The 94,390-nt window shown below is 58.2% G+C and carries 85 protein-coding genes and 2 tRNA genes; 40 read left to right on the top strand and 47 right to left on the bottom strand.

The genetic code is table 11. From position 1 onward, the window contains the following. Window positions 1–97 precede the first annotated feature (97 nt). The 17 genes from mdoH to hutC form a co-directional block, all read right to left on the bottom strand. Window positions 98–2,668: a glucans biosynthesis glucosyltransferase MdoH gene (gene mdoH / locus AC07N8_RS24835; RefSeq protein WP_493146102.1), complete on the bottom strand. Its 2,571-nt coding sequence runs from the start codon at window positions 2,666–2,668 to the stop codon at window positions 98–100. Continuing rightward, window positions 2,661–4,475 (bottom strand): glucan biosynthesis protein G, encoded by a 1,815-nt coding sequence (locus AC07N8_RS24830; protein ID WP_483840983.1) that lies wholly within the window; start codon window positions 4,473–4,475, stop codon window positions 2,661–2,663. The genes mdoH and AC07N8_RS24830 overlap by 8 nt, the downstream gene beginning before the upstream one ends. A gap of 321 nt (window positions 4,476–4,796) precedes the next feature. Continuing rightward, window positions 4,797–5,234 (bottom strand): D-aminoacyl-tRNA deacylase, encoded by a 438-nt coding sequence (gene dtd / locus AC07N8_RS24825; RefSeq protein ID WP_493146104.1) that lies wholly within the window; start codon window positions 5,232–5,234, stop codon window positions 4,797–4,799. Beyond that, window positions 5,231–6,202 carry a prolyl aminopeptidase gene (gene pip, locus AC07N8_RS24820; protein ID WP_483840982.1) on the bottom strand — a complete coding sequence of 324 codons (972 nt, stop codon included), beginning with the start codon at window positions 6,200–6,202 and terminating at the stop codon, window positions 5,231–5,233. Before pip ends, dtd begins: the two co-directional genes overlap by 4 nt. A gap of 105 nt (window positions 6,203–6,307) precedes the next feature. Next, on the bottom strand, window positions 6,308–7,225 hold the full coding sequence (locus AC07N8_RS24815; protein WP_493146107.1) for an alpha/beta hydrolase: 918 nt from the start codon (window positions 7,223–7,225) through the stop codon (window positions 6,308–6,310). Window positions 7,226–7,371: 146 nt separating this feature from the next. Next, a complete protein-coding gene (locus AC07N8_RS24810) occupies window positions 7,372–8,319 on the bottom strand; it encodes a choline ABC transporter substrate-binding protein (RefSeq protein WP_483840980.1) in 948 nt (315 codons plus the stop codon). A 265-nt stretch (window positions 8,320–8,584) separates the two neighbouring features. Next, on the bottom strand, window positions 8,585–9,388 hold the full coding sequence (hutG, locus tag AC07N8_RS24805; RefSeq protein WP_493146109.1) for an N-formylglutamate deformylase: 804 nt from the start codon (window positions 9,386–9,388) through the stop codon (window positions 8,585–8,587). A 10-nt stretch (window positions 9,389–9,398) separates the two neighbouring features. Continuing rightward, on the bottom strand, window positions 9,399–10,604 hold the full coding sequence (gene hutI, locus AC07N8_RS24800) for an imidazolonepropionase (RefSeq protein WP_493146111.1): 1,206 nt from the start codon (window positions 10,602–10,604) through the stop codon (window positions 9,399–9,401). Between the two features lie 100 nt (window positions 10,605–10,704). Then, a complete protein-coding gene (gene hutH / locus AC07N8_RS24795) occupies window positions 10,705–12,237 on the bottom strand; it encodes a histidine ammonia-lyase (RefSeq protein ID WP_483840977.1) in 1,533 nt (510 codons plus the stop codon). A 118-nt stretch (window positions 12,238–12,355) separates the two neighbouring features. Next, window positions 12,356–13,879, bottom strand: coding sequence for a histidine ammonia-lyase (gene hutH, locus AC07N8_RS24790; protein WP_483840976.1), 1,524 nt, complete (start codon window positions 13,877–13,879; stop codon window positions 12,356–12,358). A 141-nt stretch (window positions 13,880–14,020) separates the two neighbouring features. Continuing rightward, window positions 14,021–14,851, bottom strand: coding sequence for a quaternary amine ABC transporter ATP-binding protein (locus AC07N8_RS24785; RefSeq protein ID WP_007948989.1), 831 nt, complete (start codon window positions 14,849–14,851; stop codon window positions 14,021–14,023). After that, on the bottom strand, window positions 14,848–15,699 hold the full coding sequence (locus AC07N8_RS24780; protein ID WP_483840975.1) for an ABC transporter permease: 852 nt from the start codon (window positions 15,697–15,699) through the stop codon (window positions 14,848–14,850). The genes AC07N8_RS24785 and AC07N8_RS24780 overlap by 4 nt, the downstream gene beginning before the upstream one ends. A 70-nt stretch (window positions 15,700–15,769) precedes the next feature. Next, the gene (locus AC07N8_RS24775; RefSeq protein WP_493146114.1) at window positions 15,770–16,738 is read right to left on the bottom strand and encodes an ABC transporter substrate-binding protein; all 969 of its coding nucleotides are present in this window, start codon (window positions 16,736–16,738) and stop codon (window positions 15,770–15,772) included. Between the two features lie 69 nt (window positions 16,739–16,807). Then, on the bottom strand, window positions 16,808–18,277 hold the full coding sequence (locus tag AC07N8_RS24770; RefSeq protein WP_493146116.1) for a purine-cytosine permease family protein: 1,470 nt from the start codon (window positions 18,275–18,277) through the stop codon (window positions 16,808–16,810). Window positions 18,278–18,430: 153 nt separating this feature from the next. Continuing rightward, window positions 18,431–20,098 carry a urocanate hydratase gene (gene hutU / locus AC07N8_RS24765; protein ID WP_483840972.1) on the bottom strand — a complete coding sequence of 556 codons (1,668 nt, stop codon included), beginning with the start codon at window positions 20,096–20,098 and terminating at the stop codon, window positions 18,431–18,433. A gap of 490 nt (window positions 20,099–20,588) precedes the next feature. Further along, a complete protein-coding gene (locus tag AC07N8_RS24760) occupies window positions 20,589–21,155 on the bottom strand; it encodes a HutD/Ves family protein (protein ID WP_493146119.1) in 567 nt (188 codons plus the stop codon). Between the two features lie 10 nt (window positions 21,156–21,165). Beyond that, window positions 21,166–21,876, bottom strand: coding sequence for a histidine utilization transcriptional repressor HutC (hutC, locus tag AC07N8_RS24755; RefSeq protein ID WP_172825957.1), 711 nt, complete (start codon window positions 21,874–21,876; stop codon window positions 21,166–21,168). A gap of 146 nt (window positions 21,877–22,022) precedes the next feature. Here hutC and AC07N8_RS24750 point away from each other — a divergent pair, with 146 nt between their 5' ends. After that, window positions 22,023–23,387 carry a formimidoylglutamate deiminase gene (locus AC07N8_RS24750; RefSeq protein WP_493146121.1) on the top strand — a complete coding sequence of 455 codons (1,365 nt, stop codon included), beginning with the start codon at window positions 22,023–22,025 and terminating at the stop codon, window positions 23,385–23,387. A gap of 119 nt (window positions 23,388–23,506) precedes the next feature. Here AC07N8_RS24750 and AC07N8_RS24745 read toward each other — a convergent pair whose 3' ends face one another. Further along, window positions 23,507–24,076: a lipocalin family protein gene (locus AC07N8_RS24745; protein ID WP_493146123.1), complete on the bottom strand. Its 570-nt coding sequence runs from the start codon at window positions 24,074–24,076 to the stop codon at window positions 23,507–23,509. A gap of 31 nt (window positions 24,077–24,107) precedes the next feature. Beyond that, the gene (locus AC07N8_RS24740) at window positions 24,108–24,362 is read right to left on the bottom strand and encodes a hypothetical protein (protein WP_007949003.1); all 255 of its coding nucleotides are present in this window, start codon (window positions 24,360–24,362) and stop codon (window positions 24,108–24,110) included. A gap of 283 nt (window positions 24,363–24,645) precedes the next feature. Between AC07N8_RS24740 and AC07N8_RS24735 the strand changes: the two genes are divergently transcribed. Next, a complete protein-coding gene (locus tag AC07N8_RS24735) occupies window positions 24,646–26,538 on the top strand; it encodes a methyl-accepting chemotaxis protein (protein ID WP_493146125.1) in 1,893 nt (630 codons plus the stop codon). A gap of 117 nt (window positions 26,539–26,655) precedes the next feature. Here the strand turns inward: AC07N8_RS24735 and AC07N8_RS24730 are convergent, their stop codons facing one another. The 5 genes from AC07N8_RS24730 to AC07N8_RS24710 form a co-directional block, all read right to left on the bottom strand. After that, on the bottom strand, window positions 26,656–27,258 hold the full coding sequence (locus AC07N8_RS24730; RefSeq protein ID WP_493146127.1) for a DUF924 family protein: 603 nt from the start codon (window positions 27,256–27,258) through the stop codon (window positions 26,656–26,658). A gap of 3 nt (window positions 27,259–27,261) precedes the next feature. Continuing rightward, complete coding sequence (locus AC07N8_RS24725; protein WP_059181786.1) at window positions 27,262–28,272, bottom strand: class 1 fructose-bisphosphatase; 1,011 nt, start codon at window positions 28,270–28,272, stop codon at window positions 27,262–27,264. A 285-nt stretch (window positions 28,273–28,557) separates the two neighbouring features. Next, window positions 28,558–29,931: a DUF3999 domain-containing protein gene (locus AC07N8_RS24720; protein WP_483840967.1), complete on the bottom strand. Its 1,374-nt coding sequence runs from the start codon at window positions 29,929–29,931 to the stop codon at window positions 28,558–28,560. Further along, window positions 29,928–33,506, bottom strand: a complete 3,579-nt coding sequence (locus tag AC07N8_RS24715; protein ID WP_493146130.1) for a DUF2339 domain-containing protein — start codon at window positions 33,504–33,506, stop codon at window positions 29,928–29,930. Before AC07N8_RS24715 ends, AC07N8_RS24720 begins: the two co-directional genes overlap by 4 nt. A gap of 269 nt (window positions 33,507–33,775) precedes the next feature. Further along, on the bottom strand, window positions 33,776–36,226 hold the full coding sequence (locus AC07N8_RS24710) for a glycogen/starch/alpha-glucan phosphorylase (RefSeq protein WP_483840965.1): 2,451 nt from the start codon (window positions 36,224–36,226) through the stop codon (window positions 33,776–33,778). A 260-nt stretch (window positions 36,227–36,486) separates the two neighbouring features. Here AC07N8_RS24710 and AC07N8_RS24705 point away from each other — a divergent pair, with 260 nt between their 5' ends. Further along, window positions 36,487–36,927 carry a YkgJ family cysteine cluster protein gene (locus AC07N8_RS24705; RefSeq protein WP_123435589.1) on the top strand — a complete coding sequence of 147 codons (441 nt, stop codon included), beginning with the start codon at window positions 36,487–36,489 and terminating at the stop codon, window positions 36,925–36,927. A 187-nt stretch (window positions 36,928–37,114) separates the two neighbouring features. On the opposite strand, the gene typA is transcribed toward AC07N8_RS24705, so the two are convergent. Both typA and thiI read right to left on the bottom strand, forming a co-directional pair. Then, a complete protein-coding gene (typA, locus tag AC07N8_RS24700) occupies window positions 37,115–38,935 on the bottom strand; it encodes a translational GTPase TypA (RefSeq protein WP_090176728.1) in 1,821 nt (606 codons plus the stop codon). Window positions 38,936–39,074: 139 nt separating this feature from the next. Next, window positions 39,075–40,529: a tRNA uracil 4-sulfurtransferase ThiI gene (gene thiI, locus AC07N8_RS24695; protein ID WP_493146132.1), complete on the bottom strand. Its 1,455-nt coding sequence runs from the start codon at window positions 40,527–40,529 to the stop codon at window positions 39,075–39,077. A 330-nt stretch (window positions 40,530–40,859) separates the two neighbouring features. On the opposite strand from thiI, the gene glnA reads away from it, so the two are divergent. The 7 genes from glnA (at window position 40,860) to ntrC (ending at window position 47,609) form a co-directional block, all read left to right on the top strand. Further along, entirely contained in the window at window positions 40,860–42,266 is a 1,407-nt protein-coding gene (gene glnA, locus AC07N8_RS24690; protein ID WP_483840963.1) for a type I glutamate--ammonia ligase, read from the top strand. A 195-nt stretch (window positions 42,267–42,461) separates the two neighbouring features. After that, entirely contained in the window at window positions 42,462–43,070 is a 609-nt protein-coding gene (locus tag AC07N8_RS24685) for a hypothetical protein (RefSeq protein WP_483840962.1), read from the top strand. A gap of 214 nt (window positions 43,071–43,284) precedes the next feature. Beyond that, entirely contained in the window at window positions 43,285–43,707 is a 423-nt protein-coding gene (locus AC07N8_RS24680) for a cupin domain-containing protein (RefSeq protein ID WP_483840961.1), read from the top strand. 26 nt (window positions 43,708–43,733) lie between these two features. After that, entirely contained in the window at window positions 43,734–44,243 is a 510-nt protein-coding gene (locus AC07N8_RS24675) for a DUF4124 domain-containing protein (RefSeq protein WP_493146135.1), read from the top strand. Further along, window positions 44,240–44,860 (top strand): DUF4124 domain-containing protein, encoded by a 621-nt coding sequence (locus AC07N8_RS24670; protein ID WP_483840959.1) that lies wholly within the window; start codon window positions 44,240–44,242, stop codon window positions 44,858–44,860. Before AC07N8_RS24675 ends, AC07N8_RS24670 begins: the two co-directional genes overlap by 4 nt. 230 nt (window positions 44,861–45,090) lie before the next feature. Next, on the top strand, window positions 45,091–46,176 hold the full coding sequence (gene glnL / locus AC07N8_RS24665) for a nitrogen regulation protein NR(II) (protein WP_008024908.1): 1,086 nt from the start codon (window positions 45,091–45,093) through the stop codon (window positions 46,174–46,176). Beyond that, a complete protein-coding gene (gene ntrC, locus AC07N8_RS24660) occupies window positions 46,173–47,609 on the top strand; it encodes a nitrogen regulation protein NR(I) (protein WP_027922162.1) in 1,437 nt (478 codons plus the stop codon). Before glnL ends, ntrC begins: the two co-directional genes overlap by 4 nt. 615 nt (window positions 47,610–48,224) lie before the next feature. Here ntrC and AC07N8_RS24655 read toward each other — a convergent pair. Beyond that, the gene (locus tag AC07N8_RS24655; protein ID WP_493146138.1) at window positions 48,225–48,665 is read right to left on the bottom strand and encodes a hypothetical protein; all 441 of its coding nucleotides are present in this window, start codon (window positions 48,663–48,665) and stop codon (window positions 48,225–48,227) included. Between AC07N8_RS24655 and AC07N8_RS24650 the strand changes: the two genes are divergently transcribed. Beyond that, window positions 48,664–49,119, top strand: coding sequence for a tRNA (cytidine(34)-2'-O)-methyltransferase (locus AC07N8_RS24650; protein WP_123435449.1), 456 nt, complete (start codon window positions 48,664–48,666; stop codon window positions 49,117–49,119). The genes AC07N8_RS24655 and AC07N8_RS24650 overlap by 2 nt on opposite strands. A 131-nt stretch (window positions 49,120–49,250) precedes the next feature. Here the strand turns inward: AC07N8_RS24650 and secB are convergent, their stop codons facing one another. From secB to AC07N8_RS24635, 3 genes are read right to left on the bottom strand one after another with little or no spacing between them, the layout of a single operon-like run. Further along, window positions 49,251–49,742, bottom strand: coding sequence for a protein-export chaperone SecB (gene secB / locus AC07N8_RS24645; RefSeq protein ID WP_077432292.1), 492 nt, complete (start codon window positions 49,740–49,742; stop codon window positions 49,251–49,253). Window positions 49,743–49,783: 41 nt separating this feature from the next. Then, the gene (gene grxC, locus AC07N8_RS24640) at window positions 49,784–50,038 is read right to left on the bottom strand and encodes a glutaredoxin 3 (protein WP_008149430.1); all 255 of its coding nucleotides are present in this window, start codon (window positions 50,036–50,038) and stop codon (window positions 49,784–49,786) included. 1 nt (window position 50,039) lies between these two features. Further along, entirely contained in the window at window positions 50,040–50,453 is a 414-nt protein-coding gene (locus AC07N8_RS24635; RefSeq protein WP_027922167.1) for a rhodanese-like domain-containing protein, read from the bottom strand. A 154-nt stretch (window positions 50,454–50,607) separates the two neighbouring features. Here AC07N8_RS24635 and gpmI point away from each other — a divergent pair, with 154 nt between their 5' ends. From gpmI to AC07N8_RS24615, 4 genes are all read left to right on the top strand, one after another. After that, complete coding sequence (gene gpmI, locus AC07N8_RS24630) at window positions 50,608–52,137, top strand: 2,3-bisphosphoglycerate-independent phosphoglycerate mutase (protein ID WP_483840957.1); 1,530 nt, start codon at window positions 50,608–50,610, stop codon at window positions 52,135–52,137. Between the two features lie 241 nt (window positions 52,138–52,378). Then, window positions 52,379–53,677: a murein hydrolase activator EnvC family protein gene (locus tag AC07N8_RS24625; RefSeq protein ID WP_493146142.1), complete on the top strand. Its 1,299-nt coding sequence runs from the start codon at window positions 52,379–52,381 to the stop codon at window positions 53,675–53,677. A 32-nt stretch (window positions 53,678–53,709) separates the two neighbouring features. After that, the gene (locus AC07N8_RS24620) at window positions 53,710–55,029 is read left to right on the top strand and encodes a S41 family peptidase (RefSeq protein WP_483840955.1); all 1,320 of its coding nucleotides are present in this window, start codon (window positions 53,710–53,712) and stop codon (window positions 55,027–55,029) included. Between the two features lies 1 nt (window position 55,030). Continuing rightward, a complete protein-coding gene (locus AC07N8_RS24615) occupies window positions 55,031–55,807 on the top strand; it encodes a divergent polysaccharide deacetylase family protein (RefSeq protein WP_493146144.1) in 777 nt (258 codons plus the stop codon). Between the two features lie 49 nt (window positions 55,808–55,856). On the opposite strand, the gene AC07N8_RS24610 is transcribed toward AC07N8_RS24615, so the two are convergent. The 7 genes from AC07N8_RS24610 to AC07N8_RS24580 form a co-directional block, all read right to left on the bottom strand. Continuing rightward, window positions 55,857–56,612 carry a substrate-binding periplasmic protein gene (locus AC07N8_RS24610; protein ID WP_483840953.1) on the bottom strand — a complete coding sequence of 252 codons (756 nt, stop codon included), beginning with the start codon at window positions 56,610–56,612 and terminating at the stop codon, window positions 55,857–55,859. Between the two features lie 77 nt (window positions 56,613–56,689). Beyond that, window positions 56,690–57,460, bottom strand: a complete 771-nt coding sequence (hisF, locus tag AC07N8_RS24605; protein WP_007897430.1) for an imidazole glycerol phosphate synthase subunit HisF — start codon at window positions 57,458–57,460, stop codon at window positions 56,690–56,692. Between the two features lie 9 nt (window positions 57,461–57,469). Next, the gene (gene hisA, locus AC07N8_RS24600) at window positions 57,470–58,207 is read right to left on the bottom strand and encodes a 1-(5-phosphoribosyl)-5-[(5-phosphoribosylamino)methylideneamino]imidazole-4-carboxamide isomerase (protein ID WP_017336056.1); all 738 of its coding nucleotides are present in this window, start codon (window positions 58,205–58,207) and stop codon (window positions 57,470–57,472) included. Window positions 58,208–58,249: 42 nt separating this feature from the next. After that, a complete protein-coding gene (locus AC07N8_RS24595) occupies window positions 58,250–58,507 on the bottom strand; it encodes a DUF2164 domain-containing protein (protein WP_050682512.1) in 258 nt (85 codons plus the stop codon). Beyond that, window positions 58,508–59,146, bottom strand: a complete 639-nt coding sequence (gene hisH, locus AC07N8_RS24590; protein ID WP_310266503.1) for an imidazole glycerol phosphate synthase subunit HisH — start codon at window positions 59,144–59,146, stop codon at window positions 58,508–58,510. Further along, window positions 59,146–59,739, bottom strand: coding sequence for an imidazoleglycerol-phosphate dehydratase HisB (gene hisB / locus AC07N8_RS24585; RefSeq protein ID WP_003218037.1), 594 nt, complete (start codon window positions 59,737–59,739; stop codon window positions 59,146–59,148). The genes hisH and hisB overlap by 1 nt, the downstream gene beginning before the upstream one ends. Window positions 59,740–60,008: 269 nt before the next feature. Then, window positions 60,009–61,673 carry an OFA family MFS transporter gene (locus AC07N8_RS24580; RefSeq protein ID WP_483840952.1) on the bottom strand — a complete coding sequence of 555 codons (1,665 nt, stop codon included), beginning with the start codon at window positions 61,671–61,673 and terminating at the stop codon, window positions 60,009–60,011. A gap of 222 nt (window positions 61,674–61,895) precedes the next feature. Between AC07N8_RS24580 and AC07N8_RS24575 the strand changes: the two genes are divergently transcribed. From AC07N8_RS24575 to AC07N8_RS24550, 6 genes are all read left to right on the top strand, one after another. Next, window positions 61,896–62,300: an acetyl-CoA sensor PanZ family protein gene (locus tag AC07N8_RS24575; protein ID WP_483840951.1), complete on the top strand. Its 405-nt coding sequence runs from the start codon at window positions 61,896–61,898 to the stop codon at window positions 62,298–62,300. Between the two features lie 79 nt (window positions 62,301–62,379). After that, window positions 62,380–64,605 carry an AsmA family protein gene (locus AC07N8_RS24570; protein WP_493146148.1) on the top strand — a complete coding sequence of 742 codons (2,226 nt, stop codon included), beginning with the start codon at window positions 62,380–62,382 and terminating at the stop codon, window positions 64,603–64,605. Next, entirely contained in the window at window positions 64,602–65,669 is a 1,068-nt protein-coding gene (mutY, locus tag AC07N8_RS24565; protein ID WP_483840949.1) for an A/G-specific adenine glycosylase, read from the top strand. Before AC07N8_RS24570 ends, mutY begins: the two co-directional genes overlap by 4 nt. Next, window positions 65,666–65,938, top strand: coding sequence for an oxidative damage protection protein (locus AC07N8_RS24560; protein WP_010464608.1), 273 nt, complete (start codon window positions 65,666–65,668; stop codon window positions 65,936–65,938). Before mutY ends, AC07N8_RS24560 begins: the two co-directional genes overlap by 4 nt. Window positions 65,939–66,041: 103 nt before the next feature. Continuing rightward, window positions 66,042–66,117: transfer RNA gene (locus tag AC07N8_RS24555), tRNA-Phe, on the top strand. Window positions 66,118–66,457: 340 nt separating this feature from the next. Further along, window positions 66,458–66,919, top strand: coding sequence for a DUF4234 domain-containing protein (locus AC07N8_RS24550; RefSeq protein ID WP_483840948.1), 462 nt, complete (start codon window positions 66,458–66,460; stop codon window positions 66,917–66,919). A 56-nt stretch (window positions 66,920–66,975) separates the two neighbouring features. Here AC07N8_RS24550 and AC07N8_RS24545 read toward each other — a convergent pair whose 3' ends face one another. Continuing rightward, entirely contained in the window at window positions 66,976–67,422 is a 447-nt protein-coding gene (locus tag AC07N8_RS24545) for a carboxypeptidase regulatory-like domain-containing protein (protein WP_483840947.1), read from the bottom strand. Between the two features lie 264 nt (window positions 67,423–67,686). On the opposite strand from AC07N8_RS24545, the gene AC07N8_RS24540 reads away from it, so the two are divergent. The 6 genes from AC07N8_RS24540 to vapC all read left to right on the top strand — a co-directional run bounded on the left by AC07N8_RS24540 (window position 67,687) and on the right by vapC (window position 71,518). Beyond that, on the top strand, window positions 67,687–68,745 hold the full coding sequence (locus AC07N8_RS24540; RefSeq protein ID WP_493146191.1) for a PDDEXK nuclease domain-containing protein: 1,059 nt from the start codon (window positions 67,687–67,689) through the stop codon (window positions 68,743–68,745). A gap of 69 nt (window positions 68,746–68,814) precedes the next feature. Further along, complete coding sequence (locus AC07N8_RS24535; protein ID WP_493146151.1) at window positions 68,815–69,789, top strand: alpha/beta hydrolase family protein; 975 nt, start codon at window positions 68,815–68,817, stop codon at window positions 69,787–69,789. 30 nt (window positions 69,790–69,819) lie between these two features. Then, window positions 69,820–70,236, top strand: a complete 417-nt coding sequence (locus AC07N8_RS24530) for a hypothetical protein (protein ID WP_493146153.1) — start codon at window positions 69,820–69,822, stop codon at window positions 70,234–70,236. A 6-nt stretch (window positions 70,237–70,242) separates the two neighbouring features. After that, window positions 70,243–70,695, top strand: a complete 453-nt coding sequence (locus tag AC07N8_RS24525; protein WP_493146155.1) for a hypothetical protein — start codon at window positions 70,243–70,245, stop codon at window positions 70,693–70,695. A gap of 185 nt (window positions 70,696–70,880) precedes the next feature. Then, entirely contained in the window at window positions 70,881–71,111 is a 231-nt protein-coding gene (gene vapB, locus AC07N8_RS24520) for a type II toxin-antitoxin system VapB family antitoxin (protein WP_194940893.1), read from the top strand. After that, the gene (vapC, locus tag AC07N8_RS24515; RefSeq protein WP_493146157.1) at window positions 71,111–71,518 is read left to right on the top strand and encodes a type II toxin-antitoxin system tRNA(fMet)-specific endonuclease VapC; all 408 of its coding nucleotides are present in this window, start codon (window positions 71,111–71,113) and stop codon (window positions 71,516–71,518) included. The genes vapB and vapC overlap by 1 nt, the downstream gene beginning before the upstream one ends. 79 nt (window positions 71,519–71,597) lie before the next feature. Here vapC and AC07N8_RS24510 read toward each other — a convergent pair whose 3' ends face one another. Then, on the bottom strand, window positions 71,598–71,924 hold the full coding sequence (locus tag AC07N8_RS24510) for a hypothetical protein (protein WP_027922187.1): 327 nt from the start codon (window positions 71,922–71,924) through the stop codon (window positions 71,598–71,600). Window positions 71,925–72,302: 378 nt separating this feature from the next. Beyond that, the gene (gabP, locus tag AC07N8_RS24505; RefSeq protein WP_027922188.1) at window positions 72,303–73,694 is read right to left on the bottom strand and encodes a GABA permease; all 1,392 of its coding nucleotides are present in this window, start codon (window positions 73,692–73,694) and stop codon (window positions 72,303–72,305) included. Window positions 73,695–74,246: 552 nt separating this feature from the next. Between gabP and AC07N8_RS24500 the strand changes: the two genes are divergently transcribed. The 11 genes from AC07N8_RS24500 (at window position 74,247) to AC07N8_RS24450 (ending at window position 87,716) form a co-directional block, all read left to right on the top strand. Continuing rightward, the gene (locus AC07N8_RS24500; protein WP_483840943.1) at window positions 74,247–75,020 is read left to right on the top strand and encodes an ABC transporter ATP-binding protein; all 774 of its coding nucleotides are present in this window, start codon (window positions 74,247–74,249) and stop codon (window positions 75,018–75,020) included. Between the two features lie 13 nt (window positions 75,021–75,033). Beyond that, window positions 75,034–75,780, top strand: coding sequence for an ABC transporter substrate-binding protein (locus AC07N8_RS24495; protein WP_493146161.1), 747 nt, complete (start codon window positions 75,034–75,036; stop codon window positions 75,778–75,780). Between the two features lie 78 nt (window positions 75,781–75,858). Next, complete coding sequence (locus AC07N8_RS24490; RefSeq protein ID WP_483840942.1) at window positions 75,859–76,554, top strand: ABC transporter permease; 696 nt, start codon at window positions 75,859–75,861, stop codon at window positions 76,552–76,554. Continuing rightward, on the top strand, window positions 76,551–77,240 hold the full coding sequence (locus AC07N8_RS24485; protein ID WP_123435418.1) for an ABC transporter permease: 690 nt from the start codon (window positions 76,551–76,553) through the stop codon (window positions 77,238–77,240). The genes AC07N8_RS24490 and AC07N8_RS24485 overlap by 4 nt, the downstream gene beginning before the upstream one ends. Then, window positions 77,221–78,453 carry a methyltransferase gene (locus AC07N8_RS24480; RefSeq protein WP_493146163.1) on the top strand — a complete coding sequence of 411 codons (1,233 nt, stop codon included), beginning with the start codon at window positions 77,221–77,223 and terminating at the stop codon, window positions 78,451–78,453. Before AC07N8_RS24485 ends, AC07N8_RS24480 begins: the two co-directional genes overlap by 20 nt. 343 nt (window positions 78,454–78,796) lie before the next feature. After that, the gene (locus AC07N8_RS24475) at window positions 78,797–79,621 is read left to right on the top strand and encodes an FkbM family methyltransferase (RefSeq protein ID WP_483840940.1); all 825 of its coding nucleotides are present in this window, start codon (window positions 78,797–78,799) and stop codon (window positions 79,619–79,621) included. A 77-nt stretch (window positions 79,622–79,698) separates the two neighbouring features. Further along, window positions 79,699–79,774 (top strand) — tRNA-Thr (locus AC07N8_RS24470). A gap of 567 nt (window positions 79,775–80,341) precedes the next feature. Continuing rightward, a complete protein-coding gene (locus tag AC07N8_RS24465) occupies window positions 80,342–83,362 on the top strand; it encodes a type I restriction endonuclease subunit R (RefSeq protein ID WP_493146165.1) in 3,021 nt (1,006 codons plus the stop codon). Between the two features lie 3 nt (window positions 83,363–83,365). Beyond that, a complete protein-coding gene (locus AC07N8_RS24460; RefSeq protein WP_493146167.1) occupies window positions 83,366–84,619 on the top strand; it encodes a restriction endonuclease subunit S in 1,254 nt (417 codons plus the stop codon). After that, a complete protein-coding gene (locus AC07N8_RS24455) occupies window positions 84,616–85,704 on the top strand; it encodes an AAA family ATPase (RefSeq protein ID WP_493146169.1) in 1,089 nt (362 codons plus the stop codon). Before AC07N8_RS24460 ends, AC07N8_RS24455 begins: the two co-directional genes overlap by 4 nt. A gap of 359 nt (window positions 85,705–86,063) precedes the next feature. Then, a complete protein-coding gene (locus AC07N8_RS24450) occupies window positions 86,064–87,716 on the top strand; it encodes a type I restriction-modification system subunit M (RefSeq protein WP_493146171.1) in 1,653 nt (550 codons plus the stop codon). Between the two features lie 401 nt (window positions 87,717–88,117). Here AC07N8_RS24450 and AC07N8_RS24445 read toward each other — a convergent pair whose 3' ends face one another. Then, complete coding sequence (locus AC07N8_RS24445) at window positions 88,118–88,735, bottom strand: recombinase family protein (RefSeq protein ID WP_493146173.1); 618 nt, start codon at window positions 88,733–88,735, stop codon at window positions 88,118–88,120. A 211-nt stretch (window positions 88,736–88,946) separates the two neighbouring features. Here AC07N8_RS24445 and AC07N8_RS24440 point away from each other — a divergent pair, with 211 nt between their 5' ends. Further along, window positions 88,947–89,222, top strand: coding sequence for a hypothetical protein (locus tag AC07N8_RS24440; RefSeq protein ID WP_493146175.1), 276 nt, complete (start codon window positions 88,947–88,949; stop codon window positions 89,220–89,222). A 72-nt stretch (window positions 89,223–89,294) separates the two neighbouring features. On the opposite strand, the gene AC07N8_RS24435 is transcribed toward AC07N8_RS24440, so the two are convergent. Together AC07N8_RS24435 and AC07N8_RS24430 are read right to left on the bottom strand one after the other, a co-directional pair. Next, the gene (locus AC07N8_RS24435) at window positions 89,295–89,909 is read right to left on the bottom strand and encodes a hypothetical protein (RefSeq protein ID WP_493146177.1); all 615 of its coding nucleotides are present in this window, start codon (window positions 89,907–89,909) and stop codon (window positions 89,295–89,297) included. 778 nt (window positions 89,910–90,687) lie between these two features. Further along, a complete protein-coding gene (locus AC07N8_RS24430) occupies window positions 90,688–90,906 on the bottom strand; it encodes a hypothetical protein (protein WP_493146179.1) in 219 nt (72 codons plus the stop codon). A 279-nt stretch (window positions 90,907–91,185) separates the two neighbouring features. Here AC07N8_RS24430 and AC07N8_RS24425 point away from each other — a divergent pair, with 279 nt between their 5' ends. After that, the gene (locus AC07N8_RS24425; RefSeq protein ID WP_493146181.1) at window positions 91,186–92,571 is read left to right on the top strand and encodes a hypothetical protein; all 1,386 of its coding nucleotides are present in this window, start codon (window positions 91,186–91,188) and stop codon (window positions 92,569–92,571) included. Between the two features lie 157 nt (window positions 92,572–92,728). Here AC07N8_RS24425 and AC07N8_RS24420 read toward each other — a convergent pair whose 3' ends face one another. The 4 genes from AC07N8_RS24420 to AC07N8_RS24405 all read right to left on the bottom strand — a co-directional run. Beyond that, entirely contained in the window at window positions 92,729–93,121 is a 393-nt protein-coding gene (locus AC07N8_RS24420; protein WP_493146183.1) for a hypothetical protein, read from the bottom strand. A 292-nt stretch (window positions 93,122–93,413) separates the two neighbouring features. Then, window positions 93,414–93,776 carry a DUF1413 domain-containing protein gene (locus tag AC07N8_RS24415; RefSeq protein WP_493146185.1) on the bottom strand — a complete coding sequence of 121 codons (363 nt, stop codon included), beginning with the start codon at window positions 93,774–93,776 and terminating at the stop codon, window positions 93,414–93,416. A 2-nt stretch (window positions 93,777–93,778) separates the two neighbouring features. Beyond that, window positions 93,779–94,054 carry a hypothetical protein gene (locus AC07N8_RS24410; protein ID WP_493146187.1) on the bottom strand — a complete coding sequence of 92 codons (276 nt, stop codon included), beginning with the start codon at window positions 94,052–94,054 and terminating at the stop codon, window positions 93,779–93,781. A gap of 61 nt (window positions 94,055–94,115) precedes the next feature. After that, window positions 94,116–94,390 (bottom strand): hypothetical protein (locus AC07N8_RS24405; RefSeq protein ID WP_493146189.1); only part of this gene is annotated, 275 nt, incomplete at its 5' end.

Below are 94,390 nucleotides of genomic sequence, written 5' to 3'. Positions count from 1 at the left end.
CCGATGCCAGAGGTCTGGCATCGGATTTTCGATGAAGCCTTGCTGAGACTCAAATACTTAAGTGAACAGCATTACGCTGCATGAGCGGGGTTTTTTATCACGCCAACTGAGGCTGTACGCTCACAGGCTTGAGCGGCAGCAGCGGCGCGTGGGGATCCGCGCTCACCGATTGACGCCAGGCTTGCAGCCATTCGGGGTGGCCTTCACTCCAGATCTGCTCATGCAGTCGACCCAATGCCACCGGGTCACTCAGCAATTGCACACGCTCATCGTTGTTCAAGCCCTGCGGCCCGACCTTCAAGGCGTGACGAACCCGCTCTACCCGCAGCCATTCGATGGGCTCGGCCTGACCGTGACGCGAGGTCGCCAGCGCGCACGCCAGGGCGTTCTGCTGCGGATCGACCACCGACCGGACGAAGCCGTCGTTCAGTGCGTGATAACGGTTTTCGTGGGTGTACTGGTCTGTCGCCAGCAGCGCCTGCGGCGGATTGTATTCCTCAGGGATCAGGAACAGGCTTTCGTCACGGGACTTCAAGCCCAGACCGACACGGCTGGAAATCACCGACACCGGAATCGACAGCATCAACGAACCGACAATCGGCACCAGCCACCACAGGAAGCTCGGGTTCAGCCAGATCACCAGCAAGGCCCAGAAGAAGCCCAGCAAGGTCTGCGGACCGTGGCGCTTGACCGCTTCGCTCCATGGCGTGGAATCGTCGTCACGTTGAGGCGAGTTCCAGGTCGCGGCCCAGCCGAGGAACGCGGCCAGTACGAAACGGGTGTGGAAAATCATCCGCACCGGCGCCAGCAGCATGGAGAACAGGACCTCCAGCAGCATCGACATCGTCACCTTGAACTTGCCACCGAACTCTTTCGCACCCTTGGCCCAGATCAGAAGGATGCTCAACAGCTTCGGCAGGAACAGCAGCACGATGGTCGTGGAGAACAGCGCCACAGCCTTGTCCGGATGCCATTGCGGCCACAGCGGATACAGCTGTCGCGGCTCCATGAAGTATTGCGGTTCCATCAGCGTGTTGACCGCCAGCAGCGCCGTCGACAGCACGAGGAAGAAGAACCACAACGGCGCCGACAGGTAAGACATCACGCCGGTCAGGAACACCGCCCGGTGAACCGGGTGCATGCCCTTGACCAGGAACAGGCGGAAGTTCATCAGGTTACCGTGACACCAGCGACGGTCACGCTTGAGTTCGTCCAGCAGGTTGGGCGGCAGTTCTTCGTAGCTGCCCGGCAAATCGTAGGCAATCCATACGCCCCAGCCGGCACGGCGCATCAGCGCTGCTTCAACGAAGTCGTGGGACAGAATCGCACCGGCGAAAGCACCCTTGCCCGGCAACGGCGCCAGGGCGCAGTGCTCGATGAATGGCTTCATGCGGATGATCGCGTTGTGGCCCCAGTAGTGGGATTCACCCAACTGCCAGAAGTGCAGACCGGCGGTAAACAACGGACCGTACACACGCGTCGCAAACTGCTGCATGCGCGCATACAGGGTGTCCATGCCCGACGCACGCGGCGCGGTCTGGATGATCCCGGCGTCCGGTGTGGCTTCCATCAGGCGCACCAGGCTGGTCAGGCATTCGCCGCTCATCACGGAGTCCGCGTCGAGCACGACCATGTACTTGTAGTCACCGCCCCAACGACGGCAGAAGTCGTCGAGGTTACCGCTTTTACGTTTCACGCGACGGCGACGGCGGCGGTAGAAGATCTTGCCGAAGCCACCGGCTTCGCGACAGACATCCAGCCAGGCTTGCTGCTCGGCAACGCAAATGTCGGCGTCGTTACTGTCGCTGAGGACGAAGAAGTCGAAGCGATCCAGGTCACCCGTGGCCGCTACCGATTCAAACGTTGCCCGCAGACCGGCAAATACACGCGGCACGTCTTCGTTGCAGATCGGCATCACCAATGCGGTGCGCGCATCCTTCGGAATCGGCTCATTACCGGCACTTTTACCGGAGATGCGGTATTTATCGTGCCCGGTAAGCAATTCAAGGAAGCCCATCAACGCGGTCCAGAAACCGGCCGACACCCAGCAGAACAGAATCCCGAACAGAATCAGGATGCTGGTTTGCAGGGCATATGGCAGCACTTGCGTGGCGGTTTGCAGCAGCGGTTGATGCAGCACTTCGTTGAGGTCGACGAACGACCAGCCCTGGTACGGCATGATGCCTTTCATGTACCAGCCGGCGACGATGGTCTGACCGAGCATCAACACCAGCAGAATGTAGCGACGGATCGAACCCACGGTGCGCCAGCGAGCTGCCGGCAGCACACGTTCATCTTTCGGCGGTGCCGGCGGATTGGTGCGACCGGTCAGACGACGCCAGCCGCGCACCAGAATGTTGGTGCGCCACGGCTCCGGCACGACTTTGGTCCGACGGATCGGCGGGGTCGCCTTGAGGCAAACCCGACCACTGGCGTCGACCGCCAGCATTTCCGCTTCTTCCAGTTCTTGCGCAGTGTTCAGGGTCAAGCGACGGCCTACCGAGGCTTGGGCAGCCTCGGTCGGAGCGTCGAACGTCGAGGACGACAGACGCTGGTGCAATTCGCTGAAGGACTGGCAGCCCGCGAGTTCCGCGCGCTGCTCGTCGGTCATCGGTAGATGCGCCAGATACTCGGCAAGCGTCTCTGGCTGTACTTGAGAATTACTCATCGGCAGACAACTGATAGCTCCAGGTCTCGGTCAGGACTTCTTCAGTCGATCCCGATTCCGGTGTGGCTGGGGCCGCGTCGGCAGCCACTGGCTGCTTGGCGTCTTTATTAGCCTTGTCCTTGGCATCTGCAACCGGCTTGGCATCGGCCTGCTTGGCCTCTGCCTGCTTGGCTTCCTTGTCGGCTTTTTCCTGTTGCTTGGCGGCAACCTTGTCGGCTTTGGCGACAGACGAATTCGAGGCTGGAATCGACGTCTTGGCCAAGTCTGCCGGCACGATGTTCTGCACCAGCGCCGCGCGCATTTCGGTGGCTTTTCCTGCGTCCTTGATCTTCATGCGCAGCGTCAGGCGCCAGCCCTTGGTTTCAGGGTTGTAACGCACGCTATTCTCGACCAGTTCGGCGTTGTCGCCCACGCTGACCTGGCTGCGAACGTCCGCATCCGGTGGCAATGCCGCCAGGGACGGGCCTTCGAAGTCCACCAGATAAGCAACGCTGCCGTCCGGCTGACGGATCAGGTTGGACTGTTTAACGTCACCAGTGGAGCGCAGGGTCTGTTTGACCCAGGCACTGTCAGGTGCGTGAATCGCGGACTCGTCCATGGTCCAGTGCATACGATAAGCGACATCGAGCGGCTGGCCAGGCTCCGGCAGTTTTTCCGGGTTCCAGAAAGCCACGATATTATCGTTGGTTTCGTCGGCGGTCGGAATCTCGACCAGATCCACGGTACCTTTGCCCCAATCACCCTTCGGCTCGATCCAGGCGCTTGGGCGCTTGTCGTAGCGGTCGTCGAGGTCTTCGTAGTGGCTGAAATCACGGCCACGTTGCAGCAGACCAAAACCACGCGGGTTCTCGACCGAGAAGTTGCTCACCGACAGATGTTTCGGGTTGTTCAATGGACGCCAGATCCACTCGCCGTTGCCGGCATGGATCGCGAGACCGCTGGAATCGTGCAGTTCACGACGGTAGTTCAGCACTTTCGAAGGCTGGTTGGCGCCGAACAGGTACATGCTGGTCAATGGAGCAACACCCAGCTTGCCAACCTTGTCGCGCAGGAACATCTGCGCCTTGACGTCGACAATGGTGTCGCTGCCCGGACGCAGGGTCAGACGATAGGCACCGGTTGCACGTGGCGAATCCAGCAGGGCGAAAATCACCAGGTGTTTGTCACCCGGCTTTGGCTGTTGAATCCAGAACTCGGTGAAACGCGGGAATTCTTCGCCGGATGGCAACGCGGTATCAATCGCCATGCCGCGAGCAGACAAACCATAGACGTGGCCCTTGCCGACGACGCGGAAATAGCTCGCGCCGAGCATGGTCATGATTTCGTCTTGCTTGTCAGCCTTGTTGATCGGGTACAGCACCCGGAAACCGGCATAACCCAGTTGCTCGGTGGCCTTAGGATCGAACTTCACGTCGCCGAAATCGAAACGACTTGGGTCGTATTTGATTTCTTCGACGGAGTTAGCCGTGATTTCGTTGATTTTCACTGGCGTATCGAAATGCATACCCTGGTGATAGAACGACAGCTTGAATGGGGTTTTCTGATCGGCCCATTCGGCTTTTTCGGTCAGGAAACGAATTTTCTGATAGTCCGCGAATTTCATCTCGCGGAACTCGTTCGGCAGGTTACTGCGCGGAGCTTCGTATTTTTGTGCGGCCAGCTCTTTTGCCTTGACCGACACATCCTCCAGATTGAATGCCCAAAGCTGGCCGGCGCTGAATAGGCAGAGCAGTGCAGAGCCCGCTACCAGAGCGCTTCGGAACCGTTTGGCAGTCAATTTTGGTGCATTACAGGGACTAACAATCACGAGCAACCCTCGCCGAAAACAGATCAAAAAACCAACGGCCAGTTGAAGGGTTTGCACGGTCAACGGCATGAAAAAACCGACCTTGCAAACCACTCTTGCCAAGTTGGCGAGCATTGTTCCGACTCCGATGGGGCTAAATGATTCCCCAAACGGTCCAGGACAAGTCTCTACCTAAGTCAAAATGGACCAACGAACGCCGATCCCCGTAGCGCGCGATTATCTAGTAGGCCGCGTTACAACGCATCAGGCGCAACAAAGTATTTCTCGCGAAAAACGCCTGTTTACAGTCGAAAAGCCCTTAAAAAGTTGTTTCAAGCGCTTTCAGGTCTGTAACAGGAAGGTTACCGGGCCATCGTTGACCAGGTGCACCTGCATATCCGCGCCGAATCTACCTGATGCCACAGTGCCATGCACCTGTTTCGCTTTGCCTAATAGATAGTCGAATAGCTCCTCACCCAACGCGGGAGGGGCCGCGGTCGAAAAACTCGGACGCAGCCCGCTTTTTGTGTCAGCGGCCAGGGTGAACTGTGAGACCAGCAGCAACCCTCCACCGACATCCGCCAGGGACAGATTCATCTTGCCCTCGGCGTCGCTGAATACCCGATAGTTAAGCAGCTTATTCAAAAGTTTGTCGGCGCTGGCCTGAGTATCCTCGGGCTCGACGGCGACCAGTACCAGCAACCCCTGGTCGATCGCCCCCACCACTTCCCCCGCAACCTCGACTCGCGCACCTCGTACGCGTTGCAACAGCCCCTTCATGCTTCTTCGGGCGGCAGGTCGAGCAAGCGGCGCGCCATCTGGCCGGCGGCCCGAACCAGCGCATCGGTGATGCCCGGTTCGGCGGCGGCATGGCCGGCGTCACGGATGATCTGCAATTCACTGTTCGGCCAGTTCTGGTGCAATTCCCAGGCGTTATCCAGTGGGCAAATCACATCGTAGCGACCGTGGATGATCACACCGGGCAAATGGGCAATCTTGCCCATGTCACGGATGAGCTGGTTGGGCTCAAGGAAGGCATTGTTGGTGAAGTAGTGACATTCGATGCGTGCAATCGACAACGCACGCTGAGGCTCCGAGAAGCGATCGACCACCAGCGGGTTCGGACGCAACGTCGCGGTCCGGCCTTCCCACGTGGACCAGGCCTTGGCCGCATGCATCTGGGCAATCTGGTCGTTGCCGATCAGGCGCTTGTGGAAAGCGCTGAGCAAGTCGCCCCGCTCGTCCAGCGGGATCGGCGCAATGTAGTCCTGCCAGTAATCGGGGAACAGACGGCTGGCGCCTGCCTGGTAGAACCACTCGATTTCCTGCGGACGGCAGAGAAAGATCCCGCGCAGGATCAGGCCGTGGACACGCTCCGGATGGGTTTGCGCGTAGGCCAGCGCCAGGGTCGAACCCCAGGAGCCGCCAAACAGCACCCATTTGTCGATGCCCAGATGCTTGCGAATTCGCTCAAGGTCGGCGACCAGATCCCAGGTGGTGTTGTTTTCGAGGCTGGCGTGAGGGGTGGAGCGACCGCAACCACGCTGGTCAAAGGTGACAATGCGATACAGGTTTGGATCGAAATACCGACGGCTCTGGGCATCACACCCGGCGCCGGGGCCGCCGTGGATGAACACCACCGGCAAACCTTCCGGTGAACCGCTTTCGTCGACATAGAGCGTATGGGTGTCATCGACGGCCAGATCGTGCCGGGCGTGGGGTTTGATCTGTGGGTACAAAGTCTGCATTGCGCGCTCCGTAAGGGGTCGAGGTCATCCCTGGGGGGACTTCTATTATTCTGCCGTCCGGCATCATAAACCCGAATTACGTCAATGAGCATGCCCCTTGCAGCGTCAGAGTCTGTCAGCCAAAAACCCGAGCAGCGTTTCATAGAGTGCGTCGACCTCGGCGACCTGGCCGCGTGCGCGCAAACAGCCGTGAACCAGCCCTTCGCCGTAGTACAACGTGGTGTCCACGCCGGCGGCTTCCAGTTGCTCGGCGTACAGCACGCCGTCATCGCGCAGCGGGTCGAATTGCGCGACGGCAATCAAGGCCGGCGGCAGTCCACCGAAATATCCGGCGAGCAACGGCATGGCATAGGCGCCCGGCCGTCGGCTGCCGCGCAAGTACAAGGCGTGATAGCAATCGACATCGCTGCTGCTGAGTAACGGCGCATCGATACATTCGCTGCGCGATGGCGACTGTTGATCGCCGCCCAGTCCCGGATAGATCAGGACCTGCGCAGCGGGCAGTGGTTCGTGGGCATCGCGCAGCGCCAGGCACAATGCCGCCGCCAGATTGCCGCCGGCACTGTCTCCCATCACCAGCGTCCGTTCGGGATCAAGCTGGAACGGCCCGGTGCGCAACGCGCGCCAGACCTTGAGGCAATCATCGAACCCCGCCGGATACGGATGCTCCGGCGCCAGACGGTAATCAACGGCAATCACCAATACGCCAAGTGTCGAGGCGAGCTCGGCACAGATGAAGTCGTGGGAATCCAGATCGCCGACCACCCATCCGCCACCGTGCAGATACACAATGCACGGGCATGCATCGGACGATGGCGTGGCGTGTGGCTGGTAAGACCTGACGGCCACACCGGCCAAAGCGAAATCGACGACGTAGAGCCCTTCAGGACGTGGCGGGGTGAACGCCCGGCACATCTCGCTGTAGGCCAGGCGCAAACCGGCGAGGCTGGTGTCGGTGCTGTTGAAGCTGACGGTCTTCTCGACGAAGGCCGTCATCTGTTCGGAAAGCGGGTAGGTAGTCATGAGCCTGGTGCCAGTTCGTTCAGGGAGGCTAAAACCACTATGTGGGAGCGAGCCTGCTCGCGAAGGCGGAGGGACAGCCACCATTAATGTCGTCTGACACACCCTCTTCGCGAGCAGGCTCGCTCCCACAATTCGTGCATCTGAACTCAGTTTTTCAAAGTGGCCTGTACGGTTGCGACGCCATCCTTGCCATCAAAACTGGACACGCCCGCCAACCACCGCTGCAAATCTTCCGGGTGATCACGCAACCATTGCCTGGCCACGTCCTGCGGTGTCTTGCGCTCCATGATCGGCACCATCAACTGACTTTCCTGGGACGCGGTAAACGTCAGGTTTTCCAGCAGACGGTTGACGTTCGGGCAACGCTGGGCGTAATCCGGTGCGGTAACGGTGGAAACGGTCGCCGCGCCTTCGTTCGGCCCGTACACGTCTTCACTGCCGGTCAGGTAGGCGATCTTCATGTTGATGTTCATCGGGTGCGGCGTCCAGCCGACGAACACCACGAATTCCTTGCGATTCACCGCCCGCTGCACGGCGGCCAGCATGCCGGCCTCACCAGACTCGATCAGTTTGAAATCCTTCAAGCCAAAGTGATTGGTCTCGATCATGGTTTTGATCGTGGTGTTGGCGCCGCTACCCGGCTCGATGCCATAGATCTTGCCACCGAGCTGATCCTTGAATTTTGCGATATCAGCGAAGGTTTTCAATCCAGCGGCGGCCACGTAATCAGGCACCGCGAGCGTCGCCTGGGCATCGGCCAGGCTCGGCTTGTCCATGACTTTCACTTGATTGGCGGCCACGAACGGCGCGATGTTTTTGTCCATCGCCGGTTTCCAGTAACCGAGGAAGATGTCGAGGCGCTTGTCGCGGATGCCGGCGAAGATGATTTGCTGCACGGCGCTGGTTTGCTTGCTTTCGTAGCCGAGGCCATTGAGCAGCACATCGGCCATGCCACTGGTGGCAATGACATCGGTCCAGTTGACCACGCCCATGCGCACGGCTTTGCAGGAAGCATCGTCACTGGCCAGGACGCTGGTGCTCAGAAGAGCCGTGCCGCAGAGGATTGAGAGACAGCGGGTGAACAGTCTTTTCATCGGGAGAGTCTCGTGCGGCAGATTATTGTGAGGGCCGGTGTCTTCGTGCACCGTGCTCAGCACATTACGCAGCAGCGAGAGGGTAAAAGCGAACTGTGGCGACCGAGATTTGCACGGTGGCGACAGTCCTGTCAGGTGTCGAAGTGAACGCCAAACCAATGTGGGAGCGAGCCTGCTCGCGAAAGCGGTGGATCAGCCGACATTGATGTCACTGATAAACCGCCTTCGCGAGCAGGCTCGCTCCCACAGGGTTTTGTGTAAGGTTTTAGCGTTTGTAGTGGGTTTTGCCCCAGGCCAGCAGGCCTTGCAGCAATTCCTTGAGTACCACTTGCGTCGGCGCAGCCAGATCCGGGCGATAGCGGAACGGCTCGAATTCTTCCATGTACGTGCACTGGCCCAACTCCAGTTGCACCGCATGAATATTTTCGGCCGGGTTACCGTAATGCCGGGTGATGTGACCGCCCTTGAAACGACCGTTCAGCACATGGCTGTAATCGGTGTGCTTCGCGCAGATCGCTTCCAGTTGAGTCGCCAACTGCGGATCGCAACTGGCGCCATTGAAGGTACCGAGGTTGAAGTCCGGCAGTTTGCCGTCGAACAGGTGCGGGATGATCGAGCGGATCGAGTGCGCGTCGAACAACAACGCATAACCGAACTCGGCTTTCAGTCGCGCCAGTTCGTTCTGCAAGGTCATGTGATACGGCGTCCAGATCTGCTCCAGCCAGGTGGCGCGTTCTGCTTTCGAAGGCTCCAGCCCTTCGCGAAACAATGGAATGCCATCGAACAGCGTCGCCGGGTACAGACCAGTGGTCGCGCCGACATACAAAGGCTTGTCGTCGGAAGGCCGGTTCAGGTCGATCACGAATCGCGAATACTCGGCCGCCAGCGTGCTCGCGCCCAACTCGGCGGCAAACTCGTAGAGCTGCGGAATGTGCCAGTCGGTGTCCGGCAGGCTGCGGGCGTCGGGGATCAACCCGGCTTCAACCGCCGGGGTCAGGCGCAGGCCGGCGTGGGGCATGCTGATCAGCAGCGGCACGCGGCCTTGTTTGAAGTTCAGAACCTTATCCACAACTGCTCTCCTAAACGCTTGTCTCGACGCCGTGACGCACGACGCGTTTTTCCAGGTCACCGCCCAGCCAGTACGACAGGTCGGCCGGACGATCGATTTGCCAGGCGACAAAGTCCGCGACCTTGCCGGCTTCCAGCGAACCGTGGGTGTCGGCCATGCCCAGCGCGGTGGCGGCGTGAATCGTTGCACCGGCCAGGGCTTCTTCCGGGGTCATGCGGAAACAGGTGCAGGCCATGTTCAGCATCAAGCGCAACGACAGCGCCGGCGAGGTGCCAGGGTTGAGGTCACTGGCGATGGCGATTTTCACCCCGTGCTTGCGCAGGGCTTCCATGGGCGGCAACTGGGTTTCCCGCAGGAAGTAGAACGCGCCTGGCAGCAGCACCGCGACGGTTCCGGACTTGGCCATGGCGATGGCGTCGTCCTCGGTCATGAACTCCAGGTGATCGGCCGACAGTGCGTGATAACGCGCCGCCAGGCTCGAACCGTGCAGCGATGACAGTTGTTCGGCGTGCAGCTTCACCGGCAAACCGAGTTCCTGTGCGGTGATGAACACACGCTCGACCTGCGCCGGCGAGAACGCCAGGTATTCGCAGAAGGCGTCCACCGCGTCCACCAGTCCTTCGGCAGCAAGGGCCGGGAGCATGTCGGCGCAGATGTGATCGATGTAGTCATCGGCGCGATCAGCATATTCCGGCGGCAAGGCGTGGGCGGCAAGGCAGGTGCTGCGCACGCTCACCGGCAGTTCGGCGCCGAGGCGGCGGATCACGCGAAGGATTTTACGTTCGCTGACCAGGTCGAGGCCGTAGCCGGATTTCATTTCGACCGTGGTCACGCCGTCGCGCATCAGGCTTTTCAGACGCTTGGCGGCGCTGGCGAACAGTTCGTCTTCGGTCGCCGCGCGGGTGGCGCGCACGGTGCTGGCGATGCCACCACCGGCCGCGGCGATTTCCGCGTAGCTGATGCCTTGCAGACGCTGTTCGAATTCACCGCTGCGGTTACCGCCAAACACCGTGTGGGTGTGGCAGTCGATCAGGCCCGGAGTCACCCAGGCCCCTTTAAGATCATTGACTGCCGGGTACTCGCCCGCCGGCAGTTCAGCGCGCGGGCCGATCCACTCAATGAGCGCACCTGACGTCACGATGGCCGCGTCCTCGATAATCGAGTAGACGCCTTGCGCCATGGTTGCGACGTGGCAGTGTTGCCAGAGAGTTTTCATCCCGAGTCTCCATCAAATTCAAAATCGAATCGCGAGCAGGCTTGCTCCCACAGGGTTTACGCAATCCACTGTGGGAGCGAGCCTGCTCGCGAAGGGGCCGTTACAGGCTCGGCAGCAACTTCGCCGTGATCAACTCGTTCAGGCAACGCGATGCCAACAACTCGGTCGCGGCATTGATGTCCGGCGCAAAGAAGCGGTCCTTCTCGTAGAACGGCACTTCGTTACGCAGAATCGCCCGCGCCTTTTCCAGTGTCGGCGAGGTTTTCAGACCATTGCGCAAGTCCAGGCCCTGCACCGCCGCCAGCCATTCCACTGCCAGCACACCGCGGGTGTTTTCTGCCATTTCCCACAGACGCTTGCCCGCCGCCGGAGCCATGGACACGTGGTCTTCCTGGTTGGCCGAAGTTGGCAGGCTGTCCACCGAATGCGGATGCGCCAGGGCCTTGTTCTCGCTGGCCAGTGCCGCTGCCGTCACCTGGGCGATCATGAAGCCGGAGTTCACGCCGCCATTGGCCACCAGGAACGGCGGCAGTTGCGACATGTGCTTGTCCATCATCAGCGAGATACGGCGCTCGCTCAGGGAGCCGATTTCCGCGATGGCCAGCGCCATGTTGTCAGCAGCCATGGCCACCGGTTCGGCGTGGAAGTTACCGCCGGAAATCACGTCGCCTTCAGCGGCGAACACCAGCGGGTTATCCGACACGGCGTTGGCTTCGACGGCCAACACTTCGGCAGCCTGACGGAACTGAGTCAGGCAGGCGCCCATGACTTGTGGCTGGCAGCGCAGGGAGTATGGGTCCTGAACCTTTTCGCAGTTTTCGTGCGAATCGGACACTTCGCTGCGTTCGCCCAGCAAATCACGGTATGCGGCAGCGGCGTCGATCTGGCCTTTCTGGCCACGAGCAGCGTGGATGCGCGCGTCGAACGGCGAGCGCGAGCCCAGCACCGCTTCAACGGTCAGCGCACCCAGTGCTACGGCGCCAGCGAACAGGTCTTCACCTTCAAACAAACCGCGCAATGCATAAGCGGTAGAAACCTGAGTGCCGTTGAGCAGCGCCAGGCCTTCTTTCGCAGCCAGGGTCAGCGGGGTCAGACCAGCGACTTTCAGCGCTTCGGTGGCTTCCATCCACTCGCCTTTGTAGCGAGCCTTGCCTTCACCCAGCAGCACCAGCGACATGTGGGCCAACGGCGCCAAATCGCCGGAAGCACCGACCGAGCCTTTCAGTGGAATGTGCGGGTAAACCTCGGCGTTGATCAGGGCGATCAGCGCGTCGATGACCACGCGACGAATACCGGAAAAACCACGGCTCAAGCTGTTGACCTTGAGCACCATGACCAGGCGCACCAGCGCGTCGCTGATCGGCTCGCCGACACCGGCGGCGTGGGACAACACCAGCGAGCGCTGGAGGTTTTCCAGGTCTTCGCTGGCGATGCGGGTCGAGGCCAGCAGGCCGAAACCGGTGTTGATGCCGTAGGCGGTGCGGTTCTCGGCGAGGATCTGTTCCACGCAGGCAACGCTGGCCTCGATCTGCGCCGAGGCGCTGTGGTCGAGGGTGATTTTGACCGGTTGCTGATACACATCACGCAGTTGGGCAAGGCTCAGTTGGCCGGGAATCAAATTAAGCGCAGTCACATCATTCTCCTTTTGAGAGTTTTTATTAACTAACCAGACGCTCCGGAAATTTCCGTTGTCCGTCGCTTCCCGACTTTTTGAGAGGGGCTGGCGCCTTGGCACGCTGGTGTTGTGGATTTCAGTTCAGGTTCGGTACAGCGTTGTGCAGCAAATTCTGTTCTTTCAATACCGCGGCGGCCGCAGCGATGTCCGGCGCCAGCCAGCGGTCCTGATCATAAGCAGGAACACGCTCGCGCAGCAGACGCCACGCCGCATCGGTGCCCGCGCCAAAGCGTTGCTCTTTCAAGAATTCAAACGCCTGGGCCGCCAGCAAGTACTCGATGGCGAGGATCTGCGTGCAGTTTTCCAGCGCACGATGCAGCTTCAGCGCGGCGTTGGTGCCCAGGCTCAAGTGGTCTTCCTGCAGGCCGGACGTGACGTAATTGTCGAGCACGGCCGGTTGCGCCAATTGACGGTTTTCCGCGCACAGGGAAGCGGCGACGTACTGGACGATCATCATCCCGGAGTTGACGCCCGGGTTGGCCACCAGAAACGCCGGCAGACCGCTGACGTGCGGGTTGATCAGGCGATCGAGGCGACGCTCGGCGATGGAGCCGATTTCAGCCATGGCGATGGCCAGCAAGTCCGCCGCCATCGCTACGGACTGGCCGTGCGGATTGGCTTGGGAAACGACGCGATAGTTGTCCGGCGTGCCCAGCACCAATGGGTTATCGGTGGCACCGTTGAGTTCGTTTTCAATCTGTTGAGTCGCGTGAACCAGTTGGTCACGGGCAGCGCCGTGGACCTGCGGGATCGAGCGAATGCTCAAGGCGTCCTGGGTGCGAATGCCTTTGCTGCTGGCGATCACTTCACTGCCATCGAGCACGGCGCGCAGGTTGATGCCGACTTGCTGCATGCCTGGGTGCGGTTTGAGCGCGATGATCTCGGCATCGAACGCGTCGATCTGACCGCGCTGGGCTTCGAAACTCATGGCGCCGATCACGTCGGCCCACTGCAGCAAATGCGCGGCGTCGGCAATCGCCAGGCAGCTGAGGCCGGTCATGCACGGCGTACCGTTGACCAGGCACAAACCGTCCTTGGCGCCGAGCTTGACCGGTTGCAGGCCTTCTTCGGCCAGGGCTTGCTGAGCGGAAACGATCTGCCCGCGATAGCTGACATTGCCGACGCCCAGCAGCGCGATGCCGATGTGCGCCATGTGCGTCAGGTAGCCGACGGAACCCTGGGACGGCACTTGCGGGGTGATGCCACGGTTGAGCAGCGCCAGCAGGGCTTCGACCACCTGGCGGTGCAGGCCGGATTTACCGTGGCTGTAGTTGACGACGGCGGCGCACATGATGGCGCGCGTCTGCTCGTTGGTCAGCGGCGCCCCCACGCCACAGGCGTGGCTGAGCAGGGTGTTGCGCGACAACTGACTGAGTTGTTCATCTTGCAGGGACACGTTGCACAACGCGCCCAGCCCGGTGTTGATGCCATAGGCACGCTCGCCGCTGGTGACGATGCGCTGGACGATGCCCTGGGCGTTTTCAATGCGTGCCCAGACCGGCGCCGACAGCTCAAGCTGCGCGCCATGACGGGCGACGGCGACCACATCCTGCCAGCGGACCTGCGCTTCAGTGATAACGATTTTTTCAGCCTGGGACATCTTTGACCTCAACTGTATTTCTTCAATTTTGATGCAGCTCCACCGCCGCCTTCGCGAGCAGGCTCGCTCCCACAGGGGTACGCATTCCAATGTGGGAGCGAGCCTGCTCGCGAAGGGGCCAGCACAGTCACCGCAAATCTCTTAAACCACCGCAGCCCGACGCTGCACGAACCGGTCGACATACTCATCCGCCGGCGAATGCAGGATCTCGCGCGGGGTGCCGACCTGAATCAGGCGGCCGTCCTTGAGGATCGCGATGCGGTTGCCGATGCGCACGGCCTCGTCGAGGTCGTGGGTGATGAAGACGATGGTCTTGTGCAGGGTCTTTTGCAGTTCCAGCAACTGGTCCTGCATCTCGGCGCGAATCAACGGGTCGAGGGCGCTGAACGCTTCGTCCATCAGGATGATGTCGGTGTCTGCGGCCAAGGCGCGGGCCAGGCCCACACGCTGACGCATGCCGCCGGAGAGCTGATGCGGGTATTTGTTTTCGTAGCCCTTGAGGCCGACTGTGTTGATCCAGTGCAACGCACGCTCAGAGCACATTTGCTTGCTCTCGCCGCGCACTTTCAGGCCGTAGGCGACGTTATCCACCACGGTCTTGTGCGGCAGCAGGCCGAAGCTCTGGAACACCATGCTGATCTTGTGCCGGCGAAATTCGCGCAGGGCTTCCATGTCGTATTGCAGGATGTCCACGCCGTCCACCAGGATCGCGCCGCTGGTCGGATCGATCAGGCGATTGAAGTGGCGCACCAGGGTCGATTTGCCCGAACCCGACAGGCCCATGATCACGAAGATCTCGCCAGTGCCGATGCTCAGGGACAGATCGTTCACGCCGACCACGCAGCCGGTTTCGGACAGCACCTGGTCTTTGGTCTTGCCCTGGCCAATCATCGCCAGCGCATCCTTGGAACGGTTGCCGAAAATCTTGAAGACGTTTTTGACTTCGATCTTGCTCACGGTCGCGTTGTTCATTTGCTCACCTCATGCCGTGCCCGACCGTACGCCTGAGTAATGCGGTCGATCACCACAGCCAGAATCACGATCGCCAGACCGGCTTCCAGGCCACGTCCGACGTTGAGGGTCTGAATCCCCACCAGTACGTCTTCGCCCAAGCCACGGGCACCGATCATCGAGGCAATCACCACCATTGACAGCGCCATCATCGTCGTCTGGTTGATCCCGGCCATGATGCTCGGCAACGCCAGGGGCAATTGCACGCCAAACAGTTGCTGCCAGCGGTTCGCACCGAAGGCGTTGATTGCTTCCATCACTTCACCGTCTACCTGGCGAATGCCCAGGTCGGTCAAGCGAATCAGCGGGGGAGCGGCGTAGATCACGGTGGCGAAAATCGCCGGAACCTTGCCCAGGCCAAACAGCATCAGCACCGGGATCAGGTACACGAAGCTCGGCATGGTCTGCATGATGTCCAGCAACGGCATCAAGATCGAACGCAGGCGATTGCTGCGCGCCGAGAGAATGCCCAGCGGAATGCCGATCAGCACCGAAATGATCGTCGCGACCATCATCAGCGCCAGGGTTTGCATCAGCTTGTCCCAGAGGCCGACCGCACCCACCAGGAACAACAAGCCGACAATCACGGCCGTGGTCACGACTTTGCGCGTGGCGTGCCAGGCTATGCCTGCGACGATGGCGAGCATCAGCCACCAGGGCGCCGCACGCAGCAGGCCTTCAAGGTTGACGATGGCCCACAGCAGCGTGTCAGAGATCTGCCGGAACACGTCGCCGTAGTTGGTGACCAGCGCATCGACCCAACCGTTGACCCAGTCGGCGATGGAAAAGGTAAAGCTTTCGGGAAACATAAGAGACTCTCAATCAAGGGGTTGCGATCAAGCGTCCGACTGCCGCTACCGGCAGTCGGAGAGGCTCAACCTACAAGGCCGCGTCGATTTTCTTGGCTGCGTCTTCGCTCACCCATGCGTGCCAGACTTCAGGATGTTCCTTCAAGAAGATCTTGGCCAGTTTTGGCGACTCGATCCGCTCTTTGGTCATGCGTCCAAGGTTCTGGTTGAGGATGTCGATTGGCACGTTGACCTTTTCCAGCACGGCCACCAGTTCCGGGGCTTGCTCGTGGAAAGTCTTGGACAGGCCGACCTTGATGGTCACGGTCTTGTTCACGCCTGGTTTCTCTTCAAGTTTCACCGCGTCGATCTGGCCCATCAGCGGGGTTGGCGACCAGTAGTAGAACAGGATCGGCTCGCCACGCTTGTAGCTCGACAGCACGGCCGCATCCAGCGCCGGGCCGGTGCCTGGGCGGAAGTTGGTGTAGGTGCTTTCCAGGCCGTAGCTCTTCAGCATTTCGCTGTTGTCCAGCTCGCAGGTCCAGCCGGCCGGGCAGTTGTAGAAACGACCCTTGGAGGGCTCTTCGGCGTCCTTGAATATCGCCGAGTATTTGCCCAGATCGGCAATGTTTTTCAGGTCAGGAGCCTTGGCTTCCAGCTTGCGCTTGGCATCGCCTTCGATGACGTAACGCGGCACGTACCAGCCTTCGATTGCGCCCACCACAGGTGCGCCGACACCGACGACTTTGCCGGCCTTCTCGGCCTTGTTCCAGACTTCGCTGCGGCCGACCCACTCTTCGGCAAACACCTGGATGTCGTTGCTGCTCAGGGCGTTTTCCATGGTGATGGAGTTACCCGGCAGGCTGTCGGTCTTGCAGTCGTAGCCTTTCTCCAACACGACTTGCATCACGTCGGTCAGCAGCATCGCGCTTTCCCAGTTCAGGCCGGCAAATTTCACCGGTTTGCCCGACTCGCACCAACCAGCAGCCTGAGTGGCGCCAGCACTGGCCAGCAGGCCCATGGAAAGTAATGTGGTCAGCAGGGTCTTGTTCGATTTCATTGTTGTGACGCTCCTAATCATGAATTGGCTTACGGCAGTCAAGAGGCATCCAGCCCTGTCCACGTCCAATCAGGCCTGCGTCGCAACGCGACCGGTCCCGCTTGTTTTAGGTTGTACAACGCTGTCCTGCTCGACCGGCAGAATCAGTTGATCGGGCACGGTGCCGTGCCATTTTTTCGCACACACGTAATACAGGGCTGCGGGAATCACCAGACCGATGATCCAGGAAATATCCACATCACCCAGGGCCGCCACCAGCGGACCGGTATAGAACTTGGTGGAGATGAACGGCAGCTGCACCAGCACACCGAAGACATAGACGCTGATACCGAGGGCGTTCCAACGGCCGTAGCGACCTTTTGGATCGGCCAGCGCCGGCACGTCATAGCGCTCGCGGGTGATGCAGTAGTAGTCCACCAGGTTGATCGCGCTCCATGGCGTGAAGAACGCCAGCAGGAACAGGATGAAGGACTTGAACGCACCGAGGAACGAGTGCTGGCCGAGCAACGCCATCAGGGTCGCCGCACCGACGATCACCAGCACGAAGACCAGACGCTGCAAGCGCGATACTTTCAGGTCACCACGGAAGCCGCTGATGATGGTCGCAATGCACATGAAGCTGCCGTAGGAGTTCAGCGTGGAGATGGTGACCTTGCCGAACGCGATGCTGAAATACAGCAGCGCAGCGGTGGCACCGGTACCGCCCAGACCGACGATATAGGCGACTTCGTGGCCGGCGAATTGGCCGTTGGCCGATGCGGCAGCGAACACGCCGAGGACCATCGCCACTTGTGCGCCAATGACCGAACCTGCGCCTGCGGCAAAGAAAGTTTTCACCGAGGAAGTCTTGCTCGGCAGGTAGCGCGAGTAGTCAGCCACATAAGGGCCGAAGGCGATCTGCCAGGACGCCGCGAGCGATACCGCGAGCAAGAAACTGCTCCAGCTGAAGTGGCGGATTTGCAACAGTGCGCCCACATCGACCTGGCTCATCAGACGGCTGAACAGATAAACAAAGGCAATCACGCCAATGACACTGGCAACACGGCCGATCCAATGGATCACCCGATAACCGAGCACCGTGACCAGCACGATGACACTGGCGAAGATCAGAATGCCGACGCTGTCGCTGACGTCAAACAACTGGCCCAGCGCCTGACCGGAAAGCACGGTACCCGTTGCGGTGAAGCCGAGGTACATCAGGCAGACCAGCACGATCGGGATGGCCGCGCCATACACGCCGAACTGTACCCGGCTGGAAATCATCTGCGGCAGACCCAGCTTGGGCCCTTGCGCCGCATGCAACGCCATGACCCCGCCGCCCAGCAGTTGACCGATCAACAGACCGATCAACGACCAGAACACGTCACCGCCCAGCACCACGGCCAGGGCCCCGGTGACAATCGCGGTGATTTGCAGGTTGGCACCCATCCACAGGGTGAACTGGCTAAATAGACGACCGTGTCTTTCCGCTTCCGGGATGTAGTCGATCGAGCGCTTCTCGATCAACGGTTTGTTGCCTGCACGTTCGCTGACAGCCATGGTTCAACCTCTGTGGATTGTTATGGGAATAACCGATTTCTGTTGTTGGCACTTGTGGGAGCGAGCCTGCTCGCGAAGAGGTCATCACATCCAGCATCGATGTTGATTGACCCACCGCATTCGCGAGCAGGCTCGCTCCCACAGGTCTTGTTTTTATTTGCCAGTAATCATCGGCAGGTTCAGCCCTTGTTCCTTGGCGCAGTCGATCGCGATCTGATAACCCGCATCGGCGTGACGCATGACACCGGTCGCCGGGTCGTTGTGCAGTACGCGAGCAATACGCTCGGCCGCTTCGTCAGTACCATCGCAGACAATCACCATGCCCGAGTGCTGGGAGAAGCCCATGCCGACGCCGCCGCCGTGGTGCAGGGAAACCCAGGTCGCGCCGCTCGCCGTGTTCAGCAGAGCGTTGAGCAGTGGCCAGTCGGACACGGCATCGGAACCGTCCTGCATCGATTCGGTTTCGCGGTTCGGGCTGGCGACCGAACCGGAGTCCAGGTGGTCACGACCGATCACGATGGGCGCGGACAATTCACCGCTGCGCACCATTTCGTTGAACGCCAGGCCCAGCTTGGCGCGCAGGCCCAGACCAACCCAGCAGATACGCGCCGGCAAACCCTGGAAGCTGATGCGCTCGCGGGCCATGTCCAGCCAGTTGTGCAGGTGGGCGTCGTCCGGGATCAGCTCTTTAACTTTGGCGTCGGTCTTGTAAATGTCTTCGGCGTTGCCGGAGAGTGCAGCCCAACGGAATGGGCCGATGCCGCGGCAGAACAGTGGACGGATATAGGCCGGTACGAAGCCTGGGAAGTCGAATGCGTTTTCCACGCCTTCTTCCTGGGCCATCTGACGGATGTTGTTGCCGTAGTCGAAGGTCGGGATGCCCATTTTCTGGAAATCCAGCATCGCTTTAACGTGTACGGCCATCGATTGCTTGGCGGCTTTGACCACGGCAGCAGGCTCGGTCTTGGCGCGAGCGCGGTACTCTTCCCAGGTCCAGCCGGCCGGCAGGTAACCGTTGAGCGGGTCGTGGGCGCTGGTCTGGTCGGTGACCATGTCCGGGCGTACGCCACGACGAACCAGTTCCGGCAGGATTTCAGCGGCGTTACCCAGCAGCGCGATGGAAATCGCCTTGCCTTCTTTGGTGTATTTTTCGATGCGGGCCAGCGCGTCGTCGAGGTCTTTGGCCTGCTCGTCGACGTAGCGGCTGTTCAAGCGGAAATCGATGCTGACCTGCTGGCATTCGATGTTCAGCGAGCAAGCGCCAGCCAGGGTAGCGGCCAGAGGTTGAGCGCCGCCCATGCCGCCCAGACCAGCGGTCAGGACCCAACGACCTTTCAGGTCATCGTTGTAGTGTTGGCGACCGGCTTCGACGAAAGTTTCGTAGGTGCCCTGAACGATGCCCTGGCTGCCGATGTAGATCCAGCTGCCGGCGGTCATCTGGCCGTACATGGCCAGGCCTTTGGCGTCGAGCTCGTTGAAGTGTTCCCAGCTCGCCCAGTGTGGCACCAGGTTGGAGTTGGCGATCAGCACGCGCGGTGCATTGGTGTGGGTCTTGAACACGCCGACTGGCTTGCCGGATTGCACCAGCAGGGTCTCGTCGTCGTTCAGGTTGGTCAGGCTTTCGACGATCTTGTCGTAGCATTCCCAGTTACGTGCTGCACGACCGATACCACCGTAAACCACCAGTTCTTTAGGGTTCTCGGCGACTTCCGGGTCGAGGTTGTTCATCAGCATGCGCAGCGGCGCTTCGGTCAGCCAGCTCTTGGCGGTCAGCTTGTTACCGCGTGCGGCACGGATTTCAACATCACGAAATTTAGTCACGAAAAGAACTCCTCAGCAATCAATCCAAAACCAACCCAGGCAGTGGGCGAGCAAGCCGATGGGCATCAGTGCACACCGGCGAATCAGTGGACGACGGTTGAGCCTTCGTGACTCATACGCATACGTCTTTACTTGTACATACAAGCATATGCAATCAAGCGGCCAACTTGTTGGATGGGTGTTCAAGAAAAGTTTTGGAGGGGCTGGGAGGCTTGTAGATCAAGGGTTTTGGCGGAGATGAAATTTTTCGGGGGGATTTTTGCGAAAGGGTGGTGGCTGTTACTTGAGCGAGGTTTTGCGCCACGTTGGGGCGTTCGGTAACAAGATGGTGCGCAATGGGGAACAGGAGGAGCGACCGCTTTTGTGGCGAGGGGGCTTGCCCCCGTTGGGTGGCGTAGCCGCCCCCGATGTTCGCATTAAATTTTGCGGCTGCTGCGCAGCCGAACGGGGGCAAGCCCCCTCGCCACAGTGGATCAGTGGAGGGGTTGAATCAGTTTGCTGTCAGCTCAATCACGCAGCAGGCGCCGTTGCTCGAGACTTCCAGCAAGCCAGTGTTACCGTCCAGTTGCAGGCAATCATGGCGACCGAGTTGCGAAGCGCTGTTACCGGCATTCACTTCCAATGCGTCGGCAATACTGAACACCAGCACCGTACCCGCCGAACTGAAAAACCGCTGCTCACCCGCCAGCCACTGCAACCGCGCGCTGTAACGCTGCGGCGCATAAATCAGGTTGAAGTCGCGGATCGGCCCGCCGAGCAATGTGCAGGACACTTCGCTCTCACCACTGAAGGCAAACGGGTGCAGCGGTAACAACGGATGCGTGTCCTGGCCATCGACCCGCAAGGTCATGCCGTCACCTTGCAGCACGGTGATGACCCGCTCGTAACCGGTGAACGTCGAGAAGCCGCCCGACTCGCCGATGTCGGCAATCGACAGGCGCCAGCCGAAACCCTCAAGGCCAACGCCCGCATCGCGGGTGATTTCTTCAGTGCTGCCGCCGCCGTTTTTCCAGGGCATGCGTGGGTAATCGATGGCGCGTAAAACCTTGGATTTCATTTATGGCTCTCTATTTATGAAACCGACCTTCCAGACGATGACGGGAACCGGGGTGGATCAAACGGGCGGCGGTCACTGGCTGTCGGCCGGACCAGGTGCGGCGACGAATCAGCAGGCACGGCTCGCCCTTTTCAATCTGCAGCAATTTGCACTCGGACGCCTCGGCCAGAATCGCCTCGACCACGTGCTCGCCTTCAGTCAGCGGCGCGACCTGATTCAGGTAGGCGTAAGGCGTTTGCAGGGTGAAATCCTGCTTGAGGTATTCCGGGGCGACCAGCGCGTTGACGAAACGGTCTTCGATTTGCACCGGGATATCGTTTTCGAAATGCACGATCAGCGAGTGGAAAACCTTCTGCCCTTCGCGCATATCGAGCGCCAAAGCGCGCTCGGAGCCGGCGGCCTCTTCTTCAAGGGTGATCACCTTGCAGGTATGGCGATGGCCACGGGAGGCGATTTCGTCGGCGATGTTGTGCACTTCAAACAGCGCGGACTGGCTTTTTGGCTCGGCGACGAACGTGCCCACGCCTTGCATGCGCACCAACAGACCGTCGGCGGTCATCTCGCGCAGGGCACGGTTGATGGTCATGCGGCTGAAACCCAACTGGCTGACCAGCTCGCTTTCCGACGGAACGCGGTAGTGCGGCGGCCAGTTTCCACTGTCGATTTGCTGGGTGATCATCTGTTTGACGCGGGCGTACAAGGGCGCCGGACTGTCGCCCATGTTCGCGGCCAACGGTGACACTTGGGGCGGAGTCGGCACGGTTAATCCCTGTTCATTTGATAGAGGTTGCTAGCTTGCCGGAGTTTACCGAGCAGGCAAACGTCTGTATATGTATATACAAATAACACACGATGGGGTGCTGAACCATGTCCGCCTTCTTTGCCGAACGCGCGCTGCTGCCTAGTGGATGGGCCAACAATGTACGTCTTGAGGTCAGCGCCGAGGGCGTTTTGACCCATATCCAGGCCGATTCCCATGCAGATGGCGCCGAACGGCTAAGCGGTCCGCTGCTGCCGGGTATGCCGAATCTGCACTCCCATGCCTTCCAGCGGGCGATGGCCGGCTTGGCGGAAGTCGCGGGTAATCCGAACGACAGTTTCTGGACCTGGCGCGATTTGATGTATCGCCTCGTCGGAAAAATCAGCCCGGACCAACTCGGCGTGATCGCCCGTCAGCTGTACATCGAAATGCTCAAGGCCGGTTACACCTCGGTCGCGGAATTTCATTACGTGCACCACGACACCAACGGCCAGACTTACGCAGACCCGGCTGAACTGGCACTGCGCATCAGCCAGGCCGCCCGCTCCGCCGGTATCGGCCTGACCCTGCTGCCGGTGCTCTACAGCCATTCCGGATTCGGTGGCCAGACACCCAACGAAGGCCAGCGCCGCTTTATCAACAGCACCGAAAACTACCTGAAACTTCAGTCGCGCTTGCAGCCGATCCTGGCGCAGCAACCGGCGCAGTCGCTGGGCTTGTGCTTCCACTCGTTGCGCGCAGTCACACCACAACAGATCAGCGAAGTGCTGGCCGCCAGCGACAAGCAATGCCCGGTGCACATTCACATTGCCGAACAGCAGAAGGAAGTCGACGACTGCCTGACCTGGAGCGGTCGTCGTCCGCTGCAATGGCTGTACGAAAACACCGAAGTCGATCAGCGCTGGTGCCTGGTTCACGCCACTCACGCCAATGCCGAAGAAGTCACGCTGATGGCCAAGAGTCGCGCCATTGCCGGTTTGTGCCTGACCACCGAAGCCAACCTTGGCGACGGGATTTTCCCGGCGGTGGATTTCCTCGCTCAGGGCGGACGCATGGGCATCGGCTCCGACAGCCATGTGTCGTTGAGCGTGGTGGAAGAATTGCGCTGGCTGGAATACGGCCAGCGTCTGCGCGATCAGCGGCGTAATCGTTTGTATGGCGCGGAGCAGCCGATGGTCGGTCGCACACTGTACGACGCAGCACTGGATGGCGGCGCTCAGGCGCTGGGTCAGCCGATTGGCGCATTGGAAGTCGGTAAGCGTGCGGATTGGCTGGTGCTGGACGGTAACGATCCGTACCTGGCGACGGCCAGTGGCGACGGGATTCTGAATCGTTGGTTGTTTGCCGGTGGTGATCGTCAGGTTCGCGATGTGCTGGTCAATGGCCAGTGGGTCGTGCGTGACGGGCGTCATGCCGCGGAAGAAGAAAGCAATCGCGCGTTCACCCAAGTCCTGCGCGACCTCCTGGGCTAACCCCAAACAACTGTGGGAGCGAGCCTGCTCGCGAAGGGGCCATCAGATTCAACAGAGATGTTGACTGACAGTCCGCCTTCGCGAGCAGGCTCGCTCCCACACTTGCTATGCGCTAACCGTCAGTTCGAGGTCTTGGCCATCTGCGTATCCGTCGCACGCCAGATAAGCCGCGTGGTGTCGTAACCCTGCTGACGCGCCTTGCTCAGCAATTCCTCTCGCACTACGCCATTGACCTTCGGAGTCCGCGACAGCAGCCACAGGTACTTGCGACTCGGGTCACCCACAATGGCCGTCTTGTAGTCATCGCTGACGTACAACACCCAGTATTCGCCCTTCGCCGTACCGGGCAGCAGACGAGAAAACCAGGTATCGAACTCGACCCACAGCTTGTCGAATTTACCCGACACCTGTGGATAAGCCGTGCCCTTGACCTCTTCCCACTGCCACTGCGGCGTCAGGCAGCGGTTCAACACCGCCATGTTGCCGTCAGGCTTGAGGCTGTAATGGGCTTCGGACTGCGCGCAGTCGCGCTGGAAGTACATCGGCAGGCGAGCCAACTCGTACCAGGTCCCCTGATAACGCTTGAGGTTGACGCTGTTGACAGTTTTTGGCGCCAACGAATCATGGCCAGAAGTGGCGCAGCCAGCCAATACCAGGCCGGCAAAAAGTACGAGTAATAACCGCTTCATTGTTTTTCTCCCGTGGGCGCAACGCCCCGGTTTACTTCAGGCCTTGGCCGGAAAACATCAATACTTTGTCACCGGCGTACTGCACGCTGATAAAGCTGTTTTTGTCGCCCCAGGTGCAGCTGGACATGCCGAGCGCGCCCGAGCAATCAGCAGGTTTACCCAACAACGTTTCGACCTCGGCCTTAGGCATGCCGGTCGACAGTTTCGAGTAGTTTTCCTGATTGACCTTGCTGCATGCGGCCAACAACACGCAGAACGAGAGCAAGGCGAGAGATCGCAACGACATGGTGAAACTCCTGGAGCGAAGGGGAATGGCATGGCTGCCAAGCTGAAGCTTAGAAGAGAAAACCCCCATCTGGTTCCCCGACCGCGACGCTATTTATCAGGCCACTCGTCTGCCTTTTTTCGAAAAATCAGCCACTTTCTTGCGCCATTGCGTCATTCGTCAGTTTTTGCACAAAGGTGCCTAATCTTTGGCGCTGGCCAGTCGACATAGAAGCAGCGTAAAGCCCTCGACTGTGGCGAATTGACGCCCCTCGCTGATCAGCCCCTCCGCGGTAGTGCACTTAATGACCAGAAACATGAAATTCAGCCACAAGATCTTGCTGGCAGCCGCCCTCGTGGTCGCCGTCGCGTTCGCCTGCTTTATCCTGTTCAACGACTACCGCCAGCGCCAGACCCTGCGCAGCAGTACCGAATCCTCGATGCAGGAACTCGGCAGCCTGACCACCAGCAACATCCAGACCTGGCTGGAAAGCCGTATCCAGTTGCTGCAATCGTTATCCCAGCAGATCGCCGTGGATGGCAGCGCACCCGCCAGCCTGAAACGCGCCATCGACCTGCCGGCCTACACCAGCAACTTCCAGCTGAGCTATTTCGGCGGCACTGACGGTGTGATGTTCTCGATCCCGGCCGGCAATCGGGCTGCCGACTACGATCCTCGCGCCCGTGGCTGGTACAAGGCCGCCAACAGCGCGCAACAGACCATCGTCACCGAACCGTACATCGCCGCGTCTTCGGGCAAACTGGTGATCACCGTCGCCACGCCCGTGAAGAATCAGGGCCAGATGATCGGCGTTGCCGGTGCGGACATCGACTTGTCCAGCGTCAGCGCGATCATCAACTCGCTGAACTTCGGCGGCCACGGCCATGCGTTTATCGTCAGCGCCGACGGCAAGATCCTGATCCACCCGGACAGCAAACTGGTGCTCAAAGGACTGGCCGACGCCTATCCGAACGGCGCGCCGAAAGTCAGCCCGGGCCTGAAAGAAGTCGAGTTCGACGGCAAGACCCAGTTCATCTCCTTTACCCACGTCAACGGCGTGCCGTCGGCGGACTGGTACGTGGCACTGGTGCTGGATCAGGACACCGCGTTCTCGATGCTCAGTGAATTCCGCACCTCGGCGATCATCGCCATGGTCATCGCCGTGGTGATCATCATCGCGTTGCTGGGCATGCTGATCAGCTTCCTGATGCAGCCGCTGCTGACCATGGGCCGCGCGATGCATGACATCGCCGAAGGTGAAGGTGACCTGACCAAACGCCTGACCATCCACGGCCAGGACGAATTCGGCGCACTGGGCACCTCGTTCAACCGTTTTGTAGAGCGTATTCACACCTCGATTCGCGAAGTGTCCTCGGCCACCGGCCAGGTCAACGAAGTGGCCCTACGTGTGGTGGCGGCTTCCAACTCTTCGATGTTCAACTCCGACCAGCAAGCTTCGCGCACCAGCAGCGTGGCTGCAGCGATCAACCAACTGGGCGCCGCCGCCCAGGAAATCGCCCAGAACGCCGCCCTCGCCTCGCAACACTCCAGCGATGCCCGGGCCCTGGCTGAAGACGGTCAGCAAGTGGTGGATAAAACCATCGCGGCGATGCAGCAGCTGTCGGCGAAGATCAGCGATTCGTGCGGCAACATCGAAACGCTCAACAGCAACACCGTGAACATCGGGCAGATTCTGGAAGTGATCACCAGCATCTCCCAGCAAACCAACTTGCTGGCCCTGAACGCGGCCATCGAAGCGGCCCGTGCCGGTGAAGCCGGTCGTGGTTTTGCCGTGGTGGCGGACGAGGTGCGCAACCTCGCCCACCGCACTCAGGATTCGGCGCAGCAAGTGCAGAAGATGATCGAGGAGCTGCAAGTCGGCGCCCGTGAAGCGGTCATCACCATGACCGACAGCCAGCGCCAGAGCGAAAGCAGCGTCGGCATCGCCAACCAGGCCGGTGAGCGCCTGGGTAGCGTGACGCAGCGCATTGGTGAAATCGACGGGATGAACCAGTCGGTGGCGACGGCGACGGAAGAGCAGACCGCTGTGGTGGAGTCGATCAACGTCGACATCACCGAGATCAACACCTTGAACCAGGAAGGGGTGGAGAACTTGCAGTCGACCTTGCGTGCGTGTGCGGATCTTGAGCAGCAGGCGGCGCGGTTGAAGCAGCTGGTTGGCAGCTTCCGGATCTAAGTTGCTTTTCAGGGCCCCTTCGCGAGCAGGCTCGCTCCCACATTTGATTTGTGTCGTTCACAAATCCAATGTGGGAGCGAGCCTGCTCGCGAAGACGGCATCAGCCGTAATGAAACTCTAGAACCTGGACCCGGGCTTCGAAAGAAACGCCAACTCCTCAGCCGTCGACTCCCTTCCCGACACCGCATTGCGATGCGGAAACCGTCCAAACCGCGCAATCACGTCCCGATGCCGCTCGGCATAATCCAGGTAATCGCTGAACAGCGCCCGATCGATCTCTGGTTGTTGCGCCACCAATTCGATGTAGCGCGAGACGCCTTCATTCTGCACTGCGAGGTTTTCGCTGTGCTCGAACACCAGATAGATGAACACACGCTGAATCGGCAGCAACTGCTGATCAAAATCCGCAGCAATGCCTTGCGCCACCAGTGCCTGAGCCCTGAAGTCGCCGGAAAAGGATTTGGGAGTGTCGCGATAGATCATTCGCGGGAGTTGATCGAGCAGCAGCACCAGAGCCAGCCAACCTTCAGGGCGTTGCGCCCAGTCAGTCAATCCGCCGGCCAGTGCCTGCTCGACCCAGTCCCCGAAACGCGTTTGCGCTTCGAGGTCCTGGCTGTCGCGCTTGCCGAACCATAACTTGCCCTTGGCGGCCGCTGTTTCTTTCGCTGATCCGGAAGTTCCGAACCACCAATCGAGCAACGGCTGCCATGGCGCGGTCATGGTTTAGGCCTTGTGGTAAGCCGTGACGCGTTCGACTTCTTCTTTCGAACCGAGGAACACCGCGACACGCTGGTGCAGGCCGTCCGGCTTGATGTCGAGGATGCGCTGATGGCCATCGGTGGAAGCGCCGCCAGCCTGTTCAACCAGGAACGACATCGGGTTGGCTTCGTACATCAGGCGCAGTTTGCCCGGCTTCGATGGCTCGCGGCTGTCGCGCGGGTACATGAACAGACCGCCACGGGTCAGGATGCGGTGCACGTCCGCGACCATCGCGGCGACCCAACGCATGTTGTAGTTCTTTTTCAGCGGGCCTTCTTCGCCAGCCAGCAGTTCGCCGACGTAACGTTGTACCGGGGCTTCCCAGTGACGCTGGTTGGAGGCGTTGATCGCGAATTCCTGAGTGGAGGTCGGGATCTTGATGTCTTCGTGAGTCAGTACGAAGCTGCCCATTTCACGGTCCAGGGTGAAGCCTTTTACGCCATCACCCAGGGTCAGGATCAGCATGGTCTGTGGACCGTAGATCGCGTAACCGGCAGCCACTTGCTCGGTGCCTGGCTGCAGGAAAGCCTTTTCGTTCAAAGGCTCGTTCTGGCTCAGGTATTCGTTCGGGCAACGCAGCACCGAGAAAATCGTACCGACCGGCGCGTTGATGTCGATGTTCGACGAACCGTCCAGCGGGTCGAATACCAGCAGGTACGCACCTTTCGGGTACTTGCCCGGGATCTGGTAGGCATTGTCCATTTCTTCGGACGCCATGCCGGCCAGGTGACCGCCCCATTCGTTGGCTTCGAGCAGGATCTCGTTGGAGATCACGTCGAGTTTCTTCTGCACTTCACCTTGGACGTTTTCAGTGCCCATGCTGCCCAGAACACCACCGAGGGCGCCTTTGGACACGGCGTGGTTGATCTCTTTGCAAGCACGCGCCACCACTTCGATCAGGAAACGCAGATCGGCAGGGGTGTTGTTGCTACGGGTCTGCTCAATCAAATAGCGACTCAGGGTAACGCGGGACATGGAAGGCTCCGGTGGAATGGGGGGCTAAAAACCCGCGCAGTTTAACGCGAGTCGAGGCGCATTTCCTCCTATCAGACGTGATACGCCCAAGAGAGTTCATGTGCCGGTTTGAGCGTAGTTCGAAACGGGGCGGATGTAGACCGGCGGCAGGGGGCAGTTTCAAGGTATTTGGCGTTTTGAAGATCGCTTTCGCGAGCAGGTTCGCTCCCACAATGGATCTCCAATGTTCACAGGATCAGTGTGGGAGCGAGCCTGCTCGCGAATGGCGCGTAGCGCCAGCCATTCTCAGTGTGAGGCCGGGGGCTTGCGCAGCAAGCTGAACGCCATCGCCGCCAGGAACAGCACACTCAGCAACAACACCGCCCACAGCCCGAATTTCTTCCAGTTTGTACCCGCCGTCGCCGTCGTGGTCACCGTCGAAGTCGACGTCACCACTGCCCCGCCGTCCACCGTTGCCTTGCCCAAGCTCGCCAGTTTCTGCGCGCTGTAATCCGGGATCAGCGTCGACAGCGGCAAGCTCGCCGCTTTCACTGTCGCATTGCCCAGCGCCAGCGTGTAAGGCCCGGGGCCACGTGCCAGGAACACCAATTGCGTCGAACGCACGGCGAACTTCAGCGTCGGTGCTTCGGCTCCCAAGCCACCACCGCGCTCATCCACCACCAACTTCAACTGCTGCACAGTCTGCCCCGGCAACTGCAATTCGTTCTGCACCACGTCCTGGCCATTCTGGGTCAAGCGATACAGCAAACCGCTGCCCAGCGGCTGCCACGGCAAGCTGCTCTCGCGGCGACCCGACAACGCCACCGGCGCCAGACTGTTGGGCTGACTCAGCTCGACCTGCACCCGTTCGACATTCAGCCCCATCGGCAACTGCCAAGTGTATTCACCGGCCTTCGCGCTGCTGCCGGCCAACGGTTGCGACCAGACCAACGGCAGCGGCAGGCTGCGGGTGCTGGCGCTTTCCAGCTGCGCCGAGGTCAGCGCTGGCGCCGATTGCGGCGAATTCCACAGCAAGCGCAAATAACGCGCCGATTGCCCCGGCAGCCCGACTTCATGCTGCTCGACCCGTTCGTCGGCAAACGTCAGCCGTGCGACCTGCCCTTCGCCCCACGACTGCCAATGCTGCAAGTCGTCGCTGGCCTCGATGGAAAAACGCTGGAAGCCGTCACGCTCGCTGGTCCAGTCGAGGACCAATTGCTGCAGCGGCGCCTTGATGCCGCTGGCATCGAGCAACCAGCCGCGCAGGACTTCTTCGCCCGCTTCCAATTGGCTGGACGGCTGTACTTCGACCAGCGTGCCGTTGGCACTCGATTGCACTCGCACGCTGGGCGCGCGCTCGGTGGAATCCGCCGAGTTGTACAACGGGAACCACTTCACGTCGGTCAGCGTGCGATTTTCGCGGGTCTGGGCCGACTCGCGCGCCAAGGCATACCCCTGAACCTGACCGGCGGCGTTGAACACACGCACATCACTCAGGTCGGTTTGCCGCGCATTCAACTGCACGCTCAACGGCAATTCGAGTCGATACCACGGGCCGTCGCCGCTCACGGACAACGGCACTTGAGTGGTGAAATCCGCCGGTTGCTCCTGGGCACCGACAGACAGCGATACACCCAGCGCCACCGCGCCCAACCAGCCCAGGTTCTGCTTCTGACTCAAGACGACACTCCTTCGGTTTCCGGGGCCGGTTTTTCAGACTCCGGCACAGCCTCGACGCGTTTGGGCGGCAGCGGCGCGAAATAGCCCACCACCAGCAGCAACACGCCTACGCCGATAAACGACACGATCCGCGCGAGCCCGCCGCGGTTACTCAATTCGACAAAGAACAGCTTGGCCACCACCACGCCAATCAACGCCGCACCGATCAGCCAGACCTCGCGACGATGGCGCAAATGGCCGCCGATCATCAGGCTCAGCGCCATCAGGGTCCAGACGATGGACAGCCCGGCCTGCACCAGCATCGAGTCCAGCAAGGCATCGAATTCGAACGGCACACCGCCCCAATGGTGCGCGGTGCGCATCACCAACGCGGTGAAGAACACGAACAGCGAAACCCCGGCGATCAACTGCGTGGCGTGCTCGGCGTAGTCCTTGCGAATCCCCAGCTGTGTCACCGCGCTGCGCGACCAGACGTAGACGCCGAACAGCGCAAACAGCAGGCCCAACTCCAGCGGGTTGATCAGCGGCACATACGGCAGCGGTTCGGCGGTGCCGTCGCTGACCACGTTCGCCAGCCAGAACCAGCCGAGCATCAGCAACGCCAACGGTGCGGCCGCATACAGTCGGTACTCGCGGGGATACGCCGACACCGGCCACGGCCAAGTACGCGGCGCCGCCATCAGCACCAGGTACAGACTCGGCAGAATCGCCCAGCCCAACCAGCGCCAGGCGTTGTACTGCTCGGACAACAACAGCAAGCCGTAACGCAGTTCCAACGCCAGCACGCCGATCAACAACCAGCAACCGAGCACATGCGCGGTGCTGACCGCGCGCGCCAGCAACATCGGCGCCAGTCGTTTCAGCGAGACGAAATGCACGACGAACACCGCTGCCCAGGCCAACCCGCCAAAACTGGCCGCCGGGTGGTAACGCGAATGCCACGCCGCCAGCAACACCACGCCCGCCACTGGTATCAGCAAGGTGCAGAGCAAACCCAGCGAAGACCATTTCAAGCGCAGTGCCAACAGCGTCCACAGCGCCACGCTGATAGCCGCGACTGCCAGCAACATCGGCGCTTGCAAGTTCACCGGCGCAAAGCGCAGCACTTCACTGACCCACGCCAGCGCCCACCAGCCCGCGCCCCACACCAGCAGCACTTCGGACAAACGCTGCAGGCTCAACACATCGAACGCCGAAGCATGGTTGCCCAATTGCAATCGCCAGGCCCCGACCAGCGCCGCCAAACCCAGTACCAACGGCGTCCAGAAACCGCTGTGCGCCAGCGGCTTCAGCCCCTCGCTGGCCAACGGTCCAAGCAGGTCCGGCCCGGCAAACAGGAACGCCGCGCCGCCAATCACCTGCAACAGCAAACCGAAGACAAAACTCACGCGCTGCTTCAGATACAGGCTCAACCAGATGATGAACAAACCACTGGCCGCCCACACCGCGCTCGCGGTCTGCCATGGCAGCACGAACAGCACCGCGAGATTGATCAGCACCAGGCCGGCCAGCAACACCACCGACAAGCCGCGCAACAACCGCACGTCGCTGCGCACCATCTCGTCGCGCGCAGCCAGCAGCATGCCGGCGATCAACGCCAGGCCGATCAGCGAGGCACTGAGCAAACCGCTCCAGCCGGCACTGAATACCGCCGCAGATTCACCGCCAGCACCTTGCAGGCGCAGCAGAAACAACGCGCCCCCGAGTAATTGCACCGCAAACGCGGTGAACAGGAACGTGCGCGATTGCAGGCGCAGCCCCACAAACAACGTCGCCAGACCGGCCAGCGCCCAGCTGATCGCCGTACCGTGGGTGAAGAAAAACAACGGCGCCAGCAGGTAAAGAAACGTCAGGCCGAGGCTAGCCAGAACCGGCAGCCCTTTGCGTTCCCATTGCGCCGTGTGCTCCGGCGAGGCTTGGCGCAATTGGTAGAAGCTGAACAGCAACGCCACGCCGAGCATCAACGCGCCCAACGGTGCGCCGTCGAGCAGGCTGCTTTCGCCGATCCGCAGTTCGCTGAGAAACGCCAGCGCCGAGCCCAATTGCAGCAGCAAGGCAAAGGCCCTGGCCAAAGGACGTTGCTGACGCAGACCGAGCCAGAAAATCCCGGCACCTTCGACGGCCCAGGCAGCAGACGTCCAGCGCGCATCGAGCCCCAACGGGATCGCCAGGCTGGCGAAGATCACGCCCAGCGCCAGACAGGTTTCCGCCAGCAATAACGCGCGCCCGCCCATCAGCAAACGGGCCAGGCCCATGTAGATCATGCCCAGCGCCAATGCGCTGAACGCGGCGGCAAACTCAAGGTGCTGGACCAGCGCGAACTGCAAGCCGAAGCCCACCAGCGGCGGGCCAAACAGCATCGTCCCGTCGACGTAATCACCTTTGCGCGCCGACCAGCGCAGCAGTGCCTCGCGACTGTCGTCCTCGGGCGCATCGCTCATTTCCAGCAACTTGCGCCGGGCGAACAACAGGCCGATGGCCAGGTACATCAGGAAAAACAGGATCAGGAACGGCTCGGTGCTCCACAGCAACTCTGGCGTGTAGGAACGCAGACCCCAAACGAAACCGATGCCGAACGTGCCGACAAAACCGATCAGGTTGAGCAAACGCCAGGCCTTGAACCAGGCAATGGCGAGGATGCCGGCGTTGAGCAAGGCAAAGTAGCTGAACAGCGCGACATGGTTGCCGGCGCCAGTGGACGTGAGAATCGGCGCAGCAAAACCGCCCAGCGCGGCGGCGCAAGCCAGCGCCAGGGAATCCTGGGTAATCGCCAGAATGGCCGAGAACACCGTCACCGCCACCAACAAGCCGAGCGCCGCCGTTGGATCAAGCAGCGGATGCAAACGCATGGCGGCGAACACCGTCAGGTACAGCACGGCAATGCCGGTGCCTTGCAGCATCAACGCGTAATTCGTGTTGCGATGACGCAGCCACCAGCCCAGACCGAGCAGCCCCAATGCGGCCGCCGCAACCCCGGCGTAACGCAGCTCAATCGGCACCACCATGCCTTCGGTCGCGTAACGCAGCAGAAAGGCCAGACCGAGGAACAACAGCACCACGCCGACCCGCAGCACGGTGTTGCCACCGAACAGCCAGGCGCGGGCACCGCTGATGGCGCGATCGATGAAGTTGGGGCCGCGCGGGATGGCAGGTTCGCGGACAACTGGCTCGGGTTTCCAGACATCGGCCGGCAGTGGCTGACTGGTTTCAGTCGCCGCAGCGGTGGTCGGTTCGAGTTCGGCAGGGAGGTCCCAGATTAGCTCAGGGGTTTCGGCAGGGATTTCGTCGAGGGTAAATTCAGGAGGTGCAACGGACTTGCTGGCGATCGGTTCGCTGGTTTCCGGCGCGTTGACGCCAGACACTTCGAGCAAGGCCAGACGTTGCTGCACGGCATTCAGCGCAACTTGCGTTTGCTGCAGAAGAAGGTGCTGCTCGGCCGCTTTTGTACCCAAACGGGCGATGTGAATGGCTTGGCCAATACCCAAGCCGAGCAACGCGCCCAATAGCGCATCACTGAATGACTCGTCGAGTATCCAGCCAAGCACCAGCCCAATCAGCATGAAAATCCATTGCATGGTCGATATCCCTAAGCGGCCCCGCGATGGGGCGAGTCCGGCAAGGCAGCATTGGCTGAGTTTAGTGTGAAACCACACAAACCTGTGGGAGCGAGCCTGCTCGCGAAAGCGGACTGACTTTCAACATCGATGCTGAATGTCAGTCCGCTTTCGCGAGCAGGCTCGCTCCCACAATGGATTGCCAATGCATGCAACCCGGCGTAACCGGTGCTTAGTATATCGGCCAGGCCCAACGCACGTCGGGCCTGGCGCGCAATTATTGCGAAAAGTTACTCCAGCGCCTTCCAGATATCCGTCGCGTACTCACGAATGGTCCGGTCGGATGAGAACCAACCCATCCGCGACGTGTTCAACACCGCCGAGCGCCACCATTCCTTGGAGTCGTGCCAATGGGCCTCGACACGCATCTGCGCGTCCCAGTAAGAGTCGAAGTCGGCACAGACCAGGAAGCGGTCGTAATCCACCAGCGAATCGATCAGCCCGGTGTAACGGGACGGATCATCCGGCGAGAACACCCCGCCACGAATCGCTTGCAGCACGTCATTCAGCCGATGGGACGCGGCGATGTCCGGCGTCGCGTTGAACTCATGGTTCTGTTTGCGCGCTTCCACCTGTTGCGCGCTGAGGCCAAAGATGAACATGTGCTCGGCGCCGATGCGTTCGCACATTTCGACGTTGGCGCCATCGAGGGTGCCGATGGTCAGGGCGCCGTTGAGGCCGAACTTCATGTTGCTGGTGCCGGAAGCCTCAAAGCCTGCTGTGGAAATCTGCTCCGACAAATCCGCTGCCGGAATAATGCTCTCCGCCAGGCTGACGTTGTAGTTGGGCAGGAACACCACTTTGAGCAAACCGCGCACGGTCGGGTCGTTGTTCACCACCCGGGCGATGTCGTTGGTCAATTTGATGATCAGCTTGGCCTGGTGATAACTGGCGGCGGCCTTGCCGGCGAAGATCTTCACGCGCGGCACCCAGTCGATTTCCGGCTCGGCCCGAATCGCCTGATACAACGCCACGGTGTGCATCAGGTTGAGCAACTGGCGTTTGTACTCGTGGATCCGTTTGACCTGCACGTCGAACATCGCCGCCGGGTTGACCGCCACGCCCAGCCGTTCGTGAATGATGTAGGCGAGGGCTTTTTTGCTGTGCAGACGCTGTTCGGCGAAGGCTTTGCGGAACGCCGGCTTTTCGGCGAACGGTTCCAGTTCGAGCAGACGTGATTCGGCGTTGTCCAGCAAATCAGGCCCGAGGGCATCGACCATCATCGACGTCAATTCGGGGTTGGCCTGGTAGAGCCAGCGGCGGAAGGTGATGCCGTTGGTCTTGTTGTTGATCCGATCCGGGTACAGCTTGTGCAGTTCGGAGAACACGGTTTTGCGCATCAATTGCGTGTGCAGCCCGGACACGCCGTTGACGCTGTGCGAACCCAGGAACGCGAGATTGCCCATGCGCACACGGCGGCCGTTGTCTTCTTCGATCAGCGATACCGCGCGCAACACGTCGAAGTCGTGAATGCCTTTGGCCCGTAGCGAATCGATGTGCTGGGCGTTGATCAGGTAAATGATCTGCATGTGCCGCGGCAACATCCGCTCCATCAAGCCGACTGGCCAGGTTTCCAGTGCTTCGGGCAACAGCGTGTGGTTGGTGTACGACAACGTGTCCACGGTGACCTGCCACGCCGCATCCCATGCCACGTCGTAGACATCGACCAGTTGGCGCATCAATTCGGCCACGGCAATCGAGGGGTGCGTGTCGTTGAGCTGGATCGCCGCGTGGTCGCCCAGGGTCAGGACCGAGGTGTGCATGTTGCGGTGACGGCGCAGCAAATCCTGCAAGGACGCGGCGACGAAGAAATATTCCTGACGCAGGCGCAGTTCCTGGCCGGCTTCGGTGCTGTCTGCCGGATAAAGGACCCGGGAAATACTTTCGGCCCGGGCTACTTCTGCCACGGCGCCCAAGTGGTCACCTGCGTTGAAGCGTTCCAGGTGCAAATCTTCCATGGCGCGGGCGCGCCACAGACGCAGCGTGTTGACGCTCGCCCCACGCCAGCCGACCACCGGCGTGTCGTAAGCAATCGCGCGGACGGTTTCCACCGGGGTCCAGACTTGCTTGGTCTTGCCGTTTTCATCGGTGACGGTTTCGACACTGCCGCCGAAGCCGATCGGGTAAACGACTTCTGGACGCTCGAATTCCCACGGGTTGCCGAAGTCCAGCCAGTGTTCGGTCTGTTCCTGCTGCCAGCCGTCGACGATGGCCTGGCGGAACAACCCGTGCTCATAACGAATGCCATAGCCGTGGCCGGCGATGCCGAGGGTCGACATGCTCTCCATGAAGCAGGCGGCCAGACGACCGAGGCCGCCGTTGCCCAGCGCCGCGTCGGGTTCCAGCAGGCGGATGCGCTCGAGGTCGACGCCGAGTTCGGTCAGCGCTTCGCGGGCGACGTCGAGCAAGCCAAGGTTGCTCAGGCTGTCGTAGAGCAGCCGGCCGATGAGAAATTCGAGGGAGAGGTAATAAACCCGTTTCTGCCCTTTGCGGTAGATCTGCCGGGTGTGGTCCATCCAGTGCTCGACCATGTGATCCCGCGCCGCGAGGGCAATGGCTTCGAACCAGTCGTGGTCGAAGGCGTGATCCGGGTCTTTACCCACCGCGTAGGTGAGTTTGGTCAAGACGGCGTCGCGAAATGCGGCCACCTCTGCTTCGCGAACAAGTGGTTCTTGAGTCATCGATAGGACCTCGAGCGAGCGTGGAATGGTTGAGCCTAGACGGTCTGACAGACGCTGGGGGCTCTGGTTCGGCAGTTTTTCCTGATAGTGCGAGATAGCTCGGCATTACATTGTCGTGTGCCTGAATCAATGCAGGGGCCGTGCCGGATTAACGGTGCTTTTTGGCTGGTACAGAAAAAATCTGGCGAAAGGTTGTTCAAAAATCCACCAGTCCCGGTATGATCGCGCGCCCTGATGCACGTAGCTGGTAACAACCGATGATGAAGCCCAACCTGATCGCCGCCGCTGAGATCGATCGCCTCGATACCTGGGCCAAGTACTCTGCGCCGATGTGCGGTTCCTGCGTGTCCAGTTGCTGCACGCTGCCGGTCGAGGTCAAGATCAAGGATCTGATCCGTATCGGCATCGTCGACGAGTTCGAACGCGGCGAGCCGGCGAAGAACATCGCCAAGCGTCTGCAGAAGGAAGGGATCGTCGAGCGTTACAGCCAGAAGACCGAGATCTTCACCCTCCAGCGCATGAGCAACAACGACTGCCTGTACCTGGATCGTAAGAGCCGTCTGTGCACTATTTATGAAAAGCGCCCGGATACCTGCCGCAATCACCCGAAAATCGGTCCGCGGCCTGGGTATTGCGCGTACAAACCGAAAGAAGTGGTGCGCGAGACCAGCGAGAGCCGTCGGCCGCTCGATAAGTTCTAACCAGAAATCTTCGTTGTCTGACAGGTCCTCATCGCGAGCAGGCTCGCTCCCACATTGAAATGCGCTCCCCAGTGGGAGCGAGCCTGCTCGCGAAGGGGCCAGCGCAAACACTACACATACCCCAGACAAACAAAAACGCCCCCGACCTTGCGGTCGGGGGCGTTTTTTTGTCAGCTAACTAAATGACTTAGTTACCGGACTTCTTCGCAGCGCGGGTACGCTCGCTTTCGCCCAGGATCTTCTTACGAAGACGGATGGACTTAGGAGTGACTTCGCACAATTCGTCTTCTTGAACGAATTCCAGAGCCTGCTCCAGAGTGAAGCGGATAGGCGGAACCAGAGCGATGGTTTCGTCTTTACCCGAAGCACGCATGTTGTCGAGCTTCTTGCCTTTGGTTGGGTTGACGCCCAGGTCGTTGTCGCGGCTGTTGATGCCGACGATTTGACCTTCGTACACGTCTTCACCGTGACCCAGGAACAATTTGCCGCGAGCTTGCAGGGTTTCCAGCGAGTAAGTCAGAGCCTTACCGGTAGCAACCGACACCAGCACGCCGTTCTGACGGCCGGACATGTCGCCGGACTTCATCACGTCGTAACGGTCGAAGATCGAGGTCAGGATGCCTGCACCGGAGGTCAGGGTCAGGAACTCGTTACGGAAACCGATCAGGCCACGAGCCGGGATGTTGTACTCAAGGCGCACACGGCCCTTGCCATCCGGAACCATGTTGGTCAGGTCGCCTTTACGGATACCGATCTGTTCCATGATCGAACCTTGCGATTCTTCTGGCAGGTCGATGGTCACGTTTTCATACGGTTCGTGCTTCACGCCGTCAACCATGCGGATGATCACTTCCGGACGACCAACACCCATTTCGAAGCCTTCGCGACGCATGGTTTCGATCAGTACCGAGAGGTGCAGCTCACCACGGCCGGAGACTTTGAACTTGTCGGCGGTGTCGCCTTCTTCAACGCGCAGGGCAACGTTGTAGAGCAGTTCTTTGTCCAGACGTTCCTTGATGTTACGGGAAGTCACGAACTTGCCTTCTTTACCGCAGAAAGGCGAGTCGTTTACCTGGAAGGTCATGGAAACGGTTGGTTCGTCAACGGTCAGCGGCTTCATCGCTTCGACGTTCAGTGGGTCGCACAGAGTGTCGGAGATGAACAGCTGGTCGAAGCCGCTGATGCAGACGATGTCGCCGGCAGCTGCTTCTTCAACGTCGATACGGTGCAGACCGTGGTGACCCATCAGCTTCAGGATACGACCGTTGCGCTTCTTGCCGTCGGCGTCGATAGCGACAACCGGAGTGTTCGGCTTGATGCGGCCACGAGCGATACGGCCAACGCCGATAACACCCAGGAAGCTGTTGTAGTCCAGAGCGGAGATTTGCATCTGGAACGGACCATCGCGGTCAACTTTCGGCGCAGGTACGTTGTCGACGATCGACTGGTACAGCGGGGTCATGTCTTCAGCCATGTCGGTGTGTTCCAGACCGGCAATGCCGTTCAGGGCCGAGGCGTAGACGACTTTGAAGTCCAGCTGTTCTTCGGTAGCACCAAGGTTGTCGAACAGGTCGAAGATCTGGTCCAGAACCCAGTCCGGACGCGCGCCTGGACGGTCAACCTTGTTGATGACCACGATTGGACGCAGGCCGGCTTCGAAAGCCTTCTTGGTCACGAAACGGGTTTGCGGCATAGGGCCGTCTTGAGCGTCAACCAGCAGCAGAACGGAGTCAACCATCGACATTACGCGTTCAACTTCGCCGCCGAAGTCGGCGTGGCCCGGGGTATCCACGATGTTGATGTGGTAGCCGTTCCAGTTGATGGCGGTGTTTTTCGCCAGAATGGTAATACCGCGCTCTTTCTCCTGGTCGTTGGAGTCCATCACGCGCTCGTCGTTGAGCTCGTTGCGCTCCAGGGTGCCGGATTGACGCAAGAGTTTGTCTACCAGGGTGGTTTTACCATGGTCAACGTGAGCAATGATGGCGATGTTGCGTAGATTTTCGATCACTTGTGTATCTCGATCAGAGGATTCGGTGTGCTGACAAGTCTTGGCAGCGATTAACAGTAGAGTCAGGCCTTGCCGTTACAGCTTGACGGCAGAGTCGGGGGGCCGGTGACGCAGGCCACAGGCATACAGCCCCGGGCTCTTAGCTCGGTCGATAAACGCGCACATTGGCATGCCCCTCACTGAGCAAATGGTGGGCATGCAGGCGACTCATCACGCCTTTGTCGCAATACAGCAGGTACTGGCGAGTAGGGTCCAGTTCCTTGAAACGAGCGTTCAATGCATAGAAAGGCATCGCTTGTACCTCGATACCAGCCGGGGCCAGCGGATCATCTTCAGCGGCATCCGGGTGACGGATGTCGATGATGATTTGCCCCGCCAGCGCTTCGCTGACTTCTTCAATCTGCAAGTCCTGGCCCAATTCGTCGATTACGCGATCGATCGGCACCAGTTTGGCGTTCTCGAGCGCACGCTCAAGGACCGCCATGTCGAATTCTTTCTCTTCATGCTCCACGCGCGGACGCTTGGCGTGGGTCTTTGGGTTCACCGAGATGACCCCGCAGTATTCCGGCATGTGCTTGGCGAAATCGGCAGTCCCGATTTCGTTAGCCAGGTCGATGATGTCCTGCTTGTGACTGGCGATCAGCGGACGCAAGACCAGCTTGTCGGTCACGCAGTCGATCACGGACAGGTTCGGCAACGTCTGGCTCGACACCTGGGAAATCGCTTCACCGGTGACCAGCGCTTCAATCTCCAGCCGATCAGCAATACGGGAAGCAGCGCGCAACATCATACGCTTCAAAACTACACCCATATGACTGTTATCGACTTTCCCGAGAATTTCTCCCAGAACTTCCTCGAACGGCACACTGACAAATAACACGCGTTGGGAGCTTCCGTACTTCTTCCAGATGAAGTGCGCGACTTCCATGACGCCCAGTTCATGGGCCCTTCCGCCCAGATTGAAGAAGCAGAAATGGCTCATCAGGCCACGGCGCATGATCTGGTACGCCGCCACGGTGGAGTCGAAGCCGCCGGACATCAGCACAAGCGTCTGTTCCAGTGCACCCAGCGGATAACCGCCGATGCTGTTGTGCTGGTTGTGGATCACAAACAACCGTTTGTCGCGAATTTCGATGCGAACTTCGATTTCCGGCGCTTTCAGCGAGATTCCGGCGGCGCCGCACTGACGACGCAGTTGGCTGCCGACGTATTTTTCGACGTCCATCGAGCTGAATTCGTGCTTGCCGGCGCGCTTGCAGCGCACCGAAAAGATCTTTCCGGCCAGGGACTCACCGAAGTGCTGCTTGCACTTGGCGACGATGTCGTCGAAGTCGCCCAACGGGTATTCATCGACCTGCAGGAAATGCGCGATGCCCGGCATGCAGCTCAGGCGCTCGGTCATCTCCTTCAGGGCTTTGGGCTCGCTGACGCGGGTTTCCAGCTCGAGATTGTCCCACACACCGTTCACCACCACGGCCGGGTCCAGGTCGCGGAGCACGGTGCGGATATTTTTAGCCAATTGGCGGATGAAACGCATCCGTACCGGGCGGCTCTTGATGGTGATCTCGGGGAAGACTTTTACGATTAGTTTCATGAAAACAGCGCGCGCTGGGCCAGCCGAAAAAGGGGGGCGCGGATTATAGCGGAAATTGCTCAAGGTTTAACCAGTTAATGTGCAGAAGGTTTTGCGCGCACCAAAACGGGTCATTTATGGATTTTAACGCTACATTGTAGGGCGAGATTTCTCCTCCGAACTCGCCTTGTGCCTTTATAAGCGTGAAATTGGGGCAAAAAACCCATGGTGGGGCACTGGCATGCAATTTGCTCCCTTGTGAGGCAGGTTGCCTTGGCAGAGTATTCGCGCCGGCATCACCCACATTCCAAGGGCATCCACTACCAAGCCCGAAGCCACCCGGAGGACACTATGTCGAAGTCGGTTCAACTCATCAAAGATCATGACGTCAAATGGATTGATCTGCGCTTCACGGACACCAAAGGCACTCAGCACCACGTGACCATGCCGGCTCGCGACGCGCTGGATGACGCTTTCTTCGAAGAAGGCAAAATGTTCGACGGCTCCTCCATCGCTGGCTGGAAAGGCATCGAAGCCTCCGACATGATCCTGCTGCCGGACGACAGCACTGCCGTCCTCGACCCGTTCACCGAAGACCCAACGCTGATTCTGGTCTGCAACGTGATCGACCCTTCGACCATGCAAGGCTATGACCGTGACCCACGCGCCATCGCCCACCGCGCCGAGGAATACCTGAAGTCGACCGGTATCGGCGATACAGTATTCGTTGGCCCGGAGCCAGAGTTCTTTATCTTTGATCAAGTGAAGTTCAAGTCGGACATCTCCGGCTCGATGTTCAAAATCTTCTCGGAACAAGGCTCGTGGATGTCCGACCAGGACATCGAAGGCGGCAACCATGGCCACCGTCCAGGTATCAAAGGCGGTTACTTCCCGGTTCCACCGTTTGACCACGACCACGAAATCCGTACCTCCATGTGCAATGCCATGGAAGAAATGGGCCTGACCATCGAAGTTCACCACCACGAAGTGGCGACTGCCGGCCAGAACGAAATCGGTGTGAAGTTCAACACCCTGGTTGCCAAGGCTGACGAAGTTCAGACCCTGAAGTACTGCGTACACAACGTTGCAGTTGCTTACGGCCGCACCGCGACCTTCATGCCTAAGCCTCTGTACGGCGACAACGGTTCGGGTATGCACGTTCACCTGTCCATCGCCAAAGATGGCAAGAACACCTTCGCTGGCGAAGGCTATGCCGGCCTGTCCGACACCGCCCTGTACTTCATCGGCGGCATCATCAAGCACGGTAAGGCCCTGAACGGCTTCACCAACCCGTCGACCAACTCCTACAAGCGTCTGGTCCCAGGTTTCGAAGCACCGGTAATGCTGGCCTACTCGGCTCGCAACCGTTCCGCTTCGATCCGTATTCCTTACGTGTCCAGCCCTCGCGCTCGCCGTATCGAAGCCCGCTTCCCGGATCCAGCAGCTAACCCGTACCTGGGCTTCGCTGCACTGTTGATGGCTGGCCTGGACGGCATCCAGAACAAGATCCACCCAGGCGATGCTGCTGACAAAAACCTGTACGACCTGCCGCCTGAAGAGGCGAAAGAGATCCCACAAGTTTGCGGCAGCCTGAAAGAAGCCCTGGAAGAGCTGGACAAAGGTCGCGCGTTCCTGACCAAAGGCGGCGTGTTCTCCGATGACTTCATCGACGCTTACATCGCTCTGAAAAGCGAAGAAGAAATCAAGGTCCGCACCTTCGTACACCCACTGGAATATGAGCTGTACTACAGCTGCTGATCCGGTAGCGCCTGCACACGCGGCGTAACAAATTGGCCTCCTTTGGGAGGCCTTTTTATTTGTAAAAAAAACAAGCACTTGGATTGAGAACAGAGCGCTCGCCGGGGTTAAACCCAGAAGCGCACCCGCCAATGGGTTCGCCAATCGCACGCAACCCTCTACCATCCGCCGCATTCTCTCCCTGCGGTTTTTGCGATGAACCTTCCCCGCACCAATTTTTTCTCGTTAACGCTGTTGCTCTGCGTCCTGACCGGCACTCAAGCCGCTGAAAGCCTCTTGCCTGCCGACGCTCACGAAGAAGCATGGCGCGTAGTGAAACCAGATCCGGACGCCCCGCTAGTCAGTGCGCGCCTGAACGGTCAAGCGAGCCACGGAAACAAAACCAGCGCAGCCATGCTGCAAGTCAGCTGTTATCGCTCTCCCGTGCGCCGCCCTGTTATCACACTGCTGACCTCGACGGATGAGCTGGGCTTCAACCCCGATGCCTTTGAAGGCCCTGACGCCCGATCCACCGGCCCCTTGAGCCTCAAAACGGGAATACTTGCGCCCCGCGACTATTCGATAAACGGCTTTTACACGAGTGCGCTTCCGCCATCAGACAAATTGCTCTTCAACTTTTACATGCCAACCAATCGGCAAGGGTTGAATGACTGGACCCACAAAGGCGCGCGGGGCCAATCGCTGACGCTGACACTACCGTCAACGATAAAAGGTGATCCACCGCTGACCGCCAGGTTTGTCCTGCCGCAAGACGACAGCAAATTGCGCAAGATAATCGGGCCTTGCATGAAAGATTCTGAATGAGCCTTCCAGGGCGACCGGGTGCAGTGGATGAGGTGATTTTTTTGAACGCCGCGTAGATTGCCTGATGGTTACGCGGCCAGTTTCAGACGTTTTTTTTGACGCATTTTCCAACAATAAAATCCGCCTTCCCCTCGGCCGCACGCAGTATCTTGCGGCATCAATCGCTGTGAATGATTCGCAGCCTGTCCACGGAATGGACTCAAAGGAAGGATCGATGAAAACCTACTCACTCAGGACAATACTGGTCGTGCTCGGCGCCCTTACCCTGCAGGGCTGCAGCACCACGGCCGAGCCCACGAAAATCGAACGAGAAATCCTGCTCAAGAGCAGTCAGTCGTGGGACAACTCACCTTACATGCGCTATCTGGATGCCACACCCGAGCTGACCGTGCTCAAACTCAAGATACCGGCCAACACCCAACTGCCCTGGCACATCCACCCTATTCCCAATGCGGGCTATGTCCTCTCCGGCGAGCTGATTATCGAGAGCAGGGACAACGGCCAGACCACACGCGTCAAACAAGGTGAAGCCGTGGCGGAAATGGTCGATATTGCCCATCGCGGGGTCACCGGCGATGAACCGGTAGAACTTATTGTGTTCTATGCTGGCAGCGAAGGTATTCCACTGTCGGAGTAAATCCTTGCTGCTCACAGGGAGTCTGAATGCGGCCACTTTTAATGCTTTTGCTGCTGTTCTTCGTCTATCCCGTGACGGCCCAAATCTACAAATACACCGACGCCGACGGCAACACCGCCTACAGCAATCAACCGCCCGATGGCGTCACGGCCCAGCCGGTTGAATTGCCGCCGCTCAACAGCGTGGAACCCCAAGCCCCTCTCGCCGCCCCCAGCGGCACCACCCGCAATGAGCCGCCCGGCAACGCCTACGAGGCGCTGCAACTGACTGGCTTGCCCACCGAGGAAGCCCTGCGCGCCAATAACGGTACCTTCACCGTCAGCGTCCTGATCAAGCCGCGCCTGCAAGCACCGCATCTGTTGCGATTGCTGCTGGATGGCCAGCCGTATGGGCAATCGAGCAATGTGCCGATCTTGCAACTGGTGAACATCGACCGGGGTGAACACAGCCTGGCGGTGCAGGTGATCAATGGCGAGGAGGTCCTGCAGCAAAGTCCGAGCGTCACGTTCACCGTGCAACGGGTGCACAAGCCATGAAGCTGTGGCTGCTGATCGCCTGTTTGATCGCCTTCCCGGTGTCGGCTGAAGTCTTCACTTACGTCGACGCCCAAGGCAATCGCGCCTTCACCGACCAGCCACAACACGGCAACGCCAAACGCGTGCCGCTGGCGACCAGCAACCGCATGGCTGCCCAACCCTCCACTGGGAAACCGCTGATCGCCGCGAACCCGCCCGACGAGCAAGCACTGTTTCACTACGACTTGCTGCGCATTCTGGTGCCGGAGCCAGACGCGACGATCCGCAGCAATGCCGGCGAAATTATCGTCAGCGTCACCAATGAACCCGGTCTGCAACCGGGTCATCGCTACCGCCTGCTGCTCGACGGTCAACCCACCGCCGAACCCGGCCCGAGCCCGGTTTTCCCCCTGACCAATATCGATCGCGGCAGCCACAACCTGTCAGTGGAAATCCTCGACGAACAAGGCCGCACCATCGAACGCACGGCCAATCAGCCCTTCCACATGCTGCGCACCTCACTCGCGCAACAACGCCGGGTCAAACCCTGCACCCTCGCCGACTACGGCCAACGGCCGGAATGCCCCCTCGAAGACAAACCGGAAGAAGAAAAAAATCCCTTCCTGCGTTTGTTCTAACGTCGTTCAGCTTTGCGCACTATATTGGTGCGATAGGGTGCACCGTACCCACATCGCAACCCATTTTGGTTCGAAAGTACCCGCGAAAGCTGGCAGAACGCCACGCAAACGAGCGTCAAACGCCCGTTTCAGGCCTTAATTGCTTCTTTTCGGAGCCTTGGTTTGGTTTTTGCATTTTCCCCGCATCAGCGCTTGTTTCTCGCGCACGCTCCGCTCCAAAAGAGGTCCTGATGACCATTAGCGACGCACTACACCGCTTGCTACTCGACAACCTGACCACCGCCACCATCCTGCTCGACGCCGAACTGCGCCTCGAGTACATGAACCCGGCGGCGGAGATGCTGCTGGCCATCAGCGGCCAGCGCAGTCATGGGCAGTTCATCAGCGAGTTGTTCACCGAATCCACCGAAGCGCTGAATTCCCTGCGCCAGGCGGTCGAGCAGGCGCACCCGTTCACCAAACGCGAAGCGATGCTCACCGCCCTCACCGGCCAGACCCTGACCGTCGATTACGCGGTCACGCCGATCCTGGCCAACGGCGCCACCATGCTGTTGCTGGAAGTTCATCCCCGTGACCGCCTGCTGCGGATCACCAAGGAAGAGGCGCAGTTGTCGAAGCAGGAAACCAGCAAGATGCTGGTGCGTGGTCTCGCCCATGAAATCAAGAATCCGCTGGGCGGGATTCGCGGCGCCGCGCAATTACTCGCCCGCGAACTGCCCGAAGAAAGCCTGCGCGATTACACCAACGTGATCATTGAAGAAGCCGACCGCCTGCGAAACCTCGTCGACCGCATGCTCGGCTCGAATAAATTGCCTTCCCTGGCCATGTGCAACGTCCACGAAGTGCTGGAGCGCGTCTGCCATCTCGTGGAAGCCGAAAGCCAAGGCTGCATCACCTTGGTGCGCGACTACGACCCAAGCATTCCGGATGTGTTGATCGACCGCGAACAAATGATTCAGGCGGTGCTGAACATCGTGCGCAACGCGATGCAGGCCATCAGCAGCCAGAACGAGCTGCGCCTTGGCCGCATCAGCCTGCGCACCCGCGCCATGCGCCAGTTCACCATCGGCCACGTGCGCCATCGCCTGGTGACCAAGATCGAAATTATCGACAACGGTCCGGGCATTCCTGCGGAACTGCAGGAAACCATCTTCTTTCCCATGGTCAGCGGTCGTCCGGACGGTACCGGGCTGGGCCTGGCCATTACCCAGAACATCATCAGCCAGCACCAGGGCTTGATCGAATGTGACAGCCACCCAGGCCACACCACTTTCTCGATCTTTCTGCCACTGGAACAAGGAGCCACATCGACATGAGCCGTAGTGAAACCGTGTGGATCGTCGATGACGACCGTTCTATCCGTTGGGTCCTGGAAAAAGCCTTGCAGCAGGAAGGCATGACCACGCAAAGCTTCGACAGCGCCGATGGCGTGATGAGCCGCCTGGCGCGCCAGCAACCGGACGTGATCATCTCTGACATCCGCATGCCGGGTGCCAGCGGCCTGGACCTCCTGGCACGGATTCGCGAGCAGCACCCACGGTTGCCGGTCATCATCATGACCGCTCACTCCGATCTGGACAGCGCTGTCGCGTCCTATCAGGGTGGCGCGTTCGAATACCTGCCCAAGCCGTTCGATGTCGATGAAGCCGTTTCCCTGGTCAAGCGCGCCAATCAGCACGCTCAGGAACAGCAAGGCCTGGAAGTCCCGGTCGCCCTGACCCGTACCCCGGAAATCATCGGCGAAGCACCGGCGATGCAGGAAGTGTTTCGCGCTATCGGGCGCTTGAGCCACTCCAACATCACCGTGCTGATCAACGGCGAATCCGGGACCGGTAAAGAGCTGGTGGCTCACGCCCTGCACCGCCACAGCCCACGGGCGGCCTCGCCGTTCATCGCGCTGAATATGGCGGCGATTCCAAAGGACTTGATGGAGTCCGAGCTGTTCGGCCACGAAAAAGGCGCGTTCACCGGCGCAGCCAACCTGCGTCGCGGTCGCTTTGAACAGGCGGACGGCGGCACGCTGTTCCTTGATGAAATCGGCGACATGCCGGCCGACACCCAGACCCGTTTACTGCGGGTACTGGCCGACGGCGAGTTCTACCGCGTTGGCGGTCATGTGCCGGTGAAGGTCGATGTGCGAATCATCGCCGCGACTCACCAGAATCTGGAAACCCTGGTGCACGCCGGGAAATTCCGTGAGGACTTGTTCCACCGCCTCAACGTGATCCGCATCCACATTCCGCGCCTGTCGGACCGTCGCGAAGACATCCCGACTCTCGCCAAGCACTTCCTCAGCCGCGCCGCGCAAGAACTGGCGGTCGAACCGAAGCTGCTGAAAAGTGAAACCGAGGAATACCTGAAGAACCTGCCGTGGGGCGGCAACGTCCGTCAGCTGGAGAACACGTGCCGCTGGATCACGGTGATGGCATCGGGTCGCGAAGTGCACATCAGCGACCTGCCGCCTGAACTGCTGAGCCTGCCGCAGGATTCGGCGCCGGTGACCAACTGGGAACAAGCGCTGCGCCAGTGGGCCGATCAGGCATTGGCGCGTGGTCAGTCGAGCCTGCTGGACACCGCCGTGCCGGCTTTCGAGCGGATCATGATCGAGACCGCCCTCAAACACACCGCCGGCCGCCGCCGCGATGCTGCGGTCTTGTTGGGTTGGGGGCGTAATACCCTGACGCGCAAGATCAAGGAATTGGGGATGAAGGTGGATGGTGGGGATGATGATGAGGGGGATGAGGGTTAAGCAACCTTCAGCTCTTCGCTGACAGTTACATCCATTCGCGAGCAGGCTCGCTCCCACAGTGGATTTTCAGTGTTTTCACCTTCGAGTGAACACCACCGAACCCTGTGGGAGCGAGCCTGCTCGCGAAGGGGTCATTTAATCCAACATTGAAGCTGACTGGACCACCGCTTTCGCGAGCAGGCTCGCTCCCACAGTTCGGGGTTCCGTGCACCGACTGAATGCACCGTGAACCGCAATCGCGCACAAACACTGATCCATCACCCCATCGCCTTTCGCAATCGAACCCCTATCGAAAAAACACGAAAGCCCCGGAATACGGGGCTTTCGACGTTTCTGCGCGGCTTTCTGTTTCAACTTGTTAAAAACTGGCACGCCACCTGCAATAGTCCATTCAGTGATTCAGCTCACTACCCGGTTTCGGGGACCTTGGTACAGGCAGGCCGGGGATTCCCCTCTTTACATCGGGCTCACACCGCACACGCGACGAGCCCACCCGTTTTGGGGCCCTTGATACAGGCAGGTCAGGGGTTCCTTCTTTACACCGGGCTCACGACGCAATGCGTGAGCCCCGCCGTTTTGGGAACCTTGGTACAGGCAGGCCGGGGATTCCCTCTTTTATTGCTCCCGGAGATGGATCTCCAGCCGCCAGCGGTCATCGACCTCGCTACCGGCCCATTCGCCTTGCAACGGCCGGGCCGCCACCACCGACAACAACAATCCCCCATCACTCAAACGAACTCGCCAATTGACGTTTTTATCGTCAAGCCTGAGCTGACCTTTCTGCGCTTTGCCTTCAGCCTCGAACAGCAGCGCGAGGCTACCGTCGACAAACTCGCCGTGGCTCTTGGGTTCGTTGTTGAACCACACGATCAGGCCGTCGCTGGTGACCTCCACTTGCTGCAAGACAGTCGGGTCTGGCGCGGTCAGGCGACCGATCATCAGCCCCACCATCATCCCGACAATCGCCAACGAACCGAGCACGCGCGGGAATAGTTTCGAACGAGGGTCCTTTGGCGGCGTAGAATGCCCGTCATCTTTACCTTCGGAGCCGTGCATGTTTCACGTCATCCTTTTTCAACCAGAAATTCCGCCGAATACCGGCAACGTTATCAGGCTGTGCGCCAACAGTGGCTGCCACCTGCATTTGATCGAGCCGCTAGGCTTCGAGATGGACGACAAGCGCCTGCGCCGGGCCGGCCTCGACTACCACGAGTACGCCACCCTGCAACGCCACGCCGACCTCGCCAGCTGCCTGGAGAGCCTTGGCCATCCGCGGTTGTTCGCCTTCACCACCAAGGGTTCGCGACCGTTCCACGATGCCAGCTTCGCCGAGGGCGATGCCTTCCTGTTCGGTCCGGAAAGCCGTGGCTTGCCGCCTGAAGTGCTCGACGCCCTGCCCGGCGAACAACGCCTGCGTTTGCCGATGCGTGAAGGTTGCCGCAGCCTGAACCTGTCCAACACCGTGGCCGTCGCCGTGTATGAAGGCTGGCGCCAGCTCGGTTTCAAATAACAGCGCATAACAAATGTGGGAGCGGGCTTGCTCGCGAAAGCGGCGTGTCAGGCGACGTTACTGTCATCTGACACTCCCTATTCGCGAGCAGGCTCGCTCCCACATCAATATTGCTTTGGTGCTTCGAACGCTTACTGAACGGTCGGAGTCTCGCCAGCCGCCTGCATGCGTTGCAGTTCTTGTGCGTACAGCGCGTCGAAGTTCACCGGTGCCAGCATCAGGGCCGGGAACGAGCCACGGGTGACCAGGCTGTCCAGGGTTTCGCGAGCGTACGGGAACAGGATGTTCGGGCAGAACGCGCCAAGGGTGTGGCTCATCGAAGCGTCGTCCAGGTTCTTGATCAGGAAGATCCCGGCCTGTTGCACTTCAGCGATGAATGCGACTTCGCCGTTTTCACCGTTCTTCACGGTCACGGACAAGGTCAGCACAACTTCGTAGAAGTCGCTTTCCAGGGGCTTTTGACGGGTGTTCAGATCCAGACCGACGCTCGGCTCCCACTGCTGGCGGAAAATCGCCGGGCTTTTCGGGGCTTCAAAGGACAAGTCACGTACGTAGATGCGCTGCAAGGAGAATTGCGGTGCGGTTTCTTCTTCGCTAGCTGCAGTGTTCTGTTGGTCAGTCATCTCAGATCCTTTCTGATCTTGGGGTCTTATAGGGAAGGTATTCAGGCCTTGAGCATGGCGTCGAGCTTACCGGCGCGCTCAAGGGCAAACAAATCATCACAACCACCAACATGGGTGCTGCCGATCCAGATCTGCGGCACGGACGTACGTCCGGCTTTCTGAGCCATGGCGGCGCGCACCTGCGGCTTGCCATCGACCTTGATCTCTTCGAAGGCCACGCCTTTGTTCTCGAGCAGGTACTTGGCTCGCGAGCAGTAAGGGCAGTAATCGCTGGAATAGACGACGACGTTGCTCATATCACTTCACCAGCGGCAGGTTGTCGCCCTTCCAGCTGGAAATACCACCGGAGAGCTTGGCGGCGGTGAAGCCGGACTTCATCAGTTCGCGGGCATGAGTACCGGCGGTCTGGCCCAGGGCGTCGACCAGAATGATGGTCTTGGCCTTGTGCTTTTCCAGTTCGCCGATGCGCGCGGTCAGTTTGTCGTGAGGAATGTTCAACGCGCCAACGATATGACCGGCGGCGAAGTCCTTGTTCGAACGGATGTCGATCACGACGCCTGCATCCTTGTTGACCAGCCCGGTCAGTTCACCGGTACTCAGGCTACGGCCGCCGCCCTGCATTTGATAGGCAATCAGCGCCGCCAGCAGTACGACGAAGATACCGACAAGAATGTAGTGGTTAGTGGCAAATTCAATCAGGTGAGCAACCATCGAAGGAGGTTCCAGGGCGTTAAAATGTCGGCCAGTATACACAGCCACTATGGTGGGCCAAACCCCGTCCGGCGGTGACGTGGCCGGAACTTCGCTTTAAACTGCGACTCCCTTTTTTCATTGCCCTCTTTTAACTCAGCCACGAGTGGAATCCATGACTACCACGCCTAAACCTTTGGTCCTGATTATTCTCGATGGCTTCGGTCACAGTGAGAGCCCTGAATCCAATGCCATCTTTGCCGCGAAGAAGCCCGTGCTGGACCGTTTGTGGGCCACAGTGCCGAACGGCCTGATCTCCGGCAGCGGCATGGACGTTGGCCTGCCGGACGGTCAGATGGGCAACTCTGAAGTCGGCCACATGAACCTCGGCGCCGGCCGCGTGGTGTATCAGGACTTCACCCGCGTGACCAAATCGATCCGCGACGGTGAGTTCTTCGAGAATCCGACAATCTGCGCCGCGGTGGATAAAGCCGTTGCCGCCGGCAAAGCCGTGCATTTCATGGGCCTGCTGTCCGATGGCGGCGTTCACAGCCACCAGGACCACCTGATCGCCATGGCGGAACTGGCCTACAAGCGCGGCGCTGAAAAAATCTACCTGCACGCCTTCCTCGATGGCCGCGACACCCCGCCGAAAAGCGCCCAGTCGTCCATCGAACTGCTCGACGCGACCTTCCAGGCGCTGGGCAAAGGCCGGATTGCCAGCATCATCGGCCGTTACTTCGCCATGGACCGCGACAACCGTTGGGACCGCGTGTCCCAGGCCTATAACCTGATTGTCGACGGCAACGGCGAGTTCAACGCTGCCACCGCCCAGGAAGGTCTGGAAGCCGCTTACGCCCGTGGCGAGAGCGACGAATTCGTCAAAGCCACCTCCATCGGCGAGCCGGTCAAGGTCGAAGACGGCGATGCCGTGGTGTTCATGAACTTCCGCGCCGACCGCGCCCGTGAGCTGACTCGCGTGTTCGTCGAAGACGGTTTCAAGGAATTTGAACGCAGCCGTCAGCCGAAACTGGCCGGTTTCGTCATGCTGACCCAATACGCCGCGAGCATTCCTGCGCCATCGGCCTTCGCCGCCGGCAGCCTGGAAAACGTACTGGGCGACTACTTGGCGAAAAACGGCAAGACGCAACTGCGCATCGCCGAAACCGAGAAATACGCGCACGTGACCTTCTTCTTCTCCGGCGGTCGTGAAGAACCGTTCCCGGGCGAAGAACGCATCCTGATCCCTTCGCCAAAAGTCGCCACCTATGACTTGCAGCCTGAGATGAGCGCCCCGGAAGTCACCGATCGCATCGTCGATGCCATCGACAACCAGCGTTACGACGTGATCGTGGTCAACTACGCCAACGGCGACATGGTGGGTCACAGCGGCGTGTTTGATGCCGCGGTGAAAGCCGTTGAATGCCTGGACCTGTGCGTCGGCCGCATCGTCGAAGCCCTGGAAAAGGTCGGTGGCGAAGCGTTGATCACTGCCGACCACGGCAACGTCGAGCAGATGGCTGATGAATCCACCGGCCAGGCGCACACCGCGCATACCACCGAGCCAGTGCCGTTCATCTATGTCGGCAAGCGTGACCTCAAGGTCCGTGAAGGCGGCGTGCTGGCGGATGTGGCACCGACCATGCTGATGCTGATGGGCCTGGAAAAACCGGCGGAAATGACCGGGACATCGATTCTGGTGTAACCCGGCCTATCAGGCGCAGCTATACCCTGTGGGAGCGAGCCTGCTCGCGAATGCGCAATGTCAGTCAACATCAACGTTGCCTGATGCACCGTATTCGCGAGCAGGCTCGCTCCCACAGTGGTTTTTGGGTGTTTTCAGGGGCAACGTTGCTCCAGTTATCACACAGCCCCAATTGGGCATTTTTTTTGCCACGCTTGGCGGGCATACTAGGCCGTCCCTTTCCCTGGTGTCGCCCGCCTCTATGCTCCGCGTCCTGATAGCCCTTGCACTGACTTGCCTGCTCCAACCGGCTTTTGCTGACGAGCGCGAGCAAACCCAACAACAGTTGGACGCCACGCGTCAGGACATTGCCGAGCTGAAAAAACTGCTGGGCAAGCTCCAGGAAGAAAAATCCGGTGTGCAGAAAGAGCTCAAAGGCACCGAGACGGAAATGGGCAAGCTCGAGAAGCAGGTCGATGCCCTGCAAAAAGAGCTGAAGAAAAGCGAATCCGAGCTGCAGCGACTCGATGCAGAGAAAAAAAAACTCCAGAGCGCGCGCACTGAACAGCAACGACTGATCGCCATTCAGGCCCGAGCGGCCTATCAGAACGGCCGTCAGGAGTACCTGAAGCTGCTGCTGAACCAGCAGAACCCGGAAAAATTCGCCCGCACCCTCACCTACTACGACTACCTGAGCCAGGCCCGCCTGGAGCAGCTGAAGAATTTCAACGAAACCCTGCGCCAATTGACCAATGTCGAAAAAGACATCGACGCCCAACAGGCGCAGTTACTGGTGCAGAAGAGCAGCCTCGACACTCAGCGTGATGAACTCGACAAAGTCCGCAAGGAACGCCAGCAAGTCCTGGCCAAGCTCAGCGACGACGTAAAGGCCCGCGACCAGAAACTGGCATCCCGCGAGCAAGATCAGGCAGACCTGTCTAAAGTCCTTAAAACCATTGAAGAAACCTTGGCTCGCCAGGCCCGTGAGGCAGAAGAAGCGCGGCAAAAAGCGCTGATCGCCCAGCAGGAAGCCGAAAAAAAGCGTTTACGTAAGGCCCAGGCGGCTGCAGACGCAGAGACCACCGACGCCCCACGCAAACCGGTTAAATCGACACCCGGCGCACTGGTTTCAAGTTCAGGCGAGACCTTTGGCGGCCCTTTCGCGTCAACTCGGGGAAAACTTCCCTGGCCGGTTGATGGTCGACTGTTGGCACGCTTCGGCGAATCCCGTGGCGACGATGCCCGCACCAAATGGGACGGCGTGATGATCAGCGCTTCCGCCGGCAGCCAGGTGCATGCCGTGCATGGCGGTCGTGTAGTGTTTGCCGACTGGTTGCGTGGCGCCGGGCTGCTGGTGATTCTCGACCACGGCAACGGTTTTTTGAGTCTTTATGGTCACAACCAGACGCTGCTCAAGTCTGCGGGTGACGTGGTAAAAGCCGGTGAGTCCATCTCCACTGTCGGTAACAGCGGCGGGCAGGACACACCAGCACTGTATTTCGCAATTCGTCAGCAGGGTCACCCGAGTGATCCGGCGCAATGGTGTCGCGCGCAAGGATAAGCACGCTACCTAATTTCAGGAGTTCGTTAGACATGCTGCATTTGTCCCGCCTTACCTCGCTGGCCCTGACGATCGCCCTGGTGATCGGCGCGCCTCTGGCGTTCGCCGCTCAACCGGCCCCGGCAGTCGCGCCTGCGGGCACTGCCGCGACGACCAAGGCACCGTTGCCGCTGGAAGAATTGCGCACCTTTGCCGAGGTCATGGACCGGATCAAAGCGGCCTATGTCGAACCAGTGGACGACAAGACCCTGCTGGAAAACGCCATCAAAGGCATGCTCAGCAACCTCGATCCGCACTCCGCCTACCTGGGCCCGGAAGACTTCGCCGAACTGCAGGAAAGCACCAGCGGTGAATTCGGTGGCCTGGGGATCGAAGTCGGCGCCGAAGACGGTTTCATCAAGGTGGTTTCGCCGATCGATGACACACCCGCCTCCAAGGCAGGCATCCAGGCCGGCGACTTCATCGTCAAGATCAACGGCCAGCCGACTCGCGGCCAGAGCATGACCGAAGCCGTGGACAAGATGCGCGGCAAGATCGGCCAGAAAATCACCCTGACCCTGGTGCGCGATGGCGGTACGCCGTTCGACGTCACCCTGGCCCGCGCGATCATTCAAGTGAAGAGCGTGAAGTCGCAGCTGCTGGAATCCGGCTACGGCTACATCCGCATTACGCAGTTCCAGGTCAAGACCGGCGAAGAGGTCTCCCAGGCCCTGGCCAAACTGCGCAAGGAAAACGGCAAGAAGCTCAACGGCATCATCCTCGACCTGCGTAACAACCCGGGTGGCGTGCTGCAGTCCGCAGTGGAAGTGGTCGATCACTTCATCAAGAAGGGCCTGATCGTCTACACCAAAGGCCGTATCGCCAATTCCGAGCTGCGCTTCTCCGCGACCGGCAAGGACGAAAGCGAAGCCGTGCCAATGGTCGTGCTGATCAACGGCGGCAGTGCCTCGGCGTCCGAGATTGTGGCCGGTGCCTTGCAGGATCAGAAGCGCGCGGTGCTGATGGGCACCACCAGTTTCGGCAAGGGCTCGGTGCAAACCGTGCTGCCGCTGAACAACGACCGCGCACTGAAGATCACCACTGCGTTGTACTTCACGCCGAACGGCCGCTCGATTCAGGCCCAGGGCATCGTTCCGGACATCGAAGTGCGCAAGGCCAAGATCACCAACGAGCAGGACAGCGAGTACTTCAAGGAAGCCGACCTGCAAGGTCACCTGGGCAATGGCAACGGCGGTGCCGACAAGCCGACCAGTTCCAGCGGCAAACCCAAGGCCATGCCGCAGGATGATGATTACCAGTTGGCCCAGGCCTTGAGCCTGCTCAAAGGGTTGAGCATCACGTCCGGCCGCTGAGATGTTTCAGCGGTTTATCCTGGGTTTGTTGCTCTGCCTGACGGGTGTTGCTCACGCAGCCCCCGTCGACACGGCCCCTCAAAAAGCTTATCTCAGCCTGATCATCGATGACTTGGGGCAGAACCTGCCCCGGGATCGCCGCGTGCTCGCCCTGCCCGGCCCGGTAACCACGGCGATCATGCCTGACACACCCCACGCCACCGAGTTCGCGCGCGAAGCCCATCGCGCCGGCAAAATCGTCATCCTGCACATGCCCATGGACCCGGCCACCGGCCCGTTTGCCTGGCACCCCGAATTGCCCATTGAAGAACTTGAGAAACGTCTGAACGCGGCATTCAAGGTCGTGCCCTACACCGCAGGCATCAACAACCATATGGGCAGCCGCATGACCGCACAGCAACCGGCCATGGCCTGGTTGATGGCGGACTTGCAGCAACGCCACAAATTCTTCGTCGACAGCCGTACCAGCGCGCAAACCGTCGCTGCTGCCGAGGCGCAGAAAATTGGGTTGGCGAGTGTTTCACGGGATGTGTTCCTGGATGACGAACGCACCGAGGCGGCCATCTTCACGCAACTACAGACGGCGATCAGCCTGGCGCGAAAACAGGGTTCGGCGGTGATGATCGGGCATCCTTATCCGCAGACACTGGCGGTGCTGGAGCGCGAGTTGCCGAAGCTGAAGGCTCAGGGAATTGAGTGGATTGATATCAAGCAAATGATCAGCGTGCGGGGTAACCGCGCGACGGCGGCCCATGGCAAGGATGGGGTGTACCGCTAATCCTCCACACCACATTTGTTTTGTGTTCGCTCAGGTTCCGTCTCTGAACTTAGAGATACCGCGCCATGATCTCGTCCACCTTGCCTTCCTTGCGCAGCTGGTCCAGCGCGGCCTGAAGCTTGGCGACCATCTCGTCCGGCACGTCTTTGTTCAACGCCAGATACAACTCGGCGCTGTTGAAGCGCAACACGGTTTTCAGCCCATTCACGCCTTCCTGTCGCGCCAGGTAACGGCCGGCCGGGTCACCGGTGGCCCACAAGTCGATCTGGCCGCTAACCAGCTTCTTCGCGTTGTCCTGATCGCGCAGCACCACGATCGGATTCAACCCCTGCTTGCCCAGCGTCTCGGCAATCGCATCACCTTTGTACGCGCCAATCTTGTATTTGCGCGCGTCATCCAGCGTTTCAAGGCTGATCTTGCTGTCAGCCTTGGCCAGCATGATCCAGTCATCCGGGCCAATCGGGCCAACCCACTTGAAGAGCTTCTCGCGGTCGGGCAAACGCGCCATTACGAACACGCCATATCCGGGTTTTTCCAACGCGAGTTTGTAGATTCGCTCCCAAGGGAAACGTAGCGTCAGGCTGTAGGTGATGTCGGCACGTTTGAACATCTCGCGGACGATGTCCACGGCGATGCCGTTGATGTTCTCGTCTTGAGCGAAGTTTTTGCCGTTCTTCGCCATGTTGTACGGCGGGAAGTTTTCCGTCAGCAACACCATGTCAGTGTCGGGACTTTCTGCGGCACGCGCTCCGCTGATAAACAACAGAGAGGCGCTGGCGAGGACAAGAAGAAGGCGTTTGAGCATGTCTGGCTACCGAAATCCATGGCGTACCCAAGAGTGCCTTGAGCCCGCCATGATGTCCACTGGCCTGTATCGTTTGTTTAGCGCATCACGATGCCGCGATGGGCCATGTAGGCCTTGGCTTCCTGCACGGTGTATTCGCCGAAGTGGAAAATACTCGCCGCGAGTACCGCGCTGGCGTGGCCTTCGAGGATGCCGTCGGCCAAGTGCTGCAGGTTGCCGACGCCGCCAGAGGCGATCACCGGAATGCCCAGCGCATCGCTGATGGCGCGTGTCACGCCCAGGTCGAAGCCGTTTTTCATGCCGTCCTGGTCCATGCTGGTCAGCAGGATTTCGCCGGCACCAAGGCCTTCCATTTTCTTCGCCCATTCAACAGCGTCGAGGCCGGTAGGCTTGCGGCCGCCATGGGTGAAGATTTCCCAGCGCGGGGTTTCGCCCGGGCCGGAGACCTTCTTCGCATCGATGGCAACCACGATGCACTGCGAACCGAAATGCTGCGCCGCCTCGCCCACAAATTCCGGATTGAACACCGCAGCGGTGTTGATCGAAACCTTGTCCGCGCCGGCATTCAGCAAGTTGCGAATGTCCTGCACGGTGCGCACGCCACCACCCACGGTCAGCGGGATGAACACCTGGCTGGCCATGCGCTCGACGGTATGCAACGTGGTATCGCGACCGTCGACGCTGGCAGTGATGTCGAGAAAGGTAATCTCGTCAGCGCCCTGCTCGTCGTAACGACGGGCGATTTCCACCGGGTCACCGGCGTCGCGAATGTTCTCGAACTTCACACCTTTGACGACCCGGCCGTTATCCACGTCCAGGCAAGGGATGATGCGTTTGGCCAGCGCCATGGTCAGTCCTCAGCCTTTGTACGAATCGCAGAAAGCTTGCGCTTCAGCGACGTCGAGGGTGCCTTCGTAGATCGCCCGGCCGGTGATCGCGCCGATGATGCCTGGCGCCTTGGCGTCGAGCAGCGACTTGATGTCACCGAGGTTGTGAATACCACCGGAAGCGATCACCGGAATGCGCGTGGCAGCGGCCAGCGCGGCGGTGAACGGTACGTTGCAGCCCTGCATCATGCCGTCTTTGGCGATGTCGGTATAAACGATCGCGGACACGCCGTCGGCTTCGAATTGCTTGGCCAGGTCGATCACCTGAACGGTGCTGATTTCAGCCCAGCCGTCGGTGGCGACAAAACCATCCTTGGCATCCAGGCCGACAATCACTTTGCCCGGAAACGCGCGGCAAGCTTCAGCGACGAAGGCCGGGTCCTTCACGGCTTTGGTGCCGATGATCACGTAGCTCACGCCGGCCTTGACGTAGTGCTCGATGGTTTCCAGCGAGCGGATACCGCCGCCGATCTGGATCGGCAGGTTCGGGTAGCGCTTGGCGATGGCGGTGACCACTTCGCCATTGACTGGCTGGCCTTCGAAAGCGCCGTTCAGGTCGACCAGATGCAAACGACGGCAACCGCCCTCCACCCACTTGGCAGCCATGCTCACCGGGTCATCGGAGAACACTGTGGAATCTTCCATGCGGCCCTGGCGCAGACGAACACAGGCACCGTCTTTGAGATCGATAGCGGGAATAATCAGCATCTGGCAAACCTTCAAATTCGAGTATTCAGCTTCGCTCGGAAATCAGTTTTTCTCGAGCGCCCACAAGTCGCTTTCGATGCTTTCGAACCTCTCTTTGAGGTGCGTCTGCACATCGAAAATCGCCCTGTTGTAATAGTGCGGAGCAATTTCACGGGTAAACAGCTCAAGGATTTCGGCCGCTTCGAACGAACCCAGGTCCAGTTCGAAGCGATCCTCCATGAAGCGTTTGATCTTCTGGTTGGCCTCGTTCTCCTGTTCAGGAGTGAGGGTCAGGATCGGTGGCTTCTTCTTGACGGCCATTTACCAGCGACCATCCCACGCGGCGAAGTTCTGCAGTAATTGCAGGCCGTGGGTATGGCTCTTCTCCGGGTGGAACTGCACGGCGAAACGCGAGCCATCGGCCAGCGCCGCGGCGAAATCGACACCGTAGTGACCGCCGCCCACCACCTGCCGCGCATTGCCGGCAGCGATGTAGTAGCTGTGCACGAAGTAGAAACGCGCCAGGTCCGGAATGTTGTGCCACAGCGGATGCGTGACCGTCTGCTTCACTTCGTTCCAGCCCATGTGCGGGACTTTCAAGTGTTCGCCGTCTTCATGCAGGTCTTTGCCGAAGAACTTCACCGCGCCGGGGAACAGGCCGATGCAGTCGACACCGTCGTTCTCTTCACTGCTGTCGAGCAAGGCTTGCATGCCCACGCAGATGCCGAGGAACGGGCGGTCCTGGCTGACTTCACGCACAAGCGAATCGAAGCCCAGGCGACGGATCTCCGCCATGCAATCGCGAATCGCGCCGACGCCGGGAAACACCACCCGGTCGGCTTCGCGTATCACGTCGGCATCGCTGGTGATCAGGACCTTGCCGGCACCGACGTGCTCGAGGGCCTTGGCCACCGAGTGCAGGTTGCCCATGCCGTAATCGATAACCGCGACCGTCTGCATTACAGAACGCCTTTGGTCGACGGCATCTGACCGGCCATGCGGTCATCGAGCTCAACGGCCATGCGCAGGGCGCGGCCGAAAGCCTTGAACACGGTTTCGATCTGGTGGTGGGTGTTGGTGCCACGCAGGTTGTCGATGTGCAGGCTGACCAGCGCGTGGTTGACGAAGCCCTGGAAGAATTCCTGGAACAGGTCAACGTCGAAACCACCGACGGTAGCGCGGGTATACGGCACATGCATCTGCAGGCCTGGGCGGCCGGAGAAGTCGATCACCACGCGCGACAGCGCTTCATCGAGCGGCACGTAGGCGTGGCCGTAGCGACGGATGCCTTTCTTGTCGCCGATGGCTTTGGCGAAGGCCTGACCCAGGGTGATACCGACGTCTTCCACTGTGTGGTGGTCGTCGATATGCAGGTCGCCCTTGCTGACAATATCCAGGTCGATCAGCCCGTGACGGGCGATCTGGTCCAGCATGTGCTCAAGAAAAGGAACACCGATATCAAATCGGGCCTTTCCGGTGCCATCCAGGTTGATCGAGGCTTTGATCTGGGTTTCCAGAGTGTCGCGCTCGACTGACGCCTTACGTTCGGCCATCACCAGCTCCGCAAAATCATTGGGCGAAAAAGGCAGCCATTATAGGCACGCGACGCCGAAACAGAAACACGAGAGGTGATATCGCTGACGGACAGAACCCCGTGTTGTCGGGGATAGACATGTCCATACAAGCCATTTGCACACACCACAAAACAAATGTGGGAGCGAGCCTGCTCGCGAAGTGGCCGTCACATTCAACATCTCTGTCGACTGTCAGACCGCATTCGCGAGCAGGCTCGCTCCCACAAGGGGTGATGCGTTTACTTAACTTAGTGGAACAACACTGCGGTCTTTTGCAGAGTCACCCAAACACCCCACGCCAACGGAATACCCACCACCAGCCATGCAGCCACCGCCAACGGCTTGGTGCCCGGCGCAGCTTTCCACTCCAGCACGGTGCTGCTGTCAGCACCTTTGTCGTGGCCCAGCGCCTGTTCGGCAGCCAGTTCAGCGTCGGTCATGAAGTACTTGTCAGCCACTGGACGCACCAGCAGGTTGCACAGGAAACCCAGCACCAGCAGGCCGGCGAGGATGTACAAGGTGATGTCATAAGCGGCGGCGCGTTCAACGCCGATGCTCAGCTGATACTCACGCAGGTAGTTCACCAACACCGGACCCAACACGCCCGCCGCTGCCCATGCCGTCAACAGACGACCGTGGATCGCGCCGACCATTTGCGTACCGAACAGGTCCGCCAGATACGCCGGGACCGTCGCAAAACCACCGCCGTACATCGACAGGATGATGCAGAACGCCGCCACGAACAGCGCAACGCTGCCCAGATGACCAAGGTTTGGAATCAGTCCATACAGGGCAAAGCCCAGGGCGAAGAATACGAAATAGGTGTTTTTGCGACCCAGGTAGTCCGAGAACGAGGCCCAGAAGAACCGGCCACCGATGTTAAACAGGCTCAGCAAACCGGTGAAGCCGGCAGCAATCGCCGCAATCGAAGCCAGTTGCCCGGCGTCCAGTTGACCGAATGGCAGGTCCACGCCGATCAATTTGCCGCCGAACACTTCCTGCAACAGCGGCGACGCCATGCCGAGAATGCCGATACCGGCGGACACATTCAGGCACAGCACCAGCCACACCAGACGGAACTGCGGAGTTTTCCACGCCACATTCACGTGAACGTGACGGTGAGTGATCATCGCATTCGAGGCTTTTTTCGCCGGAGCGGTCCAGCCCTCAGGCTTCCAGCCAGTTGGCGGAACGCGGTAGGACAGTGCGCCACCGATCATGAACACGAAGTAGATCGCGGCCATCACCAGGAAGCTCTGCCATACGCCCACGCTTTCTGCCGAAGCGAAATGGCCCATAAGGGCTGCGGCCAGCGGAGCACCGACCATCGCGCCACCACCGAAACCCATGATCGCCATGCCGGTCGCCATGCCGCGCTTGTCCGGGAACCATTTGATCAGCGTCGAAACCGGCGAGATATAGCCCAACCCAAGGCCGATACCGCCAATGACCCCGGAGCCGACCCACATCAGCCAAATCTGGTGGGTATAGATCCCCAGCGCCGAAATCAGCAGACCACCGCACCAGCACAGCGCCGATACAACACCAGCCTTGCGCGGCCCGGCGTGTTCCAGCCAGCCGCCCCAGATCGCTGCCGAGCAGCCGAGGAAGATGAAGAACAGGGTGTAGATCCAGCCGAGCATCGAGATCGGCCAGTCGCATTGCGAGGAGAAAACCTGCGAGATGAAGCTCATGTCCGGCGCACAAGCCACCGGCTTGGTCACGCCCAAGGCTTTGGACAGTGGCAACCAGAACACCGAAAAGCCGTAGGCCATGCCGATGCAAAGGTGGATGGCCAACGCAGCCGGTGGTACCAGCCAACGGTTGAAACCGGGCTTGGCGATGATCCGTTCCTTGGACAGGAACGCAGGCTGGCCGGCGTTGAGGCCGTCCGCCGTGATGCTCGTAGTCATTGTGTATCCCCCAATTATTAGTAGGGTTCGCCAGCCACTCCTCACCCCCGACCTTTATGCGCACGCATGACCGTTTTGTTGGGTGAAGTACCTTTTTGTGCGACATCTGGTCGCAGCGGGACGGACGAACGGGCAAAGGTTACCATTTGCACGTGACAGAAAAACCAAACTGATATCACCTTTTGTAAGTCATCTGTTCTCGTACCTCTTTTAGGAGACGCCATGCCGATCATTGTCGAACCGCTGAACGAGGTCACTTATCAGGATCAGCAGGATCTGCAAAAAATTTACCGCGACGCTCCAGACTGGCTGTACGCCCCGTTTTCCGGGGATGTACAGCTGATCGAAAGCTGTTTGCGGGACGGTTCGCTGATCGCCGGACGCTTCAATGATCGGCTGCTGGGCGCCGCGCGTTTGCAACGGCACCCGGACGTTTGGCACTTGTCCCAACTTTGCGTACGAAAAATTACCCGGCGCCGTGGCGTCGCCGAGCGTCTGGTGAACGAAGCGCAGAAAATGGCCTCTGAATCCGGTGCCACCCTGCGCCTGCTGGCTCCCGCCGGGCATCTTGAAGCTCAGGCCCTGGCAGCCAAGCTGAAACTGCCGCTGGATGTACTGCCCGCGTGATCGCCTGACCGGTCGTCCGCTTTGGAGCGCTATACTCCCCGGCTAAATTTCGAATTCGACAAACTACAAGGACTCGCCCATGAAAGCGTTCGGCAAAATCCTGGGTCTGGTGCTTCTCGGGCTGTTGCTGATCATTGTGGCGCTGGGCTTTGCCCTGACCCACCTCTTCGATCCCAACGACTATAAAGACGAGATTCGCCAGATTGCCCGCGACAAGGCCCACATCGAGCTGACGCTCAATGGCGACATCGGCTGGAGCCTGTTCCCGTGGCTGGGCCTGGAGTTGCACGACGCCAGTGTCGCGACCCTGGTCAAGCCGACCGAGCCGTTCGCCGACTTGCAGATGCTTGGCCTGTCAGTGCGCGTGTTGCCGCTGCTGCGCCGCGAAGTGCAAATGAGCGATGTCCGCGTCGAAGGCCTGAACCTGCGCCTGACCCGCGACAAGGACGGCCATGGCAACTGGCAGGACGTCGGCAAGGTCCCGGCGCCAGCCACTTCGGCCACGACTCCGGCGACGCCTGGCGAACCCGCACCAGAAGCCACCGTTCAAGTGGAAAAGCCGCCTCAGCCCGCTCGCCTGGACATCGACAGCCTGACCGTCAATAACGCCCGCGTTGAGTACAACGACGAGCAGACGGGCAAGCAGTTCAGCGCCGAGAGCATTCAGCTCAGCACCGGCCCGGTCCACGACTCGACTAATATTCCCGTCAAACTCACCGCGTTCCTCGGCACCAATCAACCGGTCCTGCGGGTGCGCACCGAGCTCAATGGCGAGCTGCGTTTCGAACGCGCCTTGCAGCGCTACAAGTTTGAAGACATGAAACTGTCCGGCGAAGTCGCGGGTGATCCGCTGCAGGGCAAGACCATGACCTTCGCCGCTCAAGGGCAATTGCTGCTGGATAAAGCGGCGAACGTCGCCGAATGGACTGGCATCAAGATTTCCGCCAACCAACTGCGTGCACTGGGTGAACTCAAGGTCAACGACCTCGACAAGACTCCGCAGATCAGTGGCGGCATTTCGATTGCCCAGTTCGACCTGGCGAAATTTGTCGACAGCATCGGCCAGAAATTGCCGGCGATGGCCGAAGGCAGCCTGAGCAACGTCGAACTGGCCAGCCGTGTGGCCGGCACACCGACCAGCGTGTCGTTCGACAACATCAACCTGAAAATCGACGGCAGCACCTTCAGCGGCCGCATCGCTGTCGAAGACTTTGCCAAGCAATCGCTACGCGCAGCCCTCAAGGCTGACACGTTCAACGTCGATCGTTATCTGCCACCGAAATCCGCCGAAGCCAACAGTGCGACACAAGTGCGTCAGGCCGAAGTCGCCAGCACCGAGGCCGACGCCATGGCCGGCGCGGGTAGCACACCGCTGCCGGAGTCGCCGACCAAGACAGCGTGGAGCACCGAACGCCTGTTGCCGATCGAGCGCTTGAGCAAACTCGACGTGGACGCCGACCTGACCTTTGGCCAGTTGACCCTCGACAAGCTGCCGATCAACAACGCAGCGCTCAAGGCCAGCGGCCAGGGCGGCCTGCTGACCCTGGAGAACCTGCGCGGCGACCTGTACGAGGGCAACTTCGAAGCCAAGGGCACCCTCGATGTGCGCCAGGAGGTTCCTGCACTGAACATGCAGACGCGCATCAGCAAAGTGCCGGTGGAAAAAATCCTCGAAAGCCAAGGCAAGAATCCACCGGTCAAAGGCCTGGTGACACTCAACAGTGCGCTGACCGGCAGCGGCAACAGCCAGAAAGCGCTGATCGACAGCCTCAACGGTACCGCCAGTTTCGTCATCAACAACGGCGTGCTGCTCAATGCCAACCTTGAACAACAGCTGTGCAAAGGCATCGCCACCCTGAACCGCAAAACCCTCAGCGGCGAGCCGCGGGGCAAGGACACACCGTTCCAGGAACTCAAGGGCAACCTGACCTTCCGTAACGGCGTGGCCAGCAACCCGGACCTGAAAGTGCGCATTCCGGGCATGACCGTGAATGGCGACGGTGACGTCGACCTGCGCGTGCTGGGCATGGATTACCGCGTCGGCATCATCGTCGAAGGCGACACCAGCGCCATGCCGGACCCGGCCTGCCAGGTCGGCGACAAGTTTGTCGGTGTCGAGTGGCCGCTGCGTTGCCGGGGTCCGCTGGAGCTCGGCGCCAAGGCCTGCCGTCTGGATAACGAACGCATGGGTCAGGTCGCGAGCAAAATGGCCGGCGACAAGATCAGCGAAAAAATCGACGAGAAGCTGGGCGACAAGGTCAGTCCTGAATTGAAAAACGCATTGAAGGGGCTGTTCAAGCGATGAGATCCGAGCAGTTTTCAACGGCGGTGCTGGATTGGTACGACCGCCACGGCCGCCACGATTTGCCTTGGCAACAGGGCATCACGCCGTATCGGGTGTGGGTCTCGGAAATCATGTTGCAGCAAACCCAGGTCAGCACCGTGTTGAATTACTTCGACCGCTTCATGGCTTCGTTGCCAACGGTCGAAGCCCTGGCCGCTGCGCCGGAAGACGAAGTGCTGCACCTGTGGACCGGCCTCGGTTATTACACCCGCGCACGCAATCTGCAGAAGACCGCAAAAATTGTCGTCGCTGAATACGGCGGCGAATTTCCTCGCGATGTTGAAAAACTGGTTGAACTGCCGGGCATCGGCCTGTCCACGGCCGGCGCCATCGCCAGCCTGAGCATGGGCCTGCGGGCACCGATCCTCGATGGCAACGTCAAACGCGTCCTGGCGCGCTTTACTGCGCAAGAGGGTTATCCGGGGGAGCCAAAGGTCGCCAAACAGCTGTGGGCGAACGCTGAGCGCTTTACGCCGCATGATCGGGTCAACGCCTACACCCAGGCGATGATGGATCTGGGCGCCACGCTGTGTACGCGCAGCAAGCCGAGTTGCCTGCTCTGCCCGCTGGAAAAGGGCTGCGAAGCGCACATGCTCGGCCTCGAAACCCGCTACCCCATCCCCAAACCGCGTAAAACCGTGCCACAGAAGCGCACGCTGATGCCGATGCTCGCCAACGGTGAAGGCGCGATTCTGCTTTACCGCCGGCCTTCCACGGGCCTGTGGGGCGGTCTGTGGAGTTTGCCGGAGCTCGATGACCTCGACGACCTGCAACATCTGGCCGCGCAGCACTCACTGGAACTGGGCAGCCAACAGGCACTGCCAAGCCTTGTGCATACGTTCAGCCATTTCCAATTGTCCATCGAACCCTGGCTGGTCCATGTCCAGGAGGCCGGCCATCACGTGGCCGAGGCCGACTGGCTCTGGTATAACCTCGCCACCCCGCCGCGCCTGGGCCTTGCCGCCCCGGTCAAAACCTTGCTCGAACGCGCGGCCGCCGTATTGAACGCAGGAGAGTCGTCATGACCCGCACCATCATGTGCCGCAAGTACAAAGAAGAATTGCCCGCCCTCGAACGCGCTCCCTTCCCGGGCGCCAAAGGCCAGGACATTTTTGACCACGTCTCGGCCAAGGCCTGGGCCGACTGGCAAAAGCACCAGACCCTGCTGATCAACGAAAAGCGCCTGAACATGATGAACGCCGAAGACCGCAAATATCTTCAGGGCGAGATGGACAAGTACTTCTCCGGCGAGGAATACGCCAAGGCTGACGGCTACGTGCCGCCGGCTGAATAATCCCGATTTCTCGGGGGTCGGATCGTAAGCGACGGTAATAATTAAATTTTTTTTGAAAACTTTCTTGACGACCCCCTGAAAAACCAGTTTAATGCGCCCCGTTGCCCAGATAGCTCAGTCGGTAGAGCAGGGGATTGAAAATCCCCGTGTCGGCGGTTCGATTCCGTCTCTGGGCACCAAATACCGAAAACCCTGAATCGCAAGATTCAGGGTTTTTTTATGCCTGCGATTTGATAACCGCCTCTGAAACCTGCAGTGCATCCCCCCCTGAAAAACAAATCCACCTTTATTGCTCTGGCTCGATGATGGCTCCGTGCTATTATTTTTTCCGTTACATGGAAGACGACCTACATTGATCCCGATGCCCCCGCATCCGAATCAGTCGATACAGGATCGAGACAGCGCATGGAGTGCGTGCTTTTCACCCCCTCCCCGCAAAACACTGCCCTCCCCTGCTGGACATATGTAGCCAGTCTTGCAAGCACGTCCTCCTCTCGAAATCCTGAACATGGAACAGTTATGTCTGACATCAATGAACTCAAAGACAAGATCAACACTAAAACCTTGAATATGGTTTTGCTGTCGGCCGCAACCGTTGGGCTGTACCTGTTGCTTTGGCTGGTCAGAACCAATCAGAAAATCAGCGAAACCACCAAAATCAAACTGGTCGACAACACCTACATCATCTGGCTGGCCGTCTGCCTTGGCTGGAGCGGCGCTTTGTCCAATTCGGGTGAGGTACTGTTCGATGCGCTGTCCGGCATTCTGATCATTGCCTCCAACGCGCTGTACATCGTCTGGGCGTTCAAAGCCAAGAATGCCTTGTCGGAATATGCCCTCAGCGAACACAAAATCGATCTGCGGATGAACGCGTTCTACACGTTCTTCCTGAACGTTTTCTACATCAACTACTGCATCAACGACCTGCCTGAAGAGCAACGCAAGCAACTGATCCTGCGTGGCTCGACGACACAAGCCTGATTCAGGGTAATGGACGGGCAGCCCCCAGTGGCCGCCCGTCTGATCTGTAGCCTTCCTTATTCACTACTGTTCCAGTGGAACACCAGATTCCTCGCGCCAGCACTGCCTATATCCGTCGTGTCACGTTTCGCTTCACCGTTGCGCGTTGCCACGACCGTGTACTTGCCGGCAGGTAATTGGATGTAAACCAGAGGACCCGCCTGACTCAGCGTCAGCACCGGCCCTTTAGCGTTCTGGACCAGCAACTGCACGTCCGGAATGTATTCGTCTTGCGGACCGACCGAGAAGGTCATGTGCAGGTTGTAGCCAGTCGTTTGCTGGATGGCTTTGGCCTCATCCTCGCCGATACCACCGGAGAGGTAAGAAATCCCGTTTTGTTCCTGCCGCTGAACTTGCACGCCAGTAGCATCGACCGGGTCGAGACTGGCGCCATTCAACATCGCTGGAAACGCCAGGACACCGACAGCAACAAGGGACAACATGAATGCATGGACGTGTTTCATGATGACGACTCCCGGGCTCCTCAGAACCCTCTCATCCCCTTGAGTTTTGATTTCCCAAACGCCGTTCCGGTTTTAGATTGATTTGATCTTGGGTTCACTGCGAAACGGACTACACCCTGTATTCCACAAATACGTCCTGTCATGGGCTGGGTCCTGCAAAACGTATCCGGCATTTCCTTCCGGATTAGCAGCGGCGTACTGCATCGCTACCCCATGCGCTCTTGGCATCCTCTTTCGCTTGCTTCTCCAGCCGCGGAAGACTTCATGACCCTCGTCCGAACCCATGACACGCAACACCGACAACTCACCTCATTGGTGGACAACCTTGGCGAACTGATCCGTCAGGCACGCCTTAAAGCGCTGCGAGCGGTCGATACGGCTCAAGTGCAAACCTGCTGGCAGATCGGGCGGCATATTGTCGAATTCGAGCAGGAGGGGGCTCGTAGGGCTGGTTATGGGAAGCAGTTGTTGGCGACGTTGGCCAAAGCCCTAACTGCCGAGTTTGGGAAAGGTTTTGATGAACGTAATTTGCGATACATGCGCGATTTTTATCAGACCTTTCCAAATTGGAACGCAGTGCGTTCCGAATTGAGCTGGACCCACTACCGAAGGCTTCTGCGCGTCGACAACGACCATGCTCGTCATTGGTACATGAACGAGTCAGCCCTTCAGAATTGGTCGAGTCGCGCTCTGGAGCGCCAGATAAACACGCTGTATTACGAACGTCTGCTGGCAAGTCGCGACCGGTCCGCTGTCAGGGAGGAAGCCGCCAACAATATTCAGGAAATGGTCTGTAACCCAAGAGACTTCATTCGGGATCAGGTTGTGCTGGAGTTTCTAGGCCTGCCCAATGCGGGCCTGATCCTGGAAACCGAACTCGAACAGGCATTGATCAACCACCTTCAGAGCTTCTTGCTCGAACTGGGTAAAGGCTTCGCCTTCATCGCCCGTCAGCAACGCATCAGTACCGACAGCAAAGACTTTTACATCGACCTGGTGTTTTACAACTACCTGCTCAAGTGCTTTGTGATCTTCGATCTGAAGCGCGGCGAACTGACCTATCAGGATATTGGCCAGATGGATATGTACGTACGCATGTACGACGAACTCCGGCGTGGACCGGAGGACGGGCCGACTGTCGGCATCATCCTCTGCGCAAAAAAAGATGAATCAGTGGTGCGCTTTTCGGTACTGGAGGGCCATGAGCAACTGTTCGCCAGCAAGTACAAACTGGTGTTACCGAGTGAAGAGGAACTTCGAGCAGAGCTGGACCGGGAACGGACCCTGCTTGAGGAGCGGCTGCTCAATCCGAAGCGCCGATAGACATGGGCGGATTGTCCACAAACACCATCAAGACTATCGTTGGCACCTACGCGCAAAGGTACGTCACCGATGAATTTCAAGGACACGCCTGCTCTGGCCCCGACTCAGATCGAGCTGCCATTGCCTGCCACCCCACCCGGCGCTCCCTTCAAGGAGACCGCCGCAGACGGCTTCATCCTCGGTGGCTTCACCTGGCGGCACACCTCGCCAGACCCGGCCCGCCCCGTCGTGATCATCAACGCCGCGACCTCGGTTCGCTGCCGCCACTACTCACGTTTCGCTGATTACCTGTTCGCCAACGGGTTCGATGTCATCACCTACGATTACCGGGGCATTGGCGAATCTCGTCCCGCCTCGCTCAAAAACCTCGACGCTTCATGGACCGACTGGGGCGCGCTGGACTTTGAGGCGATGCTCAAGCGCGCTGAGCGTGAATTCCCGGGGCAGCCCATCGATGTCGTTGCCCACAGCTTTGGCGGCTGTGCAGCGGGTCTGGGGGCGTCCGGACATGTCATTCGACGGATGGTGACGGTCGGCGCGCAATTCGCTTACTGGCGCGACTATGCCCCTGCCCATCGCTGGCGGATGTTCGGCAAGTGGCACGTGCTGATGCCGTTGATGACGATGCTCCACGGCTACTTCCCCGGCAAGCGCCTCGGCTGGCTGGAGGACACGCCCGCCGGCGTGGTTCGTGACTGGAGCACGCCTACCGACCGCTTTGAAACCCGCCCCAGCGGTCGGCGCCTGCATCGCGGAACCGGTCAATTACCCTTCGAACGCGTCAGCGCAAACATCCTCGCGATCAGCGTCAGCGACGATCCTTACGGTACGATTTCGGCCATTGAACGCCTGCTCGGCTACTTCACTCACAGCACCCGCACCCACCTGCGAATCACCCCGCAAGACATCGGCGAAGAAGAAGTCGGACATTTCGCCTTTTTTCGCAGCGCATACCAAGCCACACTATGGCCCATTGCATTGTCCTGGCTGCAAAACGCCGAACTGGCCCCCGACACACCCGGGCGGCGAGTCCCGCGCAGCTGAGCCCTCTCAACACATTACGGAACGACGTCCATGGCCTCCGCCAACAAGCAGAACAAACGCGCCACCCGCGCCAAAGCCAAGGCCAAGCAGAACCGCACCCAACGTGCCGCTGCGCCGGTCGAGCTGGACCCGAACGACGATCGCATCGACTTCGAATCGGTGGACCTGACCGAGTTGTTCAAGAAAATGATCGACGCCGAAAAGACCAGCCAGCAAGCGATGTGCGTGGCATTCCTGGAAGACCCGCTGCTGGAATTGGTCTATGAACAGGAAGGCGAAGAAGGCGCGATGGACTTCATCCTCGCCGCGCTGATCGAGTACCGCCAATGGTCGACCGAAGTCGATGAGGCCGGCGCCCTGGCGTGGATCGAATCACCAGCCTTCCAGGCTGACTATGTCGCAGCGTCCGATATCATCGCCGCGCAAACCCAACAGAAAGCAAACTGAGCTCCCATGGCATCCCTGAACAAGCAACAGAAACGCGCCAAGCGCGCAAAGGCCAAAGCCAAGCAAATCAACATCCACGGTCGCAAACCCGCCGCGCTGGACGATGACCTGGACGAAATCGGCGAGCCGATCCCGGAATACACCCTGGCGATGTTCAGCAAGATGCACGACGCCGAAGCCACCAGCCGTAGCGACATGCTTCAGGTCCTGCTGTCGGATCTCGCCGGCATCATCAGCGACCATCCAGACTTGCTGGACATGGAAAACGCCGACAACGAAGCCATGGCCGCCACCCACCTGGCCGCCGACATGCTGCTCGACTACCGCATGTGGGCTGATGGCATGGACCGGGAAACGGCTCAGGCCTGGCTGACCGATCCGCAGTTCATCACCGACTTCGGTAATGCGCTGGACAGCTATCGTCAGACGCTGGATGCGCAGGAAGAAAAGAGCGAATAAACGCGTTTGGCAGAAACAAAAAACGGCCGCTCGTCATCACTGACAGCGGCCGTTTTTAATGGAAACCACTCCAAAAGGATCCGCCCTCTACCTCTCATCAGCGGATCTGTATATCCCATTGATATATCCCTTTTTAAATCTATTCTTTGGTCTCACAACACACCCCAAAAAGCCGGAGGCCAAAAATGGAACAGACCACCCTTTTCATGAGTAATCGAAGCCAGGCTGTCCGTCTTCCGAAAGCTGTAGCCATGCCAAGCGATGTAAAACGAGTCAACGTAGTTGCCATCGGCAGGGCTCGCATCATCACCCCAGCGGACGAAACTTGGGATAGCTGGTTCGATGGCGATAGCGTAAGCGCAGACTTTATGACTGACCGCGACCAACCCTTCGAGCAGGAGCGTGAGTCGTTCTGATGATCAAGTTCATGCTCGATACCAACATCTGCATCTTCACCATCAAAAACAAACCACAAATCGTAAGAGAAGCTTTCAACCTTCACGACGGTCAGTTGTGCATCAGTGCAGTCACGCTGATGGAATTGATCTACGGTGCCGAAAAATCTGCGGCTCCCGAAAAGAATCTGGCGGTGGTCGAGAGCTTCGCAGCACGCCTTGAGGTCTTGCCTTTCGACAATGAGGCAACCGCGCACACAGGAATGATTCGGTCAGAGCTGGCAAGGGCCGGAACACCCATTGGGCCGTACGGCTACATGATTGCGGGACATGCCCGATCACGCGGGTTCATTGTTGTAACGAACAACCTCCGTGAGTTCGAACGGGTCTCAGGACTACGGGTAGAAGACTGGATTCATCCCACTTGAGTCGGAAACAGCCAACGAAATAAAAACGGCCGCTCGTCATCACTGACAGCAGCCGTTTTTTACGCCTTCAAACCAACAATCAGGCAGCAACACCTTCCAGACGCGGGATATCAAAGCCGAGCTTGGCACTGGCATAGCCCAGTTCGCCTTTGGCGATGGACTGAGCCTTGTAACCGTCATTGATCAGGTCCTTCACGTACAGCTTGTTGTAGATGAACATGAACACGAGGTTGCTGAGGCTGAAGGTGAAGCAGGCCACAACGAACATGATCGCTGCCCACTTGAAGTCGCCACGGAACAAGGCCGGGAAAAAGCCAAAGAAAAATACGGTCCACGAGAAGCCGATTGGCGCTTCTTTCATGGCACCGGTATTCGGGTTTTTGAACACAACCGATGTAAACGCCATGCCTGTCTCCTTGATGCCCCAATGGGTTGGCTGAATGGCCGGGCTAGCTCCATGCAACGCTGATCTGATCTACCGCTTGAACGGCAGGCACACGCAAATGCATCTGTGAACACACCGCAGATGAAGGAGCAGGCAAGAAAGGGTCGGGGGCTTTTAGCCGCAAAGGCTGAGGGCGTCGAACAATCCGTGTCCTGAAACTCCATCGCATCCCGTAACAGCGGGATACACATTCGACGCAAAGGCTACTATCTTGCCATCATCGTGTCTATCCGCTTACTACCCAATAAAGCACTTGAAGAAAGGCAAAAAAACGACCGCGATCATCTCTGATGGCGGTCGTTTCGGTGTTTCAACATCAATTGGCTCGAGTCAGATCTCTCAGCGCGCCAAGGCTGCGCTCAGCTTCTCATTGTGACGACGGCGAGCCACCAGCACGCCTGCCGCGACTACCAAAAGCGCCAGCAGGCCGGTCGCGAGAATCTCTACGCGATGGGCTTCCTGGAACAACATGATGGTCAGGGCCGCCACGATGAAGATGATCACCGCGTAGGTCAGGCCCGGGAACAGCCACATGCTGAAGGCGATTTTCTCACCGCGAGCCATGCGCTGTTTACGCATGCGCAGTTGCGAAATGGCGATCACCAGGTACACCAGCAGGGCGATGGCGCCGGAGCTGGCCAGCAGGAATTCGAACACCGCGGCCGGGGCCACGTAGTTGGCGAATACCGCGAGGAATGCAGCGCCGGTGGACAGCATGACGGCCCAGTACGGGGTGCCGCTCTTGTTGGTGCGCTGGGAAACGGCCGGTGCATCACCGCGCTTGCCCAGGGAGAACATCATGCGCGAGGCGGTGTACAGCGCCGAGTTCAGGCAGCTGGTCACAGCAACCAGAACCACGATGTCGACGATCAGCTTGGCATTCGGGATGCCCATGCGCTCAAGCACAGTCTGGTACGAACCAACGCTGGCCAGGATCGGGTCGTTCCATGGCACCAGGGCCACAACGATGAAAATCGATACGAGGTAGAACAAGCCGATCCGCCAGATCACCGAATTGGTGGCCTTGGAGATTTGCTGACCAGGGTTCTTCGATTCCGCGGCCGCGATGGTCACGATCTCGGTGCCCATGAAGGAGAACATGGTGGTCAGGATCGCGCCCAGTACCGCGCCCATGCCGTTTGGCAGGAAGCCTTGGGTGTCGAACAGGTGCGAAACGCCGCTGACCTGGCTGCTTGGCAAGAAACCGAAGATAGCCATAACGCCGAGGGCGATGAAACCGATGATCGCCACAACCTTGATCAGGGCGAACCAGAATTCGAACTCACCGTAGTTTTTTACGCTGAACAGGTTAGTCACCGTCAGCAGCAGGGTGATGATCAGCGTGAAAGCCCAGATCGCCACGTTCGGGAACCAGGCGTGCAGGATGGTTGCGGCGGCGTTGGCTTCCAGCGGGATAACCAAGACCCAGAACCACCAGTACAACCAGCCGATGGTGAAACCGGCCCAGTGACCGATCGCGCGATCGGCATACGTCGAGAAGGAGCCGGTGTCCGGCGAGGCAACGGCCATTTCGCCGAGCATGCGCATCACCAATACGACCAGCATGCCGGCGGCGGCGTAAGCCAGCAGCACGGCCGGGCCTGCGGCGGCGATGGCGTGACCCGAGCCTACGAACAAGCCGGCGCCGATTACCCCGGCAATCGACAGCATGGTCACATGACGCGGTTTGAGCCCCTGTTCGAGGCCATTGGAGCTTGGGGTACTGCTCATTGAAACTACCTTTGTAAGGAAAAGCGAATGCGTGCATCCCGCCTCAATTTCTTTCTCGTAAAAAGAAACCAACGGGGCGTTCTGGATTCTGTACGCAATAATTGCGCCAAAATGTTTCAAAACCGTCTACCACGGCGATCTCATCCAGACCGGACAGTCATCGCAACCCATTGAAAATAATGGCACTTTGCCAAAGCGTTACCCTGCGACCCACTTTCAAGAACGAATCTGCGCACCGGAAACACACCCGGAAAATGCTCGACGCACAATAAAAGTGCAGAACAGGAACGTTTGGCCGGTTAGCGCTTCCAACACCCCGCCAAAGCTGGCAACATCGCGCCTTTTTTTACGCGACACCCGCCGGGCAACTGGTTCAAACGGCTGTTCGGTTGATAGCAGCGCGACAGTCTGCTGTAGCGATGCGACAACCTGCCACGTCACGTCCGTTTACCGCCCGCCACGCTGTTGGCTGCCATTCAAACGCTATGCTAGCTTGGCCGCCTCGCCAGGAAGGCTGCCAACAGCAGGAGCAAAACACTATGAGGAACGCACATGGCTGAGGCCGCGCCCGCGCTTGAAATCCGCAACTTGCACAAACGCTACGGACAGCTTGAGGTGCTCAAAGGCATCTCGCTGACCGCCCGCGACGGCGACGTGATCTCGATCCTGGGTTCTTCCGGTTCCGGCAAGTCCACGTTCCTGCGTTGCATCAACCTGTTGGAAAACCCGCACCAGGGCCAGATCCTGGTGGCCGGCGAAGAACTCAAACTCAAGGCCGCGAAGAATGGCGAACTGGTCGCTGCCGATGGCAAGCAGATCAACCGCCTGCGCAGCGAGATTGGTTTTGTGTTTCAAAACTTTAATCTCTGGCCGCACATGAGCGTGCTCGACAACATCATCGAAGCGCCGCGTCGCGTGCTCGGTCAAAGCAAAGCCGAAGCCATCGAAGTCGCCGAAGCCTTGCTGGCCAAGGTCGGCATCGCCGACAAGCGCCACGCCTACCCGGCGCAATTGTCCGGTGGCCAGCAACAACGCGCGGCCATCGCCCGCACGTTGGCGATGCAACCCAAGGTGATCCTGTTCGACGAGCCGACTTCCGCCCTTGACCCGGAAATGGTCCAGGAAGTACTTAATGTCATCCGCGCACTGGCTGAAGAAGGCCGCACCATGTTGCTCGTGACCCATGAAATGGGCTTTGCCCGTCAGGTCTCCAGCGAAGTGGTGTTCCTCCACCAGGGCCTGGTAGAAGAGCAAGGATCGCCACAGCAGGTGTTCGACAACCCGCTTTCGGCGCGCTGCAAACAATTCATGTCCAGCAACCGCTAACGGAGCTACCCGCATGCAGAACTTCAAAAAAGTCTTCCTGGCTGCCGCCGTCACCCTGGCGTTCAGCGCCGGTGCCATGGCCGAAACCCTGAAGATGGGCATCGAAGCGGCCTACCCGCCGTTCAACAATAAAGATGCCAGTGGCAACGTTGTCGGCTTCGACAAGGAAATCGGCGACGCCCTGTGCGCCAAGATGAAAGTCGAATGCACCGTGGTCACGTCCGACTGGGACGGCATCATTCCGGCCCTGAACGCCAAGAAGTTCGATTTCCTGATCTCCTCGATGTCGATCACCGACGAGCGCAAGCAAGCGGTCGACTTCACCGACCCGTACTACTCCAACAAGCTGCAGTTCATCGCCAAGAAAGACGTCGACTTCAAAACCGACAAGGCTTCCCTGCAAGGCAAAGTGATCGGCGCACAACGTGCGACCCTCGCCGGTACCTGGATGGAAGACAACATGGAAGGCGTCGAAGTCAAACTCTACGACACCCAGGAAAACGCTTACCTGGACCTGACCTCCGGTCGCCTGGACGGCATCCTCGCCGACAAATACGTCAACTACGAATGGCTGAAAAGCGACGCCGGCCGGTCTTACGAGTTCAAGGGCGACCCTGTGGAAGAAAGCGACAAAATCGGTATCGCTGTACGTAAAGGCGACCCGATCCGCGCGAAGCTGAACCTCGCCCTGAAGGAAATCGTCGAAGACGGCACCTACAAGAAAATCAACGACAAGTACTTCCCGTTCAGCATCTATTGATTCTGACCTGCCGGACCGGCGCCGTTCGCTAACGGTGCCAGTCCATGGCATTGCCTGCCGCGATTTGAAAAGAAACCCATGACTATCGATCTCTACGGATTTGGCCCGGCGCTCGCCGCTGGCGCGCTGATGACTGTAAAACTGGCACTCTCGGCCTTGTGTCTGGGGCTGGTGCTCGGTTTGCTCGGCGCCTTGGCCAAGACATCCCCGTACAAGCCGTTGCAATGGCTTGGCGGCACTTATTCGACACTGGTTCGCGGCATCCCGGAATTGCTCTGGGTGCTGCTGATCTACTTCGGCACGGTCAACCTGATGCGTGCCCTGGGCGAGTTTTTCGGCAATCCCGATCTCGAACTCAATGCCTTCGCTGCCGGCGTGATCGCACTGGGGCTGTGCTTTGGCGCCTACGCCACTGAAGTGTTTCGCGGCGCGATCCTGGCGATTCCCAAAGGTCACCGTGAAGCCGGCGTGGCCTTGGGCCTGTCGAAATTCCGCATCTTTATCAAACTGATCATGCCGCAGATGTGGCGCATCGCCCTGCCGGGCCTTGGCAACCTGTTCATGATCCTGATGAAAGACACCGCGCTGGTGTCGGTCATCGGCCTGGAAGAAATCATGCGTCACGCGCAAATCGGCGTGACCGTGTCCAAGCAACCGTTCACCTTCTATATGGTGGCCGCGTTCATGTACCTGGGCCTGACCGTGCTCGCCATGAGCGGCATGCATTTGATGGAACGACGTGCCGCTCGCGGCTTCGCGAGGAGCACCCAATGAACTGGGAAGTCATCATCAAGTGGCTGCCGAAACTGGCCCAAGGCGCAACGCTGACCCTGGAACTGGTGGCCATCGCCGTGATCGCTGGTTTGCTGCTGGCTATTCCATTGGGCATCGCGCGCTCGTCGCGGCTTTGGTACGTGCGGGCATTTCCCTACGGCTATATCTTCTTTTTCCGTGGCACGCCGTTGCTGGTTCAGCTGTTCCTCGTCTATTACGGCCTGGCGCAGTTCGATGCGATTCGTAACAGCTCGATGTGGCCGTACCTGCGCGATCCGTTCTGGTGCGCCACCGCGACCATGACCCTGCACACCGCGGCCTACATCGCCGAGATCCTGCGCGGTGCGATCCAGGCGATTCCGCCGGGTGAAATCGAAGCGGCGCGCGCGTTGGGCATGTCCCGCGCCAAAGCGCTGTTCTACATCATCCTGCCGCGTGCCGCGCGCATCGGCCTGCCGGCCTACAGCAACGAAGTGATCCTGATGCTCAAGGCCAGCGCCCTGGCCAGTACCGTGACCCTACTGGAACTGACCGGCATGGCCCGCACCATCATTGCCCGGACCTACCTGCCGGTGGAGATCTTCTTCGCCGCAGGTATGTTCTATCTGTTGATGGCTTACGTGCTGGTTCGCGGCTTCAAGCTGCTGGAGCGCTGGTTGCGCGTCGATGCCTGCCAAGGGCGTTGATTCCTCCCGCGTGCTGACGGGCGAGGACCTGCTCGCCCGCTTCACCGCGCTGGATGCTTTCCTGATTAAGCATCAAGCGCTGTGGAAACCTCGTCCGTTTACTCATCTGCAACTGCCTTGGGAAACGTCCTACCCGGAGTTGGCACTTTGGCTACGGGGACGGTCGCTGGATGACGCAGAACTTGCTCACAACCAACCTTGTTTGCTGGATGCGCCGGAGCCGTTTGCTTCATTGGCGGCGTTGTCCCTTGAATTGAGTTCTGTGGGTGAGTTACCGGCGCATTCGCTGCAAGCAGCCGGGCATCGGCTGAACGTCGATGTGCCAGGACGCAAGTGGCAACAAATCGAGGCGTTCGCCAGTCGCCTGTCGTTTACGGCGCCGCCGAAGCATTGGCTGGATTGGTGTTCGGGCAAGGGCCACTTGGGTCGGCGTTTACTGCAAACCGGGCAACAACTGACTTGCCTGGAATACGACCCGGCGCTGGTGGCCAGCGGACAGGCACTCAGCCAGCGTCATCAATTGCGGGCGCTGCACGTCGAACAGGATGTGCTCGCGCCTGGCACCGCGAATTTGTTGAATATTGATCACACCCCGGTGGCGCTACACGCCTGCGGTGATCTGCATGTGCGGTTGATCCAGCTCGCCAGCGCGGCAGGTTGCAAACAATTGGCCATCGCGCCCTGCTGTTATAACCGGATCAATCATTCGGCCTATCAGCCGCTTTCCTCGGTCGGTTTGCGATCCGACCTACAACTGTCCCTCGACGATCTCGCCCTGCCCATGAGCGAAACCGTCACCGCTGGCGCTCGCGTGCGACGTCAACGCGACACCTCCATGGCCCGGCGCCTGGGGTTCGACTTGCTGCAACGGCAACTGCGCGGCGTCGATGAATACCTGCCTACCCCCTCACTGCCGAGTGCCTGGCTGGAAAAATCCTTTGCCGAGTACTGCCATCATCTGGCCGCACTGAAACAGTTATCCACAGTCGGCTCGCAAGACTGGTCCGCTCTCGAAGCCGCTGGATGGCAACGCTTGGCGCAAGTACGCAATCTGGAGCTGCTGCGCGGACTTTTCCGACGCCCGTTGGAGCTTTGGCTGGTCCTCGACCGAGCCGTTTTCCTTGCCGATCAGGGGTACAACATTCGCCTCGGGACCTTCTGCGAAACACCGCTCACGCCACGTAATTTCCTGCTCTTGGCGGAACGCCCGTAAAAGCCACAGCCTGTGGATAACTCTGTTGATGAAAATATCGTGGATCCAATATCTACAGCTGTTTCAAGGGTGAAACGGAACTGTTCATTTTTCGTACACACACGAAAAAATCCTGAAAAACAGGGATTTGCGCACAAATGAGAACAGGTCCACAAAAACACTGGTGAGCGCAGAATGCCACCGCCGCCGTTGTGCATAAGCATTCAACGCAAAGGACATAAGCGCCTAAACCCGGACCTCAGGTGGGGAAAATTGCACCGCCTCCCGACTCTTGTTATACAAACACGCAAGGACGCCATCAGCGCGGCCACGAACAAGAAAATTCGACCGACAGGATGCGACAGTGACGTTCATTTCCTACGCACAGAACTTCGAAGACATACGCCTGTGGCGCGCCCTCAAAACCGTCGAGAACGGCTTCTATATCGACGTCGGCGCCAACGACCCCACCCATGACTCGGTCACCAAAGCGTTCTACGACCATGGCTGGACCGGCATCAACATAGAACCGATGCCCAACTACTACGAAGCCCTGTGCCAGCAACGTCCCAAAGACACCAATCTGCAATGCGTGGCCGGCGAAAGCGCCGACAGCCTGACCTTCTACGGCATCGCCGGCACCGGCCTCTCGACCGTCGACCCGGCCATGGCGCAAATGCACAAAGATGCCGGCATGGACGTGCGCAGCCAAACCGTCCAGTCCCGCACCCTGACCTCCATCTGCGAAGAACACGCACAGGGCCGCCCGATCCACTTCCTGAAAATCGACGTCGAAGGCCACGAAGAAACCGTGCTGCGCGGCATGGACTTCACCCAGTGGCGGCCGTGGGTCATCCTCATCGAAACCCCGTGGGACCGCGACCAGACCTGGGAAACCCTCGTCACCGACGCCGGCTATCAGTCCATCCTGTTCGACGGCATCAACACCTATTACCTCGCCGAAGAACATCTGAATCTGAAACCCGCCTTCGACATCCCGCCCTGCAACCTGGACGAATTCCAGTTCTGCAAAGGCCACAACTTCAGCCACCCCGTCGGCGACGCCGAACAGCAACTCGCCGCCGCCCTGCAACGCGCCGAACAGGCCGAAGCACAGCTGCGCGCGATGCAAAACAGCCGCACCTGGCAAGCCCTCCAGAAACTCAAGAAAACCCTGCTGCGCGCCTGACCTGACGCCTGCGCAAAAATAGTCTGAATTCAGGGGTTTACAGAACCAATCCAATCGCTATAATCGTCGCCCAACACGCCGGTATAGCTCAGTTGGTAGAGCAACTGACTTGTAATCAGTAGGTCCCGGGTTCGACTCCTGGTGCCGGCACCATATAGATCAACAACTTAGGCTCACCGACAGGTGGGCCTTTTTTGTTTCTGGCGAACAATGCTCCTTTTGGTCACAGCTTTGGTCACAGCTTCTCATTTGATTGGGACCGGAAGCTGCCCATCATGTCAGGCCCCCGTGACCAGAAGTAGCGTGTGTCTTAAGCCGCATGGATCAAGATTGGACGATGTGATGGCCCTAGCGAAGGAAGCCTATTCGAGCTCCAAGCCGCGCAGCGCCTTATCGAAGGATTTTGTATTTTTAACTTCGAAGCAAAGGCAGTACATTTGCGCGACATCATTAATGGGGCTCAGCTCTCCCACGCCTGAAGGGCGAAATTCTTCTATCCGTACCTCCGCCGAAATCACAGCACTTTTGCGCCTGGCGGCTGATCTTGAGCGCCGCGTGTTGCGATTGATGGTCAAGACTTGGCGGTGGAGGTACGCGCACGATTGATTCTGGACCGCCCAGCGGGGTATTCCCCTGAGGCGAATGCTTGACGTCACTGTGATGGGCCATTGCTAGCTGCCTATCCGCGACACCAAAGCTTCTATGACGGCAGGACGATGCATGACAATGAGTGAATACCAGATCGAGCAGGGCCTGCTCGCCAAGCTAGGCGACCTCAAGTACACCTATCGCCCAGCCATCCGCGACCGCGCCGCGCTCGAAGCCAACTTTCGCGAAAAGTTTCAGCAGCTCAACCGTGTCAATCTCACAGATGAAGAATTTTCACGTCTGCTAGAAGAGGTTGTCACGCCTGATGCGTTCACCGCTTCTCAAACGCTCCGCACTCGCAATAGCTTTATTCGCGAAGATGGCACGCCGTTGAACTATACCCTTGTTAATATTGAGGATTGGTGCAAGAACAGTTTCGAGGTTGTTAATCAGCTGCGAATCAACACCAATAACAGCCATCACCGCTTTGACGTCATCCTGCTCATCAACGGTGTGCCGGTCGTACAGATTGAGCTAAAAATGCTGGGCATTAATCCGCGCCGCGCTATCGAGCAAATCGTCGAATACAAAAACGATCCTGGTAACGGTTTCAGCCGCACGCTGTTGTGCTTCACGCAGGTGTTTATTGTCAGCAATCGTGATTCAACTTACTACTTCGCCAACAACAACGCCCGCCATTTCAGCTTCAACGCCGATGAGCGCTTCCTCCCTATTTACCAATTTGCTGCGCTGGATAACACTAAATTAAGTGGGCTCGATGAGTTTGCCGATGCGTTCCTGCCCAAGTGCACGCTCGGTCAGATGATTAGCCGTTACATGGTGCTGGTCGCAAGCGAGCAGAAATTGCTCATGATGCGGCCCTATCAGATCTATGCCGTTAAAAACATCGTCAAGTGCATCGAAGAAAACAGCGGGAACGGATACATCTGGCATACCACGGGCAGTGGCAAGACGCTAACCAGCTTCAAAGCCTCCACCCTGCTCAAGGCCCATCCAAACATTGAAAAGTGCCTCTTCGTAGTCGATCGCAAAGATCTCGATCGCCAAACACGCGAGGAGTTTAACCGCTTCCAGGAAGGCTGCGTCGAAAGCAATACCAACACCAGCGAGCTGGTCCGCCGCCTGCTTTCCGATGACGCGGCTGACAAGGTCATCGTTTGTACCATTCAGAAATTGGGCCTAGCGCTGAACGAGAATAGCAATCGTAACAAGAACATGGAAAAGCGTGGCCTCGCGACATACGCTGACCAGCTCGAAGCATTGCGCCACAAGCGCATCGTGTTCATCTTCGACGAGTGCCACCGCTCCCAATTCGGAGAGAATCACCAGACCATCAAGGAATTCTTCCACAAGGCTCAGCTCTTTGGCTTTACCGGAACACCAATTTTTTCGGACAACGCGACTATCAAGCAGATTACGGGTGAAGAGCAGACATTGAAGACCACGGAAGATCTCTTCCAGCAATGCTTGCATGAGTACACCATCACCCACGCAATTGAAGACCGCAATGTTTTAAAGTTTCACGTTGACTACTTCAAGCCCGACGGCACGAACCCACCAAAACAGGGCGAGAAGATCGCCAAGCGCGCCATTGTCGAAGCCATACTTGCCAAGCACGGCGCTGCTACGGGCGCACGCAAATTCAACGCAATATTCGCCACAGCATCCATCAATGATGCCATCGAGTATCACACCCTATTTGAAGAGATTCAGGCAGAGAAACAGCAAAAGGAGGCTAATTTCACACCGCTCAGTATTGCAGCCGTATTCTCTCCGCCGGGCGATGTGAGTTCTGACGTGCGCCAGTTGCAGGAGGATCTTCCCACCGAGCTGGAAGACAACAAGCAGGAACCAGATGCCAAAAAGGCAGCATTGCAGGCCATCATCGCCAGCTACAACGCCCGTTTTGGCACGAATCACCGAATCGAGGAATTCGATCTCTACTATCAGGACGTGCAGCAACGCATCAAGGATCAGCAATGGCCCGATTCTGATCTACGCAAAGCTAACTCCAGTGTCCTGGAGCATAAGATTGATATAACTATAGTCGTCGACATGCTACTCACCGGCTTCGATAGCAAGTACCTAAATACACTCTATGTCGATAAAACTCTCAAATACCACGGTCTCATTCAGGCCTTTAGCCGCACCAACCGCGTGTTGAATGGGACCAAGCCTTTTGGCCACATCTTTGACTTTCGAGGACAGCAAGAGGCGGTGGACGCTGCCATTGCGCTTTTTTCGGGCGCAAAGAACGATGAGGCGCGTGAAATCTGGCTGGTAGACAAAGCCCCTGCTGTCATAGAAAAGCTTCGAGAAGCAGCACTCGGCCTTCACTGCTTCATGGAGGCATACGGGCTGTCAGGCAAACCAGAAGAGATCGCCAACCTCAAGGGCGACGAAGCACGCATCGGCTTTGTTGAAGCCTTCAAGCGGGTGCAAAAGATGCAAACTCAGCTCGACCAGTACACTGACCTCACATCCGCGCAGGTAGATGCTATACAGGTCATACTCCCACCTGACGAACTCAACGCCTTCCGCGGCCAGTACTTGGAAACGGCAAGACGCCTCAGGGACGAGCGGGCCAAGCCCGGTGATGAAAAGCGCGAGAAGCTGGACCAGGTTGATTTCGAGTTCGTGCTCTTCGCTTCCGCCACCATCGATTACGACTACATCATGAAGCTGATTGCCGACTTCTCCACTAAGAAGCCCGGCAAAGCCACCATGAGCCGTGAACAGTTGGCCAGCCTGATCGCGATCGACGCCAAATTTATCGACGAGCGCGAAGACATCACCGAATACGTGATGAGCCTCACTGCCGGCGAGGGGTTAGACGAGCGCGCCATCCGTGCCGGCTATCAGCAATTTAAAGCAGTGAAAACCATCCATGAACTGACCGAGCTCGCTACCAAGCACGGCTTGTCCCCTACGACGCTGCAAAGCTTTGTGGATGGTGTGCTCGAGCGCCGCATCTTCGACGGCGAACAACTCACCGAACTGCTCGCCCCGTTGGAGCTCGGCTGGAAAGCCCGTGCGCAGAAGGAGCTGGCTCTGATGAGCGAGCTGGTGCCGTTGCTAAAGAAACGCGCCGGAGGCCGAGAGATTTCAGGCCTCCAGGCCTATGAGGATTGAACAATGGCGAAAACAAGTAAGGCACCGGCGGTTCCGAAGTTAAGATTTCCCGAGTTTCAGGGGCGTGGCAATTGGGAGTACGCCCCTTTAGGCCAACTTTTTTCCGAGCGACAAGAAGCGGGTTTCACTAACCTTCCTCTTCTCTCACTTATGGACAAGGAGGGAATAGTTCCCCAGGACGCGACCAATCGGAAGAATAATTCAAGCGCAGACAAGTCTAAATATCTGAGAGTCGTGCCCCGTGATATAGCCTATAACACGATGAGGATGTGGGAGGGGAGGAGCGCCTACGTCGGAATCGAGGGACTGGTCAGTCCGGCCTATACGGTGTGTGCACCGGCCGAAGGCACTTGCAGTCTTTTCTTTACGTTTTATTTCAAGACGGCTTCGTTGATACGCCTTTTCAGGCAGTTTTCGCAAGGCCTCGTGAAGGATACATTGAATTTAAAGTACCAAGCATTTTCTCAAATTGAAGTTGCATACCCTAAAGACGAGAACGAGCAAAAGAAAATCGCGGACTGCTTGATGTCGCTGGAAGAATTGATTGCTGCGCAGGGGCAAAAAGTTGAGTCTTTGAAGTCCTACCAACGCGTTCTGATGCAGCAGGTCTTCACCCGCGAACGCGAGACTCTCCCTCGCCTTCGCTTTCCAGAGTTCCTCGACGCGCCCGAGTGGGAACCGACAAGTCTGGATGCCTTGGTGGACTTTCAATCGGGTGGTACTCCATCGAAGGCCAATCCTGAATTTTGGAATGGCTCAACTCCGTGGATCTCTGCCAAAGACATGAAGCGGCTGTTCCTAACCGACTCCGAGGACCATATTTCGGCCTCTGCCATCGACAGCGGAGCGAAGTTAGTTCCCGCAGGTACGGTGCTCATACTGACGCGAGGTATGACGTTGCTCAAAGATGTTCCCATCTGCGTATTGTGTCGGGAGATGAGCCTTAACCAAGATGTGAAAGCTCTTCGGCCAAAGGGCGAAATGGAAGGTCTTTTTGTTGCGTTCTTGCTTCTGGGAAATAAGCAACGCTTGTTAAAGATGGTCGACATAGCAGGGCATGGAACTGGGAAATTGGATACTGACAAGCTCAAGGCTCTCACGCTGAAGATTCCAAAACCTGCCGAACAGCAGCGGATCACTCAATTTCTTTCTTCGCTAGACTCTCAGATTGAAGCGGAAGCTAACAAGCTCGTTGTGCTGAACATCCATAAAAATGGCTTAAGGCAGCAACTCTTCCCAGTCTTGGAGGGGAAATGACACTCGAAGAAATCGCTATATCACTTCGCGATGACGCTACGCGGATAACGCTTGCGTATGCATTCAACGCAACTGGCAAGACACAACTAAGCGTGGCGTACAAGAACGCTACAAAGTTAGCGGACGGCAGCCACACGGGGGTCTACTATAACGCTTACAGCGAAGACCTTTTTGTCTGGGATAATGATGAGATAAATAATGGCGCGGAGATTCGGCTGACTTTGTTGTCGAGCAGTCTCAGCAAGTTCCACGCTCTGCTAACAGAAGATAATATTCGTGAGAAGCTAAGGGCCTACAAGCCAAAGTTTGGATTCTCTTTGAACTTACACGAAGACGATCCGGAGAAGGGAATTGAGTCAATTGAATTCTTTATCCCGAACCCGAACCCGGACGAGCCTCAGAAGCCCATTAAGTTGTCGCGGGGAGAAGAACGTATCTTTGTTTGGTGTTTCTTCCTTGCTCTGTTCGAGGTTGAAGGTTGGGCCGACAAGCAATCGAGTCACTTTTTTATTGATGATCCAGTGTCCAGCCTTGACGACCACAACATTTTCGTAACGGCTGCGACGCTATTCGATCTAATCGAGAGCCAGTTCGAAAAGCGCAAAATAATCGTGACTACGCATCATATTGGATTGTTCTCGATCCTTAGCGACTGGCTTGGCAAGGGTGAGAAGAGTAGTAAATTCAAGAAACACACAAAGCACTACACCCTTAGCGCGAAATCGGGCGAGCTTGTGCTAGAAAAGTGTGAAAAAGACGTGTTCCTATACCATTTGCAAATGCTCCAGGTTCTGACCACCGCCCATAAAGCCAAAGATATTCGAGCATATCACTTCGCAATGCTGCGGCAGGTTCTAGAAAATGTAGCATCGTTTCTTGGCGTTGGGCAGTTTAGTTATGTATTGAGTCAAGTCGGCATAAAAGACCCTAATCGGGTGGCGGATATAGTAAATGCTCTATCGCACAAAAAGGTCTATTACTACGAGTCGGATGTCGTTGTTCAAGACAACTTGGATATTTTTGATGAGGTCATGAAAGGCCTTATCGAAAAATATAACTTCGTTTTGCATGCGGATGCGTCGTGATAAATGAACGAATTGATGCTCTATTCAGCCAAATGCAAACGTAGCCGAATTAGGCTCTGGGCCGGAAGGCCGACGGTCCACCTGCTGCTTACGAAGATGGCTGAGCTGTGCTTCAGGCACTGCAAGCCCATCCCCACAAGTCTCTCACGCCAGAACGGGGATCAGATCATTAGCCAAAACGATACTATATTGGTCCCTTCTCCGGGCATTCTGCGAAACTTGCGAAGGGAGCGCGCCGCCACTTCGTTTTATCTCGAATATGACCAGTGCTGCAATCAGAAAAAGGTGCGCCAAGCCGATGCGCAAGACGACACCGAGCTGAAATCACTGGAAAACACACTCAAGAAACTACCAAAACCATGACCGAACAAGACCAGAAACAGATGGGCAAGACCCTTTGGGCAATTGCCGATCAATTGCGCGGGTCAATGAACCCCGACGATTTTCGCGATTACATGCTGTCCTTTCTCTTCCTGCGCTATCTCTCGGACAATTATGAGCAGGCGGCCAAGAGGGAGCTAGGGCCGGATTATCCGACAGTAGCGCAAGACGTGATGGAGCAATCAAAAGCCGAGATACCTCTTCAGATCTGGTACGAAGAGAACGCCAGCGATGTGGCGGAGTTTGAAAAGCAGATGCGCCGCAAAGTGCACTATGTAATCAAGCCCACTTACCTGTGGAACAACATTGTCCGCCTGGCTAAATCTCAAAGCAGTAAGCTGCTCGACACCCTGCAGAGCGGTTTCAAGTACATCGAGAATGAGTCCTTCCAAAGCAACTTCCAAAGCTTGTTTTCAGAGATCAACCTTGCGTCGGACAAGCTGGGCCGTCAGTACTCTGAGCGCAACGATAAGCTATGCTCAATCCTCTCGGAGCTGGCTCGCGGCATGTCGCTGTTCTCCACCGACACAGATACGCTGGGCGATGCCTACGAATATTTGATCGGGCAGTTCGCGGCGGGTTCAGGCAAGAAGGCAGGCGAGTTCTACACGCCTCAGCAGGTATCGAACATTCTCTCCGCCATCGTAACGCTCGACGGCCAGGCACCCGAGACCGGCCCGCGCAAGAAGCTGGATAGTGTATTGGATTTCGCCTGCGGCTCGGGCTCGCTGCTCCTGAATATACGGCACCGCTTGAAGGATGCGGGCGGCAGCATCGGCAAGATTTATGGGCAGGAGTACAACGTCACCACATACAACCTGGCACGCATGAACATGCTGCTGCATGGGGTGAAAGATACCGAGTTCGAAATCTACCACGGTGACACGCTTACCAACGCCTGGGATTACCTACGCGAGACTAACCCGGCGAAAAAACCCCAGTTTGACGCGGTGGTGGCTAATCCGCCATTTAGCTATCGATGGGACCCTAGCGACACCATCAGCGAAGACATGCGATTCAAAAATCACGGTGTGGCACCGCGGAGTGCGGCGGATTTCGCTTTTTTGCTACACGGGCTGCATTATCTGAAAGATGATGGTGTGATGGCCATTATCTTGCCACACGGCGTACTTTTTCGTGGTGGTGCGGAAGAACGCATTCGTCGCAAGCTGCTGCAGAATGGGCATATTGATACCGTGATTGGCTTGCCGGCTAACCTATTCTATTCAACTGGCATTCCAGTCTGCATTCTGGTGCTGAAAAAGTGCAAAAGGTCGGATGATGTGCTGTTTATCAATGCGGCCGAACATTTCGAGAAGGGCAGGCGGCAGAATCAGCTGGCAGATCGGCATATAGAACAAATCATCGAGACCTACATGCATCGCCCCACGGAAGTACCGCGCTATGCGCGGAGGGTAAGCATGGAGGAGATCGAGAAGAACGATTTCAACCTGAATATATCTCGGTACGTCAATACGGCAGCGGCGGACGAGGTGATAAATCTGACGGCCGTTCGTGGCGAGCTTGTGGTACTGGATAAGAAGATCAAGACGGCTACAGATAAACACAATAAGTTTCTTAAGGAACTTGGTCTGCCACCACTGCCGTATGGTTCGGAGGCATTAGAGTAATAGCTATTAGGTTGGTGCAGCACGGTGAGTTCACACTGCAACAAGATTTGAACCCAGTGCACTATGCTGCACCTACCAAAGAAATCGCTGAAAGTCAGTTAATGATATTACGTTCTTGACGCTCAAGCAGGTGCAAAACAACCTGACTGGCAATCGTCACAGGTTTGAGGTCAATGCACTGCATAACTGGCAGCACCGAGCCAAGCACTGAGCTAATGCGAACTTTCAAAAAAATGCAGATGTAACTATCAATTCATCGAGCCTAAACGAGAGAGACAGTAACGGCCGCTTAGTCTGTACGGCTGAGCGTGTGCTTTTGGCCGATTTCTACCTGTTACGAGAGCGAGAGAACAACCCTAACTGACAGCGGCGTAAGGCAGAAATCTACCGTGGCTTCGCATTCAGACACTGGCCAAGTCCCTGATCCTGAGGACTGTGGTGGTTGAGCAGTTGGCGTGCCTGGCTGTTGCGCGAATGCCAAGGCCTGCACCGAGCAGTTCCGTAACGCGCTTGTGCAGATCTTCATCAATAGGCCGGCCCTGATACTTACCTGCAGCTTTGGCCTTCTCGATACCTTGGGCCTGACGCTCGCGGCGTTGCTCGTAATCCTTGCGCGCAATGGCTGCCATCATTTCCACCAGCATCGAGTTAATAGCGCCAAGCATCCGCCCGGTGAACTCGTCGCCCTTCGTGTCCTGCATTCCCTGGTGACTGGTCGGGAGGTCGAGCGCGACGATACGCAGGCCCTTGGAATCAATCGTGGCTTTGAGCTTCTGCCAATCCTCCACCGGCAAGCGGGAAAGCCGGTCTATCGACTCCACCAGCAGCACGTCACCCTTGCGCGCATCTTTAAGCAGACGCAGCAACTCGGGCCGGTCTGCGGAGGCGCCGCTGGCATTCTCCAGATACACGCTCGCAATGTCCTTGTGATGGTCGCTGGCGAACTGTTCAAGCGAGGCCTGGGCGCGGCTGGCGTCTTGCTCTTCGGTTGATGCTCGGAGATATGCGCGGATGAACATGATGTGCCTCACGTATCAGTTAGGGTGTTCTACTAATACTGTTGCACTATGGGTGTCACTTATCAAGCGGAAATGGCAAATAAATTTGAATACGCCCGTATCAGCTAAGGCATACCCATAAAAAACAACGAAAATTCACTTGTTCTCGCCCAAAAATCAATTAAGATCTTAATTGCGCAGTTAAGCGCTTAATTGTTTTCGGTGGTGATTTATGGCGGCTCAAGCTCGCGTTACGGTTGTAGAAAATGTTGAAAAGGTCTTCCCAAATGGATGGAGACTCTGCTTCCAGTGGTGTATCTACAATTACGCTGAAGGTACTCAACAACGAGGCTATCGCTTCATTTGGAAGCGTAAAGACGGGTCTCTTCAAGCAGCCCGTGGTCAAGCACGCCTGCCCAATATGGCGCTAATCACCGAGCTGGTGGAAAAGGCTAAACAGCAGGGATGGGGCTATGAAGGCGAAGAAATGGCTGATGCGAACGAATAAGCCGTTTTTCATTCAAAACCCGCTACGGCGGGTTTTTTATTGGATGCAGAGGTCTACCACGTCACGCTGCGATCAGACGATAGCTAAATCTTGCATGTCGGCTTCGTACCGGTCAAAGCGATTCCATCCGAGCAGTTTGATGATTTCCATAGCCTTGGATTCGAAAGGCGGGGTTAGTGAGAAAATCCCTTCATGATGCGAATCCAAAATTGCGAATAGGTCTACCCATCCACTTTTGCGCAAAACCGGCGTTTTGGTCGCGCTTGTCTCTTCGTAGTGCATTGCTTGATTACGCCCAATCCAAATCAGATCACGCACACACGAACCCGATATCTCTCGTCCTTGCAGTTCGCAATCATCGATCGATACGCCATGACGGATGGCAATGGCCTGCTTCGCAATCTGAAGCACCGTACCGGCAAGGATATTGATCGTTAGATCTGTCGACTTGATGGCAGCTTCAGACGCGGCAAGCTTCAGTTTTTGCCGGGTCAACGTTTCTGCTGCTGCTTCACGAAGCACAGTGCCGTTACTCTCTAGGAAAGCGATCTCTTTCTGCTGACGGGATCGGGTATCTTCGTACTGTTCCTTCTGCACTACCTGAGTCCAAAGCGATTCAAAAATCATGACTAGGGTCGGTTGGGTTTGGGTGTAAAAAGTGCGAGCTTCTTCAATCCTGTTTTCCATGGTCACTCCGCTGTCCTTGATAGTTTTTTTAGCAAAAAAAACCGCCTCAACCGAAGCTGAAGCGGTCTTACGTTCGCGACCTGGTTACAGGTCGTCGAAGCGATCACGCAGCAATTCGAAAACGTGATGAACACGTAAACAAACCACTACGAAATCCCACGCATGTTTGAAGTATTTCGACATGCGTTGGCCCTCCCGTAGTTGGGCCAACCTCCAGTACGCTTAACCCGGAAAACGCGTACCTTTGGGATCACGTGAATGCTCCCTGTGAGGCGGCTAAGCTGTTGGCCTCTCGTGTTGCTCCGGCACGGATTCCTAGCCCGTGGTGAGAGGTTCGGTTCGCATCAAAACTTGGCAAAGAGCATCAAGTAAGAATCGCGAAACTGCCGGTATGTTAACGAATTTTTCGAGCCAAAAAGCAGCAAAAGTAAAAAAAAACGCAAAACTCATTTCACCGGATGTGCACAGCAGTTGCCCGGCAGTATTGCGAATACTGCCGGGCAACTGCTCTTCAGTAGGCGCACTACTGCATGGCACCACGCGACGTTGCGACGTAAAAACCCGCCAACCCTTGTAAACACTGGGTGCGCGTGCTGTGCGCCACTAATCGTTAATTATTGCGCGCACTTGCGTCTGCTTGTATTCTTCTTTGCACGTGAATGCTCCCTGTGAGCCGCCATCCGATCTCCTAATCGGGTTGGCCACGAAAAAACCGCCCTCCTAGGCGGTTTTTTTTTGTCTGTATGTCAGTGGTCGTAGCCGGCCTATTTCGACATACCTATAACTGCCGTAGTCGCATGATTGCGCCTGTGATGTCTTGAGCAATCCGATCCAGCGTTTCCATGGCCGCAATTGCGTTGGCGGCAACGCTCCCCACACCATTCTCAGAAATCCACTTGGTCACCTCCTCAATGGCCGCACACATGGCGTGCTGGTTGTGCAGGAGTAGTGTGAGTGCGTCTGCTGTGGCTATGTTGGCTTCGGAGTTATCTGACATGGGAATCATCCTTGAGTAACTGGTGCGGGAAGACTAGCTGAACTCGCCATTGGCTTGAGCCACTTCTCCAAATCCGCTGACGCTTGGGCAACTACACTGACTTGACCACCCATTTGCATTCGACCTAACCAACTATCTGCGCGGATTTTACCCGCCCCCTTAGCAAACATTACCGGCAGTGAACGACCCAAAGCGAAAGCTCGGAAGAGTTTAGAAAATCAGGGGTAACGTTATTTTTCGTTACAATTGCTACCCATTTTTCTTGCGAAGTATGACTTGATGGAAGACGCTGCAATTTCTACTGAAACTAAACAACGTAACGCTCCGCTTACCGTTGAAGAAGCACGAGAGCGACTGTTGATCTACGGCTTACATCTGAAAAGCGTGCATCCCGATGGCCGCATTACTACGACGACGAATGTCGACGTCACTTGTGCAGCCGACCACATCATGACACGCATGTATGGACACCTTCGTAGGCGTGGCTGTCCTGATTGTAATTCTCCTTTTGGTGAGCGACTGCTGTATGCCTTGCTACGGCACTATTCTGTAGGCTCCGATGACTGGTGTTCCAAGCCCATTGTGGGTTTGGACCCGCTGAACCCGCAAAGACGACTGATTTTCGATGCGGCCTCCGAATCGCGCCAAGTTGCGTTCGAAAACCATTCCGACTATCACGATCCCGGCAAAGGTGTGTCAATATTCCACCAACGAATCCCAGCGCTAGAACGACATCGGCTAGATTCAATCAAAGAGGCTCGGGATAACGGCGGAATCCACACCCAAGGACCTATGAAAGGCTGGCGTGTGGGAACGGTGTGGTTTGACGGCCCTCGCATTAACACTTTCGGTCAGAACTATCTTCCTCAGGTGCTCAAGGAGTTCAAAACTGCCGCATTTTCTGTAGGTTTGCTACTTCGCCAAGATGGTATTGAGATCGCCCCACTGGAGCTTTACCGCGAGCTGGGTCGTACTGCAACTGCTAAAGTTCCAAGCGACCTCACCCTGATCGGTCCATGGCTAGGACGAACCAGGCAAACTCAGTGGCGGCATACTTGCGGGGGCGAGTTTGGAGCAGTAGTGCTCGATCTGGAAAATATTTCGCTAGATAAAACAGGTTGTCCGTTTTGCGACCGAGAGGGCCACGCCGGTATGTGGTTGGGCTTTTTGGATCGCCTCTTAGAGCGGGGTTACAGATATGCGGGCGTGAACCAGCTGTCCATTCGCACTGAATTTCAAACATTAACCCTCAAATGCGAGCGACACCCTAGAGCTAAAGTGGAGGAATGGACTCGATCCAAATTGTACCAGTGGCTATTTAGCGGGCCTGAAAGCGGAAAAAGTTTTCCACCCCCTTGTGCGGAATGTGCCAAAACTCACCGAAATGTTGTTGCGAAAAAGGAAAAGGCACGACGGCAAGATGCTCGAATTAAAGTAGGCGAGGAACTCCGGCGATATAACCATAAGATGGTGACAAATTATCCATCATCAAAACGAGACCCTATTACGAAAAAGGTCTTACAGGTGAAAAACCTTATACAATGTCTCGGATGCGGACATTACCGCGAGGAAGGCGTAGCGCAATTACTGCAGAAAGCCCGACAGGCCGGGAAAATTAATTGCCCAGCTTGTAGCCCGGGGATCAAGGGACGTAAACCAAAATAATTGATGAGAATAAAAGCCAGCAATATGGCAGAAGCGACCAGTTGTGAACGGCCGCTTTCGGCTGTTAATTTACTTGTGCCGAACGTCCGTTGTTGGCCGATTGCTGCCTGGCGCGCCATTACTGCGAAGGCTCAATCCTGCAACGTTTGCAGATTTTCTAATCCAGCTTACCGCCATTTTCTTTCAGCGCACGGGCTTGCTCAATCAAACTGTCTAGATAGGCAAAATGGGCGTCGCAGTCAATCTCCGTAAATTTTTCATTGGCTTCAATGGCAAGAATCTTTTGGGCGAATTCTTCGCAGTACTCACCCTCAGCATCAACCATCTCGCCATCTGCAACCAAGCGAAACACCCACGCGCCATTCAGTTCTTGGACAGCCACGCTTCCCTTTTCCCGCAAGGTGCAAAGTGCTTCAAGGAGCTCCTCCTTTGCAGGCGGCTGGTGTGCCACACATACCCGCTCCCATAAACTTTGAATCTTTATGTCGGGCACTTGGCCAATGGTGGTCAGTATCGTCAGGGTAAGGAGCTCCATGTCTGCCTTCAGCATTCCATCCACATATTATTAGCGCTCCCGCATGCGATGCAAATGTTGTGCGAGGGCTGAGCCTAATGCATATCAGTGCAACCGGCATCCACCCCAATACGCTGGCCAGTCCAAGCGGGATAGGCAAGCTTTTAGAGAGTATGCAGGTTGCCACAGATAGGGTAATGCCCCTCGTAAAAGCTTATGGCATGTGCGTTTCACAAGGTCGAAAGCGGACGGACGTGTGAACGGCCCATACCGGTCGGCTATTTATCGGAATTGGCCCATATTTTATAAAATTGATGCAAAAATTTACCTAGAGCTCAATCTCATCTGATTCGGTGCGCTTGTAGATTGCATGGTTGGATGAGTTTTTCCTCACGAACACCAGCCCAAATGCCTCTTGGTTCGCTCGCACGTAACGGCCCAGGCCTAGTCGTGATTCACGGTTAAGAACCTGCCAGGTGTCGTGTCCGATAACCTGCTGAATGTTGAATTCGAAACCCATCGGTAAGGATTTAACCTTGTCCTTGAGCATCGCAGCTGCAGTCTCGAATGGCGTCAATTCCGTTAAAACGTGGGTGCCCAGCGCCTGTACGATTGCCTGCACGGGGTCAGCCTGCTCACGCGCCCATTTTTCCAGGACGCCGGTTAATTCCAAGTGGACTTGTAGAGTCATGGTTACACCAGGTGATCTTCGCGGCGGCGGTACATCGAGCGAGTACCCTGATGTTCATCGAACTCCAACGAGAAATACTCCAGGTTCTTGGCTACATGCTTGCCGAACAAGTTGCCAATGCCATCCAGACGCTCCCAGATTTCTTCGCCGACTAGCTTGCGCACATGGCTGACCTGACCCTTCTGAAGTGAACGTGCATTCATACGCAACGCCGCTTCGGCCAAAAACCAAGCCTCGAAATGGGCATCGGCGGGGGTAGGTACGTGACGATTGTCCATGGGTGCATCTCCTCGTTGTTGAGGTCTCGAATTCTGCCCATCTAAGGCATCTGTGTCAATCTTAGGCCTCTAAGACATCTAAGATGAATTGAGCAATCGCAACAACGGGAGTATCCAGAGGAATGACCAACCTCAACATGTACCTGACCCCTCCACTCGGCTTGCTGGGCCGCCAGCAGGCTTGATCGGGTGCTTGACGCTGTCGTGCTACCCCCATGGCTTTTGGCTGCACGACTATTCCATTGCTGTATGTCCCCTTTTGGCCGATTCTGTTGAAAAAGTAGCTCCCCTGTCTGGCCTGCGGCAAAATTGCTTCATTGGCCGGCGGGGGATCAC

Source organism: Pseudomonas sp. GW821-FHT10C09 (assembly GCF_059415465.1).
The sequence above is the reverse complement of the archived record's forward strand: the minus strand, read 5'-3'. Positions and strand labels throughout refer to the sequence as shown.

Excerpts from the sequence above, each read along its gene's own strand:
- AC07N8_RS24705 (WP_123435589.1), top strand. The coding sequence starts at position 36,487 with ATGAAGCCCAACCTGATCGCCGCCGCTGAGATCGATCGCCTCGATACC.
- gabP (WP_027922188.1), bottom strand. The coding sequence starts at position 73,694 with ATGAGCAGTACCCCAAGCTCCAATGGCCTCGAACAGGGGCTCAAACCG.
- AC07N8_RS24550 (WP_483840948.1), top strand. The coding sequence starts at position 66,458 with ATGTCTGACATCAATGAACTCAAAGACAAGATCAACACTAAAACCTTG.
- AC07N8_RS24710 (WP_483840965.1), bottom strand. The coding sequence starts at position 36,226 with ATGACTCAAGAACCACTTGTTCGCGAAGCAGAGGTGGCCGCATTTCGC.
- AC07N8_RS24740 (WP_007949003.1), bottom strand. The coding sequence starts at position 24,362 with ATGTCGTTGCGATCTCTCGCCTTGCTCTCGTTCTGCGTGTTGTTGGCC.
- AC07N8_RS24610 (WP_483840953.1), bottom strand. The coding sequence starts at position 56,612 with ATGCTCAAACGCCTTCTTCTTGTCCTCGCCAGCGCCTCTCTGTTGTTT.
- ntrC (WP_027922162.1), top strand. The coding sequence starts at position 46,173 with ATGAGCCGTAGTGAAACCGTGTGGATCGTCGATGACGACCGTTCTATC.
- AC07N8_RS24450 (WP_493146171.1), top strand. The coding sequence starts at position 86,064 with ATGACCGAACAAGACCAGAAACAGATGGGCAAGACCCTTTGGGCAATT.
- AC07N8_RS24655 (WP_493146138.1), bottom strand. The coding sequence starts at position 48,665 with ATGCACGGCTCCGAAGGTAAAGATGACGGGCATTCTACGCCGCCAAAG.
- AC07N8_RS24670 (WP_483840959.1), top strand. The coding sequence starts at position 44,240 with ATGAAGCTGTGGCTGCTGATCGCCTGTTTGATCGCCTTCCCGGTGTCG.
- AC07N8_RS24810 (WP_483840980.1), bottom strand. The coding sequence starts at position 8,319 with ATGAAAAGACTGTTCACCCGCTGTCTCTCAATCCTCTGCGGCACGGCT.
- AC07N8_RS24735 (WP_493146125.1), top strand. The coding sequence starts at position 24,646 with ATGACCAGAAACATGAAATTCAGCCACAAGATCTTGCTGGCAGCCGCC.
- AC07N8_RS24420 (WP_493146183.1), bottom strand. The coding sequence starts at position 93,121 with ATGCTGAAGGCAGACATGGAGCTCCTTACCCTGACGATACTGACCACC.
- AC07N8_RS24620 (WP_483840955.1), top strand. The coding sequence starts at position 53,710 with ATGCTGCATTTGTCCCGCCTTACCTCGCTGGCCCTGACGATCGCCCTG.
- AC07N8_RS24595 (WP_050682512.1), bottom strand. The coding sequence starts at position 58,507 with ATGGCCGTCAAGAAGAAGCCACCGATCCTGACCCTCACTCCTGAACAG.
- AC07N8_RS24625 (WP_493146142.1), top strand. The coding sequence starts at position 52,379 with ATGCTCCGCGTCCTGATAGCCCTTGCACTGACTTGCCTGCTCCAACCG.
- AC07N8_RS24455 (WP_493146169.1), top strand. The coding sequence starts at position 84,616 with ATGACACTCGAAGAAATCGCTATATCACTTCGCGATGACGCTACGCGG.
- AC07N8_RS24715 (WP_493146130.1), bottom strand. The coding sequence starts at position 33,506 with ATGCAATGGATTTTCATGCTGATTGGGCTGGTGCTTGGCTGGATACTC.
- AC07N8_RS24490 (WP_483840942.1), top strand. The coding sequence starts at position 75,859 with ATGACTATCGATCTCTACGGATTTGGCCCGGCGCTCGCCGCTGGCGCG.
- AC07N8_RS24750 (WP_493146121.1), top strand. The coding sequence starts at position 22,023 with ATGTCCGCCTTCTTTGCCGAACGCGCGCTGCTGCCTAGTGGATGGGCC.
- AC07N8_RS24440 (WP_493146175.1), top strand. The coding sequence starts at position 88,947 with ATGGCGGCTCAAGCTCGCGTTACGGTTGTAGAAAATGTTGAAAAGGTC.
- glnL (WP_008024908.1), top strand. The coding sequence starts at position 45,091 with ATGACCATTAGCGACGCACTACACCGCTTGCTACTCGACAACCTGACC.
- AC07N8_RS24525 (WP_493146155.1), top strand. The coding sequence starts at position 70,243 with ATGGCATCCCTGAACAAGCAACAGAAACGCGCCAAGCGCGCAAAGGCC.
- AC07N8_RS24535 (WP_493146151.1), top strand. The coding sequence starts at position 68,815 with ATGAATTTCAAGGACACGCCTGCTCTGGCCCCGACTCAGATCGAGCTG.
- AC07N8_RS24730 (WP_493146127.1), bottom strand. The coding sequence starts at position 27,258 with ATGACCGCGCCATGGCAGCCGTTGCTCGATTGGTGGTTCGGAACTTCC.
- AC07N8_RS24510 (WP_027922187.1), bottom strand. The coding sequence starts at position 71,924 with ATGGCGTTTACATCGGTTGTGTTCAAAAACCCGAATACCGGTGCCATG.
- hutH (WP_483840976.1), bottom strand. The coding sequence starts at position 13,879 with ATGTCCCAGGCTGAAAAAATCGTTATCACTGAAGCGCAGGTCCGCTGG.
- secB (WP_077432292.1), bottom strand. The coding sequence starts at position 49,742 with ATGACTGACCAACAGAACACTGCAGCTAGCGAAGAAGAAACCGCACCG.
- AC07N8_RS24460 (WP_493146167.1), top strand. The coding sequence starts at position 83,366 with ATGGCGAAAACAAGTAAGGCACCGGCGGTTCCGAAGTTAAGATTTCCC.
- hutI (WP_493146111.1), bottom strand. The coding sequence starts at position 10,604 with ATGAAAACTCTCTGGCAACACTGCCACGTCGCAACCATGGCGCAAGGC.
- AC07N8_RS24485 (WP_123435418.1), top strand. The coding sequence starts at position 76,551 with ATGAACTGGGAAGTCATCATCAAGTGGCTGCCGAAACTGGCCCAAGGC.
- AC07N8_RS24745 (WP_493146123.1), bottom strand. The coding sequence starts at position 24,076 with ATGAAGCGGTTATTACTCGTACTTTTTGCCGGCCTGGTATTGGCTGGC.
- AC07N8_RS24540 (WP_493146191.1), top strand. The coding sequence starts at position 67,687 with ATGACCCTCGTCCGAACCCATGACACGCAACACCGACAACTCACCTCA.
- AC07N8_RS24580 (WP_483840952.1), bottom strand. The coding sequence starts at position 61,673 with ATGACTACGAGCATCACGGCGGACGGCCTCAACGCCGGCCAGCCTGCG.
- AC07N8_RS24675 (WP_493146135.1), top strand. The coding sequence starts at position 43,734 with ATGCGGCCACTTTTAATGCTTTTGCTGCTGTTCTTCGTCTATCCCGTG.
- AC07N8_RS24615 (WP_493146144.1), top strand. The coding sequence starts at position 55,031 with ATGTTTCAGCGGTTTATCCTGGGTTTGTTGCTCTGCCTGACGGGTGTT.
- thiI (WP_493146132.1), bottom strand. The coding sequence starts at position 40,529 with ATGAAACTAATCGTAAAAGTCTTCCCCGAGATCACCATCAAGAGCCGC.
- AC07N8_RS24570 (WP_493146148.1), top strand. The coding sequence starts at position 62,380 with ATGAAAGCGTTCGGCAAAATCCTGGGTCTGGTGCTTCTCGGGCTGTTG.
- AC07N8_RS24560 (WP_010464608.1), top strand. The coding sequence starts at position 65,666 with ATGACCCGCACCATCATGTGCCGCAAGTACAAAGAAGAATTGCCCGCC.
- vapB (WP_194940893.1), top strand. The coding sequence starts at position 70,881 with ATGGAACAGACCACCCTTTTCATGAGTAATCGAAGCCAGGCTGTCCGT.
- AC07N8_RS24480 (WP_493146163.1), top strand. The coding sequence starts at position 77,221 with ATGCCTGCCAAGGGCGTTGATTCCTCCCGCGTGCTGACGGGCGAGGAC.
- AC07N8_RS24685 (WP_483840962.1), top strand. The coding sequence starts at position 42,462 with ATGAACCTTCCCCGCACCAATTTTTTCTCGTTAACGCTGTTGCTCTGC.
- vapC (WP_493146157.1), top strand. The coding sequence starts at position 71,111 with ATGATCAAGTTCATGCTCGATACCAACATCTGCATCTTCACCATCAAA.
- grxC (WP_008149430.1), bottom strand. The coding sequence starts at position 50,038 with ATGAGCAACGTCGTCGTCTATTCCAGCGATTACTGCCCTTACTGCTCG.
- AC07N8_RS24465 (WP_493146165.1), top strand. The coding sequence starts at position 80,342 with ATGACAATGAGTGAATACCAGATCGAGCAGGGCCTGCTCGCCAAGCTA.
- hisH (WP_310266503.1), bottom strand. The coding sequence starts at position 59,146 with ATGCAGACGGTCGCGGTTATCGATTACGGCATGGGCAACCTGCACTCG.
- dtd (WP_493146104.1), bottom strand. The coding sequence starts at position 5,234 with ATGAAGGGGCTGTTGCAACGCGTACGAGGTGCGCGAGTCGAGGTTGCG.
- AC07N8_RS24760 (WP_493146119.1), bottom strand. The coding sequence starts at position 21,155 with ATGAAATCCAAGGTTTTACGCGCCATCGATTACCCACGCATGCCCTGG.
- mdoH (WP_493146102.1), bottom strand. The coding sequence starts at position 2,668 with ATGAGTAATTCTCAAGTACAGCCAGAGACGCTTGCCGAGTATCTGGCG.
- AC07N8_RS24780 (WP_483840975.1), bottom strand. The coding sequence starts at position 15,699 with ATGTTTCCCGAAAGCTTTACCTTTTCCATCGCCGACTGGGTCAACGGT.
- AC07N8_RS24425 (WP_493146181.1), top strand. The coding sequence starts at position 91,186 with ATGGAAGACGCTGCAATTTCTACTGAAACTAAACAACGTAACGCTCCG.
- AC07N8_RS24435 (WP_493146177.1), bottom strand. The coding sequence starts at position 89,909 with ATGGAAAACAGGATTGAAGAAGCTCGCACTTTTTACACCCAAACCCAA.
- AC07N8_RS24785 (WP_007948989.1), bottom strand. The coding sequence starts at position 14,851 with ATGAACAACGCGACCGTGAGCAAGATCGAAGTCAAAAACGTCTTCAAG.
- AC07N8_RS24815 (WP_493146107.1), bottom strand. The coding sequence starts at position 7,225 with ATGACTACCTACCCGCTTTCCGAACAGATGACGGCCTTCGTCGAGAAG.
- AC07N8_RS24770 (WP_493146116.1), bottom strand. The coding sequence starts at position 18,277 with ATGGCTGTCAGCGAACGTGCAGGCAACAAACCGTTGATCGAGAAGCGC.
- hutC (WP_172825957.1), bottom strand. The coding sequence starts at position 21,876 with ATGGGCGACAGTCCGGCGCCCTTGTACGCCCGCGTCAAACAGATGATC.
- AC07N8_RS24725 (WP_059181786.1), bottom strand. The coding sequence starts at position 28,272 with ATGTCCCGCGTTACCCTGAGTCGCTATTTGATTGAGCAGACCCGTAGC.
- AC07N8_RS24635 (WP_027922167.1), bottom strand. The coding sequence starts at position 50,453 with ATGGTTGCTCACCTGATTGAATTTGCCACTAACCACTACATTCTTGTC.
- glnA (WP_483840963.1), top strand. The coding sequence starts at position 40,860 with ATGTCGAAGTCGGTTCAACTCATCAAAGATCATGACGTCAAATGGATT.
- AC07N8_RS24680 (WP_483840961.1), top strand. The coding sequence starts at position 43,285 with ATGAAAACCTACTCACTCAGGACAATACTGGTCGTGCTCGGCGCCCTT.
- AC07N8_RS24775 (WP_493146114.1), bottom strand. The coding sequence starts at position 16,738 with ATGAAATCGAACAAGACCCTGCTGACCACATTACTTTCCATGGGCCTG.
- AC07N8_RS24545 (WP_483840947.1), bottom strand. The coding sequence starts at position 67,422 with ATGAAACACGTCCATGCATTCATGTTGTCCCTTGTTGCTGTCGGTGTC.
- AC07N8_RS24430 (WP_493146179.1), bottom strand. The coding sequence starts at position 90,906 with ATGTCAGATAACTCCGAAGCCAACATAGCCACAGCAGACGCACTCACA.
- gpmI (WP_483840957.1), top strand. The coding sequence starts at position 50,608 with ATGACTACCACGCCTAAACCTTTGGTCCTGATTATTCTCGATGGCTTC.
- mutY (WP_483840949.1), top strand. The coding sequence starts at position 64,602 with ATGAGATCCGAGCAGTTTTCAACGGCGGTGCTGGATTGGTACGACCGC.
- AC07N8_RS24410 (WP_493146187.1), bottom strand. The coding sequence starts at position 94,054 with ATGGACAATCGTCACGTACCTACCCCCGCCGATGCCCATTTCGAGGCT.
- AC07N8_RS24500 (WP_483840943.1), top strand. The coding sequence starts at position 74,247 with ATGGCTGAGGCCGCGCCCGCGCTTGAAATCCGCAACTTGCACAAACGC.
- pip (WP_483840982.1), bottom strand. The coding sequence starts at position 6,202 with ATGCAGACTTTGTACCCACAGATCAAACCCCACGCCCGGCACGATCTG.
- AC07N8_RS24650 (WP_123435449.1), top strand. The coding sequence starts at position 48,664 with ATGTTTCACGTCATCCTTTTTCAACCAGAAATTCCGCCGAATACCGGC.
- AC07N8_RS24530 (WP_493146153.1), top strand. The coding sequence starts at position 69,820 with ATGGCCTCCGCCAACAAGCAGAACAAACGCGCCACCCGCGCCAAAGCC.
- hisF (WP_007897430.1), bottom strand. The coding sequence starts at position 57,460 with ATGGCGCTGGCCAAACGCATCATCCCTTGCCTGGACGTGGATAACGGC.
- AC07N8_RS24575 (WP_483840951.1), top strand. The coding sequence starts at position 61,896 with ATGCCGATCATTGTCGAACCGCTGAACGAGGTCACTTATCAGGATCAG.
- AC07N8_RS24415 (WP_493146185.1), bottom strand. The coding sequence starts at position 93,776 with ATGACTCTACAAGTCCACTTGGAATTAACCGGCGTCCTGGAAAAATGG.
- hisB (WP_003218037.1), bottom strand. The coding sequence starts at position 59,739 with ATGGCCGAACGTAAGGCGTCAGTCGAGCGCGACACTCTGGAAACCCAG.
- hisA (WP_017336056.1), bottom strand. The coding sequence starts at position 58,207 with ATGCTGATTATTCCCGCTATCGATCTCAAAGACGGTGCCTGTGTTCGT.
- AC07N8_RS24495 (WP_493146161.1), top strand. The coding sequence starts at position 75,034 with ATGCAGAACTTCAAAAAAGTCTTCCTGGCTGCCGCCGTCACCCTGGCG.
- AC07N8_RS24445 (WP_493146173.1), bottom strand. The coding sequence starts at position 88,735 with ATGTTCATCCGCGCATATCTCCGAGCATCAACCGAAGAGCAAGACGCC.